Consider the following 115343-nt stretch of genomic DNA (forward strand, 5'->3'; position numbering starts at 1 on the left):
CTAAACGGTTCTGAAGGATCGCGAGCCCGGCCGCGCTGTCCCCCGGCGTTCCGGTCACGTAGATCCAGTCGCCCGGTTTTGCGCCCGAACGCTTCAGCGCGCGCCCGGCAGGCACATAGCCGTGGATAGCCAGGGTCATCGACAGCGGACCGGCAGTGGTATCGCCGCCAATCAGCTGCATATCGTAATAATTCAGCTGTTCAAACAGCGCATCGCTGAAGGCTTCAAGCCAGGCCTCATCCACCTCCGGCAGCGTCAGAGCAAGCGTCAGCCAGGCCGGGTCGGCCCCCATTGCCGCCAGATCGCTGACGTTGACCGCCAGCGCCTTATACGCCAGGTCAGCGGGATCAATATCGGGCAGGAAATGACGCCCACACACTAAGGTGTCGGTGCTGATCGCCAGCGTCTGTTTTTCGGGAATATTGAGAAGTGCGCAGTCATCGCCAATGCCGGTTTCAACATCAAGACGAGAGGTTCTGACACGGTCGAAATAACGGGCAATCAGGGAGAATTCGCCGCATGCCATACGTTATGCCTCAGAAAATAAAAGAAAAAACCGGAGCCGCACTGCCGTTACGGCAATGCAGGACTCCGGTTTGCGGATCACTTTTTGTGGGGACGGATCGCAGGTGCGGCTTTATCCAGCACGCCGTTAACAAACTTGTGGCTGTCTTCAGCGCCGAAGGTTTTCGCCAGTTCGATCGCTTCGTTGATGGCCACTTTGTACGGCACATCATCACGTTTTGACAGCTCAAACAGCGCGATACGCAACACTGCTTTTTCAACCTGGCCCAGCTCTTCGAGCAGACGGGACAGGTACGGCTTCATCAGACCGTCGAGATACGCGCTATTAGTCGCCACTCCCGACAGCAGTTCACGGAAGTACAGAACGTCAACGTCTTTCACGTCCTGTTCTGACAGGAACTGGTATTCAACATCAGCGATGTCGTTCTGGGACAACTGCCAGGAGTAAAGTGCCTGGACGGCACATTCACGGGCGCGGCGACGAGCAGCAGGTTTCACGGAATTCCCCTTACAAAAAAATCAGGCCTTGATGGCTTTCAATACATTGATCATTTCAAGCGCGGTCAGTGCAGCTTCTGCACCTTTGTTACCGGCTTTGGTGCCAGCACGTTCGATGGCTTGTTCAATACTTTCGGTGGTCAGCACGCCGAACGCGACAGGGATTTCAGCATCCTGTGCAACGTGTGCCAGACCGTTGCTTGCACCGCCCGCAACGTATTCGAAGTGCGCGGTGCCGCCACGAATAACAGTACCCAGCGCAATCACCGCGTCGTATTTACCGGTTTTTGCCAGCGCGCCCGCTGCCAGTGGCAGTTCATAAGCACCTGGTACCCAAACGACGGTAATGTTGTCATCTTTAACCTGGCCGATACGTTTCAGGGCGTCAACCGCACCTTCCAGCAGGCTATCGTTGATGAAGTTGTTGAAACGCGCAATGGTGATGGCGACGCGAGCGTCCGGGGTAGCTACAGCAGCTTCAATAATGTTCATACTCTTCCTTTACGGGTTCATTTGGCCCCGCAGGGGGGCGGATTTTATCATAATACTTTGCGCGCTGCTTCCCTATTTCAGGGGCAATTACGCTGTCGTTAAATGGAGGCAGACATCCGGGCCCACCGGACGAATCTCGCTGAATGAGAGTTGCGGCGCATCGGCCAGTTTTTCAAGGCCGGGCAGCACAAACAGGCCGCGCGCGTCGTTACCTAACAGTTTAGGCGCAACGTAGACGAGAAGCTCATCCACCAGCCCCGCCTGAAGCAGCGCGCCGGCGAGCGTCGGACCGGCTTCAACCCAGATGCTGTTGACCTGCTGTTTGCCGAGCAACATCATCAGCACCACGAGATCGAGATGCCCGTTATGTTCCGGCACCATAATGCTGCGCACGCCTTCCGGCCACTCGCGCGTATCTTCTTTGGTGCGGGCAATCCAGGTTTCACCCGGCTGCTGCACGATGCGGTGCTCCGGCGTCACGCGGTTTTGGCTATCAATAATAATGCGCAGCGGCTGACGCAGGTTCTCCTGCGGATAGAGCGCCTGCGTATCCGCATTCAGCTCTTCCCAGCGCACGGTCATGGCCGGATCGTCAGCCAGTACCGTTTCACTGCTGGTGAGAATAGCATGGCTTTGCGCGCGCAGACGTTGCACATCGCGCCTTGCCTGCGGCGAGGTGATCCACTGGCTTTCGCCGTTCGCCATCGCCGTGCGGCCATCCAGAGACGCGCCAAGCTTAAGCTGGATAAACGGGAAGCCGGTGCGCATGCGCTTCAGGAAGCCTTTATTCAGGGCTTCCGCATCCTGCATCATCAGGCCGTGACGGACGTCGATCCCTTCCTGTTGCAGACGATACAGCCCGCGACCCGCCACCTGCGGATTAGGATCCTGCATGGCGGCGACAACGCGCGAGACGCCCGCCGCAATCAGCGCTTCACAGCACGGCGGCGTGCGCCCATGGTGGCTGCAAGGCTCCAGCGTTACGTAGGCCGTTGCGCCACGCGCTTTCTCACCCGCCATGCGCAGAGCATACACTTCAGCATGCGGCTCGCCTGCGCGGTAGTGAAACCCTTCCCCCACGATCTCGCCATCTTTAACAATAACGCACCCGACGTTGGGGTTAGGGTGAGTGGTAAACCGACCGCGCTGCGCCAGCTTCATGGCTCGCGCCATGTACATCTCGTCGTGCATGGGCTTAATCCTGTAAGCGGGCGATCTCTTCGCCAAACTCTTTGATGTCTTCGAAGCTGCGGTAAACGGAGGCGAAGCGGATATAGGCGACTTTATCGAGCTTTTTCAGCTGTTCCATCACCAGATTGCCGATCATTTTGCTCGGCACCTCGCGCTCACCTAACCCCCGCAGATAAGATTTAATATGGTTTAACGCCATTTCGACGTCATCGGAACTGACGGGCCGTTTTTCCAGCGCCTTGAGCATCCCGCTACGCAGTTTCTCTTCATTGAACGGTTCGCGCACATCGTTACTTTTTACCACGCGCGGCATTACCAGCTCTGCCACCTCGAAGGTGGTAAAACGCTCGTTGCACACCAGACACTGCCGACGACGACGCACGGAAGACCCTTCGCCTACAAGACGTGAGTCGATGACTTTGGTATCCACAGCGGAGCAAAATGGGCAATGCATACGATGTCCCTGTTATCTGGTTAACTGATTTCTATTTTACCCTGAACTGGCCTGACAACAAAGGAAGAGCTTTTTGAGACAAAGGATCTATGCCTGACGGCACTATCCTGTCTACCATTGCAGCAATCTGTGATTTCAAGGAATTAAACGCAATGACAAGACGTTACCTGAAAATAGTGCTGGTGGGGAGCCTGTTCACGCTCAGCGCCTGCGCACAGCAAAGCGAAGTCCGCGAGATGAAACAAAGCGTGAATACGCTCAATGTAGCGATGGACAAACTTAACAAAGAAACCGTGAAGATCACCCAGCAGAACGCCCTCAATGCCAAATCCAGCAATGGCGTTTATTTATTGCCAGGTGCAAACACGCCCGCGCGTCTGAACAGCCAGATTGGCACGCTAAAGATGTCTCTGGTGAATGTTGCAGCGAATGCCGATGGTACTCGCGCAACATTACGCATTCAGGGTGAATCTAACGATCCGCTTCCCGCGTTCAGCGGCACCGTAGAGTGGGGCCAGATTCAGGGCACCACGGAGAGCTATCAGGAAGTAAACGTAAAAAATCGGCTCTTCACCGCCCCCGCCAGCACGCTGGCGCCGAGCGATGTTGATATCCCGCTCCAGCTGAGCGGACTGACGCCAGAACAGCTGGGCTTTATCCGCATTCACGACATTCAACCCGCCGCGCAATAACCCGCCCTTCTAGCGGAGTGAAATGTCACTCCGCTAACATTTACATTTCGTATGGATTGGCAACATAAATGATTGCCGCTACAATCCCGCCCGTCTAAAGTACGCAAACGTGAACGCAATCGATTACGTATGTGAGAGATATGTGAAACAACACATATTTTTGTGAGCAAGGATTCCTATAATAGGCTCCGCAGAAACACGAAATATTTAGAAACGCAATTCGCGCATTTTTCACTCCCGGAAGGGAATTTCAATCAGTGGCATGATTATGAAAAAAACATTACTCGCAGCCGGTGCAGTGCTGGCACTCTCCTCCTCTTTCACTGTTAACGCAGCGGAAAACGACAAACCACAATACCTCTCCGACTGGTGGCACCAGAGCGTTAACGTAGTAGGCAGCTATCACACTCGTTTCGGGCCGCAGATCCGTAACGATACTTACCTCGAGTACGAAGCGTTCGCTAAAAAAGACTGGTTTGATTTCTACGGTTACATGGATGCACCGGTATTCTTCGGCGGTAACACCGATGCGAAAGGTATCTGGAACCACGGTTCCCCACTGTTTATGGAGATCGAACCGCGCTTCTCCATCGACAAACTGACCGGTACCAGCCTGGCGTTTGGTCCGTTCAAAGAGTGGTATTTCGCTAACAACTATATCTACGACATGGGCCGCAATAAATCTGGTCGTCAGAGCACCTGGTATATGGGTCTGGGTACAGACATTGAGACCGGCCTGCCGATGAGCCTGTCCATGAACGTCTACGCAAAATACCAGTGGCAGAACTACGGCGCCGCGAACGAGAACGAGTGGGACGGCTACCGTTTCAAAGTGAAATACTTCGTGCCAATTACCCAGCTGTGGGGCGGCAACCTGAGCTACATCGGCTTCACCAACTTTGACTGGGGTTCAGACCTGGGCGACAACGACTTCCGCGATCTGAACGGCAGAAAAGCGCGCACCAACGACTCCATCGCGTCCAGCCACATCCTGGCGCTGAACTACGATCACTGGCACTACTCTGTTGTTGCGCGTTACTGGCACAACGGTGGCCAGTGGAACGACGACGCCAGCCTGAACTTCGGCAACGGTGACTTCAGCGTCCGTTCTACCGGTTGGGGTGGTTACCTGGTCGTGGGTTACAACTTCTAATCTGTGCGGGATTGTGCGGGCTGATGCCCTCATTCTGCCTCTCTCACACGGGGAGAGGGAACAAATACTAAAAACGGCAACACTCGTTGCCGTTTTGCTTTTACCTCGCCGCCCGGCTTTTTACTGCTTCACCTTCCGCAAAAAATCCGCCAGAGACCTGTCCGCACTTTCGCTAAAGCGTCTTTCTTTCAGCGTAATATGCAAACATCTGTCGAGCCGGAAGCAGCGGTAGTCATCGCGCCGTTCGCACCACGCCGCCAGCAGCCAGTGCTCTCCCCAGAAAAACAGCCCCAGCGGCTGAACCTCTCGCCAGGTTAGCTGCCCCGCTTCATCGCGATAGTGCAGCGCCAGCACGCGCTGAGCGGAAATGGCCTGATGTATTACATCAAAGCCGCTGCGGGAGTGCTGCCCAGGTGCAATATCCGGCGCGTAAATCCGCGTCTGTTCAGCTTTGTGGCGACTCTCTTCCGGCAGGATCGCCAGCACCTTCTCCTGGGCTGACTCCAGCTCGCGCGACAGCGACTCCCCGCCCCAGGTTTTGAGCAGACGGATCGCCACCATCAGCGCCTCGGACTCTTTGTTGGTCAGCATCAGCGGCGGTAAATCAAAGCCCGACATTAGCCGATATCCACTTCCCGCCTCGCCTTCCACCGGCACGCTGGAAAGCGACAGATCGCGAATATCGCGGTACACCGTACGCTCGGATACGCCAAGCCTTTCCGCCAGATGCGCTGCCGTGGTCAGACGCCGGCCCCGCAGGATCTGCACAATCTGAAACAAACGGTCAGCGCGTCGGGTCATCGGTTTACTCTCATAGCGGTTGATGGAGGCCGACGCGATTACCTTCGCTGTCGGTAAACAGGGCTATAGTGCCAATGCCCTGCGGCAGTTCCAGCGGGCCAAACACGCATTCGCCGCCCGCAGAAGCGATACGATCGAGCGTGGCCGTCAGATTGTCAGTATTCAGGTAAATAATAGCGCCCTGCGAAGACGGTGTAACGCCGTCAAATTTAGCCAGCGCGCCGCCGATGGCCGGATCCTCATACGGGAAAACCGCCAGCTCAGCCACGTCCATCTTCTCGCGACGCAGCGTGACCTGCATCACCGGCTCGTAAAATTTAATGGCGCGATCCATATTTGAGACCGGAATTTCAAACCAGTTAATGACACTTTTCATACGTCCTCCTGCCTGTTGTTAGGTTTCAGAAGGAGTCTACGACAGGCCTCCTGACAGCATACTGTCAGGAGTGTTAGTCAGATGCAGACCAAAAAAAATCCCGGCCTGGTGGCCGGGATTTCGGTACTGCGTAAAACAGTGTCTTACGGAAGAATAGACGGCTGATCCGCCCCTTCTTTCTCGACTTTCTGCTGGATCAGATGCTCGCGCTTCATGCCCAGCTTCAGCGCCAGCGCGGACGCGACGTAGATGGACGACGCCGTACCGATAGAGACACCGATCAGCATGGTCAGCGAGAAGCCTTCCAGAACCGGACCACCGAACAGGAACAGCATCAGGATCACCATCAGGGTAGTACCGGAGGTGATCAAGGTACGGTGCAGCGTCTGGGTCAACGACACGTTAAAAATTTCGTACGGCGTGCCGCGACGGATCTTACGGAAGTTTTCACGGATACGGTCAGATACCACGATACTGTCGTTCAGTGAGTAACCGATAACCGACATCAGGGATGCCACGATCGTCAGGTCAATCTCAATGTGGAAGAGAGACAGTATGCCCATGGTGATCACCACGTCGTGCGCCAGGGCGATAACCACGCCTGCCGCCAGTCGCCACTCAAAGCGGAAACCGACGTAAATCAGGATCGAGATCAGCGCCACCAGCAGCGCCATCGCACCGGTCTGGGCCAGATCTGCACCCACGCTTGGCCCGACGAACTCAATACGCTTAACCGTTGCATCCTGGCTGGTCGTTTCGTTAATAACCTGGACGACCTTGCTGCCCAACTCCTGGCTGCCGTTGGCATCGTGTACCGGCGGCATACGCACCATGATGTCGCGGCTGCTGCCGAAGTTCTGGAGCAGCGGCTCTTCAAAGCCCGCCTTTTGCAGAGACTCGCGCATCTGGTCCATATCGACCGGTTTTTCCAGGGTAATTTCGATCACCGTACCACCGGTGAAATCCAGACCCCAGTTAAAGCCTTTCACGCCCATAATGACGATGGACAAGATCAGCAGAAAACCTGAAATGCCGAAGGCCCAGTAGTCCCAGCGCATAAAGTCCCAGACTTTACGGCCGTGGTTCAATTGTTCAACAGTATATTCCTGTGCCACAACGCACTCCTCAGATAGACAGCTTTTTGACGCGCTTGCCGCCGTACAGCAGGTTCACGATGGCACGGGTGCCGACAATAGCGGTAAACATCGACGTTGCGACACCGATACCGGTAGTAATCGCAAAGCCTTTGATCGCGCCAGTACCCACTGCATACAGGATAAGAACCTTAATCAGTGTTGTTACGTTCGCATCGAAGATGGAGCTGAACGCCCCTTTGTAGCCTTCTTCAATCGCCTGCTGTACAGAACGACCGTTGCTCAGCTCTTCTTTAATACGTTCGTTTATCAGTACGTTGGCGTCGACCGCCACCGCAAGGGTTAGAACGATACCCGCGATACCTGGCATGGTTAGCGTCGCCCCCGGCAGCAGGGACATGATACCGATGATCAGCACCAGGTTGGCAATCAGCGCGGAGGTCGCAATCAGACCAAACTTCTTATAGAAGAAGATCATGAAGATGATGGACACCGCCAGACCGGCCAGACACGCTTCCAGACCCTGTTTGATGTTCTGCATCCCCAGGGTTGGGCCGATGGTACGTTCTTCAACGATCTGAATTGGCGCAATCAGCGCACCGGCACGCAGCAACAGAGAGAGCTGACGCGCTTCGTTCGGGTTGCTGATACCGGTAATACGGAAGCTGTTACCCAGACGAGACTGGATGTTGGCGATGTTGATCACCTCTTCCTCTTTCACCAGCACCGCGCGGCCGTTGGCGTCTTTCTTACCGCTGTCTTTGTACTCCACGAACAGGGTCGCCATCGGCTTACCGATGTTGTCCTTGGTGAAGTTAGACATGATGTTGCCACCTGCGCTATCCAGCGAGATGTTAACCTGCGGCTGGTTGTACTCATCCTGGCTTGAAGTAGAGTCGGTGATATGGTCACCGGTCAGGATCACGCGTTTGTACAGCACAACCGGCTGGCCTTCGCGGGTCTGTTTCACTTCGGAATCGCCAGGCACTCGGCCTGAGGCCGCAGCAGCCTGATCGACGTTGGAATTCACCAGACGGAACTCCAGGGTCGCCGTCGCGCCCAGAATCTCCTTCGCACGCGCGGTATCCTGAATACCCGGCAGTTCAACCACGATACGGTCAGCACCCTGACGCTGCACCAGTGGCTCTGCCACGCCCAGCTGGTTTACACGGTTACGCAGAATGTTGATGTTCTGCTGAACGGCGTACTCACGCGCTTCACTCAGACGCGCGTCGGTCATGACCGCACGCAGCTGGTTGCTGCCCTGAGAGGTGATCACCAGATCGCGGTGACGCTGAGACAGATAGGTCACAGCCTGATCGCGTGCCGCGCTGTCGCGGAACGTGATGCTCATGCCGTAGTTATCTTCTTTGCGTACGGTGGTGTACGGAATGCCCTTATCGCGCAGATCGCTGCGCAGGCTGTCGATATTTTGTTCCTGTAGCTTGCCGAGCGCGGTATCCATATCCACTTCCATCAGGAAGTGAACACCACCACGCAGGTCAAGACCCAGTTTCATTGGCTCTGCGTTCAGCGCAGCCAGCCAGCGCGGGGTTGCAGGAGCAAGGTTAAGCGCCACGACGTATTTATCACCCAGCACGCCCATCAGCGCTTCACGTGCGCGGAGCTGCGTGTCGGTGGTGTCGAAGCGAGCAAGAATTGCGCCCTCTTCCAGTGCCACAGACTTAGCGGTAATTTTTTCTTCTTGTAACGTTTTCTGGACCTGGATCAGCGTTTGCTCACTGGCGGCGACACCGCGCGCGCCAGTGATTTGAACGGCCGGATCCTCACCATACAGGTTGGGAAGCGCGTACAGCAGGCCGACGATAATCACGACGACCAGCATGATGTACTTCCACAAAGGATAACGGTTTAACACGGCAGTTCCCTTTGGGAAAAGTTGGGATTACAGCGCCTTCATGGTGCCTTTCGGCAGAACGGCAGCTACGAAGTCACGTTTGATAACCACTTCAGTGGTGTCGTTGAGGGCGATAGCAATGTAGCCGTTTTCCGCTACTTTGGTTACGCGACCCACCAGGCCACCATTGGTCAGGACTTCATCGCCTTTCGCGATGGAGTTCATCAGGTTTTTGTGCTCTTTAGTACGCTTCTGCTGTGGACGCAGGATCATGAAGTAGAAAATCAGACCGAACACAACCAGCATCAGAATCAGAGACATCGGGCTGCCCTGCGCTGGTGCACCTGTTGCTGCTACCGCATCAGAAATAAAAAAGCTCATTCAAATTCCCTCATTATTAAAATTAATCAACGTTCAACGGTGGAACATCCCGCCCCTGACGTTGGTAGAAATCGGTCACGAAGCTCTCTAATTTACCCTCTTCGATAGCCTTACGTAAACCAGCCATTAAGCGCTGATAATAACGAAGATTATGAATGGTATTGAGACGCGCGCCCAAAATCTCATTGCAACGATCGAGATGATGCAGGTACGCGCGAGAATAATTGCGACAGGTATAGCAATCGCACTCAGAATCGAGCGGGCTGGTGTCACTCTTATGCTTCGCGTTACGGATTTTCACCACGCCATCGGTAACGAACAAATGACCGTTACGCGCGTTTCGGGTTGGCATAACGCAGTCGAACATATCAATGCCGCGACGTACGCCTTCCACCAGATCTTCTGGTTTACCCACACCCATCAGGTATCGTGGTTTATCCGCCGGGATTTGCGGGCAGACATGCTCCAGAATACGGTGCATATCTTCCTTCGGCTCACCCACAGCCAAACCGCCGACAGCGTAGCCATCAAAGCCTATCTCTACCAGACCTTTGACCGAGATATCGCGTAAATCTTCGTAAACGCTGCCCTGGATAATGCCGAACAGCGCATTTTTGTTTTGCAGGGAGTCAAAACGGTCGCGGCTACGCTTCGCCCAACGCAGGGACATCTCCATGGAACGCTTGGCGTAGTCCCAGTCCGCCGGATATGGCGTACATTCGTCGAAGATCATCACGATATCGGAGCCGAGATCGTACTGAATCTCCATGGATTTTTCCGGATCGAGGAAGATTGGATCGCCGTTGATCGGGTTACGGAAGTGCACGCCCTCCTCGGTGATTTTACGGATATCGCCCAGGCTGAAGACCTGGAAACCGCCGGAGTCGGTGAGGATCGGGCCTTTCCACTGCATGAAATCGTGCAGATCGCCGTGGAGCTTCATGATCTCCTGACCCGGACGCAGCCACAGGTGGAAGGTGTTACCGAGGATAATCTGTGCGCCAGTGGCTTCAACTTCTTCCGGCGTCATTCCTTTTACGGTGCCGTAGGTGCCCACAGGCATAAACGCGGGGGTTTCTACCACGCCGCGATCAAACACCAGTCGACCGCGACGCGCGCGGCCATCGGTGGTATCGAGTTCAAATTTCATTTTTTCTCCGACGTCAGAAAAACAGTCCAACGTTGTAACACGGTGCCGCGGACTTATTCCCCGACACGCTCATTCAAAGCCTGCGGATTGTACGTGATAAACATCGCGTCACCGTAGCTAAAAAAGCGATATTTTTGTTCTACCGCAGACTTGTAGGCCGTCATCGTGTGCTGATAACCCGCGAAGGCCGACACCAGCATAATTAATGTTGATTCAGGCAGATGGAAATTGGTTACCAGCGCATCAATCACTTTGTACTGATAGCCTGGGTAGATAAAGATTTGGGTATCGCCAAAGAACGGCTCGATAAGATCGGTTTTTGCCGCCTGCGCCGCGCTCTCAAGGGAACGCACGGAGGTTGTCCCGACCGCCACAACGCGGCTTCCGCGCGCTTTCGCTGCCAGCACCGCGTCAACCACCTCCTGCGGCACTTCGGCATACTCGGAGTGCATGATGTGATCTTCAATGCTGTCTACACGTACCGGCTGGAACGTCCCCGCGCCAACGTGCAGCGTGACGAATGCCATCTCAATGCCTTTTGCGCGCAGCTTTTCCAGCAGCGGTTCATCAAAGTGCAGGCCCGCCGTCGGTGCCGCGACCGCGCCAGGCTTCTGGCTGTAGACGGTCTGGTACAGCTCACGGTCAGACTCTTCATCCGGGCGCTCAATGTACGGCGGCAGCGGCATATGGCCGATGGCGTTGAGGATATCCAGCACCGTGCGCTCGTCGTTGAATTCCACTTCAAACAGCGCGTCGTGACGCGCGGTCATGGTCGCTTTGATGCTCTCGTCATCCCCCAGCAGCAGCTCAGCGCCCGGCTTCGGCGCTTTGGATGCGCGAATATGTGCCAGAATACGTTTATCATCGAGCATACGTTCGACAAGCACTTCAATCTTGCCGCCGCTGGCTTTACGGCCAAACAGACGCGCCGGGATCACGCGGGTATTGTTAAAGACCAGCAGATCGCCAGGGTTGAGCTTGTCGAGCAGATCGGTGAAAGTACCGTGCGTCAGCGCGCCCGTCGGCCCGTCCAGTGACAGTAAACGGCAGCTACTGCGCTCAGGCATGGGGTAGTGAGCAATCAGGGATTCAGGTAGTTCAAAGGAGAAATCGGCGACGCGCATGACGTATACTCGTGACTTAAAAACAGGCGGCATAGTCTAGTGCTCACACCCTTTTGCTGCAACAACTAGCCGCCACCGGACAACGAAAACGCATGAATTTTCTCGCTCACCTGCATCTCGCTCACCTCGCGGACAGCTCCCTCTCCGGCAATTTGCTGGCCGATTTTGTACGCGGCAACCCCGCGGAAGAGTATTCCCCTGACGTTGTCGACGGGATTTTTATGCACCGCCGCATCGACGTGCTGACCGATAACCTGCCGGAAGTGACGGAAGCCAAAGCCTGGTTCCGCCCCGAAACGCGACGCGTGGCGCCGATCACGCTCGACGTCATGTGGGATCATTTCCTGTCGCGCCACTGGTCCCGGCTGTCGCCTGATATGTCGCTGCCTGAGTTTGTGCGCTACGCCCACGCGCAGGTGTCGATCATTTTGCCGGACTCCCCGCCGCGCTTTGTGAATCTGAATAACTATCTCTGGTCTGAACGCTGGCTGGAGCGATACCGCGAGATGGATTTCATTCAGAACGTCCTGAACGGCATGGCGAGCCGTCGACCGCGTCTGGACGCGCTGCGCAACTCATGGCATGACCTGGATGAACATTACGATGCGCTGGAAACCCGCTTCTGGCAGTTCTACCCGCGAATGATGACGCAGGCGAAAAATAAAGAACTGTGAAGTCGGTTCGATTGATAGGTAAAAGCTGGTGGAACGATTGTTACCACCTCTTTGTCTTATTCCCGTACTGCCTCTATACTGGCCCGCGTTGCGTTCCAAATAACCTTAGTATCTACAGGAGAATCATATGGTTCTGGTAACTCGTCCGGCTCCGGATTTTACAGCTGCCGCGGTTCTGGGCAACGGTGAAATCGTTGAAAACTTCAACTTTAAACAGCACACCAACGGTAAAGCGACCGTTCTGTTCTTCTGGCCAATGGACTTCACCTTCGTTTGCCCGTCTGAGCTGATCGCGTTCGACAAACGTTACGAAGAATTCCAGAAGCGTGGCGTGGAAGTGGTTGGCGTCTCCTTCGACTCTGAATTTGTACACAACGCATGGCGTAACACCCCTGTCGAAAACGGCGGCATCGGTGCGGTGAAATACGCGATGGTTGCGGACATTAAACGCGAAATCCAGCAGGCTTACGGTATCGAACATCCGGACGCTGGCGTTGCACTGCGTGGCTCTTTCCTGATCGACGCAAACGGCATCGTTCGTCACCAGGTTGTGAACGATCTGCCGCTGGGTCGTAACATCGACGAAATGCTGCGCATGGTTGACGCGCTCCAGTTCCACGAAGAGCACGGTGAAGTGTGCCCGGCTCAGTGGGAAAAAGGTAAAGAAGGTATGGCTGCTTCCCCAGACGGCGTGGCTAAATACCTGTCTGAGAACGTATCCAGCCTGTAATCGGCACGGTTTACGAAAAAACCCGCGAATACGCGGGTTTTTTTATGGCTTATGCTGCGCCGTCTTTTTTTACCTCGCGCCAGATGCGCCATGCCATACCCGCTAGTACCATCACCCCCGCGATCAGTACGCCCCACACCAACAGCGTTTTCATTCTGTTTTCCTGTTCAGCCGCAGACGTTGCGGTTAAACGCGCCTCGCCGCCCAGCGGGACAGGTTCCAGCGTATCCGCCATCGGCAGGGCTGCCAGATCGTAGGTTTTACGCAGTTCGGTCGGGATCAGCATATCCGTCTCCACGCTCGCCGGTTTCGCGGCCCCGTTCCCCCAGGCGAGCAGGTACGGCCCTTTCCCCTGCGCGTTAAACACCAGATCATAGCGCACGCGTTGCCCGGTTACGCCAGGCAGGTTCTCAGGCAAACGCGCATTGAGGGTCTTGATTTTTACCGCCTCGACCAGCCCGCCCGGGAGCGGTACAGGTTCAGACGTTTTGCCGCCGAGCTGGTAGATCACCTCTTTTTTCAGCGTATGCCACCGCTCCTTGTCCGCCCCCCGCCAGGCTATTTCTGCCGGGAGCACGCCGTCCCCATTCAGCATGAAGCCGATAGCACTCAGAGGCTGCGGATGCTTCCAGCGCCACACGGCTTCGCTTTCGGATAACCGCTCCCCCTCTCCCGCCAGGCTAATGTGCTCAGATTCCGGCTGTACAGGCGCGTTAATCGCGTTGACGCCGGTTAACGTCAGGGCAGAACGTCCCGTGTTCAGCACCAGGAGCAGATAGCGATTCGCCTCAGGAGATAACACCAGATCGGTATCGATGAGGTCAAGCTTCAGGCGATCCTGTCCACTTACCACGTCCAGCAGGGGCATCTCTTCGCGCAGGGTATACCAGTTTTTCAGATCCTCGCTGTAATAGACCGAGGCTGTCCCCTGCCACGAGCCGTGCGGCGTCTCCCAGTTTAACTGAAGCTGAGAGAGCGGAACCTCCGTCGCGTTTTCCGGCAGGGTCAACAGATAGTGCTGTCCGGCAGCCGCCGCGTGTTGCCCTTCCAGCACAATTTCCACGCCGTTTCTGGCCCGTAGCATAATTTTATCGCCGTTCCCCTCTGCCCCGCCCGGCGAGGCGTTAAGCGCAAAGAGGCGCAGCGCCGTGGTGGTCGTTGCCGGCTGCGGACGCGTCGTGGTAACCAGGCTGAACGGTACCGGCTCGCCCGACTGATTAAACACGCGCACGTCGCGCAGATCGGGCGATGTGCTCTGTTGATAAACCGCCAGCGGCAGCATGACCCGATACCACGGCGAAGAGGCAGAGGTATCAAGGGACAGGCCATAGGCATAATCCCGCGGGGATTCCGCCTGCGCGCCCTCGCTGAATGCCGGACCGGCCACGGCCAGCAGTGCCGCACAAACAACCGCGTTCATCCATTTCATTTTTCTTCTCCTGCTTTAGGCGGTAGCGGCGAGAAATAGCCCACAATCAGGACCAGAATCGCCACGCCGATAAACGCGACGGCGCGCGCCAGGCCACCACCGCCCGCGCTGTCCACCAGCATCAGTTTGAGCATCACCACGCCCAGCAGCACCGCACCGCCAAGCCACTCATGGCGGGAAGCCCGACGGGTGGCACGGATCATGATTACCAACGCGCAGAACATCCAGAACAGGGCAAAGGTGGTCTGGATAAGCCGCGAGTGCCACAACGACTCTATAGTCCAGGCCACCTCGCCGTACCACGCCAGCGCGCGAAGCAGCGTGCCGTTAAGCCACCAAAAACCCAGGGCCATCAGCACAACGGCGGGCCACGGGCGGGACTGCGCAAGCGATGCCGGATAGTAGCGATCCACTGCCCGATAAAACACCACCAGCCCCAGCAGCGCGAACGCCGCGCCTTCCTCAAGCGGGTTCACCAGCGGCAGCCAGGTCAGTTGATAGACCACACCGTCCTGGAAATTGGTCACGACCAGCAATACCACCAGCGCCACAACCACAGGGATCGCGGCAAGGCAGGCGTAGAGCGCAGGCCATACCCGGAAGGGCCACCCGCGACGCCGTACGGCCGCGGAGAGCGCCATAATCACTCCACCGCCGACAGCCATCGCAATGCCGCTTCCCCAGGCCGCCATGCCCCACGGCAGAGAACGGGCAAACCAGTAAAGTTCGGCGGCTATGGGGAGTAAAATCATCCACACCAGCGACAGATGCAGCCCCATTGAGATACGCGGCAGACGTTTATTTTCGTCGCGCCGCAGCAGCATCAGGGCGGCAGGCAGCGCGATAGCCCAGGCCAGATTTGCCCAACCGGCAGCCAGGATCTGCTGTTGCCAGACCTGATACAACACCATCAGCAGCATCACCGGCCACAGCAGCCATTTGCTGGCATCCAGCTCCCGCCATGCCAGACGAACGGCAGCCTGCCGCCATCCCCAGGCCGACGCCGCCGTCAGCGCCAGCACGCCTGCCAGAACCGATAACGCCTGCTTCAGGAACAGCTGCGAAGCGCCCAGCAGCGCCACTAACCAGAACAGCAGCCCACCGGCCAGCAATGCCCAACTGCCCGGCAGCGCGATTTTCTGCCACAGCCAGGCCGCAGCCAGCCAGCAAAGACTCAGCACTGCGAAAATAAGCAGCAGGCTCAGCGCGGTGACGCCGTCCATCTGCGCCCATATCGCGCTACCGAGCGCCAGCACCAGCAGCGCCGTGCCGCTATAGCTCATGCGCCGCTGCTGCTGTTGCACGCCCAGCCAGAGAATACCCAGCCCTTCCAGCGCCCAGGCCATCGCCGTCCAGCGCGCTGAAAGCGCCAGCGGAATGGCAAGCGTGGCAAATCCGCCGCCGATCGCCAGCGCCGCCATAACCAGTGGCCGTCCGACAGACGGATAGCGTCGCAGCGCGAGAAACGCCAGGGAGAGATAAAACGCACCATAGCCCAGCGCGCTGAGCGCCGGGCCGTACGTCCAGTGAGACGTCATGCCGTACTGCATCCCAAAACCAATCAGCGGCGGAGCAAACAGCAGTACGCCGTCAATAATCTGTTTGCCTTTTTCCTGCGCCCGCAGCGACATCGCCACGCTAAACACGCCAAAAATAAGCGTATTGGCAATCAGGAACAGCTGACAAATCACATAGTCTTCCGGCTGGTAGTCGCTCAGCCCCCACACCCCGCCAACGCCAAACGTGAAGAGCAGCCCGAGCAGGTTGAGCTCGCGCCAGTGCTGCCAGATGCTGATGACGAGAATGCCGATGGATAACAGGAGATAGAAGGAGAACAGCGCCACAAAGCTACCGCCCCCGGTAGAGAGGAGCAGCGGCGCAAGATACCCGCCGAGGCTCGCCAGCATGGCAAGGCTCAGCGCCTTTTGCAGCACGGCCAGTCCGACGCTTGTCGCGCAAATCACCACCAGCAGCGCAAACGCCAGCGTCATCGGCAGCATCTGCCACAGCCGGAATGCGCCAAACACGGTCAGATAAAGCACGCCGGTCGCCCCGCCCTGGAGGATCAGCGCGTAGATCCGCTGCCTGTGCCGCAGCCGCCATCCAACGGCCAGCAGCACCATGGCAAACAGGGCCGTGGCCGCCAGGCGAAGCTCAAGCGGAAACAATGAATGTTCAACGGTATAGCGCAGCAGGAAAGAGAGGCCGAGGAAGAGCAGTACAATCCCCAGTTTTGCCAGCGGATTGCCCTGCATAAACCAGCGCGTCAGCGAGGACAGGATGCCGCCAAAGGCGGAAGGCCGTTTTGCCGTCGGTACAGGCGCTGGTTCTGCTTCAGTGACGGGCGGTTCGGGACGCCAGGGATCGACAGGTGCGGTAACGGCTTCTGGCACCGGCACTGGCGTCTCCAGCGGCGCGGCGGTCTGCACCGGCTCCAACGCTTTCTCAGTGACGCCGCACTGCTCAAGCGCCTCAATGCGCTGGCGAAGCCGGGCGATCTCCTGCCGCGCCTCCGTGCTTCGATTAAACCCTATAACCGCCAGCACGGGTGCAACCACCAACGCAAAAACCAGGAACAAACAGCCAAGGATGTAAAGCTCGTCCATGTTTTCACCTTCACCGTAAACGATCCGTTAAGATTGACACAAATCGTTGCATTTGCGCCATCACTAAGCGGTGAAAACCATACTGCCTGTGATTAGCTGCCGAACCAGACCGCAGCGGAGATCGACGGCAGCGTGAGTACGCTCTCCTGTAACGTCGCTTTCCCCTCTTTGCTCTTCCACGTTATACCGGCCAGCAGCGGTGAATCTTCCAGCACGACTTCACACGCCTCGCCCCGGTTGATCGCCACCAGCACGCGCTGCTGATTATAGACGCGAACAAACACCACAACGTTATCGTGGGCATACATCACCTGACAGCCCCCGTAGCGCAGGGCCTGGCTCTGCTTGCGTAGCGCCGCCATACGCTGGTACAGGCTGAGCAGGTTCCGATCCTGCTTTTCAGGCTCCCACGGGAAGGTTTTACGACAGAACGGATCATTGTTACCGTCCAGCCCCACTTCATCGCCATAGTAAATGCAGGGTACGCCCGGCCAGGTAAAGAGCCAGGTTACCGCCAGCGGCAGACGCGCCACATCTTTACCCAGCAATGATTTAAATCGCGCGGTATCGTGGCTGTCGAGCTGATTAAACATCCTCAACTGCTGCTGATGCGACAGGCCAGCGCGATAGTTCTCCATCCACGCCATGCAGGTTTCAGCATCAATATGCTGCGGATCGTAAGAGATATCGGTGTTAGCGAGAAAACCCCACAGCGGGAAGGTGAAGCCGCGATAGTTCATCGCCGCGTCTTCTGCATCAGCCTGCAACCACTGACGCGCGTCGCCAAAGTGCTCTCCGAAGACGAATGCTTCCGACCGGGCCGCTTTTGCCGACCGGGTAATGGCGGCGACATGCTGAAGGTTATTCCGCGCCCCGCCTGCTTCACCCAGCATATGCACCACGTCCAGCCGCCAGCCGTCCATATTCCACGGCGCTTTCAGCCAGTGGCGCACGATGCTGTCATCGCCTCCGTAGATCTCATTCACCAGCGATGGCGACTGGAAATCAAGCTTCGGCAGACTCGGGTAGCCCAGCCAGTCCAGGGCGCGGCCATTCTCGTCAAAACTGTACCAGTCACGCTGCGGTGAATCCGGGTTGTGGCATGCCCCCCCCATCGACTGATTATGACGGTCAAACCACGCGTGAGAATCACCGCTGTGATTGAACACGCCGTCCAGTATCAGGCGCATACCCTCTTTTTGCGTGTTGTGCCGCAGCCGCAGCAGCGCTTCGTCACCGCCAAACTGCTCGTCAACGTGGCGGTAGTCTTGCGTATCGTATTTGTGCACGCTTGGCGCTTTAAACACCGGGTTCAGGTACAGCGCCGTCACGCCGAGCTTTTTCAGGTACGGCAGCTTTTCGCTGATACCGTCGAGATCGCCGCCGTAAAAGGTCGATCCCCCCGCCTGGGCGGTCAGCGGCTCGTCCCATTTTTTTTGAATGATGTCGTGACCGACCGCATGATGGTAATAAACCTTGTCCTGATCGGCAGTACGCTTTTCACTGCGCGCAAAGCGGTCCGGGAAAATCTGGTAAAAGACCTGATCGTTAACCCACTGCGGGCCGTTATCCGGGTGATCCACGGCAAACTGTTCCAGCCGGGCCGGAGGAAAACGGCTGAAGCCCTGCGGGGTAAACCACAGTTGACGGTTGTTCCACAACAGTTTGAAGCTGTAGCGACGTCGCGGCTGTCCGCTGCACAGGTTGATATTCGCCCGCCACGCCGTGACGCCCGGCTGCGGCTGGCTACGCGCTTTATGCATTTTCAGCGACGTTTCTTCGTTATCCACTTCGGCGCGCAGGGTCACACGTTCAGGCTGATTGTCTCCTGCCAGCCAAAGCGTAATCACAAGGTTGTCTTTGTTTTGCTTAACAAATGGGGCAACCGGAAGGTGCCAGGCGTTTAACATCACGAATCCCCTTTGATGAAATTGACGTCACCTTGCCACAGGGTGGTTAAGGATAGCTCACCATGACGGGATTTATTGGGGGAGGAGGACGGGGGAGGAGGCATCACTGCGGCCTGATGCCCTCACCCTTTCCTACGGGGAGAGATAGCCCCAGCAATGTGAGAGCAGAAGCAATAACGTTCCCTTCAGAATAACTGAGGGCACCGCGAAGCGGCGATTTTCCGCCGGGAGCCCGGGTCGCCAGAGTGGTGGCAACTGAGCCACCCTGGCACGTTCACCGCTCATTTCGCTACAGAGTAGCAAGGAACATAACGTGAACGGAATGACCGCCAGAGCCGTGTGTTCCCCCTCACCCCAGCCCTCTCCCTGAAGGGAGAGGGGGCCGTCTGTGCAGGCGTTGTTTTGCGGGGAACCCTCAGCCCACGGGGAGAGGGGGAAAAGAATGTTACTGTGCTTCCGCCAGCTGACGGTCGCGGCGGCGTTTGAAAACCCAGCCCACCAGCAGCAGAACGATCCACGCGAAGCCCACGTACAGCGAGATACGGGTATCCGGGTGATAACCAATCAGGCCAATGATGAAGACCAGGAAGATGAGGCCGACAATGGTCGTTGGCACGCCGCCCGGCACTTTAAACTTCAGCGCTTTGGCCTCTTCTGGCGACAGGCGGCGACGGAAGGCAATCTGCGACAGCAGGATCATGATCCAGACCCACACGGTGGCGAAGGTCGCCAGCGACGCAATCACCAGGAAGACGTTCTCCGGCATGATGTAGTTCAGGTAAACCGAGAACAGCAGTGCAACGGTCATGACCACGACCGTCACCCACGGGGTGCCGCGACGCGACGTTTTGGCAAACACCTTCGGTGCACTGCCCTGCTCCGCCATGCCGTGCAGCATGCGGCCCACGCCGAACACGTCACTGTTGATGGCCGACAGCGAGGCGGTCAGCACCACAAAGTTGAGAATGCTGGCAGCAAACGCAATGCCCATATGCTGGAAGGTCAGCACAAACGGGCTACCATTGGTGCCTACCTGGTTCCACGGATAGATGGACATAATCACAAACAGCGTGCCCACATAGAACACCAGAATACGCATCGGCACCGAGTTGATGGCGCGCGGAATAGATTTCTCCGGATCCTTCGCTTCCCCGGCGGTGATGCCGATAATCTCAATACCACCGTAAGCGAACATGACCATCTGGAGCGACATGACCATCCCGAGCCAGCCGTTGCTGAAGAATCCGCCGTTACTCCAGAGGTTATGAATGCCGGTTGGCTGACCGCCGTTGCCGATACCCCAGATGATAATGCCGAAACCGGCAAGGATCATGATGATAATGGTCGCGACCTTGAAGAAGGAGAACCAGAACTCCAGCTCGCCAAACACTTTTACGCTCATCAGGTTAACGGCACAAATGATCAGCACCACGCTCAGCACCCAGATCCAGTGCGGCACCGCGGGGAACCAGACACCCATATAGATACCAAACGCCGTCACATCGGCAATGGCGACAATCAGAATTTCGAAGCAGTAGGTCCAGCCGGTGATAAACCCTGCCAGCGGGCCTAAGTTTTCTTGCGCATAACGTGAAAACGAGCTGGCAGACGGGTTGTGCACCGACATCTCCCCCAGCGCACGCATGATGATATAGGCCGCAGCGCCGCCGATGATGTAGGCCAGCAGAACGCTTGGACCGGCCATTTTGATGGCATCTGCCGAGCCATAAAAAAGCCCGGTACCGATAGCCGAGCCCAGCGCCATAAAGCGGATGTGGCGGGTGCTCAATCCACGTTTAAGTTTGTTAGTGCTTTCCATTAAAATCTTGCCATTCAACACGAAAAAAACAAAAAACCACGGGGCCTTAAGCCCCGTGGTTAAACAATTTGTTGCCGTTGATTAATGGGCGTTGGATGCCACCTGGCGCCCGGCCGCACGGTCCCAGATAATTGCCAGAACCAGCGCTACAACGGAAGGCATCAGCCAGGCCAGGCCCTGCTCGGACAGCGGCAGACGCTGTGTCCAGGCTGGCAGAATTTCTGCAAATGCCGATGCTTTGATCCCGTCAAGGATACCAAAAATCAGGCTGATAAACATGGCTGGCGCAATAATTCGCGTCGAGTTATGCCACCACGGGCGGGTGAAGCTCAGCACCACCAGCACGATACATGGCGGATAGATCGCCGTCAGCACCGGAATTGACACCTGGATCAGGTGGCTCAGACCGAGGTTTGACACCGCCATGGAGAAGATGCCGAGGATAAACACCAGCGTGCGGTAAGAGAGCGGCAGATATTGGGCGAAGAACTCCGCGCAGGCGCAGGTCAGACCCACCGCCGTCACCAGACAAGCCAGGAAAATCAGCGCCGCCAGCAGCATGCTGCCTGCCCCACCAAAGGTGTGCTGCACGTAGGCATGCAGGATCGCCGCGCCGTTTGCGCTCTGATCGACCAGCGTTGCGCTATCTGACCCCAGACGGAACAGCGCCAGATACAGCAGCGTCAGGCCGACACCGGCCATCAGACCAGCCCAGATGGTATAGCGGGTCAGCAGACGCGCTTCGGTCACGCCGCGTGAACGCGCGGCGTTAACGATAACGATACCAAACACCATCGCACCGAGCGTATCCATCGTCAGATAGCCGTTCACGAAACCGTTTGAGAACGCCGCATTCTGGTAAGCGTCCATCGCGGAGCTGATTGGCCCCGCAGGCCAGACGATCGCCGCAACCGCCAGCACGATCAGCGCCACAATTTTCAGCGGTGCCAGGAAGTTACCCACGGTATCCAGCAGTTTGCCGGGATAGAGAGAAACCAGAATCACGATGGCGAAGTAAATGAGGCTGTAAATAAACAGCGGCATCGCGCCGTCACCGGTCAGCGGGGCGATACCCACTTCAAAGGAGACGGTCGCCGTACGCGGGGTCGCGAACAACGGGCCAACGGCCAAATAGCAGACGGTTGCCAGCAGAACGCCAGCCACTTTGCCAATCGGGGTGCTGAGGCTGTCCACACCGCCACCGACTTTCGCCAGCGCGATAACGGTCAGTACCGGCAGGCCCACGGCAGTAAGCAGGAAGCCAAACGCAGCTGTCCAGACGTGTTCACCCGCCTGTAAGCCAACCATTGGAGGGAAAATGATGTTGCCTGCGCCAACGAACAGCGCAAATGTCATAAAGCCCAGCGCGATGATGTCACGCGATTTCAAGTGATGGGTCATAAAACCTTACTGCCTGTGGATGTGGTGTTGAAAACGTTGAGATTTTCGCCATCCCTGACGGGACGATACAGCGGAAAATTTGCTCAATTTCAGCGGGATATGCTCCCGTCCTGGCGTGGCGAAGAATAGTTTTTCGATTTACCACGCAAATACAGTCGGTCTGACAGTATATGGGGGGCAATTTAAACGCTTATAACGTTTAAAGGCAAGGAGGGATCGTAAAACCAGAACAATATGCCAGCATGAAAATGCAGACCAACATAATATGCCATGTATAAGAAAAACTCATGGCTAATCATGCGAACAAAAAAGCACCAACCGTATAATATTCATTCGCGTTTCGCTTGACTGCAAAGTAAACGGGCCAGCAATCGCTGGCCCGTGGAAAGGTAGCCTGACACACTCGCCGTCAGGCGCGCTTTTTGGCAATTAATCGTTCCGGGATGACGAAACTAAAGCGCGTGCCCTTACCGAGGGTACTTTCGATATTGAGCCGGCTTTCGTGGTGGCTGACGGCATGCTTGACGATGGCCAGCCCCAGTCCGCTCCCCCCGGTCTGCCGCGAGCGCGCTTTATCCACCCGGTAGAACCGTTCGGTGAGACGCGGAAGGTGTTCTGGCCCAATCCCCGGCCCGTTATCTTCGACGCTAAACTCAGCCCCCGCCGGGGTATGCTGCCAGCGCACCGTGATATGTGTCCCTTTGGGGGTATGATTCACGGCGTTATAAACCAGGTTTGAAATAGCGCTCCGCAACTCATCTTCACTGCCCAACACTTTCAGCGAGTTATCAACGTCAAAAGCCAGCGTGTGCTGATTTTGACTCAGCGTTTGGGCTTCGCGCTCCACCACCCGCAACATCATCGGCACATCAATGATGTCACTTAGCGCCAGCGACGGGGCCGCCTCAATCTTTGAAAGCGTCAGCAGCTGTTTGACCAGCCCTTCCATGCGGAACGTCTGCTCCCGCATGGTATGCAGCGCTTTCTCACGCGGCGCCCCCTCAAGCGTTTGCTCCTGCATCATCTCCAGGTAGCCCTGAAGCACCGTTAATGGCGTACGCAGCTCGTGGCTAACGTTAGCAAAGAAGTTGCGGCGAGCGCCCTCAAGCTGGTGCATCTGGGTAACGTCACGCGCCACCATCAGCCACTGCCGATCGCTGTAGGGCATTACGCGGATTTCAAGATGGCGACCGTTATTAAGCTTCAGATTGTGCGGCCGGGAAAAATCCCGTTTTTTCAGGTACAGCGTGAACTCGGGATAACGCAGAAGGTTAAGGATATTTTGGCCGTTATCATCCGGCCAGCGCAGGCCCAGCAGCTGTTGTGCGAGGCCATTACACCAGAAGATTGTCCCTTCTTCTGTCGTCAGGATCACCGCATCCGGTAGCGACTCCGCGCCGCTGCGAAAGCGTTTGATCAGGCTTCCCAGCTCACGACGGCGCTTTTTATTACGCATCTGCATCTGGTGCAGGCCGTAGAGGAGCGGTTCCCAGCTCCCGCTTCCCGGCGGGGGGGTCATACTTCTGTCGACCCATAGCCACCAGGAAAGACGTAGTAAATTCCAGAAATGCCAGACGAGTAATCCCGTCACGGCCACCAGTAAAAACCACGGCAAATAGCCAAAAATAGCCCCCAGAATGAGGGCCGGAATACAGCATAAGATCAGTTCAAAGACGAGCCTTTTCCATGACAGACGTTCCAGCACGCGTCACACTCCTGTCATTGTTCAGAAACGGGTCGAGAAACGATAACCCGTGCCGCGGACCGTCTGCACCATGCGATCGTGGCCGCTCAGTTCCAGTGCTTTACGCAGGCGGCGAATATGGACGTCAACCGTTCGGTCTTCGACATAGACGTTAGTTCCCCAGACGTTATTCAGCAATTGTTCGCGGCTGTAGACGCGCTCCGGGTGAGTCATAAAGAAGTGCAGGAGCTTAAATTCGGTCGGCCCCATGTCGAGAGGATTTTCGCCGGTCATGACGCGGTGCGAGGTCGGGTCAAGGCTCAGGCCCTGCATCTCAATCACCTCCTCCACCGCCATCGGCGAAATACGGCGCATCACGGCCTTAATGCGGGCAACCAGCTCCTTCGGGGAGAAAGGTTTGGTGATGTAATCGTCCGCGCCGGTTTCCAGACCGCGCACGCGATCCTCTTCCTCACCGCGCGCCGTGAGCATCACCACCGGAATTTCGCGGGTCATCGCCTCGCGTTTGATATGCTTGATAAACTGTAATCCGGAACCGCCGGGCAGCATCCAGTCCAGCAGGATCAGATCGGGCCAGGGTTCATTCAGCTGGTTCACCGCGCTGTCATAATCTTCCGCTTCAACCGGCTGGAAGCCATTTTGTTCAAGCACGAAGCACACCATTTCACGGATCGGAGCTTCATCTTCTACGACCAGAATACGTCTCGCCATACTTTGCCCTGTCTTATCGTATTTAAGTTACAAGTCTGTAATGCGGCGTCATTATGCGTCAGATTTATGACAGATTTATGAAAAACATTACCACTATAAATGGCAAACTGGTGTTTTATTACAGCGGTTATTTTCCGTTTCCCGAAAGTTTATAATCCTGCTTTATTATTAATGCCACGGATCTCTTATGCGCATACTTCACACCTCAGACTGGCACCTGGGTCAAAATTTTTACAGCAAAAGCCGCGCCGCTGAACATGACGCTTTCCTGAACTGGCTGCTGGAAACGGCTGAGTCTCACGAGGTGGATGCGATTATTGTGGCGGGCGACATTTTCGATACCGGATCGCCGCCGAGCTATGCGCGTGAGCTGTACAACCGTTTTGTGGTCAACCTCCAGCAAACCGGATGTCACCTGGTCATTGTTGCCGGAAACCATGACTCCGTGGCAACGCTGAATGAATCCCGCGATATTCTGGCGTTCCTCAATACCACCGTGGTGGCCAGCGCCGGACACGCGCCGCAGATCCTGAAAAAACGCGACGGCACGCCGGGCGCGGTGCTGTGTCCAATCCCGTTTTTACGCCCGCGGGATATCGTGCAAAGCCAGGCCGGTCTGTCCGGCAGCGAAAAACAGCAGCATCTGTTGCAGGCCATCACCCGCTATTATCACCAGCAGTACACGGAAGCCTGCGCCCTGCGCGGCGAACAGGCCGTTCCGATCGTTGCCACCGGGCATCTCACAACCGTCGGGGCCAGTAAGAGTGACGCGGTGCGCGAAATCTATATCGGTACGCTGGACGCGTTTCCGGCGCAGAATTTCCCGCCCGCCGACTACATTGCACTCGGGCACATACACCGGGCGCAGGTCATCGGCGGCTGCGAGCATATCCGCTACTGTGGCTCCCCCATTTCGCTCAGTTTCGATGAAACCGGCAAAGCCAAGTCCGTGAATCTGGTGAGCTTCGCCGACGGTAAACTCAGCGCCGTCGAGACGCTGGAGGTGCCGATCACCCAGCCGCTGGCGGTGCTTAAAGGCGATCTTGCCGCGATTACGGAACAGCTTGAACAATGGCGCGGCGCAGAGCGTGATCCACCGGTCTGGCTGGATATTGAAATCACCACTGATGACTACCTGCATGATATGCAACGAAAAATACAGGCTCTGACCGAAGATTTGCCGGTAGACGTGCTGCTGGTACGTCGCAGCCGCGAACAGCGCGAGAAAATTCTACTGAGCGCCCAACGTGAAACGCTAAGTGAACTTCGGGCAGAAGAGGTATTCGAGCGGCGGCTGGCGCTTGAAGAGATGGACGACGCCAGACGCGTCAGGCTGAACGAGCTGTTTACTCAGACACTGCACGCCCTCAATGACGAGGAAGGAAACGCATGAAAATTCTGAGCCTGCGTCTGAAAAACCTGAACTCGCTTAAAGGCGAGTGGAAAATTGATTTCACCGCGGAGCCGTTCGCCAGCAACGGGCTGTTTGCCATCACCGGCGCCACCGGCGCGGGGAAAACCACGCTGCTGGATGCCATCTGCCTGGCGCTGTACCACGAAACGCCGCGTCTGAATAAGGTCTCCCAGGCGCAAAACGACCTGATGACACGCGATACCGCAGAGTGTCTGGCAGAAGTAGAATTTGAGGTCAAAGGCGTTGCTTATCGCGCTTTCTGGAGCCAGAACCGCGCCCGCAACCAGCCGGACGGGAACTTACAGGCGCCGCGCGTCGAGCTGGCCCGCTGCGAAGACGGCAAAATTCTGGCCGACAAAGTCACGGATAAGCTGGACCAAACCGCCGCGCTGACCGGGCTGGACTACAGCCGCTTTACCCGCTCGATGTTGCTCTCTCAGGGGCAGTTTGCCGCCTTCCTGAATGCTAAACCGGGCGATCGCGCAGAACTGCTGGAAGAACTGACCGGGACGGAAATTTACGGTCACATTTCCGCCATGGTTTTTGAAAATCACAAAGCGGCACGCAACGCGCTGGAAATGTGCGAAGCGCAGGCCGCAGGCGTTGTGCTGCTGACCGAGGAACAGCAGCAGCACTTGCAGCAAAGTTTGCAGGCACTTACTGACGAAGAGAAAACCCTGCTGGCACAGCAGCAGAGCCAACAGAAAGATTTTCAGTGGCTTACGCGTAACGACGAGCTGATACGTGAGCAGCAGCGCACAGCCGCTTCGCAGCAGCAGGCGCAACAGGCACTGACGGACGCCGCGCCCCAACTGGCGAAACTCCAGCTGGCGCAGCCCGCCGCCCAGCTACGTTCGCTATGGGAGCATCAGCAGGAACAGACCACCCGCCTGGCGCAGACAACAGAGCGAATTGTTGAAGTAAATACTCGCTTACTCGACAGAGCGGCGCAGCGCTCGCGTATTCGCAACGGTGCGCTGCGCAACCGTGAACAGTTGCAGACAGAGCACACGTTACTGACGCAGTGGCTGACCGAACACGATCGTTTCCGTCAGTGGGGGCAGGAAATTGCCGGCTGGCGGGCGCATTTTACGCAGCTGAGTCGCGATAAAAATCAGCTTGTTGCCCAGTCAGCGCGCATGGCTGAGCTTCGTCAGAAGCTGGCTGAGATGCCTGAAAGTACGTTGACGCTGACGGCGGAGGATCTCGCGAGGGCAATGGAGCAACTGGCCCAATCGCGGGCGCTCCGCCAGCGCCTGACCGCGCTTCACGCTCGCTACCAGCCGCTGCAAAAACGGCTGCGCCAGCATGCGCAAAGCGTGCAGAAAGCGCAGGCTGAGCTGGCCAAGCTCCATAATACGCTGACCCTGCGGCGCCAGCAGTATAAAGAGAAAAATCAGCACTTCGCCGACCTGAAAGCGCTCTGTGAGCGTGAAGCGACAATCAAAGATCTTGAGAACTATCGTGCTCAGCTCGAAGCGGGTGTTCCTTGTCCACTCTGCGGATCAAGCGAACACCCGGCAGTTGTGCAGTATCAGGCGCTTGAACTGACTGACAATCAGCGCCGCCGCGACGCGCTGGAAAAAGAGGTGGCCGCGCTAAAAGAGGAAGGATTGCTGGTGCTCGGGCAGGTGAATGCGCTGACCCAGCAGATCCAGCGCGAGGCAGACGAAGCCCAGGCCCTTACTCAGGAAGAGCAAGCGCTCACTAAAGAGTGGCAGGAGGTCTGCACGTCCCTGAACATAGCATTGAATATTCAGGATGATATCGCCCCCTGGATGCGCGAACAGGAGCAGTACGAACGCCAGCTTTATCATTTCAGCCAGCGTCTGACGCTGCAAAATCAGCTCAGTGAACAGGAAGGTCAGGCGCGCCAGTACCAGCAACAGCTGACGGCGACGCGTCAGGCACTGGCAGCCTCGCTAGAATCACTGTCGCTTAACGTACCCGAAGAAGGCGCTGAAAGCGCCTGGCTGAGCGCGCGCGAAAGCGAATATACCCTGTGGCAGGAAAAACAGGCCCAGCACATAACGATTCAGGAACGGATTAACGCCCTGATGCCCGTTCTGGATACACTGCCAGCGTCCGATGACGCAGAAGTGGACGCGAGCGTTCCTGAGAACTGGCGCGGGATCCACGACGAATGCGTATCGCTGCAAAGCCAGCTCAACACCCTACAGCAGCAGGAGGCCCTTGAGCGTGAACGGCTCCAGCAATCCCAGGCTCAGTTCAGCGCCGCGCTAACCGCGAGCTGCTTTGCCGATCGGGCGGCATTTCTCTCAGCCCTGCTGGATGAAGCGTCGATCCGCCAGCTTGAACAGCAAAAGCAGACGCTGGAGAACCAGCTTCAGCAGGCCACTGCGCTATCCGTGCAGGCAAGCCAGCAGCTTGAGGCGCATCAGGCGCAGCGCCCGGACGGGCTGGAAACCGATGCCGCAACGCTTCAGGCACGGTTACATCAGCTGGCGCAACAGCTTCGGGACAACACCACGCATCAGGGGGAAATCCGCCAGCAGCTCAAACAGGACGCCGATAACCGTCTGCATCAGCAGGCGCTTATGCAGCAGATTGAGGAGGCGGCGCGTCAGGCGGACGACTGGGGCTATCTGAATGCGCTGATAGGCTCCAGCACAGGCGATAAATTCCGCAAGTTCGCCCAGGGGCTGACGCTTGATAACCTGGTGTGGCTTGCCAACCAGCAGCTCAATCGTCTGCATGGTCGCTATCTGCTTCAGCGTAAAGCCAGCGACGCGCTGGAGCTGGAAGTGGTCGACACCTGGCAGGCCGATGCGGTACGCGATACGCGTACGCTTTCCGGCGGGGAGAGTTTCCTGGTCAGTCTGGCGCTGGCCTTAGCGCTTTCCGATCTGGTCAGTCACAAAACGCGCATTGACTCGCTGTTCCTGGATGAAGGGTTCGGGACGCTCGACAGCGAAACGCTGGACACCGCGCTGGATGCGCTCGACGCGCTGAACGCTACGGGGAAAACCATCGGCGTGATCAGCCACGTAGAGGCAATGAAAGAACGAATCCCGGTGCAGATCAAAGTCAAGAAGATCAACGGGCTGGGATATAGCAGGCTGGACAGGGAGTTTGCGGTTCAGTAAAGGGGGGGATTGTGCGGTCTGGTGCCCTCACCCTGGCCCTCTCCCACGGGGAGAGGGTAAAAACAACAAAAACAGCAACTTGCGTTGCTGTTTTGCGTTTATTCCGGCCACAACCACGCCGCGCCGCGCACGCCGCTGGAATCGCCGTGGACGGCTTTGCGGATCGGCGTTTCGCACTCGCCGCCAAATACCCACTGTTTCACCAGCGTGGGCATCGTCGCGTACAGCCGGTCGACGTTGCTCATGCCGCCGCCCAGCACAATGACGTCGGGATCGAGAATATTGATCGCATGCGCCAGTGATTTCGCCAGCCGCATTTCGTAGCGGCTGAGCGCCAGTTCAGCCACCGGATCCTGCTCCTCAACCAGTCGCATAATCTCGTTGCCCTTGAGCGGCTGGCCGCTCAGACGATGATAATCGGTGGCAAACCCCGTGCCGGAAATAAAGGTCTCAATACAGCCCTGCTTGCCACAGTAGCACGGCACTTCAGCGCGGTATTTGAGTTCATCTTCGTCCATCCACGGTAACGGGTTATGCCCCCACTCGCCCGCGGTGCCGTTGCCGCCAATATGCGAGCGTCCGCCGAAGGCCACGCCTGCCCCGCAGCCGGTGCCGATGATTACCGCAAAAACGGTCTGCGCGCCAGCCGCTGCGCCATCGACGGCCTCGGACACCGCCAGGCAGTTAGCGTCATTTGCCAGACGCACTTCCCGGTTCAGACGCTGGCTTAGGTCTTTATCAAACGGCTGACCGTTGAGCCAGGTGGAGTTAGCGTTTTTTACCACGCCGGTATACGGCGAAATGGAGCCGGGGATCCCCATCCCGACCGTCCCCGTCTCGCCCGTTGCCTGCTCTGCCATAGCGACCAGGCGGGCAATTGTCTCAAGGGTCTGGTGATAATCATCGCGCGGCGTAGGCAGGCGGTGGCGGAACAGCTGTTCCCCCTGCTCGCTCAGTGCAATGACTTCTGTTTTGGTGCCGCCCAAATCGATCCCAATACGCACAAGACACTCCTCATTATTTTGATTATCAACAGAGTAGAAGCCCGCTTCCCGATTAGCAATGCAAGCGATGCGACAATTCGTTATCATGCCCGCTGATTTAACGACAAGGCCGTGGAAATTATCATGCTGTGGTTCAAAAATTTGATGGTTTACCGTCTCAGCCGCGACGTTTCGCTGCGTGCAGAAGAGATGGAAAAACAGTTAGCCGCTTACTCCTTTACCCCTTGCGGTAGCCAGGATATGGCAAAAACCGGCTGGGTTCCGCCAATGGGTTCTCAAAGCGATGCGCTGACCCACGCCAGCAGCACGGGGCAAATCATCGTATGCGCCCGTAAAGAAGAGAAGATCCTGCCGACGCCCGTGGTTAAGCAGGCGCTCGAAGCGAAGATCTTCAAGCTGGAAGCTGAACAGGGCCGTAAGCTAAAAAAAACCGAAAAAGATTCGCTGAAAGATGAAGTGCTGCACTCGCTGCTGCCGCGCGCCTTTAGCCGCTTCAGTCAGACCATGATGTGGATCGACACCGTTAACGGGCTGATCATGGTGGATTGCGCCAGCGCTAAAAAAGCGGAAGATACGCTGGCGCTGCTGCGTAAGAGCCTTGGATCATTACCGGTGGTACCGCTGGCGCTGGAAACGCCAATTGAGTTGACCCTGACCGAGTGGGTGCGCAGTGGGACTGCCGCTCAGGGCTTCCAGATCCTTGATGAAGCAGAGCTTAAAGCACTGCTGGAAGATGGCGGCGTGATCCGCGCGAAGAAACAGGATTTGGTGAGCGACGAAATTGCCGTGCACATTGAAGCGGGCAAAGTGGTGACCAAACTGGCACTGGACTGGCAGCAGCGCATTCAGTTTGTGATGTGTGATGACGGCTCCGTGAAGCGCCTTAAATTCTGCGATGAACTGCGCGATCAGAACGAAGACATTGACCGCGAGGATTATGCTCAGCGCTTTGACGCAGACTTTATCCTGATGACCGGAGAACTGGCGGCGTTGATCCAGAATCTGGTGGAAGGTCTCGGCGGCGAAGCGCAGAGATAATTACCCATCCTCCTCTCCCCATAGGGGAGAGGAGAAAAAATCACTTAAGATAACGGCACAGATAAGAGGTTGGCTCTGCAACCTGTAAATGGAATTCGCTGTGGCCTGGCACGTTAAATACCTGCCCCGCACTATACACTCTCCACTCCGTTTCACCCGGCAGCAAGACGTTCAGCGCGCCGCTGACCACCGTCATCTCTTCCGCTTCTGCGGTGCCAAAGGTATATTCCCCTTCCGCCATTACGCCCACACTGGCGCGGCCAGTGCTGCTGCTGGTAAAACCAATGGATTTCACTTTACCGGAAAAGTATTCGTTACTTTGAAGCATGAACTGGCCCTTATATTTATAGAGAAAAATCCACTATAGGGGCCATGCTCATGACCTGTCACGCAAAATCATTACACCAGTAATTCTGCCGCCAGACGCGCCATCAGGACGTTAGAGAGCAGCACCGGAACATCCAGCGCCTTTTGCAGTAAATCACGATGCCGCTGATGGAAGCCCAGGCAGTCAAGCATCAGGACATCCGCCCCTCTTTCGATCAACTCCTGCCCGGCCGCAATCAGCTTCGCTTCGCTGTCCCAGAACGGGTTTGCCAGTGCGTATAAGGGAGTGCGCTCCAGCGCGGCCCACTTCACCGTCTGGTTATCCAGCAGTTCCTCAACGGGGACGATGACCCCAACCTGATGGCCATCAACAATTGACGCCACCAGTGGCGGAATGATCCGCATCGGTTCGAGCAGAATGGCATTACGCGCACTGAGTCCTTTGACGGGTGCCGTGCTCATCAGCAGGATGACGTCATAGTCCTGATTATCAAGAACTTCTATCACGCCCTGTAGCGCACGCTCAATTTTCTGGCGCGATACATGCGCCAGTTTGCCGTCACTGAGTAACGTTGCCAGGGGATCTTCCCCCTCCCCGACTGCGTAGTCTTCCATGACCTCTTCCCGACTCAGCTTCCCTAACAGACTGAGATGCGTAATCTGTTGTTCAGAGACATGCTCCGTTAAGAGCGGTAATACTTCGCTTACAGGGACCACACCAATCGTGAGGATCGCCAACGTCGCCTTCATTTTGATCGCCTTCCGTTACTACCACAACTGCCACACAGGTACAGGCTCACTACGCTGTACAGTTCATTTATTCAACAAAACAGCACCAAGCGTAGCAGGGGATCTCTACACCGTAGTGTAAAGATCGACTGGCCTTTCCGAATCCACCTGTAATAACTAAATATTAACTGCTACTTAACATCGGCGATAAGGTAAAAGTGTGATTCAGGCACGGTTGTAACGAATTCGGATTTCTGTCAGGACTTCTCAGGATCCTCATAGCGCCGTTTCGCATCCAGCGCTTCCTGTTCAGTTTCATGTTCGCTGATCAGCGAATCGGGTTTGGGGTGATCGGCACGCAGCTGGTACCAGGTTACGGTCTGATCGCCATTACCTTTCTCGATGGTAACGATGCGGGCTTCACGTGGATAGGGAGGTCTGGTTGGCATAGCTCATCCTTTTTTTATGTCTGAGCTATGAGTATAGACGGCTGTTAGCTGGCGCAAGCCAAACGCAGGACGGTAATAATCTGAATCGCAACTTTCTCGGGTGACGCCGATGCATCCACAACGTGGTGTGCCGCTTCGCGGTACAGTGCATCACGTTCGGCGAGCACGTCGCTGACTTCCTCACTCAGCGGTTTCGCCGTCAGCGCCGGACGCTGCCCCTCTTCCGGAAACGCCTCCAGCCGCCCAACCAGCGTCGAGACCGGGGCACAGAGGTAGATCACGACTCCCTTTTCACGCATAAACTGGCGATTATACGGTGCCAGAATAATGCCGCCACCGGTCGCTATTACGGTTGACGGTACGGTTACCGCTTCCAGCGTGGCCGTTTCGCGCGCACGAAAGCTCTCCCAACCCTCATTCTCCACGATATCGGCAATAGTCTGACCGGCATTCTCCTGGAGCCAGTGGTCAGTATCAACAAACTGACTCTGGCACAGTCGCGCCAGCGCATGACCAACGGTGGTTTTCCCACAGCCGCGAGGGCCAACTAAAAAGATGGGTGGGTGCATAACCAGGTGTTCCCCTTGCTGCCGGATAACTGAAGGCTGTAAAGAAATGATTGCAGAAGATGTTGCGCTAACTTTACTGCAAAGCGGTACGGAATGACAAGCCTGTGGAAGTCACACTGTACCACAAAACAGCCTAAAGGAGGGCTACGCCGGACGGCGCTTCACTTCCAGCAGCCATTTATCCAGCTCGGCGGCAAACTGCTGGCGATCGCGCTGCGACAGGCTGTCCGGTCCACCAGTTTGCACCCCGCTGGAACGAAGCGTATCCATAAAATCACGCATGGTGAGTTTCTCCCGGATTGTTGACGGTGAATAGCGTTCGCCGCGCGGATTCAGCGCCGCCGCCCCTTTCGCCAGTACATCGGCAGCCAGCGGGATATCTGCGGTGATCACCAAATCCCCTGCGTCACACAGGCGTACTATCTCGTTATCCGCCACGTCGAACCCGGCCGGAACGCGCAGAGAACGGATGTATCTGGAGGGCGGCACGCGGATGTTCTGATTCGCCACCAGCGTCATCGGCATCTGCACGCGTTCGGCAGCACGAAATAAAATCTCTTTAATCACATTCGGACACGCGTCCGCATCAACCCAAATCGCCATAGTGTCTCCCCATTATGTTTCTGGCGGCTATTGTCGCCTGCATTTCGTTGTTAAGCTATCTGTGAGAGATAACAACGCATAATAACGGAGAGACGTGATGGAAAAGAAAATCGGGTTTATCGGCTGCGGAAACATGGGTAAAGCTATCCTCGGCGGACTGATTGCCAGCGGGCAGGTGCTGCCGGGGCAGATTTGGGTCTATACCCCATCCCCGGATAAAGTCGCGGCGCTGCGTGATGAGTATGGTGTCAACGCCGCCGAAAGCGCTCAGGAAGTGGCTCAGGTGGCGGATATTGTCTTTGGCGCCGTTAAGCCGAATATAATGATTAAAGTCCTGAGCGAGATCACCTCCAGCCTGAACAAAGAGACCCTGGTGGTGTCGATTGCCGCAGGCGTGACTCTCGATCAGCTCGCCCGCGCGCTGGGCCACGACCGTAAGATTGTCCGCGCCATGCCAAACACCCCATCGCTGGTGAATGCCGGTATGACCTCCGTTACCCCGAACGCGCTGGTCACCTCTGAAGACGTGGCGGATGTACTGAATATTTTCCGCTGCTTCGGCGAAGCGGAAGTGATTGCTGAACCGATGATCCACCCGGTAGTCGGCGTGAGCGGCTCTGCCCCGGCGTATGTCTTTATGTTTATCGAAGCCATGGCCGATGCCGCCGTTCTGGGTGGAATGCCGCGCGCGCAGGCCTACAAATTTGCGGCGCAGGCAGTCTTGGGCTCGGCCAAAATGGTGCTGGAAACGGGTAAGCATCCGGGCGAACTGAAAGATATGGTGTGCTCGCCGGGCGGCACAACCATTGAAGCCGTGCGCGTGCTGGAAGATCGTGGGTTCCGCTCCGCCGTGATCGAGGCGATGGAAAAATGCATGGAAAAATCAGAGAAGCTGAGTAAGTCCTGATGCGCAATGCCGGACGTCAGGCGGCTACTTCGGTGCGGCCCCGTCCGGCATTTTTAGCTTTATAAAGGGCCACGTCTGCCGCCTTTAGCCATTCACGATAGTGGGTGAACTGCGCGCCCCACGCGGCAACCCCAACGCTGATACATAACCTCGCCATTGGTGCCCCGTGTAGCGGCATGTTGACCAGCCGTTCGTGGACGCGCGACATCGCAGCAATCGCGCTGTCGGCAGGCGTACCGGACATAATCACCGCAAACTCATCCCCGCCAAAGCGGCCAATATAATCGCCTGAGCGCAGAGTCAGCTGAAGCTGGCGCGTAATGGCAACAATCGCTTCATCCCCCACGTCATGCCCCCAGGTGTCGTTGATCGTCTTGAAGTGATCGATATCAATGAGCAGTATCGTCGCCTGTCGATGGCTGCGACGGCAGGCCTCAAATTCGTTACGCAGTAGCGTTTCCCAGTGACGGCGATTGAACACGCCGGTCATTCCGTCGCGGGTACTCATGATCTCAAGCCGACGCTTATGCTCTGCCAGCCGGATCGCCGTGCGGTGGCTGAGCCAGGCAAACAGCATGGGGTAGACCACCAGCACGGGGAGCGTCAGCCACAACGCCAGCGGTTCAGAGGTCAATAGAACAGGAGTACCCGTGGATTGCACGGTGAGCAGGGCAGACAGAGCAAGCAGCGCGAGCCCTGTCAGAAATAACCGGCATCCCCCCGATCCCATCATATTCATGCCGATCATCACGATCAGCGCCGCCGTTGGCAGCGCACTAAACCCTATTAGCCCCATCCAGACACCGGCAATAATGGCATCGATTTTCAGATTAACGGTTTCACTGCTGTGGGGGTCAGCGGAACGAATAGCCAGCTGCCAGGCCAGATGCGGCCAGACAAAGACCCAGCCCACCAGCAACAACCACCAGACGCCGGAAAGAAACTGGCTCACCAGAACGCTGGCAAGCGGAATAAATAGCGCCGCCAGACCAACGATGCGTGCCAGCCGTATCCGCCGGGCAAATCGCCGACCGGAACGGTATGAATCATCCTGAGAAAGCTGCTGGTGCCAGGCTTCCCGAATGTTCTCGTGAATGTCATAAAACTCATCATTCATCATTTTTGGGAATATTCTGAATATATTTTCCCAAATTATAGAGAGGGGGTTAGCGGGGAAAGTATGAAATTTTGGGTGAGTCACAGCCGTGACTCACCCGTTAGCACTACGCCTGTTTCTTCAGGCACGCGCTCATGAACTTGCTGCGATCGTCCCCTTTCAGCATCTGCTGTGTCGCCTGGGCGTTGCACTCGCGCATTTTTTGCTGCTGCGGAGTCAGGCTTTTTTCACCCGGTTTGGTCGCACCATTTTTAAGGCAGTCGCTCATGTACGTTTTACGAGCATCCCCTTTCAGACTTTGCGATGTCGCCTGTTGATTGCAGGTCGTCATACGCTGCTGCTGGGGCGTTAATGTTTTCTCTTCCGCGTGTGCCGAGGCGATCAGACACAGGCCAGAGAGCAGGGTGACCAGTATTGTTGTTTTCATTGCACCATCCTTTATGTGAAGTTCCACATTAAGTCTGGTTCGTTACGGAAAAAAAACCACCCTGCGCACCGGATTTTCGCCGGGCTCTCCTGTTATTTCAGTCCCGTCGCGGCACAATGGTCATTAACCGGCTTCGCCCGGGGAGGCGATAATTAATAACGGAGATTATGCGGTGAAAAATGTGCCCTGTCTCAATTTAATTCCCCCTGCATAAATGTGTAAAAATAAAAACAGAGCGACGCCAGGCATCCTGCATGACAATTCAGTAACATGTCATTTCACTTCAGGCAGGTTAGCTGCGAGGATGCCTTAAAAGCTTCTTTACGTATTGCTGAAGCAGCTCCGCATCTTCCGCAGGCACCTGTGAATCAGGACGCGCTTTTTCCAGCGCGCCTTCAACGTTGTCGATCAATGCCTCCTGTTCCGGTTTTGCCATCTGTCGCAGCAGGGCCGTCACAACGATTTCCAGCGCCTCGACCTGGGCAACCAGCTCTTTTGACTCTTCTTCCTTTTGGGCAAGCTTAACCAACAACTCAGCAATGAGATTTTTCATGGTGCTATTTCCTTATGTGATTTCCCCTGAAATTAACACCCTCACTGAATAATGAAAAGCATGGATTGGCTTTATCTTATGCAAAAGTGACATCGCTGCCAAAAAAGATATTTAAAAGCGAAAGCGAAACGTTTTTCTAAAAGAAAGGCGCCGCATTTCGTTATATAAAAATGCGGCGTTCATAAGAATAAATAATATATTATCGCGTTTATCGTGCCGACTTTGACTCAGCGATTCGCCTGCGACGGCGCAAGGCAAACGCCAGTTGAATAATATTCAGAAGTACCACCACCGCCGTCGCAGCAAATACCCAGCGGAATCCCGCCATCGCCGAGACAGAGGCGCCAATAAGCGGGCCCGCTACATTGCCTAAATACATGAAGGACTGGTTGTAGCCAAAAATTCGGCCGGTTACCTGGTCACTGGAATATTTCACCAGCAGCGTCTGTACAGCGGGTAGCATAGCGCCATCCGCGAAGCCAAGCAGGAAGCGCAGGATACCGAGCTGAAGCGGTGTGGTGACGAACGACATGGCAAAAAAGAGGATCACTGCAATGATGAGCGTTGCCATCAGAATACGTGCCGTACCGATCCTGTCGCCCAACTTCCCCAGACGCGGTGCGGACATGAGCGCCGACACGCCGGGTACAGCGGCAATCATCCCGCTCAGAAACGCAATATTGCTGCTGTCCGGCGCCATCGACTTGATAAACAGCGCCAGAATCGGCCCCACCGAGCCGTTGCAGAGCTGAATAACCATCGTCGTTACAAAGAGGCTAATCATCAGGCCCGGATAAGGCAGCGAGGCGAAAACCGCCTTTCCGCTCAGGCGTTCGGATTTGCTGACAACCGGCCGTCCGCCCTCTTTGATCAGAAAAAGGGTAACCAGGAAGCTGATCGTCAGCAGGATGGCGGTAATGATAAAGACCGCACGCAGCCCGACATGGTCAGCCAGGAAGCCGCCGAGCAGCGGGCCGCCAATCACCCCGCTGATCTGTGCCGTGGAAAGCGTGCTGAGCGCCCAGCCGCTCCGCTCGCGCGGTACCTGCGAGGCCACCAGCGCCATGGCGTTCGGAATGTACCCGGAGGTCAGCCCCATAATCGCACGCAGAAGAAACAGCTGCCAGACGTTGGTGGCGAAGGCCTGGAGCAAAATGGCTATCGCCATCCCCAGCGAGGCGCGTAGCAGCATCAGCTTGCGCCCCTTACGGTCCGCCAGGCTTCCCCACATCGGTGACACTATGGCAGAGACCAGAAACGTCACGCTGAACGTCAGGCCGGACCACATGGAGAGCGCTTCATGGGAAGTGACCCCCAGCTGCGACACGTACAGCGGCAGGAAGGGCAATATCTGGCTGATAGCCAGTCCGGTGAAGAAACAGCCGAACCAGACTGAAATGAGGTTAACTTTCCAGGATTCCATAACAGAAATAGTCTTCATTTTTAGGCGAATTCGCCGACAGATTAGCAAGTTACGCGCGATGGCATAGCGCCAGAGATGCGACCTTGCAGACTTTGGCGTTTTATCTTCCCAGTCATCATATTTGTGAAATAAGTCACAATTTATCCACTTATCGGTGGAAGATTATGCTTCATCGACATAACCCGTATCCGCGCATCCCCAAATGGAAATGGTTGGCATGGGCGGCATTATAGTTCGGCCCCAGACCATTGCCGTAATAGCCGCAGCTTGCCGACAGCAGCGCCTGTAGCCAGGGCTGCGTCTTTTCCGCTTTCCAGCCATTGAGGATGGTAACGCGCTGTCCGTTTGCCAGCCGGAAGGCGCTGATGTCCAACGCATCCGCCGTGGCATGTTCACTGCGCCGCGCATCCGGGCGGCTATAGATATTGCGGCAGGCAAAGCTGCCCAGATGTTCAATGCGCGTTAGCTCGCTTCCCGTCCAGGTTTTAGTGAGCGGTCGAGCCTGCTGACTGACAAACAGCGCCGAACTTAACGCCAGCGGGCAACTGGCAAGAAAGCTGCCGTTCAGGCTGACGGGGCCAAAATCACGCACGCGCACCACGTTTTTCAGCGGACACTCCCCGGCGCTGTCTGCAACAGCCTGGGTACGGATAAGCTGGCGTTGATTCGCCTGGGCTAACAGATTTTCGCACGCCTGCGGCGTTAAGCGCCGAAGTTTAAACTGGGTTATTTTTCCGGGCGGATCGTCAAGCGTAAGCGGCACGAAAGGGTTGTAATGCGGCGGCAACCAGCGGTAGCCCACCGCGGCGATCCCGACAATAACGATAAGAATAAGCAGACCTTTTCCTCTCACGCGCCCCCCTTCAACATCCCTTAAAACATTATGGCAGAAGGCCGCGAAACCCGCCGGGCATCGTGGTATGTTATTGGCTTTTCGTCAGACTGGAAGAGAGTGAGATGGCAAAGCAGCGCGTAGGTATTGTCTTTGGGGGAAAATCGGCAGAGCACGAGGTGTCATTGCAGTCGGCTAAAAATATCGTTGATGCGATTGATAAAAGCCGTTTTGACGTGGTGCTGCTGGGCATTGATAAACAGGGCCAGTGGCATGTTAACGATGCCAGCCAGTATCTGCTACATGCTGACGATCCGGCGCACATCGCCCTTAATCCTTCTGATATCAGCGTCGCAACGGTTCCAGGCGTAGTACAGGGACAGCTTATCGATGCCGGGAACGCGCAGGCGCTGGCACAGATTGACGTGGTATTCCCCATCGTTCACGGCACGCTGGGCGAAGATGGCTCCCTGCAAGGTATGTTGCGAATGGCGAACCTGCCGTTTGTCGGCTCCGATGTGCTGGGCTCTGCGGCCTGCATGGATAAAGACGTCACTAAACGTTTACTGCGCGACGCCGGTCTGAATATTGCGCCGTTCGTAACGCTCACTCGCGCCAACCGTGATAAACACAGCTTTGCGCAAATCCAGGCGCAACTCGGCCTGCCGCTGTTCGTGAAACCGGCGAATCAGGGCTCGTCCGTTGGCGTCAGTAAAGTCACCAGCGAAGCGCAGTTTAACGATGCCGTTCGTCTGGCCTTCGAGTTTGACCATAAGGTAGTGGTTGAACAGGGAATTAAGGGACGTGAAATTGAGTGCGCTGTTCTGGGCAACGAATTCCCTCAGGCGAGTACCTGCGGGGAAGTCGTGCTGAACAGTGACTTCTATTCCTACGACACCAAATATATTGACGACAAAGGTGCCCAGGTTGTCGTGCCCGCCGCGCTCGATCCGGACGTTAACGACAAGATCCGTACGATCGCCGTTGAAGCCTATCAGACGCTGGGATGCAGTGGGATGGCGCGCGTCGACGTGTTTCTGACGCCGGATAACGAGGTGGTGATTAACGAAATCAACACCCTGCCGGGCTTTACCAATATCAGCATGTACCCGAAACTGTGGCAGGCCAGCGGGATAAGCTATCAGGAACTGATCACCCGCCTGATCGAACTGGCGCTGGAGCGTCACGCCGCTGACAGCGCCCTGAAAAGTTCCGTTAACTAACGGCTAGTCGGCTTTCTCTGCCGCCGTCGTCTCATCGGGACGGCGGCGGATAATGAATCCCGCCAGCCAGAAACTAATGACCCAGGTCACCAGCCCAACCGCATAGGTTTGCCAGCCTTTCGCTTCAAATCCCAGCAGCCCGACAACACCGTTGAGAATAAAGATCAGCCCGATCGCAAAGGCATAGTAATGCCAGTCACGGCGTAGTTTGGAAGTGAGCTTCATGACAACTCCGGCAGAAAAAAAACTATCCTCTCACAGTTTGAAGAAGGCGTCTGTGGCGAATACGTAAATTCTGAAAAGCAGCGCAGTTTCACTTATGTTATCAATTTGTGACTTGATGCAGAAATCGACAATCCAGGAGAAATCCTGAGCCGAATTTCCCACGATTCTGATATTGACAAATGCTATGACCTGTCACACTCACCCTGTACGACGCGTAATAAACAGAGTGTTATTTTCGGGAGGTCTTATGGCAGACTTTACATTGTCGAAACCGATTTTTGGCGGAAAACAACCAAAAACCTCCACGGCGGGGAATATTGCCTATGCCCTGTTTGTTCTGTTTTGTTTCTGGGCAGGTACCCAACTCCTGAACATGCTGGTGCATGCCCCTGGCGTATATGAGCATCTCATGCAGGTTCAGGATACTGGCCGCCCGCGTGTTGAAATCGGCTTAGGCGTGAGCACCGTATTCGGACTTATTCCCTTCCTCGCGGGCAGCATGGTTTTGGGTGTGATCGCCCTTGTCCTGCGCTGGCGCCATCGCCACTGATTACAGCCCCATACAGCGAGCCCGACGATCGTCCACGCGTTTCGCGAACCAGGCGGTCGTCAGGTTACGCGTGATCTTCGGGCTTTCCAGCTGAATGCCCGGCTGAATGGCTCGTGGTAATGCCTTTCCACTTTTCTTCTCGGCGAGCGCAAAGACCTGTTTATACAAATCCGTTTTCTCAAACGACAGGCTATCGCCCTTCTCCAGTTGACGACGAATGTCGCTGTTGCTCATCTCCAGCTTCGTCGAGAGTTTACGCACCGCACGTTCCGTGGTCCCGGCCTCACTGCTGCCGTAGGCAATGAGATCGCCGTCGAGGGCCAGCTTCACACCGGTGGCGCGACTTACCGCATTCTGGAAGGCCGCATTTCGGCTGGCGTACCAGCCCGCGTTGAAGTCCGCAAAGCGATACAGCGGTTTATCGTAGTTGGCTGGGTAGTTCAGCAGATGATACGTGCCAAACCACAGTCCCCCGCGCAGGGAGAAGACTTCCTGACGCACCGTACCGTCGATTTCCCACGGATAACCGTCGGTATGTTTTTCCGCGAAGGCGATACTGACCTGCATCGGGCCGCCGGTATGCACCGGATTCAGCGAGCCAAACAACTTCTGCCCCATCGGCACCATATTGATGAAATCATCGAAAATGGCGCTGAGCTGTTTCTCGGTTTTCACCGTATCCAGTCTTTCGCTGTAGCTTTTACCGTTTGGCGAGGTGATTTTAAGGGCGGTATGCACCAGGAAAACCGGGATATGCATCGACTCGGCCCGGCGATCAATCTCCTTCCAGGCGATTTTGTTCAGGCCAGGCACCACAGGATCGGATTGATACATCGATTCCTGCTGCGCCACCGCCAGCACTGAGCAGATGTTTTCCTCGGTGGGCGCGATCTTCTGGCTTTTGAAGGTCGTTGCCAGCGCATCAGCCCACGCACTGCGATCCTTCACGCTGGCGGGCATTTTTTGCCGCACCACGCTCGCCACATCTACGGGTTTCTCACCTTCTTTGAGCGGGGCGGCCCCTTTTTCGGCACAGCCCGCCAGCACGAAGGCGGCGAGTAACGTCAGCGGTAATGCGCGTGGTACGGCAAATGGCATAGCAATTCCTTTTTAACCTAATGTATGGGTGACTTCCTGCAAGTCTTTATCGTCCAGTTCACGCTCGAAACTGCGTAAACGTTTGTAGATGGACATCAGCTCCACCAGCGTAGTCCAGGAGCTAATCAGGTACTGGAACGAACCGCGAACCTGACCAAAGACGTTGGTGATCTGAGTCATCAGACCGAGCGTAATCGTACCCGCAACGATGGACGGGAACAGCAGGAACAACCCGAAAACGTTATCAACCTGAAGATAAAGAATGCGCGCAATATTGAAATACATGTAATGGAAATAGAGGCGGAAATAGTTACGACGTACGGCGCCAAACAGCTCACGTACGGTAGGCGGTGATGCGCGGTTGGCATCATCTTCGCCATACACCAGCTCTTTACGGTAGGCCGCTTCCACGCGCTGGTTTTTAAACTCCAGCCCCGGCAGCTTGATCCCCACGACCGCCAGCAGCCCCGTTCCCATCAGCGACCAGACAATCGCAGCAATTACCAGGCCGTATGGCAGATGGCCGACAATCGGCAGCTCCGGAACGTGCGACGAGAGCGTCACCAGCACCGGCAGGAAGGCGATCAGCGTCATGATGGCATTAATAAAGCTCACGCCCATATCTTCAAGCGTAGAGGCAAAACGCATGGTGTCTTCCTGCACACGCTGTGCGGCACCTTCGATATGACGCAGGTGCTGCCAGTGCGCCATATAGTGTTCGTTCATCGCGGTACGCCAGCGGAAGACGTAGTGGCTGACGAAAAAGTTATTCATTACGCCGATCACTACGGCGATCAGGGCTATGCCGAGGAAGATCCCCACCTCATGGTAGAACTGGTTGATGGTCACTTTATGCGGCGAACTCAGCGCCGTCTGGATCAGATCGTAGAACGGCGCATACCATGCGTTGACCGCTACGCCCACTTCCACCAGGAACCAGGTGACAAAGATGATTAACGACGTGCCGAGAATCGACCAGTATTGCCAGCGGTGAGGGGAATAGACGAACCAGAACATGGCGAAGAGCCCTACGCAGAGCACGTAGTAAGCGTAGAAAAGCAGATAGCTCATGGACCAGAAGCGCGCTGCGCTAATGGGAATGTCACCCGTCGCCCCCGTAATACGGGTCAGCCACGCGCCGCCACCTGCCTGCCAGAAAATGACAGCCAGCAGCGCCCAAATAAATGCCGACAGGAAAAAGGGCCCCGGCTTTGGGAAAAAAGACTTAAACATTGTGCTTCCTTCTTGTTGTTATGGCTGTTGCTGTGTTCAACATATCGCCACACGAAACCATGCCTGTGCCAGCCTACCGGTTCAGGCAAAAAAGTCAGACCTGCGGTGGAATTATTAGTTCGCTTTCAGGTATCCAAAAATTGTTTCGGTGCGTTTCATGCGCAACAGCGATCGTAGCGTCTATCATACGGTCGACGTCACAAAATGGGAGTCACGCTGCAAGTAAATTGTTTAAATTTACCCACGGTTACGTTTTTCTCGCTATCGTAATGCAAATCGGGCCATTGCCCGATGCAGATTAGTAGTATAAATATCCGTAACTTTCCTTATTCACTTGATGGATGCTTTTCGTTGAAACGTTGTCTGCTCTCTTTCGCCGCGCTGTGTGCGGTGAGCCTGTCCACCGCTCAGGCGGCACAGCCTCTGACGGCCCCGGTTCTGGCCTCTGACATTGCCGATCGCTACGCGAACCTCATATATTACGGCAGCGGTGCGACAGGAATGGCGCTGGTGGTGATCGACGGTAATCAGCGAGTGTTTCGCAGCTTTGGTGAAACACGACCGGGAAATAACGTTCGTCCGCAGCTGGATTCCGTTATCCGTGTCGCGTCGATAACCAAGCTGATGACCAGCGAAATGCTGGTGAAACTGCTCGATCAGGGCGTGGTGAAACTCGACGATCCGTTAAGCAAATACGCGCCGCCCGGCGCTCGCGTGCCAACATATCAGGGAACCCCCATCAGACTGGTGAACCTGGCGACCCATACCAGCGCCCTGCCGCGAGAACAGCCCGGTGGCGCTGCACATCGCCCTGTCTTTGTCTGGCCCACCCGCGAGCAGCGCTGGAACTACCTGAGCACCGCAACCCTGAAATCAGCCCCGGGCTCACAGGCAGGCTATTCTAACCTGGCGTTTGATCTGCTGGCCGACGCCTTAGCAACGGCGTCGGGTAAGCCCTACCCTCAGCTGTTTGAAGAGCAGATCACGCGTCCGCTTGGAATGAAAGATACCACCTACACCCCCTCCCCGGATCAGTGCAAGCGCCTGATGGTGGCGGAAAAAGGGGCCAGCCCTTGTAACAACACGCTGGCCGCCATTGGCAGCGGAGGAGTGTATTCCACGCCTGGGGACATGATGCGCTGGATGCAGCAGTTCCTCTCGTCGGATTTTTATGCGCGCAGCAATCAGGCCGATCGTATGCAGACGCTCATCTACCAGCGCGCTCAGTTACGTCGGGTCATTGGCATGGATGTTCCAGGTAAAGCCGATGCCCTGGGCATGGGCTGGGTCTATATGGCGCCAAAAGATGGTCGACCGGGGATTATTCAAAAAACCGGTGGAGGTGGCGGATTCATCACCTACATGGCGATGATTCCGCAATCTAACGTGGGAGCGTTTGTGGTGGTCACCCGCTCCCCGAACACACGCTTCGTGAATATGAGCGATGGGGTGAATAACCTGGTCGCTGAACTGAGCGCCAATAAAGCGCAGGTTCTTACGGCCTCGAACTCGCCTTAATAATCCGTGGGCAAACGGTTGATACTGACCAGTTTGCCCCGGCTCATATTGATATAGTTCCCTTGCCGCAGCGCCGCTAAAACTTCAGCAACAACCGAGCGTGAAATACGTGTGCTACGCTGAATATGATTCATAACGCCAATTTTTGATCGCAGCGTGTCATCCCACTCGGCCATATTGATCAGCATCGCCCGGATCTGGCTATAGGAATTATTTCCGACCAGCTGCGTATCACGCTTACCGAGAATATGAGTAATCCAGGACAGCCAGCAGAAAGCATCCTGCCAGAGATGCTGTTGCTGAATAAGTTGACACGCACGGGAGGCGGGTAAATAAAATCCGGTACAGGGCGTTTGTGCCATCAGGGTATATTCCAGATAGCTGTCATTTGTCCATGCGCTCATACCGTAGATAAAAGGTGCACGTGCGATCCCCACGAGAAGTTCATCAGATTTACGGTGGACGGCGACCAGCCCGGATTGTATTACAAAGGTGGATGGCTCATCATCATTATTATTACCGGTTGTTATTAATTGCTGTGGATCTTTCTTAAAAAGGGTACCGGCGACTTCCAGACACGTTATGAGCCGGCTTAATTCAGAAAGTGGTTTCGCATTAACGTTCATGCATACCTCAAGTCATCTGTATCTGTCGGTTCTTTATTATTTTTAAACCATATAAAAAAGCGGGGGTAAAATCCCCCGCGCTTTTTATTTTACCAGGTGTATTTCACACCCAGGTTTGCCCCCCAGTTCTGGTCAACGTCGCCGCCGCCCAGATAGGTCGCATCAGTGTAAGCACTGAAGTTTTTCGTGAAGCTAAACTGAGTGCCCAGTCCCACGCGAACCGCAGAGCCTTCCACGCCGTTATCAATGCTGTCATTGTTGATATCAGCATTGTTGTCGGCATCGTCATATACGTAAGCCAGTTTGAAGTAAGGCGTTAACGCCTGCTCGCCACCGTAGTTGAAGGTATAACCTGCATCCACGCCGAGTTCATAACGCATACTGTCGTAAGACTGACCATCGATACGCATATCGTTGCTTAACTGGTAGTCATCACCGGACTGGAACAGGCCAGAGATCGCCGCGTAAGGCGTGACGTAACCAGAAAGGGTTGGTTTCCAGTCATAGCCCAGCTTCATCCCGAAACCAACGGCGTCAGTCGTGGTATTACCGTCAACATACTGACCGTTGCTCATGGTGGCAGAGAGGTCATTGTTGAAGCGGGTGTAGTTCAGGGAGCTGTCGAGGAAGATGTCGTTCATGAACGTCGCCGATGCGTAAATCATCGCAGTCTGGCTGTCCTGATCGACCTGACCCGTACGATCGCTGATATCACCCTTCGCGAAACCAGCCGCACCACCGACAATCCACTTCGCGTTATTACCGTCGATCTGAGTATCCAGACCTACCATAATGCCGCTTACGTCCTGATCGTAGCTAACGGTGCCATTATCCGCGTCAAAGTTGCCGCCGAAATAGCTCACCCATGCGCCGCCGTTATCCGCCAGGCCGTGACGGCTGTTGGTCAAACGCGTGCCCACGGTATCCTGTTGCAGATTCCAGATGTTGGTATTAGCCGATGGGATGCTCAGCGCCATGTTGGCGTAGTCCGTCAGCTCTTCCTGCTGGAGAACAACGGTATCGCCTTTCTGCTGTGCCTGATAGGTGTAAGCGCCTAAATCGGCTTTGTTTGCCGCAGTGAAGCTGGCAGCGGTATCCGCGTTATTGTCATAGACGCGAACGATCTCTTTGTTTTTGTAGTCAGCAACGGAGCCTGCGCCGGTCGCATCGTCGATGCGCACTTTATAGTTACCGGCAACGTCACCGTTCACCGCCAGGTGGCCGTCAGAGTTCAGCGCGACAACACCGTAGTCGTAGCCCGCTTTATAGCGATCGTTGGTGATATAGCGTGCGTTGTCCAGGTCGCTGTTCAGCACATAATCGCGGCTGGCGACGTTGAGCACACCGCCATCAGTCAGCACCATATTGTGCGTATCAACCTGACCCAGCCCCAGCGCCAGCTCAGCACCGTTGTCCACGGTAATGGTGTTGGCATACAGCTCTGCGGTCTCTTCAGTCAGTGCCGCACGGCTAACGCTGTCCAGATACAGACTGTCGGTTGCCACAGCCCCGCTGTCGCCAATATTCAGTGTTGAAGCATTGGTCAGGGTGATGGAATCCGCCAGCAGGCCGGAGTTTTCGACATTGACCTGAGACTGGTTATTCACCTTCAGCGCGTCGATGTTGGAGAGCTTACGGGTATCCCACTCGGAACCGTTATTCAGCGCCACGTTGAACAGGCCGCTCTGATAAACTTCTTCGCCCGCTACGTGACCGTTGCTATCGAAGGTAGAATCGGGCCAGATGCTGTTTGGAGAAAGCGTGTGCCAGTCTACATCGCTGTAACCTTCACCATACATCTGCGCCGTGCCGATGGCTTCAACACTGGACTGTGCGGCGCCAACCCATTTGCTGCCGTTGGTTAGCGTGACATCCAGCTTGTCGGTATCATCCCAGCCGTTGGTCGTTGGGTTATAGACACCGTCATCGGTGGTATCCGTTGCCGGATCTCCATTCTCGTAGAAGTTGTTATCAAAGGTGCTGGCGAAAAGGATATCGCCGGTAAGGGTAGAGCGATCGAAGGTGGCAGTGGTCTGCATAGCGTTATCAGACGCGCTGGCGGCAACGATCAGCGCCGCATCATCCGCAGCCGTGGCGTTGGTTTCACCGTAGTCGCTCGGCTTCGCCGTTTGACCATAGAAGCCGCTGGTGCCCAGATCGCTGTACGCGCCAGAGGTCAGCACGGAGTCTTTTACCACCAGCGTATTGGTAAAGATATTGCTGTTGTTAGCTACGCCTTCAACACCGTCGTATGGCGTGTTATCCAGTTCATGATAACCCTGCGTCAGTGTGATACCTGCGACATGTGAATTGTTCTGAATAACGATATCAGATTCTACGTCCAGGGTGATGGCGTTACCCAGACCATGGGTGTCCAGATAATGCGTTTCTGTGGTTTCGCCATTGACGACATCATACGCGTAATGCTCGTAGGTATCGTTAATGGTGGAGTTATCAACAGTCAGGCTAAAACGATCGTACTGAGTATGACGGGTGCCGTCAGTATCCGTTCCCTCTGCACACGTCGTGGTCATACACGCTGACGTGATCATGCCGTTAATGGTGCTGTTAGAAATACTCAGCGCATTCGCACGGCCATTGGCACCATCATCCAGATAGTATGACGAAATAACCCCGTTGACGGTTGATTTATTCACGACCGGATAAATATCACCATCATGTTTAGCTTCTGAATAATCCCAGTCAGCATAGCCATTAAACCACGGCGTGGACGCCGTATTGTCATATCCAAAAGTATTATATGTCGTTCCTGATATATCTTTCGCATTGGCCTGAGAAGCGATAGCCAGGGTGCAGGCTAATGCAAGTTGAGATACAACCAGTTTCTTTTTCCATGTTTGCATTGGGTCATCCCTCCTCAGGGACGTAAGCAAGTTTGTCCATCAAATCATTTGGCAATGTTTAATTGCGGAAGGAATTATGCAGGTTCACTTCGAAAAGGTTCAATGAATGATTCCATTAAGTCCGCATTCAGACAAATAAGATTCCCCACTCCGATTTATATCAGAGATTATAAATTAAAATCTTAAAATCAGCACCTTGAACGATTATTACATTGGTCGCAAAAATATAATGAAAAATAATAGATCATTTATAATGATATTTTCCCTTCGATACAGAAATAACACCAATAACTCAATGTCCCTGAAAGCCCAATTTAATTTCCTGGGTAATAAATGTATTGCGGCGAGCTGTGGCGCATTGAACAAAATCAAAAAGCCCACTTTAGTAAAACACCGCCTCCTGCTTTCAGGTACACTATGCCTCTTTGTTCCACAAACATCAGGCATACCATGACCGATTTAATTGCACGTCCCCGTCGCCTGCGCAAGTCACCCGCACTGCGCGCCATGTTTGAAGAGACAACACTGACCTTAAACGATCTGGTGTTGCCGATTTTTGTTGAAGAAGAGATCGATGACTACAAAGCCATCGACGCGATGTCGGGCGTGATGCGCATTCCTGAAAAGCATTTGGCCCGCGAGATTGAACGTATAGCGAATGCGGGGATCCGTTCGGTGATGACGTTCGGTATCTCCCACCACACTGACGCGACCGGCAGCGATGCCTGGAAAGAAGACGGCCTTGTGGCCCGAATGTCGCGTATCTGTAAAGAGAGTGTGCCGGAGATGATTGTCATGTCCGATACTTGCTTCTGCGAATACACGTCTCACGGCCACTGCGGTGTGCTGTGCGATCACGGCGTGGACAACGATGCAACCCTGCTGAACCTCGGCAAGCAGGCGGTGGTTGCCGCTGCGGCGGGTGCGGATTTCATTGCGCCTTCTGCGGCAATGGATGGGCAGGTGCAGGCGATCCGCCAGGCGCTGGACGCCGCGGGCTTCACCGACACCGCTATCATGTCCTACTCCACTAAATTTGCCTCCTCTTTCTACGGCCCGTTCCGTGAAGCCGCGGGCACGGCGCTGAAAGGCGATCGTAAAACCTATCAGATGAACCCGCTGAATCGCCGCGAAGCGATTCGTGAATCTCTGCTCGATGAAGCGCAGGGCGCAGACTGCCTGATGGTGAAACCGGCGGGCGCGTATCTTGATATCCTGCGCGACATTCGCGAACGCACCGAACTGCCGCTGGGCGCATACCAGGTGAGCGGCGAATACGCGATGATCAAATTCGCTGCGCAGGCGGGTGCCATCGACGAAGAAAAAGTGATCCTCGAAAGCCTCGGCGCGATCAAGCGCGCGGGCGCGGATCTGATCTTCAGCTATTTCGCGCTGGATCTGGCTGAGAAGAAGATTCTGCGTTAATCCCCTTTAGCGCCGGGTGGCGGCTTCGCCTTACCCGGCCTACGTTCTGCTCTAATTTTCACCAAACTGCAATACAACCGACATCTGCTCCTTCTACTGTCTTCGCAAGACGGCAGGAGGAGTAACCATGTTTAGCCTCGATAGCGTTCTCGACGATCTTTGGCCTCAGGCGAGGCCTGCCCCCTGGCAAAAAAGTCTGTTAAAAAGACTGTTTTACGAAGATGAATTCCAGCAGTTTGCCGCCGCACACCCCCACCTCAAAGGACTGGACATGGTGGAGCAAGTTCTGGAGCACCTTGATATTCTCTGCACCGTTTCTGCCCGCGATCTCGAACAAATCCCCGAACATGGCCCGCTGGTCATCATTGCCAACCACCCGACAGGCACCCTGGACGGGCTGGCGCTGATGTACGCCGTCTCCCGCGTGCGACGCGATGTTAAAGTCGTGACCAACCGGATGCTGACCCACCTTGAGCCTCTCAGTTCACTGTTTATTCCGGTGGACAATATGGGCGGCAGGACGGCGAAATCCTCCCTGATGCAGATGGAACAGCACCTGCAAAATGCGGGCGTGCTGATCTTCTTCCCGGCGGGAGAAGTTTCACGTCCGACGCGCAAAGGCATCCGCGATAAAAAATGGCACCCGGGCTTTATCAAGCTCGCCAGCAAGCTGCGCGTGCCGCTGCTGCCGGTGCACATTCAGGCGCACAACAGCCTGCTCTTTTATGCCAGCACGCTGGTCTCCCCGACGCTGTCGATGCTGCTGTTGATGCAGCAAATGTTCCGCCGCCGCCACAGCCAGCTGCCGATCAAAATCGGCCAGCAGATCGCCTGGCATCACTGGCACAGCGCCGCCCTTTCGTCGCGTGAGATGGCCGAGCAGTGCCGTCAGCACGTGATGCGTCTTGGCAAGGGAATGCCCGGCGTCTTTAAAACCCAGTGCGCCATTGCCCGCCCGGAAGACAGGGCCACGCTGAAGCGCGAACTGGCGCAGGCCGAATGTCTGGGCAAAACGAGCGACGGTAAGGCCATCTATCTTTGGCAGCGCAACGGCCAGGATGAAGCGCCGCTGCTGCGCGAGCTGGGCCGCCTGCGCGAAATTGCGTTTCGTGCAGTAGAGGAAGGGAGCGGCAAACGTCGGGACACCGACAGCTACGACGATGATTATCTGCACCTGATCCTGTGGGATGATGAGGATCTGGAGATCGTTGGGGCGTACCGCTTTATGCCGACGGCGATGCAGGTCGAAAAGCGCGGCGTTGAAGGGTTGTACAGCTACAGCCTGTTTCACTACGACGACAAAATGCAGGACGTGCTGGAACACGGCATTGAACTGGGTCGCAGCTTTATTCAGCCGCGCTACTGGGGACGCCGCGGACTGGATTATCTCTGGTCCGGGATTGGGGCTTACCTGGCGCGTTATCCGCACTACCGTTATCTGTTTGGTCCGGTCTCCATTTCTGGGGGTTTACCGCCTGCGGCGCGGGATCTGCTGGTGGCCTTTTACCGTCTGTGGTTCCCGGCAAGCCATCCGCTGGCCGCGTCGCGCCAGCCCTATCCAGCATCACTGCCGGACGTGCTTGCGCAGTTCGGCGGCGTGGATTACGTGGACGATCTGACGAAGCTGAAATCCTTGCTCGGCAATCTGGGCTGCGGCATTCCGCCGCTCTACAAGCAGTATTCCGAGCTGTGTGAGCCGGGCGGCGTACAGTTTATCGATTTCGGTCGCGATCCGGCGTTCAATAACTGTATCGACGGGCTGGTGCTGGTGGATCTGTGCTATCTGAAGGCGAACCGCTATCAGCGGTATATTGAGGCGCACCTTTAAATGTGCCGTTTTTTGTAGGCCAGGTAAGCGCAGCGCCACCCGGCAAGAACGGTGCACAATTGCCGGTGGCGGCTACGCCTTACCCGGCCTACAGGTACTACAGGATCAGGGGCGGTAAAACGGCTTATCCCCCAAAATCGTCGCCCGCTGCATAATCCTTCGCTGCGGCAGGTAATCCGCATTGGCGTAGTGTTGCGTTACGCGGTTATCCCAGATCGCCAGATCGTTCTCCTGCCAGCGCCAGCGCACCTGAAACTCCGGCCTGGTGATATGCGCAAACAGGAAGCCGAGCAGCGCCTCACTCTCTTTTTCCGTCACGTCCACGATGCGCGTGGTGAACCCTTCGTTCACGAACAACGCCTGCTTACCCGTGACTGGATGAGTACGCACCACCGGGTGCAGCAGCGGGGGATGTTTTTCGACCGCATCCAGCCAGCGCTGGTGTTCCTCTTCGCTTTTGCGGTACTTGTATTCCTGGAACGATTTTTTGAAGTCATGCTCCGCCCGCAGGCCGCTCAGCAGGGTCTGGAGCGGCGCGGAAAGCGCCTCAAACGCGGCAATCCCGCTGGCCCACAGCGTATCCCCACCCGTCTCCGGCAGCTGTTTTGCTGCCAGAATCGCCCCGGCTGGCGGTGTGTCGATAAAGGTGACGTCCGTGTGCCAGTTGTCATTATCGGGCGGGTTATCGTTATGGGTGTCCAGCACGATAATTTCCTCCACCCCTTCCGCATGCGGGTAAACCGGGTGAATATGCAGGTCGCCAAAACGCAGGGCCAGCGCGCGCTGCTGCTGCGGGGTAATGGCCTGTTCACGCAGGAACACCACCTGATGACGCAGCACCGCGTGGTACAGCTGCTCAAACTGGTTATCGCTCAGCGGACGGGTTACGTCCAGGCCCGACACCTGCGCGCCAATGTACTGCCCCAGCGGGATAATCGTCAGACGTTCACTCATTGTATTTCTCCATGCCAGGGCGTCAGGCGACGCTGTAGCGCGCGCAGTCCCAGTTCTAATCCAAAGGCGATCGCGGCGATCGCCGCGATCCCTGCCAGTACCACGTCAGTCGCAAGGAACTCTCCCGCCGACTGCACCATAAACCCAAGGCCGCGCGTGGCGGCTATCAGCTCAGCCGCCACCAGCGTAGACCAGCCCACCCCAAGGCCGATGCGCAGACCGGTCAATATCTCCGGCAGCGCGCCCGGTAAAATGACGAACAGCAGTACCTGCGCGCGGCTGGCGCCGAGCGACTGCGCCGCACGTATGCGTACCTGCTGCGCACGCTTTACGCCAGCCAGCGCCGACATCGCGACCGGCGCAAAAATCGCCAGGTATATCAGTAAGATCTTTGACGTCTCGCCGATGCCAAACCAGATCACCATCAGGGGCAGATAAGCCAGCGGCGGTACGGGACGGTAAAGCTCTATCAGCGGGTCGAGAATGCCGCGTACCGTCGGGCTCAGTCCCATCGCGATCCCCACCGGCACGCCAATAATGACCGCCGCCAGCAGCGCCACCAGAATACGCGTCATACTGGCGCCTAAATGCTGCCAGAGCGTGGCATCCATAAAGCCCTGCGGCCCGGCGATGGTAATCAGTTTTTCCAGAACCTGGCCTGGCGGGGGCAGAAACAGCGGGCTGATCCACTGCTGCGCGGCAACCGCCCACCACACCACCAGCAACACCCCCAGCGTGCCGACGCTTAAGGTGAGCTGGCGAGAGAACGGCCAGCGTAAGGCAAGGCGCGTCCGCCGCGTTTTTTCACTGAAAACAATGCTCATGAGAACGCCTCCCGTTGCTCAAACACGCGGCTTAAGACGTATTCACGCTGTTCAATAAACAGCGGGTCGGATTTAATGCTGCGTACCGGCTCTCCCGCCACATAGCGCCGGGCAAACTCAAGCGGCAGGCGCTCCAGCACGCGTCCCGGCCCCGGTGAGAGCAGCACCAGCTCCGTCGCCATAAACACGGCCTCTTCGATATCGTGGGTGATCAACAGCACCTGCTTGCCGGTTTCGTGCCACAGACGCAGCAGCAGCGTTTGCATCTGTTCTCGAGTGAAGGCATCCAGCGCTCCGAAAGGTTCGTCCAGCAACAGCAGCTGTGGGTTAGCCGCCAGCGCACGGGCGATCCCGACGCGCTGACGCTGCCCGCCTGAAAGCTGCCAGATAAAGCGTTTTTCAGCCCCCTCCAGCCCGACCTTTTTCAGCATATCGCGCGCCGTATTCAGGCGCTGTTCACGCGCTACACCGGCCAGTTGCAGACCAAACGCAACGTTTTCCTGAACGTTTCGCCACGGGAGTAACCCTTCGTTCTGGAAAACCACGCCGCGCTCTGCGCCCGGCCCCGTGACCCGTTTCCCTTCCAGTTGGATCGAGCCGTGCTGATACGGTACAAACCCGGCGATCAGTTTCAGCAGCGTCGTTTTCCCGCAGCCGGACGGTCCCAGCACCACCAGCAGTTCACCGCTGTCCAGCGTCAGGTTGATCGCTTCCAGGGCGGGTTTGCCGCCGTAATCGGCAGACAGGTTTGTAATGTTCAGCATTGCAGCCCCCTTATTTCACAAAGCGATCGGTCACGAACTGGCTGTAATCCGCCGCCACCGCAGGCACCTTGCCCTGCTCTTTCAGGAACGTCGCAGTGTCGACAATCGCTTTGCTCACCGGCCCGTTCAACTGCTGGACCTGCTGCGCAGGCGTCAGATAGGTGTTGCCTTTTACCAGCCCCGGCACGTCAGCTTCCGGCACGCCGCTCAGACGTGAGATTTTCTCCAGGTTGGCGGGCTGTTTCAGCCATTCATCCGGGTTGCTGATGTATGGCTGCTGTGCGTCGATGGCGCTTTTGGCGAAGGCTTTCACCACTTCAGGGTGTTTCTCGGCAAAGTCCTTATGTACGACCCAGACGTCAAGGGTTGGCGCGCCCCACTGCCCCACTTTTTCGGAGTCGGTCAGCACGGTGCCCTCTTTTTCCAGCTCGTTGACGGCGGGCGCCCAGACGTATGCGCCGTCGATGTCGCCACGCTGCCAGGCGGCAATAATCGCCGGAGGTTGCAGGTTGATGATTTCCACCTGGCCCGGCTTAATGCCCCAGTGTTTCAGCGCTGCCAGCAGGCTGTAATGCGTGGTGGAGATAAACGGCACCGCGATGCGTTTGCCGATCAAATCTTCGGGTTTCGTGATGTTTTTCTTCACCACCAGCGCTTCGGAATTTCCGAGCTGCGATGCCAGCAGGAAAACTTCAATCGGCACCTGCTGGCTGGCGGCCACCGCCAGCGGGCTGGAACCCAGGTTGCCAATCTGCACGTCGCCCGAGGCTAACGCCCGCACAATTGCCGCGCCGCTGTCGAACTTGCGCCAGTCGACGTTCGCCCCGCTCGCTTTGGCGAAGGTGTTATCCGCCTGCGCGACTTTCGCCGGTTCCGCGGAAGTCTGATACGCCACGGTGACGTCCACCGCCTGCGCCTGAAATGCCCACAGCGCCAGTGCGCCGAGAAGTGTGATCCGCGATGAAATTGCCATAATGTCTGCTCCCCTTGTTGTTATGAGGGCAGTATTTCCGGCGCGAGAATTTTGATAAAGGAATTAAAACGTATCGCTCATAACGATTCGTTTTTAGATAAAAAGCGGGAAAGGATAGTTGGTTTTATGCGGTTCAATTTTTCCCCACTTCCCGTAGGCTTAGGAATCTCCAGTAATTTTTTTAACCTGAAGCGATGAATGTGGCATCAGAATAATGAATGCCTTACAGCGATGACGTGGTCCGGCTGTAAATCGCCGAAGCGTTTCCGTAAGGCCGGGGCGAGGCGCAGGGATGCGCCGAGAGGGCGTGGCCTGCGGGGATGCAGGCTTATGCCCGACCCGATAGCCTGAAGGAATAAGCTGAGGGTACCGCGAAGCGGCGATTTACCGCCGGGAGCCCGGGTCGCCAGGGCGGCGGCGATTGAGCTGCCCTGGCGCGTTCACAGGCCATGTCGTTACAGAGTAGCAAGGAACATAACGTGAACGGAATGACCACTACAGCGGTATGTTCCCCCTCACCCCAGCCCTCTCCCTCGAGGGAGAGGGGGCCGTTTGTGCAGGCATTATTTTGTAACGATCCTTCAACCGCGTGGGAGAGGATCAGGGTGAGAGCCTCAACGCTGCGCGTTCAGCTCGGCAATGTCTTTCGGCGTGGTCCGGCAACATCCCCCGATTAATTTAGCGCCAGCCGCAAGCCACTGCGGTAAATACCCCGCCAGCGTCTCGCAGGCTTCACCGTGGTGATGCCAGGTTTTGCTCACCGCATCATAATGCTCGCCGGAGTTCGGATAAACCACCAGCGGCAGCGACGTCAGGCTGTGAAGATGCGACAGCGCCGAGGTGGTGTTTTCCAGCGCGATACAGTTGATCCCCAGCGCGACAACCTGCGGGTTGTTTTCCAGCACAGAAACGACATCCCGCAGCGGCGTTCCGTCACTCAGATGCTCGCTGTCACGCAGGGTAAATGAGAACCATGCCCGGGCGCGGGGATACGCCGTCAGCAACGCCGCCAGCGCCTTAATCTCAGTGAACGAAGGCAGCGTTTCACAGGCCAGCAAATCCGCGCCCGCATCCAGCAGCGCCTCTACACGCGGGCGGTGGAAGGCGGTGAAGTCTTCAGCGCTACGCACGTAATCGCCGCGATACTCGGAACCATCGGCCAGATACGCGCCGTAAGGGCCCACAGATCCCGCCACCAGCAGCGTGCCTGCATTTGCGTTCTCAGCCAGGTACGCTTCCCGCGCTTTGCGTGCCAGCTCTACGCTTTTACCAATCAACGCCCGGGATTGCGCCTCGTCCAGCCCGCGTGCGGCAAAGCCCGCAGGCGTCGCCTGATAGCTGGCGGTGATCGCCACCTGTGCCCCCGCGCGGTAGTAGTCGAGGTGTACGTCACGGATCAGCTCCGGGTTTTCCATCAGCACTTTGGCCGACCAGAGGCTGTCGGCAAGGTTACAACCGCGCGCTTCCAGCTCCGTTGCCATCGCCCCGTCCAGCACCACAAACGGCTGTTTTTCAAGGAGGGCGGTAAGCGGATTATTCTGCGACATGTTCAGGCTCCTGCGTGGTCAGGTTTCGGGTCAGGTAGTACGCACCATAACACAGGGCGACAAACGGAAGCCCGCAATAAAGGGCAATACGCTGGCTGGGGTCAAACCACAGGCCGACGCAGGCCACCAGGCAGAGGATAAAGCCAAGCACGGGCACCAGCGGATACCATGGCGCGCGATACTGCAACGCCGAAAGCGGCTGCCCGGACTGCACGTGACGGCGACGAAACACAAAGTGCGACGCGCAGATGCTGATCCACACTGCCACCACCGCAAAACCGGAAATGGCTGACAGGGCCACAAACACCGTATCCGGCGCGACCACGCTGGAGAACAGCGCCAGCACGCCGCCCAGCATGGACACGGAGAGCGCCGTCAGCGGCACGCCGTTTTTGTTGACGCGGGCAAAGCAGCGCGGCAGCGTTTTCTCGTTAGACAGAGACCACAGCATACGGCCAGAGGCGTACAGGCCCGAGTTCGCCGCCGAGAGGATCGCCGTCAGGATCACGAAGTTAAAGATATCCGCCGCATACGGAATGCCGACCTTTTCAAACACCAGCACGAACGGGCTTTTCTCCACGCCAGCCTGCTGCATCGGGATCAGCGCCGCCAGCACAAACACGGTGCCAATAAAGAAGATGATGAGCCGGGCGATGGTGGTGCGAATAGCAACGGGAATAACCTTGTGTGGGTTTTCCGTTTCCCCTGCCGCGATGCCGATAAGCTCTGTACCTGAGAAGGCAAAGTTGACCGCCACCATGGTCATCAGGATCGGCAGACCGCCGTGCGGGAACCAGCCTTCGGCAGTAATGTTGCTCAAGCCCGGCGCCGGTGAACCATCCTGCATCGGGATAAAACCAAAGATCGCCGCCCCGCCGAGAATAATGAAGGCAATGATGGTGATGACTTTCACCAGCGAGAACCAGAATTCCCCTTCGGCGAAGAAGCGCGTGGAAATCACGTTAAGAGCAAAAATCACCACGCAAAAGACGACGCACCACGTCCAGACGGGAACCTGCGGGAACCAGTACTGCATACAGAACCCGGCGGCGGTAAAGCTCGATCCCAGCGCCACTGTCCACGTAAGCCAGTAAAGCCACGCCACGGTATAGCCCGTCGCCGGGCCAAGATAACGGGCGGCATAGACATGGAACGCGCCGGTTTCCGGCATCGCCACGGAAAGCTCACCGAGACACTGCATCACCAGCCAGACCACCAGCGCACCGATCAGATACGCCAGAAGCGTGCCCGCCGCGCCAGTTGTCGAAATGATGTATCCGGTATTGAAAAATAACCCTGTGCCAATCACGCCCCCCAGCGAGAGCATAATCAGGTGGCGGGTTTTCATGGTGCGCTTAAGCTGCCCGTTTTGTTGTTCTGTTTGCATATTACCTTCTAAACGTATGGACATCTAAACATCCAAAGAAGGGTGTTATACCGCGAATGTTCACAAAAAGCCACCCGGCGCGTAATAGGCGCAATTATTGGTAAATCTTTAAATCAGTTCTATAGTCGACACAGTTTCTTCTTCACCAGGACTCATTATGCGATTTAACGGACTGACCAAAGGTTTCTTTATTCTCATCCTCGCCCTTGTTACCTGGGCTTTCTTTGACGTACTGTCACCCTATTTCTCGGCGATTCTTTGGGCTGCGATCCTGACCATCATTTTTAACCCGGTGAAAAACAAACTGCGTACCGCACTGGGCGATCGCAACGGGCTGGCTTCACTCCTTACCCTCGGCATTATCTGCCTGATCGTGTTTATTCCATTGATGGTGATCCTTTCTTCGCTCGCGGTGGAACTGAACATGGTTTACACCAAGCTGCAACAGAACAACACGCAGTTCCCGGAAGTGATTGCAGGTATCTTCAACCGCCTGCCGGACTGGGCCAGCGGCTTCCTGGCGGATCACAACCTGACCAACGCTGCGCAGATCCAGAAAAAACTCTCCGATGTCGCGTTACAGGGCGGGCAGTATCTGGCGGGAAGCGCGTTCCTGATTGGTAAAGGGACGTTCGGCTTTGCTATAAGCTTCGGCATTATGCTGTACCTGCTGTTTTTCCTGCTCAAAGACGGCCCCTATCTGGTGCGCCAGATCCTTGACTCGCTGCCGCTGTCAGACTTCGTCAAACAGCACCTGTTTGCGAAGTTTGTCGGCGTGTCACGTGCCACGGTAAAAGGCACGGCGGTCGTGGCGGTGGTTCAGGGTACGCTTGGGGGTATCGCCTTTGCCATTGTCGGTATTGACGGTAGCGTACTGTGGGGAGCGCTGATGGCGTTCCTCTCCCTGGTACCTGCCGTCGGCTCGGCTATCGTCTGGGTTCCCGCCGCCATCTTCCTGTTTGCCACCCACCAGCTGTGGCAAGGTCTGTTTATTGTGGGCTTCTTTGTCATCATCGTCGGGCTGGTGGACAACCTCTTACGCCCGCTGCTGGTGGGCAAAGACACCAAAATGCCGGACTACCTGATACTGATCACCACGCTCGGCGGTATGGAGCTGTACGGCATTAACGGCTTTGTGATTGGGCCGCTGATTGCCGCCCTGTTTATCGCCTGCTGGAACCTCTTCTCCGGCCGCGACCACGCAGGCAACGCCGAGGAGCTGGACGCAGACTTTATCGAAGAGGGAAAAAATCCTCCGGACCTATAACGAGACGCGTTCTGTCAGGCGGCCCTGTGCCGCCTTTTTTTTCGCGATAAATCAGAGGTTTTCTATAATCTGAAAAGAACGCTCTTCCACATTTGTCGTAGAAGGATCCAACAGGTGCGAATCGCCACGATCACAAACTGGGCTTATGGTGTCACAGTGTGCCTGACCATTGCCTCCGGCATCGTCATGCTGATGGCTTCCCATGCCGACAACGTCGAACGCCAGGCTGTTAAACAACGACAAATTTTTGATCAGCTTACGGAAGAGATCGAAGCAGAAACCTGGATGCTGTCCGATTTAGCGCGCCTTTACGCCATTAAAAAAGAGCCCGATGTGCTGAAAACCTACCAGGCGAAAGAAGGTGAACTGAAGAATATTGAACACAAGGTTGGGCAGTTAAAAAATACGGGCGCAACGGGCGAAGAGCTGGCGCTACTGTATGAAGGACTGAAGATTGTCGATGGACTTCAGGATGAACAGCAGGCAGCTATTGCCAGCGTTGCCCGGGGCGAGGAACAGCAGGCCATGGCGTTACTCTTTGGCAAAAGTTACGAACTTGAAACGGAACGCGCCCAGAGCAAAATTGACCATTTTCGTCTGTTGCTGGATAAGCGCATTATTGCCGATGTCCAGGCAGCGACCAAAACGTCCAAAACGCTGCGTACCCTCTCAGAGGTGATGGTCGGCCTGACCGCCCTGCTCTTCTTATTTGTGATGGGCTTTATTCTCAAACATCGCGTCCTGCGCCCGGTAGTGCGTCTCAGTGATGTGGTTCACCGGCTGGCCTCACAGGATTACGCCGTCGAAACGCCCAATTTCAACCAGGTGGATGAGATAGGCGATATGGCGCAGGCCATTCGCATTTTCCGTGAGAACGGGCTGGCCAGACAGCGGCTTGAAAAAGAACGCGACGCGGACTGGGCCATCCGCGAGCTGCTCGCGCGAATGACCCAACGCTTGCAGGGCTGCGAGAACGTCAGCGACGTGATGAATGTGGCAGAGCTCTTTGCCCCTAATATCGCGCCGGGCGTTTCCGGGCATCTCTATATTCTGGAACGCGATCCCTGGCAGATGCGCTGTGCAGCCGAATGGCTGTCGCCCGAAGGGGAGAAAAAGCCGTTCCATCCTGACGAATGCTGGGCCGTCCGGCGGGGTCAAAGTCATCCGCCAGTAAATGGCGAACCGGATATCGGCTGTTATCATCTGCCGGAATCACAGGCACAGCAATCATTGTGCGTTCCCTTAATTGCTCAGGGCGAAGCGATTGGATTGCTCTCTTTCCAGAACATCACGCCTGAAACGGCGCCTTCCCGTGCCTATCTGGAACTGATGGCCGAGGCGCTGGGTCTGGCGCTGGCCAACCAGCGGCTAAGGGATGCTCTTCTGGAAAAAGCCCTGTTCGATCCCTTAACGGGGCTGCGTAATCGCCACCATCTGGAAGATACGTTCCGCACTCAAATGAAGCAGGCCGTGCGTAACGATGAGCCGGTAAGCTGCCTGATGATCGATATCGATCACTTCAAGACTATAAATGACCGCTTTGGGCATGAGGCTGGCGATCTGGTGATTAAAAGCGTGGCAACCATCATTCAGCGGGCGGTACACGATACTGGGCTGGCCTTCCGCTATGGGGGCGAAGAGTTTCTGGTGCTTCTTACCGGTGCAGATGAGGAGGCAGCGCTCGCCACTGCAACAGAGATCTACAACGGCGTGCATGCGCTTTCGCTGCGCTACGGACTTTCGGAAATTGGCCCGGTGGATGTTTCGACAGGGATCGCCAGCTATCCGCAGCACGCCCAGAGCGATAATTTGCTGCGTGCAGCGGACGTCGCGTTATACCGGGCAAAAGAGCTGGGGCGAGCCAGAATTGTCAGTTTTGGCCGGCTGGAGGCGGGCTAAAGGGGTATTGGTGCCCCAGGTTCAGGGCAGCGCGACCGCCCTAAGCACCACCATACCCAGTGCATTACTCCGCTTTTCGACGTACAGGGTACCCTCGATAAAGTAATTACCCTGCGGATAACAGATGCGGATCTCTCTCTTGAGTTCCGGCTCATAGACTCCTGCCCCCGAACAGCTTTTTCGGCTGCCGGATTCATACCGGTAAGGTTGGCTTGAGGCAGAGTATTCTCCGTCCAGTAGCCAGGTCGCGGTAAAGATGACGAAAATGGCAACCGGCAGGCTGAAGATGGTGAGGCCGAGGTAAATTTTGACAACGTCGACAATGGCTTTGTCTTTAAACGCCCTCTTCGCGAGTAAAATCACCACCCCCACCAACGGCAGCAACAATGTGCCAACCGCAAGATACTGTTCTCCCAGCACCGTAAGGAACGTCACGCGATAAATCTCGATTGACCAGATAACAAAACCAAATATCAACGCCAACCCGCCAACGATGAGTGGAATCAGAAAGGCATAGCTATCTTTTTTCATGATGAACAATTCCTTGTTAAGCGTCTGCGGGACGCCCATTCGCAGAAGGTCAGCGGGTTACGCAACCAGAAGCAGCGCCGCATCTTCCAGCTTGCGCGCCACTGAGCCACTGTCAGGCATCTGCTCCAGACATATAGCGAGATCGAATCCCCCTGCAATCAGACAGACATTGCGACTGGTGATATTGAGTTCCACCTGAACGCGCGGGTGGTGCGCTGCCATCACTGGCGTCCAGGACGCGCTTCAAGACGGGAAAGCTCGCGACTCAGTACTGAAGGCGTGGTTGAGAGAACGACCGCTGCAACAGGAAATGAGCCATGTTCAACAACGATAATGAAGACTTCAACATCGCGAGAGTAATCAAATTTCCGGCTCATTTTGCGCTTTAGCGAATAAATGTTTTTCAATTTCGCTAATTTATCCCCCGCTGAGCGATGAGTAAAGCGGCCTCACACATCCTCTGAAGGTAAAAATTATGGAACTTCAACTCAGCGGTAAGACAGCGCTGGTGACAGGCGCAACGGCAGGAAATGGTTTGGTCATTGCTCGAACGCTGGCATATACTGGCCCGACACGCCGACAATCCGTCCTGATGGCGATATGGTTTTTACCTCCCGCCGACTGAGATTTCATTTGTGGCATTTACCGGCGAAGGCTTTGCCGCAGGAGTAAGCGGATCGGGTCCGATAACGAACAGTCAGATCCCCCCGGCTAAACGACTTTCCCGCCCGAGCAAATAATCGCTAAATACCACTGCGCCACCCGATGGCTGGCTTTTTTACATCCTGACCACGATGTATAAATGTATGAAGAGAGAAAATATATAAATTAGTAGGATAACTAAATTATAATTCTTATACTTAGTTTAAAAGTGGAGGCTAAAATGCGATTAATCCTAATGCTGTGCTGCTTTTTAGTACAAAGCGCCGCCCTTGCGGGTGAGTTGCCCAAACCTGCTGGTAAACCCATTTTAACAATTTCCGGTAATATAGAAAATACGAGCGAAAATGGAAAAGCCGTTTTCGATATTGCCAGCCTTGAAAAACTGGGGATGGTGAGTTTCCAGACAACTTCGCCCTGGTATAATGGCCGCACGAAGTTTGAGGGTATCTCCATGCGCAAACTCATGGAGTACGTGGGTGCAAAGGGTTCTGTCGTGAATGTGGTTGCTCTCAATGATTACACTACGGTCATCCCTCTTAGCGACTTCCAGAAATACAACGCCATCCTGGCTTTAAAGGTCAATGGCGAATATATGCGCATCCGCGATAAAGGTCCGTTATTCATCGTCTACCCTTACGACAGTCTTCCTGAACTGAATAATCAGATTTATTACTCGCGATCGGCATGGCAGGTCAGCAAAATGAAGATTGAATAGTAGTTCAGGAGAACATAATGAACAGGATACTGGTTGGTATCATTTTTTCTCTTTTTATCACGACTGGATATATAGCCTTTCTTGTCTACGATCGTCAGCAAGAATTGCAAAAATTGACTCACTACACGGAGTCCTGGTCTGTAGCCCAACTGGTATCTGAATATTACCGATTTGAATCATGGATAGGACTGTACGCAACCGATACTGATGACGTCACGGTAGACCAGGTTCGCATGCGTCTGGAAATCATGCTGAGCCAGAATGATTTATTGAAAGAGGGCGGCCTGGGTCGTTATATAAACAGCGAAAAAGCGCATCATGCGCTCGCCTTACGCCTGGAAAACATCCTGACCTATCTGGATGGTCATCTGGAGAAAATGAGCCGTTCAGAGTTAAAGCTATATTTAAAAAGTATGCATTTACTGGATGCACCGCTAAGCCAGCTTTCATCCACTGCTTTGACAAAAGATGTTAATACCATCAATGAAACCAACCTTAAAATACAGGTCCTGTATTATATTTACTCAGCGCTTTCGCTATTACTGGTTATTTTAAGTTTCATACTTGGATTTTTGATTATCTATCAAAATAAAAATATTCTTAAGGCCCATACACAGGTGAAAACGCTGGCTGAAGAGCTTCAGCTATCAAAGGAAACCCTGCAAATCCAGAATGCAAAACTGGAATACGATGTTTATCATGACTCTCTTACCGGCATGAAAAACCGTCTTTTCTTCTGGGATGATCTCAACAAACTTAATCAACAGGCAGAGAAAAAACATGTCTCTGTGACGGTAATGTTATTTGATTTAGACCGGTTCAAAGAGGTGAATGATACCTACGGTCATGATGCCGGAGATTTACTGCTACGTGAGGTATCCACGCGCTTGAGCGCAATGAGCAGCTTTTCAGAGACATTTTATCGTTTAGGGGGCGACGAGTTTGCGTTTCTTTCCAGCGGCTTAACCGAAACCGCAGCCATTTCACGTGCGCGAGAAATCAGTGATAGCATCAGTAAACCCTATACCATTAATAATCAACTCATAAAAATAGCCACCTGCGTGGGTATTGTTTTATCGGATAACGAACGACGTTCAGATTATCTGTACAAATTTGCCGACCTGGCGCTCTATGAAGCCAAGAAAGAAGGTTCTCAGCAAATTAAAGTCTTCCGTCAGCGAATGCTACAGAAGTTGCAGGAAAGCAGAACCCTTGAAAATGATATGGCCAGGGCAATAGAGAATAATGAATTTGTTGTTTATTACCAGCCTATTGTGAATTCCGTCAGCAAGGAAATTTACGGCTATGAAGCGCTTATTCGCTGGATTCACCCTGTTAAGGGAATGCTCTCCCCGGATAGCTTTATTTTTGCTGCTGAAAAAACCGGCATGATCAACGCGATAGGTAAAACCGTGCTTAAACTGGCCTGTAGAGAAGCGGTCTCATGGGCTGTTCCGGCCAGGATCTCCGTAAACGTCTCGCCTGTTCAATTGGGCAGTAAATCATTCATTAGCACGGTGCAGTCAGTTCTGTCTGAGACCGGGCTACCGGCTAACCGTCTTGAGTTAGAGGTCACAGAATCGTCACTCTTCAGTGACAGAAATAGCCCCATTACTATTCTCAAAAAACTACGCTCATTAGGCGTAAGAATTTCCATTGATGATTTTGGCACGGGTTATTCATCGCTCTCCAGACTCAGTGAACTGAATTTTGATAAAATCAAAATTGATAAATCTTTTGTCAATCCGATCTCTACACATGACGATGCGCTTAATATTGTGAAGCTGATTACCAGTATGGCTAAAAGCCTTAATATGGGGGTCATTGCCGAGGGCGTTGAGACCGAAGAGCAGCTTGAGCGGCTTCAGGCTCTGGGCTGCGAGCTTGTGCAGGGGTATCTTTTCAGCAAACCACAGCCTCACGTCGACAGAAAAATTAAGAGCGGCCAGCAATGACATCCTCTCCTCAGCCCCTTAATTATAAGGGAGCCCCTGTCGGCACCAACCGGGATCACACTTTTCACCCTTGGCTATACACTTATAATAAACAGGTGTTATCATTCAGCCTGTAAATACCCTTCTACTCTATCCGAGGCTTTGATGCTGGAGAATGTAATCATCCGATAATCAGCTTCCCGACCTTTCAGGCCGGACTGATTATCAATGCGCCGAAATTGTATGTGGACACCGCTGTGTGTTTGCACGTTTTGCACATGATGATTAAACAGGTTTTCCAGTATGAATCTATCCCGTCAGGAACAACGTACCTTACACGTTCTTGCCAAAGGTGGCCGTATTGTACACGTCCGCGACACTTCCGGCCGCGTCACCGCCGTTGAATGCTATACCCGCGAAGGGCTATTGCTGGCTGACTGCACGCTCGCCGTTTTCAAAAAGCTCAAAACCAAAAAGCTGATCAAATCCGTTAATGGTCAGCCCTACCGCATTAATACCACCGGGCTGAACAACGTTCGCGCCCAGCCTGATAATCGTTGAGGAGAGGATGATGGATATCCCACGTATTTTTACCATTAGCGAAAGCGAACACCGCATTCATAACCCCTTTACGCCAGAGAAATACGCGACGCTGGGGCGCGTGTTACGCATGAAGTCAGGCACACGCATTCTCGATCTCGGCAGCGGTTCGGGAGAAATGCTCTGCACCTGGGCGCGTGATTACGGTATTACCGGTACCGGCATCGACATGAGTCAGCTGTTTATCGCGCAGGCCAAGCTACGCGCAGAGGAACTCGGTGTCAGTGAACGCGTCCATTTTATTCATAACGACGCGGCCGGATACGTCGCGGAGAAAAAATGTGACGTGGCGGCCTGCGTTGGTGCCACATGGATTGCGGGTGGCGTGGACGGAACGATGGACCTGCTGGCAAAAAGCCTCAAGCCCGGGGGAATAATGCTCATCGGCGAACCGTACTGGCGCCGCGTACCCGCGACGGAAGAGGTAGCTCAGGCCTGCGGCGTCTCGTCGATTGCAGACTTTCTCACTCTGCCCGGTCTGGTTGCGTCTTTCGATCAACAGGGCTATGACCTGGTGGAAATGGTGCTGGCAGACCAGGAAGGCTGGGACAGGTACGAAGCCGCAAAATGGATGACGATGCGTCGCTGGCTGGAGGAAAACCCAGAAGATGACTTTGCGCCGGAAGTTCGTGCGGAGCTGACGACAGCACCCGAACGTCATGTGACGTACACGCGGGAATACTTTGGCTGGGGGGTGTTTGCGTTAATAGCGCGATAAAGTGGCGCTGGCGGTATAACCTTAAGGGTTATGCCGCCGTTTAACAGACAGATTGACTATTCAGCCAGAAAGCGCAGCATAGATAGATTGAGTTGTTCAGTTTGTGAAGGATGTAAAGCGTGTCCAGTTTCGCGGCGTGGATATGCGTTTCTGGTGCTGGGGTGAACTGGATAGTGATAGTAAGGTGTACGCATCATCCAGGACAAGACAGGTGCTCAAGGCTCGTTATAACGAACGCAGGGATCGCCGACGCCGGAGACCTGATTAATCTCAGGCTGGCAAATTCAGCCCTCCTGATACTTACGCGCATCAATTTTCAACAATTCAACATTGTATTTATTGATTAATTTCCGACCGGGCAAAAGCGACCAAAACATCACCGCCATATATAAACAAGACAACATCAAGATTATTCCAATAATCGTAAATCCCGTACCATGCTTCAGTAGCGTAGATGGAAATGCAAGGCCAAAAACAATATAGAAAATGGCACCAAATTTAGCATATAAACGATAGCGACTATACTTACCCTTATAACGTATAAAGAACTTGCCATATTTGTTCTGAATGTGAGGTGCTAAGTGTCCCCATCGCCATGATGGCATATTCAATTCAGAATGAGTTCTTATATACAGAACTAACTGCCTGAGTTTTTTGTTTTTCATCCCTAATACACTCTTTTTAACATCCCTTTTTATTTCTGTCTTCATAAACTCCATTTCGAATGGGTCAATATACTCAGCGTATTTTTCAAAAAGATGGGTATATCGCGTCGCTTTTGGTAGAAACCAACTGACATCTTTAAATAATTTATAAACACCGCCTGCTGCGGTTATAGACGCGATGACGAGCCCTGCAAATGTGAAAATGTCTTTTATCTCCATACAACAATTCCTCCTGAGTAATAGCCATGACCAATATACTATGGGGCGAACTGGAAACCAATTACGAAAATCCAATTAATAATGGTACCCGTAAAGCGTCGAAGTAATGTTGCTCGCCTGGGCTATCTATAATGAATGGGATGGTCTGCTGACCTGTCGGCGATGTGACTCCAGCCTGTCCTGCTCGCTTCGTTGATTCCAGGAGGTTCTTCATCCCTTTCAGCTACGCAGCATCACGGCCTTTAAATGCGATACCATTGTGGTTTGACATATTCCCAGGAACTGGTCAGGTGATTGATGGTCGGAGTCACTTAAGGCGTTCGTTCATCATCAGTCTGGAATGGCAGCAGATAGACATGCAAAGAAAAGTGGCCTGGATTCACCCGATGCAAAGCAAGTCCAACCAGGCTATTAGCGTGGCGCTTAATGATACTGCTTGTCGGGTTCTGAAAAAGCACATCGGCAATCACTCTAAGTGTGTATTCGTTTATAACGAAAGCAGCACAAAACCAGACGGACTAAATCAACCGTCGCGAGGAAGATGCGCTACGACGCTAATACTGCCTGGAGGGCAGCATCAAAACGTTGACTCCACTTTCAGGCTTTGAAACTATACGGCGGGCGGTGTGGGGCGTGAGGTGTGACGGCTCAACATGGGTTCGTGATGCACGTTGACCACATCAAGCCACGATCGAAATTTCCGCATCTGGCGCTTGAGATTACTCGCTTCAGGGTCCTTTGTGAGGATTGTAATAAGGCGAAATCTAACGCTGATGATATTAAGTGGCGGCAATAGCGACAAAATAGCTCAAGTTGATAATTTTTTTCCCCTCACCTCATTAAAATACGCCCCGATTTAAAGCGTTGAGGCTGTTTGATACTGATTAAATCCGCCTTGATAGACAAAGCGGATCCTAAGGATTTTATATGTCTCCTCGTTTTGCCTGGTATTCTGTATTTGTTATTGGTTTTGTTTTTTGGGCTCTAGTATGTTACTTCATTTTCTTTTAACATACTTAACCAGCCTTTAGAGCTAAGGTCTATTTGAGCGCCACCCATTAACTTAGCTTTTATTGCTTCAAAAAGTTCAGGATATGCTTTGATTATTCGTCTAAATTGCGTCGGCGTACAGTTAAAGTATCTCCTGAACATCCTTGTTAGTATTTGCTGTGTTGGAAATCCATAATCACACGCGATATGTGTTATTTTGTAAGTAGAACCAGCCAACTCCTCTGTAACCTTGATTAACCTCATTGCTCGAATGTAGTGGGATAATGTACATCCCGTAAATCCTCTAAAAACCCTTTGAAAATGCCAAGACGAATAACCACTCATCTTAGCCACTTCCTCAGCCTTTATATTTTCTTGTATATTCTTATCAATCCATTTTATAACGTCGTTAACGACGCACTCCCTCACATTGCATCTGTGATCGTTCATATTGCCCTCTGTTGCGTTGAAGGCAATATTTATAAAGGATCTTATTTTTAGTGACAACAGTAGCGGCAATGATAATTACTTATTATTTATTAGCAAAACTAATGCATCAGGCACAATAATAGTGCAACGCTTACGCGCTGTATCCTCCTCGCCGCTTGTGTCGGCTATAGCCAGCGCCGTCAGCTAGCGTAACGGTGCGCGCTAAAGACCTTCTGCCAGTTTGATTTATCCAGAGTTTGAGCGCGTAAAGCGCTGGCAGATTTAGCAATCAGCTCAGAAGGGATCGAGGCGTAAGTCCCTTTAACAACGGTTTTCCAAGCCAGGCCGCTTGGGGTCGGGCCATCGTAAACCGCCTTGAGGGTTAAGGCTGTTGCGTTATCGACGGTATTCACCAAAAGGAAATATGAAGCACCGCCGACCGTAACCAAAATAAAATCGCCGTTTTCGACGTCCGATAGAAAATCTTTGCTCGTTCCGGTCACACCGTCCGAGCCGTTAGTTAGCATAAGCGTTCCTGCTGGCATCTTGTCACCTGTTAATGGGTTACGAGAAAGTCGCTGAGATCGGCGCTGATGGGGAATTCCAGGCACAAAAAAACCCGCCGAGGCGGGTTGATGTTGCTGTTGTTGCTTGCGGCCTGGATCGGGCGCATATCAGTCTTTGTTATTATCGCTAAGGTTGATGAGCGGGTATTCCCAATGCTGAGCGATTGCGTTGATCTCTCGGTAAAGGGCGGTAGTATCGCCCTTGCAGGAGAAGTAATTCACAAAGTGAGCAAACGGGCGTTTCTCGGCAGTGTAAGGATGTGCGCTAGCGCTGTTCGAAATGAACGTCCATTCACCTATGGCGTGCTCATAAAGCGCTACGGGCACGCAAAGCGGATCTAAGCCGTTCCGTTCGTTTTCCGTCCATGCGACCACTTTGTAAACGTGTAGCCCGTTATCGACCGACACAGAAAAGTATTGCCCCGCCTCTGCTGTGATGATGCTCATTTTTTACCTCGACTTAGGCTCGTGGAATAACCCGGAGTGGTGCGGCTACGTGTGGACCGTCGTTCTCACATCCCGGCTGGCTCTGATCGATTACCAGGTTCCCCTCTACGCGCCAACCTATTTCACCGACGATGAAAGCATGGTTAAGCCGTGTAACAACAGCGTCAGTAAGCGCTACGGCGCATTTGTCTTTCTCAATAGCGCGATCTGTTGCGGTCTTAACGTTAGGAATCCCAAACGGGAACAACACTACAGGGTAAGTGTCCTCCCCTTTCACGCGAGCGCCTTTAACAAAGCGGTTTGAGTTCAGGTTATAGTTTTTTGTGCTAGCTACGGTCAGGTCTGCAACTCGAACCGTACAACCTGACAACATGACCGCGCCGAGCGCCAATGCGACTAATTTTTTCACTATTTCCCTCTCTTTTGGTTTTACTTACAGCTGTGTATTAACTTTCGATAAGCCGACGCGAATCCCACAAGCGAGAATTTCACAATGTCCGGCCCGTGGTCTGTGATGAATTTGCTCTCAAGTGCCCCCCATCAAGCATGAAATCTCTGAGGTGAATCCCTCGCGGCGGGGAGAGAGTGGCGCTATGCTTCTCCCTCATAACTTTCCATTCGGAGGAAAAGGACGCCTTAACACCCCTGAAAGGCGTTTCATTCCTTAATTTCCTCACCGTAATATGTTGGTGAGATCTTACCTGGATGGATTTATTAAAGGTTTCAAAACAAGCGCAACTCACTGCAATTTAAACCTTTAAGCGCGGCATCAATGACCGTGATTAATTCCTTGAGGAGAGTAAATAATTACCTGGAGACTATGGCTAGCACTCCAGGTAAGTTGCCGAACGAGGTTATGGAGACTAACGATCTACAAAAAGGCAAGTACGATGGTAAAGGTCAATCGCCGCCAGCCTGTTAACTGGCGGGGCAAGATATTAGCGTTCAACCAAGCTTAAAGGTTTCAAAATGAGCGAGTTGGGTTTAAGGATTCAGCTCAATAACCAAGCGACTGCTTGTAATACCGATCGTAAATTGGGGTTTCGATGTACATGCAAACCCGAGAGACGTTCCCTGGAATAATAATCGATCCCTCGATATCCTTATAAGGGACGCTGCCAGCACAATTAGAGGGCGTCCCACACCATCCAGATAAAATAGTTATAGACTCGTCGTTTGTGCCGGGCGACGGGTTAGAGTCAACAGCACTCAAGCCGGGAATACATGCGTTCGTGACGGTCTTGATTGGGTCGCTGTCTGAATGCAATTGCGGAGGGAGACAACCACCATCGCGCGAGCTGGCGACACGGCAGTATTCGAGAAAGTTTCAATTCGAGCTGTTTATGGCGGGGACTGTTTGCTGCGCCCGGCAAGGCTGCTACCCTATTTTACCCGTCCGGCTAACAGTTAATAACCATGACTCAAGAATTTTATATACCTACCGTCAAGCCAAAGCCTGTGCGCCCATTTAGCGAGGTTCATGATGAGCTTATGGAGACAAACCCCGAATATCGCGCGGCGTGGCTCGCTGAGCACAGGAAAGGCGACAATCTCGGCTATCTGCATCACGAATACATGAATGATTCTGTTTTTAACGTCGCTTTCGAGTGTAAAAACCAGAATCGCAAAGAATGCCTGGTTAAGCACCTGGAGGAGTGGCGTAACTTTGCGGGCGTGTCGTCAGCCGTTATCTCTGCCCGGATGGGGATTGATATCAGGTCAGTATGGCGAATAGAGAAAAACCCTCTTAACGTCACGATTAACACCATCGCACGTTACGCCCACGCTTGCGGGCTAAAGATTAGTCTTGAGATGATTTAAGCCCCTTTTGCGATGGCTCGGATTGATACTTATTGCACGCTGTATCGCTTCTAATAACGCTCTCACTAACTCATCGGAATTGAAAAATGAGAGCATTAATCCCACTCGCTGTAATGGCTGTTTCTGTCGGCGCGTTCGCTCGTGGTCATCGCGGGCATTCTCACTCACACTACAGCTACCACACCCCGGCGTATCACAGCGCCCCGACCTATCACCCGCGAATGCAGCACAAGATAGCGCATCATGTGGCTCGAACAGCGGCGACCACTGCAACACGAAACGTTGTTAACAAGGCTATGAAGCCATCGAGAAACACTCCAGCGCCGATGTACAACAATTACTCACGCTCGGTTCCTATATCTCAACCATTCCCGCCAGTACCCGCTACGCTCGTTCAGTGTAAAGCGTTTGCAAAAGGCAGCCGGGATCAGTTTCAACGTTGTGAAACTGCAAACGGTCGAGGGCTGACGCAATGACAACAGCCGCAGATTTCCCGCCACATAGCACCTTCGATAACATCGCTGGACTCATAACCGGGATTACCTTGTCTGCGATGGGAATTGCCACGCTCGGTAGCTCAGGGTTAATCACTGGAGGGGCGGCAGGAATGGCGCTGTTACTCTCTTACGTTGTTCCCTACAGTCCGGCTCAGCTCGTGCCGATAATCAACCTACCTTTCATCCTTTTTAGCGTCTTTACGATGGGAAGAGCCTTTGCAGGTAAAACGCTGGTCGTTTCGCTTGTGCTCGGCTATGCCGTCCACGCTTGCGGCCTAATGCTATTACCGCACGTTAACCCGATGACTGGCGGTATCGCGGGAGCTGTGCTCCTGGGTATGGGTGTACTCGCTTTTGCGAGACACGCGGCCTCAATCGGCGGAACCGGGATCGTGTGCCTTTGGCTTTACAAGGTTAAGCGCTGGAATGCTGGTCGGTGTCAGATGGTGTTTGATTTGGCTTTGTTTGCCGCCGCTGCTTTCGTGCAACCGTGGCACACGCTGTTAATTAGCCTGTTTAGCACGGCGATCATGAATTCAATGTTGATGCTCTGGCACCGCGAGGGGCGCTACAGAGGTTAACTCAACCTATTGGGATATCTGCGAATCTACAATAGGTGAAACGGGCGGTTCAAGCTCTTGCACCGATGTAGACGACTATTAAGACCAGGCCGCCTGCGGGCGGTTTTTCATTTGGTCACTGAGTCAGCTTTCAGCCTCTACGCGTCAATTTTCCTGATCCCCGCCTTATCCAGGCTGCACTGTTCTATAGCTGAGAACGCCTCAACGTTTAGCGTTAGGCTGTCGCCCCACTTCATCGGATCTGCTATCGCCAGGTAAGCGTATCAGCCACTAACTCTGCGGGGAGCGGAACGGCTGGAGGTTTCACGTAAACTACTCGCGTAGTCGTGCAAGCGCTTACCAGAAAGGCTGTCCACATCGGAATTTGCGCATTAATCAGGCGAAAGTCGCCCTCGGATGTAAATAACACCTCAGGAACGGTTTGCTTTTGGTCATGTGTAGCCTGTGTACCGTCATTGGTTAGCGTTATGGCTCTCATGGCGATTTTTGTTTACAAAGAGTATTGCACTCTCCCGGATAGTTCAAAATCTCCGAGAGTTCGAAAAATGCGCTATGACTCTGACACGTCATGGAAAGCCCCCTACACCGTGCCGGGATCGAGAATTTCAGTTTTCACGACTTGCGGCACACCTGGGCGAGTTGGCTTGTTCAAAGTGGGGTTTCTCTTTTGGCTCACAAGCAAATGTACAGGGGGTTTGTCGCTCTGAAGCATGCGAAATGCGTTGGGACCAAATTAACGGCGATCGCTGGGCAATACCTGAAACAAAGAACGGTAAAAGCCATGTGGTAACGCTTCATCCACTCACTCTTTCAATATTGAAAAAAAGAATTATTTCTGAGGGAGCCTATGTATTTGAGTCCACCAGCAATCCCGGCTTTGCTATTACAGGGGATGCTGTGACCCGCGCACTTGAGCGTTTGAGAAAAAAATATCTGGGTGAACTTGCCACATTCTCTCCTCACGATCTCCGCCGCAGCGTTGCTATCGGCTGTGCCGAGTACCTTGATGCGCCAGAAAGGTTAATCGAATTACTGCTCAACCATCTTCCTGCAGACCGAATGATTCGTACCTATCAGGTTGGTCAACGAGCTGAGAAATTGAGGAATTTGTTCATGCGCCGGGGTGACTTCGTTGAGCATGAGGTGTCAGCATCCAGGCAGCCTCATAAAGACAATGTCGTCACACTGAAATTTGGCGCTAAGTAAACTTACAATGGAGCGGTTAATGTACGGGATTCCTGAAAATCTTCACGACGTCATCAATGTTGAAATGACTGCTGGGCAGCCAATTCAGATTAAAGTCACAAACGTTAGTTGGGATGGGCATAACCCGATTCCAAATGAAGTCATGTTTGTCGAACTACCCGAAGATTCAACAGAAAAGCAAATCACTGCTCAGGTGAAGAAGCTGCTGAAAAGAAAAACATATATTCGACGGTGCGAACACTGCAATAAGTTCAACATCAACGGTTGGATGCACAGTAATTCATGCTGCCAGTCTTGCGCTGAAAAATACTTTGGCGTTGTGTATTAAGATGGCAACAGCAGAGCCTTTAGGGGCTCTGCTTGCCTGCTTACCTCAACTATTACGTTGCTCACTCATTTCCTGCTGCCTCCAAAGCAAAGCCAACACGAGACGAGGAGTGCCTTTAAAACCTTCGTATCCTTCATGCTCCGATACCGAGCTCATAGCACTTAACAGCTTGTAAGCAGGGCCATTTCCATAAATAACGGGTCTTCAATTTTCTTTACATCAATGGTGACCAGACGGCCACCATCCTTTATGGCTTGAGATATCTCATGCAGGGCGTCTGTCCAATAGGGCTGCCTTCCACACCTTTCACTTCCGGACGACTCGGGTTCGCCAGGCAAAGGGAAACGAGGATTTGTTTGAGAAATAACAGATTTCCCCCTATCCAATCAATATTGTCCTTCCCTTCGCCCCATACAGCCAGAGCTAAAAGGTCCTCAGGCCGGCCGTTCATTCCTTCCCACCATACGGTTGGGATCATGTCACTCTGTTTAAGAAAACCAATGAGCTCTAACAACCAGCCCGCATACACCCAATCACACCCTTTTCCAGCGAGTGCAATATCAGGAAAACGAGTAATAAATTTTTCTGCCAGGGCACGGGCATCGTTACTCTCAGTATCTGTCCTGTTGAAAAAGTGATCCGCGCCAGTGATTGCCACGAATTCATCTGAAAGTTTAGCGGCAGAAATCGCAATACCATTGTCGGAAAAGTAGTATCGCGGGGCGATCGCGAATCTAAATCCCTGAGCATTGAAGTAAGGCATCCCCCGGAGGTGCTGAAATCCAAGACGATGCAGCTCTGAAAGCATCCGCAGACATCGTTGTGCTTTACGTATCCAATCATATTTAGAATTCATCATCTCTCCTGCATGATTTCTGCATGGCGTTTTGCGGTGTCGACTCTGCGTTCGTACTCTTCGCTCGTAATATTTTCATAACAACAGTCAGTCTCATCCCGGCGGTAGCGGTTGCAACCATAGAAAACGCCACCGTCTTTGTTCTTACGTTTCACCATGGTGCCAAGGCCGCAGCGCCGACAGACGATTTCAATCTCCTGACATTCTGGATTCGCGCATACCCTTTGCATGCCATTTTGCATCACCATCGGTGAGCTGCATTGCTTGCAGGCACTGGCCATGTAATCACAAGCTGGTGAGTGAGAGCAGACATAGAATTTCTTATCATAGCGGCTCACTTTGCCCGTTAAGGAGCCGGACTCACAATCTGGACAACTCCATTGACCGATTACAAGAGAATCACTTTTCGTGATGAGCTGTTTACCCATTTTTGCAATTTCCTCAACAAATGCTGAAGTATTCTGGCTATCAAAAATCATAAATACATAGTGGCGGGCACGGGTAACGGCGACATAAAATAACCGCCGTTCTTCGGCAAACAGGTATGGCTCTTGCTCCGGGAGAAGAAGGTCTATCAGTTCATCATTCTCTTTTGCCGATGGAAAACTTCCCTTTTCAAGTCCCAGCAAGAGCACGTAATTTGCCTCCAGACCTTTACTGGCATGCGCCGTCTGGTATCGAATATCCAGAAGTGGAAATTCTGTCATTAGCGCCTTTAGATCCAACTCTTTAAGATCCCTCATATTTTCCAGACGATAACGACCAATCAGCATGACGGGTGCGCGACGGGTACTGTTGAGCCTCACTTCCCGGCTATGGCAACGAGCGAGCGCTCTCCTGATTTGCTGACGATATGCCTCAGCTTTTCTTTGGTTGCGATCGGCAATGTGGATATTAGCGATTTGCTCCTGAATATCGAGCAGTTGGACTGCCGCATGTTCAACCTGGGTATGCGTCGTAATCTCTTTCTTCAACTGCGCCGGATTTCGAGTAACAAAGGTAGAGCTAAGCTCATGTATGCGATTGTTAAAGCGATAACTTTTGTCCAGAGGTAACATTTTTGCAGGCGAAAACTGGTGATCAAAACGGGTAAAAAAGCGAAGGTCTGAACCATTGAAACGATAAATGGCCTGCCAGTCATCCCCTACTGCAAACAGCCGCATATTATCCCGGGTTGCCAGTAATGCCTTTAATAACTTCCCTCGCCCACCCGAAAGGTCCTGAAACTCATCAACCAGAACATAATCATAACGATGATGAAATTGCCCTTCCTGAAGTGCAGTTGTTGCTTCCGCGATCATATCGCTGAAGTCCATTTCTTGTTGCTCTTTAAGATGCGCTTCGTAGGCATCATAAATGGGTTTAAATAATGCGATAAATGCCTGGGTGCGCCCCATATCTATACGTTGAGGTGACGCCAGGAGATCAGAAAACGAAAATTGCCCTTCCTTGAAGAGGCTAAGAAAACGGAGCATCAGATCGATAAAGCCTTGCCATGGCGATGAACCCGAGCCTTTGAGCTCGTCTAAAAGTGTGTCTGTATCTCGTAACTTTAATGGTTCTCCTACTCGATTTAATAAATCGAGTATATTTTCTTCCAGCGTTCCTTCACTTAACTGGTAGCTATATAACTCTTCCAATCGGGTTTTGTGCTGTTGATGCAGTTTCCGCTTCCAGGCTAATCCTTCAAGATAAGCGGCTTGATCAACAAAGGGGGCCGTTCTCATTTGTCGATCTACGCCAAGGTATTCAATATAGGTCTTACTGCCTGGTAAGTAGAAGTCAGGCTTATACTGGCGGCGTTCTATGGTTGCTGTGTTAACCTCATAATTCGCTTCATAAGCAAAGGGGACCGAATACAAATACAAATAATTGGCTACCCGTAACTCGCCGACACTTTTAACCCATTGTCCAGCAAGGGTAATAAGACGACAGCTTTGGAGAAACTCATGGTATTCTTCAATGGCATTGAAATCATACTCACATCGCCCTGGCGTGCTGTAACAAACAAAATATTTAACTAATTGGGTTTTATAATCATCGCTGATATTTATTTCTGCTTCTAATGTTGCTTCAATAAATTGTCGTAACTCATTATTTTGCTCAGCAAAGCGTGTAAGCGAACGCTTGACGCCAACGCTTTGAGCAACAATACGATTGCCGAACGCATGGAAGGTTGTTGCTTTTAATTTGTCTCCACTTTCTGGCAATCGTTCTGAAATTCGTTCAGCCATTTCCCGCGCGGCTTTATTACCGAAGGCCAGCATTAAGATATTTTCAGGCTGAGCTAAACCCGCCTTTAAGAGATACCCTGCCTTACCAATCAGTGTCGACGTTTTTCCCGTCCCGGCACCTGCAACAACTAAAGTATGATCTTCGTTAGTAACACAGGCTTTACGCTGTGGGGCGCTTAGCGGTTGTGATTCAATCTGATCAAAGAAGGATTGATATGATGTTACAAGTAGCGGGATAATCCGCTCGTTAAAGAGATTTCTTCCCGATTCCGATACATCGTCTATGGATAACTTCAGCGCCAGTTGCGCAATGGGGTACTCACCTTCCTGAGTAATAAAATCAGCATCAATAGCAAGGTCCTGCAGGCGTTGTTTAACCAAAACGAGCTGTGACAAAGAGCGCCATTCCCACGAAGAAAAATAGTGATTCCCTTTTTGATAGCGTGTGACAACCTGAAGTAGCTCTCGCCACTCTGCGCTATGCTGAAAAATATCCAGAGCCGCACGTTGTATCTTTTGGATAAGACTTTCAAGCTGCCGGGCATTGAAACCATTTAGCCGATACGATGCGCCTTCGGTCCCAATAACAATATTGGAATACAACCAGTGACTCTTGATCTTAACATTACGAATATCATCGATTGCCAATTGCACGCTCACACCCCGGTGTTTGAATGCCAGGTGACCCGCAGAAAGCGTTAATTTATTTGAGCGCCGACGAAGAATGCCCCACAGATCATAAAAGGGATGCGTACTGAGGTTATGTTCACTGTGCAATTGTGGGGTCAATTTGTTCATTCTTGATAGAAAAATCGGAAATGGAGAAGTTTAAAAATAACTGAATCAAAAGGAGCATTCAGTACCGCCGTTGAGTCCTGACAATGAGGTTCGCGCCTGCTTAATCAGAATTCTTTTCACTCGTCAGGTTCAACGGAGGGCCATATTCAGCCCTCACAGTCAGAGTGATAAGTGACGTAGCTATGACGTCCAGCTGTTCGACACCACTTCGGCCTGCTTCAAAATCAGCTCCACGGCGCCAGGCGTTTTATCTGGTGGGTATTTGTATTTACGCAGCGTCTGGCGCACCAGAATACGCAGCCGCGCACGCACGCTCTCACGTACCTGCCAGTCTACGGTAGTGGATTTACGCAGCTGTCTTGTGACCTCGATAGCCAGCTTTCTGAGCGTCTCGTCCCCCAGTTCACGTACCGCGCTTTCATTTTCCGCCAGCGCATCGTAGAAGGCGATTTCATCCGGGTTTAAGCCCAGCGCATCATCGCGCGCCATCGCTTCCTGGAACGCTTTCGCCATCAGGATCAGCTCTTCAATCACCTGTGCGGTTTCAATGGCCCGGTTATTGTATTTCAGCAGCACGGCTTTCAGGCGGTCGGAGTATTTCTTCTGCTGCACCACGTTATTACCGGAGCGAGCATGAATGCCGTCATTGAGCAGTTTTTCCAGCAGTTCCACCGCCAGATTACGCTGCGGCATTTCCCGCACTTCTTCCAGGAATTCATCGGACAGCAAACCTATGTTTGGCTTATCCAACCCGGCCAGAGCAAATACATCCTCAACCCCTGTAGCGACAACCGCGTTATCGAGGATTTTGCTCAAGAGGGAGTTTTTCTCGGACTGGCTAAATTTTGCCTTTGGATCCAGTTTGATCAGCCCCACTCTGACCGCTGAAAGGAACGCGAACTCCTCCTGTAAGGGTTCCGCTTCATCCAGCGTGTTACACAGTGACCAGGCTTTACTCATCGCCAGCGAGACGTCAAGGTAGCGTTTTTTGCCGTCATCCAGACCCAGAATGAAGTTCACGGCATCGCGTAAAAACGCCAATGGATCGCGAGAAAAGCCTTCGTAGCTAAAGCCTGGTTTTCCTGCTGAGGGTGCGAACATCCCATGAATGACATCGATTTTTTCCACCAGAATGGCAAAGGCTTCCCGAGCATCTATGGTGGTCTGCCCCTTCCCTTTTGAGTCGGTATAGGTTTTCAGCGCCTGCTTCAGCTCGTTCGCAATGCCGATGTAATCCACCACCAGACCGCCGGGTTTATCCCGAAATACGCGGTTAACACGTGCAATGGCCTGCATCAGGTTATGGCCGCGCATCGGTTTATCGATATACATGGTGTGGCAACACGGCGCATCAAACCCGGTCAGCCACATATCACGGACAATTACCAGCTTCAGCGGATCGTTCAAATCCTTAAAGCGGGCTTCAAGACGTTTTTTGGTCTGCTTGTTGTAGATATGCGGCTGAAGATGGTCTTTATCTGATGCCGATCCGGTCATAATGACTTTGATCGCGCCTTGCTCGACATCCGCGCTGTGCCAGTCCGGGCGGATCTCTGTGATGGCATTGTAGAGCTTCACGCAGATGTCGCGGCTCATGGCGACAATCATCGCTTTGCCATTCATGGCCGCATTGCGCGTTTCAAAATGTTGAACCAGATCGGCGGCAACCTGTTTGATACGCGGCTCTGAACCTACCAGCTTTTCCAGACGGCTCCAGTCACCTTTGGTTTTCTCCTGCTGGCCCGTCTCTTCATCTTCCACCAGTTCATCCACCTGGTCGGAGAGCGTTTCCAGCTCTTCATGATTCAGATCGAGCTTTGCCAGCCGGGATTCGTAGTAAATTGGCACCGTCGCGCCGTCATCGACCGCATCCTGAATGTCGTAGATAGAGACGTAATCGCCAAAAACGGCACGGGTATCTTTATCTTCCGACGCAATCGGCGTACCGGTGAAGCCCATAAACGACGCGTTTGGCAGCGCATCGCGCATGTGTTTCGCGTAGCCGTATTTATAGACCCCGGTTTCGCGGTCAAGCGTGGCGCTCAGGCCATACTGGCTGCGGTGTGCTTCATCAGAAACAACTACGATATTGCTGCGCAGGTTGAGGGCCGGATGGCTCTGCTCACTGTCCAGCGGCGCAAATTTCTGCACCGTGGTAAAGATAATACCGCCAGATTCACGGGCATTAAGCAGATCGCGCAATTCGTCGCGGTCGTTAGCCTGTAATGGCGTTTGTTTCAGCAGATCCTGCGCCTGGCAGAAAGTTGCGTAGAGCTGCCCATCCAGATCGTTACGATCCGTCACCACCACGATGGTCGGGTTGTTCATCTCCGCCTGTTGCAGCAGTTTCCCTGCATAGCAACACATGGAGATACTTTTACCGGAGCCCTGGGTATGCCACACCACGCCTGCCTTTTTACTGCCGGGGGTAATGTTGCTGCGCAGTGGCAGATGTTTGCCGGTCGACGCCACAATCGTGGCCGCAACCGCCTCACGCACAGCGTGGAACTGATGGTAAGCGGCAATTTTCTTGATCAGCCGTTTGCCATCGTTCTCAAACAGGACAAAATAACGAATGTAATCGAGCAGAAGCGCACGGTTAAAGAAGCCCTGCACCACCGTTTTAAGCTGCCAGTCAAACTGAGGTTTGTCGTCTTCGTTAGCGACAGTTTTCCACGGCAGAAAGCGCTCTTCATCGGCAGTCAGTGAGCCAATACGCGCATTTTGCCCATCGCTCACCACCAGCGCTTCGTTGCAGATGAACAGATCGCTAAGTTCGTTTTTATAGGTCTGTAGCTGGTTAAACGCAGCCCAGATATCGGCATTGGCATCAATCGGGCTTTTCAGCTCAATCACCGCCACCGGCATACCGTTGATATACCCAATGATATCCGGGCGACGTACCTGTTTTGTCCCCTGAATAGCCACCTGATTCACGACCATAAAGCGATTATTGCCGGGATAGTTAAAATCCATCAGCAGCGCTTTATCGTGGATCGTTTTGTCTTCACGTTTGTACTCAACGGGCACACCGTCGAGCAGTAGATGGTGGAAGGCTTTATTGCTGACGACCAGATCCGGGCTTTGGGCATGAGTGATACGGAGTATCACCTCTTCCAGCACGGAAACAGGGAGATGGGGATTGATGGTTTGCAGTTGTTCCAGCATTACTGGACGTAGAAATACATCATGGAATGAGGCACGCAGCGGGTTGTCGCCATCCGGCGCGATATCCGGCCCGTGCAGCACGTCCCAATCCTGTTCAGCAAACCATTTCAGGCATTGCTGCTCTAAATCGTCTTCACTCAGCATTACTCTTCCTCTCCCTCGGGGATCATACCGGTTTGTTTCAGCTCAATCGCCAGCTCCAGCAAACTCGGGCGGATCGCCTTTTCCAGACGGTTCATGCTATCCATCATCCAGTCGATAATGGCAGGCCAGATCTCTTTATTGCCGCCGTCAAAAGCCTTTGAACAGACGATCTGGCAGCTTTTTCGCTCTGGCAGTAATCGCCAGTCGAGCGGCTCGCCAAACAGCGATTCAATATGCGTTTTGCGTTCCTGAAGGCGTTCAAATAACCAGGTGTTTTCCAGCGCATCCCCACGCGAAATATTGAGCTGCACGCGAGCGTCTTTCTGGGAAAAGATCAGTTCAAAGGGCACGCCGCTAACACCCGACCCGGCAGCCAGCCAGTGATCGGTTGAGGGTGCACGGTTGTTAAACAGTGAACAGGGGCTGGTGCGGAATTTTTCCAGCGCCATCGTCCAGAACTCGCGGCGCAAATAATGACGTTGCTGCAGTTCGCTACTGCTGGAGGTGGACTGTTCTTCCGCCTCTTTCTGCGCCATGCCGATCATGAATGACTCAGCTTCAGGGGTTGGGATCACCTGACGGATATCGACAAACACGTCTTCACCGAAACGGTAAGGGGTCACTTTGAAACATTGTGCCCGGATACCAAACTGCATCAGCCATAGCGCGGTATTGGTGACCTCTTTGCGGAAATTGGCCGCGACCATGATGACTCGCTGGGTGCCTTTACGGTTGAGCACCCCTTCTTTCAGGCTTTCCCAGCCCATAAATTCGGCTATGACTTCTGCCGCCTGGCGGTTCTCATTAGGGTCGAACTGATCCAGATAGAGCTGGAAAATCTCCACCACACTTTCCTGACGCAGGTTGGCGCAGTACCCGGCGTATTTCAGCGCCTGCCACACCACGTCGCGCCCGGAGTCATCGAGTTTGTTCTCGATGATGACCAGATTGCCTTTTTTATCGAGCGCCAGCAGATCGAGGCGCTCTTTGGTGTCGTCAAAACCGGCGAACTCTTTTTGAATAATCAGCAGTTCGTCTTCTTTGTCGTCTTTTTTGGTCAGCGTCTGCGGATTTTTCGCCAGCCACTCCTGCAGGTGGTCGCGTTCGCGAAAGCCGAGGCTGCTAAACGACACCTCCTGCAGCGAATGCAGGCTATTGGTCGGCGTATCGACTTTATACATTTTCCGCCTCGCTTACTGCCTGCTCAGCATCCGGCAGGGTGATTTCGCCGGAGAGGAGTTTGGGGAGAAGGGTGTCGCGGAGTTGGGTTAACGTTTTATTCTGTACATTGTTAATTTCAATGAATGAATAGTATCTACAAACTGCTTTAGAGAAAGCGTTTGAAATTTTTTTATCAGGGAGTACGCACTGCCAGCCCATTATCGCTTTTTTATCACCACGAGGCATCTTCACACCTTTAGAGGTAAGCATCATGAAATTAAAGAAAGCTTCTTGATAAAGGAGGTTATAAACATATTCTACTGTGACTGTGTTTTTTGCTTCAAAGGCTAGTACATCCGCCGAACGTCCTCCCTTGAAACGAGCCAACCAAATTTTTTTAAAATAAGGACGAATATTGGAAATTAGAACGTGCCCATATCTAAACTCTGGTACGCTATTTACTGAGGGCAGTGAAGAAGCTGTAGAGATTCCAGCCCGATTTTCCAGCATATTTTCAGTAGAAATATATGTATCCGGTGTCAGAGAAGAAACATCTATTTTACCGTTGGCAAAAGTAACAATGTCATTTAATGATCCACAGCCCCACCCTTCCGGAATCTCCCCTAACTCACTCTCCCGCATCGCAGACGGAAACAGCTCTGCCGTGGCTTTTAACTCGGCATAGTGCTCAGGGTGTTCACGCTCAAAAACTGCCAGCGCATCAGCATCTTTCCCGGAAATCGCTGTCATGGCGGCAAGCGTCGCATCTGCCTGCGAGCCGCCCACTTCCAGCACTGCCATTTTGGCTTTTACCGGTTCAAAATCTACAAACCAGCTTTTGAACAGGGCTTGCGCCATTTGTTCGAGAGTTTGGTTTATAATCTGATTTAGTTGAATTTTATGATCGATATTGATCACTCGGTGTACTAGTTCCTTTTGAATATCTAACTGCGGGACTAATACTGGGATCCCAACCATATCTGCACGTTTTATGCTCGCTTGGACTGTTGTAATGAGTCTAGCTTCAATGTCATGCTGGAACCGCTTTCCTCTCATGTAATAAAACATGAACCATGGGTCAACGATACTTTTATTGAATCTAATACCTAAAACATTTTGAGCAATTGCAACAGTCTCAGTCTGGGGTGTCATTACAACTCTTGCAGTAGTCCCAACTGTTGAAAAAAGTATATCATTTGGTTCAAGATAGGCCCTGAACCAAGAAGCGTAAGTTTCTTCATCGACAAATTTCGTACCAACAATCTTTGGGTAAAGGTTGGTTTCAGGTAAATGTTTGACTTCTAGTAAAGGAATCCCCGTTTCTGATAGCGGCGGTGTTTTTCCCCTATTATCGATCCATTTTTCTACAAGATCGCCGAAAAAATAGGATTTACATTCCATAACCCAGCCCCCCCAAATTCACCTTAATCTGTGCTTCCAGCTTCGCGCTCTCTTCCAGCTGATCTTTGAGCTGCGCCGTCAGTCTCGCCATCTTCTCGGCAAAGGGTTCATCGTCTTCGTCCTGCTCGGCGGCACCTACATAACGCCCTGGAGTCAGCACAAAGTCGTTTTTCTGAATATCTTCCAGCGTTGCAGAGAAACAGAACCCGGCTTCGTCTTCGTAGTCTTTATCCGCCTGCCAGGCATGGAAGGTCTCGGCAATTTTGGCGATATCTTCATCGGTGAAATCACGCAGCACGCGGTCTTTCATATAGCCAATCTGGCGCGCGTCGATAAACAGCACTTCGCCTTTGCGGTGTGCTTTGCCGTTACCGCCCGTTTTGTCTTTGGTCAGGAACCAGATACAGGCCGGGATTTGGGTGTTGGTAAACAACTGGCCTGGCAGCGCGACCATGCACTCGACCAGATCGGCTTCGATCAGGTTGCGGCGGATCTCGCCTTCGTTATTGGTGTTGGAACTCATCGAACCGTTGGCCAGCAGCAGCGCCATCGAGCCTTTCGGAGCCAGGTGGTGGATCATGTGCTGCATCCACGCGAAGTTGGCGTTACCCTGCGGCGGGGTGCCGTACTTCCAGCGCACGTCGTTTTCCAGCTTCGCGTTCCACCACTCCTTCATGTTGAACGGCGGGTTAGCCATCACGAAGTCAGCACGCAAATCCGGGTGCTGGTCGTCCAGCAGGGTATCGGCGTTTTTATTACCGAAGTTAAAGTCGATACCACGAATTGCCATGTTCATCGCCGCCAGCTTCCAGGTGGTCGGGTTGGATTCCTGACCGTAAACAGAAATCTTCTGCTTCTGCTCGGCGGCGTTGTAGTGCTTCTCGCCCGCGTGCTCTTCAATAAAGCGATCGCTGGACACAAAGAACCCGCCGGAACCCATCGCCGGGTCATATACGCGGCCGTTATACGGCTGCAGCATTTCGACGATCAGGGTCACGATGCTTTTTGGCGTGTAGTACTGGCCGCCCTGCTTGCCTTCCGCCAGCGCGAACTGACCGAGGAAATATTCGTAAACGTGGCCGAGAATATCTTTGCTCTTTAAGTTGAGCTTCTCGCCGTTATATTCCGGGTTGCTGAAGTTGGCATCAGAGAAGGTGTTAATCAGACCAGTTAACACCTCGTTGCCCAACTGGTACTGGCTGATGCGATTCAGAATACCTTTCAGTTTCGGGTTGGTTTTTTCGATTTCATCTAATGCATTGTCCACCAGCCAGGAAACAGAGCGCAGCTTAACGTCCTGCCCGGTGATTTCATCGACCCATAGCACGGTGCCGGTCGGCAGCATGGCTTTGTTTTTCAGCGTGTCCCAGCGAGCGGCTTTCGGCACCCAAAAGATGTTCTTCTCGGTGTAGTAATCTTCCACTTCCAGTTCATCAATAATCGCCTGCGCATACTCTTCATCAGAGTCGTAACCGTCGCGCGACATGGCATAGATGTTGTCCGGGTTGCCAACATCGCGGAACAGGGTAATCAGCTCCTGCTGGCGGGCCTCGAAGGCATCGGATACATATTTCAGGAAGATAAGCCCCAGCACCACATGCTTGTAGTTGGCGGCATCCATGTTGGCGCGCAGCTTATCGGCGGCTTTCCAGAATTTATTATCCAGCTCGTTGAGGAACTGTTGTTCGGCGTTGTTCATGAAAATCCTCGAGGTCGATCGCAGCGAAAGCGCAAAAATGCTTTATCGCATATTCAGTTTTGGAATGCAGTTCGCAAAATGATACCCGGAACAGGAACGATTACAAACGACACAACGTAAAGAAATTTGCATTTGAGAGGCGAATAATAGGAAACTAAACCGCCGTTCCGTATGCGACTTCAGCCCTCAAGCCTCACTACTCAGCTCATTCCCCGAGCAACAAGGCCTGTACTGCGTCATCGAAACGATAATTTGAAAAATGTAAAAAGTGTGTAGCCGCGCGTCGATTTTGATTAAAGGTAATCAAAATGTTGTCGATGGTTATTCTATGTGTGTATTTAATATAAAACAGGTAAAACTATGTCCTGGCTTAACTCCATTTTATTGGCACTAACCTCTGTGCAGCCTTATATGGTGCCAGCAACCGTTATCGGCCTCGTCAGTTTTGCATTTCTTTCTTTTATCCTCTTTTACCTGTTAAGAGCGATTAACATTGTTACTCGATTAAAAAAATATACACACTCAATTAATGGTATTGAAAAGAATGAGCCGGAAGATCAACTTCAGCACTTACAAAATTTGTTTGTGCAGCCGGAACTGAAACACGCCTGGAATGAGTTTGCCGAATCCCTTCATCCGCAGCACGAGCTGGTCGGCAGCGAAGAGAAGATTGTCAAAATTCGCGCGACAGCCCCCAGCGCCAGCTACTTCTCTGAACAACAACTGGTGGATATTCCACTCAACACCGAATTCTTCAAGCATCTACCCGGCATTCTGACCGGTGTGGGGATTATTGGCACGTTCTATGGGTTGATGATTGGCCTGAACCACTTTGACCCCAGCACGCCGGAGCAGGTCGCCAGCAGCGTCAATAATCTTCTGCACGATGTGCTGTACGCTTTCCTTGGCTCTGCGGTTGCTATTTTTGCGTCCATCGTCGTCACGTGGCTGGAAAAATTCTCTCTGGCGAAATGCTATAAGTATCTGGAAAAGTTTACCGCCTCCATCGACAAGCTCTATATCAGCGGCGTGGGTGAGGAGTATCTCGCCTCACTGGTGAAATCCAGCAACGAAAGCGCCACTCAGGCGCGCCACCTGAAAGAGAGCCTGGTCACCGATCTTCGTGACATGCTGCTGCATCTCGCCGAAAGCCAGAAAGTTGAAAATGAACGCCTCGCGAATACATTGAGCAACACCTATCGCGAATCAGGCGCACAGTTTGCTGACCAGGTGAGCGGCGCAATCGAAAATAGCCTGAAGTCACCGCTGGATAAAATTGCGGGCGCCGTTCAGACGGCCAGCGGCGATCAAAGCGGTATGGTCCAGAACATGCTGCAGGATGTGCTGACCGCATTTATGGCGAAGCTCGATACCACCTTTGGTCAGCAGTTTACCAACCTCAACGAAATGATGGGGCAAACCGTTGGCACGATCCAGACGATGCAAAACGGCTTCTCCGCTCTGCTACAGGATATGCGACAGGTCAGTGACGATTCCCGCCAGGGTAGCGCACAGTTAATTGAACAGCTGCTCTCTGAAATGAAATCGGGCCAACAGGCCATGCAGGCTGGCATGAATGACATGCTGACCAGCTTACAGTCCTCTGTCGCCAAAATTGGTGCTGAAGGCGAAGGTGCGGGTGAGCGTATGGCGCGCCAGCTTGAGAAAATGTTTGCCGACAGCGAAGCGCGTGAAAAAGCCCTGGCAGAACACATGTCTGCCTTCATTGAAGCCATTCAGAATTCAGTGCAGCAGGGCCAAAGTGCCACGATGGAAAAAATGGCGGCCTCTGTCGAAGCACTCGGGGAACAGTTGGGCAGTCTGTTCGGCCAGATCGATAAGGGTCAGCAACAGATATCAGCAAACCAGCAGGCTAATCAGCAGTCCCTGCACGAACAGACGCAGCGAGTGATGAGTGAAGTAGACGATCAGATCAAACAGTTGATTGAAACCGTTGCCAGCCAGCATCAGGGCACGACGGAAACCCTGAACAAACTCGCAGAACAAACCAACCGTCAGATCCACGATATGCAAAACGGCGCGGACAAAATGCGTGTTGCCGCCGAGCGCTTTGAGCATGCAGGCGATAAAGTGTCACAAGCGAATCACCTCACGGCTGATGTCCTGAATAAAGCGCAGTCGGCCGGATCCTCACTCTCCCTTGCCACCAGCGAACTCACTTCAGTGGTGGCCGATTATCGTAACAATCGTGAAGCTGTCAGCAAATCCATTGCCATGCTGGAGCTGCTTGCTGCCAATACCCAGTCTGAACAAACCACCCGTAGTCAGTTCATCAACGATCTGAAGCAGCACGGAGAGCGCTTGCAGAGCTATAACCGCGAAGCCCAGACCTTTATGGAAAATGTCAGTGACGTGCTCGGCAAAGGGTTTGAAGACTTCTCAGAAGGCGTATCGCGCAGTCTGGATAAAACGCTAGGCAAACTGGATGTCGAAATGGCAAAAGCTTCTACGCTGCTTGCCGGATCCGTTGAGCAGATCGGCGAAAGCGTCAACGAGCTTGATGATGTTCTGTCACGTGTTCGTGCCTGAGGAGTGACCGCTGATGTTTGGGAATGCATTTGGCGTTAAAAAACGCCGTGGCGATGAAGCTGAGAAACCCTTCTGGATCTCCTACGCCGATCTGATGACCGCCATGATGGTGCTCTTTTTAGTCGTCATGGTGGCATCATTGAGTTCCGTGACACAGCGTATCCAACGCGCAGAACAGGGTGAAAAAACGAGAGGGCAGGATATTTCCAGGCTGTGTGAACGTCTGGAACTGCATGCCCGTAACGTAAACAAAACCATCGTGGTGGATTGCCATGATAACCGCATCAGCTTTGGGGAGGCTGGGCGTTTTGACCATAATCAGTTCTTCCTTAACGCTGAAGGTCAAAAAGCGTTGCAAGATGTGGTTCCATTGGTGCTGGAAGCGTCTGACAGCGAAGAAGGTAAAAAGTGGTTTAAGCAAATCGTTATTGAAGGATTTACCGATACCGACGGCTCTTACCTCTACAATTTACACCTCTCTTTGCAACGTTCCGAATGGGTGATGTGCAGCTTGCTTGATAGCCGCAGCCCATTGCAAAAAAGCATTTCGGCAGAACAGCAGATCCAAATTCGAAAGCTGTTCCTCGCAGGTGGAGTTTCGTTTAATAACGCGAAGGAAAGTAAAGAGGCCAGCCGCCGCGTTGAGTTACGCATGCAGTTCTTCGGTCTGAAAGATAAGCATGATGCCGCAGACGAGGTGAATTTCCCGCCAGTCGTGAATAAAGAAGTTTGTCAGTTGGTGATGCCGCAATGACGCCCGCTCTAAGCTCTCTTGCACAACGTATCGCCGCGAGGCTGTCATCCAGCCAGCAGAATGACAATTCCCTGCGTCATGATTTCCCTGCGCTGACGTCGGCTGGTATCGAAATGGAAAAGCGTTTCGACAAGGTAGATAAAATTCCCACGCCACCTCATGAGATGCGGCTGGCGGCGCTACGTCGTTTTCGTCTTGCAGAAGAACTGACCGAACGTGAGTGGCGAATGGTATTTCATGGTCTTGTCGATAATGACCCTCTGTACCCCGACCAGCCAATATTGCTGGAAGATGAACAACTTTTCCCCGAGGTAAATAGTGCTATCAAAAAGCGGATCGAAACCAGGAAGCTAAAACGTCGGGATTGGGCTGCACTCTGTGCCAGCTATTTTGCCTACAGGAACGAAACCCCGGAATCAAACCCGCATTGGTGCATATTGCGTGGTCATATCGCTCAGGGCTACCTGGTGGTGAAGGCCGCGACCCGCAGAGAAAAATCGTGGATGAAAACTATTGAGTTTTACCACGATATTTTTACGCCACAGGCTGGCGGTGTGATCTCTCAGCAGTTACTCGCAGGCGAAAGCAACTCACTCTCTTCATTAGAAAAAATCGCTCAAATTCCCGACAGCAGCTGGTTGTGGAAACGTATTTTCACGGTGCTACTGGCGCAACTTGATACCCTGGATGATCCTCATTATCTGGACAAAATCAGTTGGTTATTAGAGCTGGCGGCGCAGTGGGTACGTTTTCGTGATGACATCATGACAGCGACGCTAACCCGTTATTACCACTCTACCTATCGCGATCAGGCGCATTCCGCCCTGAAACAGGCCGCACTGGAATACTGGGATAACCCTCAGTTGAAAAGCCAACAAAATAAGTGGCATCAGTATGTTTCTGAACCCGTCGCAGCGATGGTGCGGGGCTGGCTGGCAAAACAAGATCTGATGCACTTCTTTGAACTGCTTCGCGGCAATGGCGATGTCGACCAGGCGCGACTCTTTTATTGGCTACGGTTTGCGAACCAGATGGGATTTACCCGTATCGTGATGGGGCAGGATGCCTGGCAAGATCGTGGCAGCGACTTTGTGAAATTCCGCGAGGAGAATCGTGGGAGATTGAGCCATCTGCGCGGTGGGCGTAGTTTCGATAACGCCATGATCATGCAAATTAACGATTACATTTTCGTTGAATTTTCCGGGACGGGGAACGCGATGTATGCCTACCGGGTGGGTCAGGCTCCATTTAACCCAGAGTCACACTCATTGGATATTAATATCCAATTAAAAGATAAATACCGTAATGTACTTCGTCTTCCACATACCCCACGAGCCGAAGGGTACAACAAGACCCGAATCACTGGCTGGATGCTGAAATATGACGATGAATTACGTCAGCTGGGTATCCGCTGGATGGCTGAAGAGCCCGTCAAATTTGTAGATAACAAAGCGCCCTCACCCGCCTCGGTATCTGACATCAAAATCATCAATCCATTGCGGGATACAGCAATACAGCGCCTGGTTGAAAATACCTCATGCATCGTCAGCGATAACCGACAAAAAGGTGGAGTGCTGTCCGTTCAGCTCAAATCAGCTGACGACACAACAGAAAGAGAGTTGCTTCGACTCGGTTTCACCCCTGCGACTAAAGAACCGCATCGCTACTGGATCAAATAATGCTGAAACGTCTTTTAAGTAAACTGGCGGGAAACCGTCAGCAGATAGAACGCCATCTGAAGAATCAGTATCAGGTTGAGGATAACGGGCTCAGTTTTCCGCAATCGTTGGTTGATGATCCAGAGCTTTGGGCGTTGGCATCCTGGCTTGAGCAATTGGCTGAAGAAGAATATCTGATATCACTAACAGACCGCTGGTTGTTGAGCTGGGATGCCTTGTATCGCCTGGTGGAAGATAAAGAACACTCCAGCAGCCTACCTCTTATTGGCGTCCCAGAGGTATTACCGTTACGTGCAAGTCTGAGTTCGCGTGGGGCATTAAGCGATAGTGATTTTCGTGTCGGGATTGCGGAATGGACATTGGTTCCTTCCCGCCAGCCTATTCGTTTCAATCGTACCGGCGCTATTTTTACTTATGAAAATCAACAGCACCTGTTATCGCGGGAAAACTGGGCACTCTTACAGGCAATAGAGCAGCTGAGTACTCAGCAAATTCAGACGCCTGGCGAAACCACTAACCAGCTGGGATGGGCCGCTATTCGCAAATGTGCGAAACAAGCTGCCGCAAAATTTGATGACTACTTAGAAAAGACGCACGTTATCACACCGACATCGTTGTCATTACGTCTGCGTAAGGCGACGGTTGCTGATACTACCGTTATCGAGATTGAGCCACACTTCGAGGACCAGCCCAATAACTGGCTCGGCAGTTTTGCCAAGAACTCACAGGTTTACGATAGCTACCGTATTCCCGGAGAGAACGGCGAGCTCAGCCACGTCATCATCCCACCTGAAGTAAAAGAAGTCCTGAATTCAATACACTCAATTCCCGGTCGCCGGGTTGCCGGAAGTGAAGCGCTATCTTTTGTTCGCAACCCCTATACTTTCCTGGGCGAAGATGCCGCCAGTGTTATTGCCCCCGAGGATCACGAACAAGCACTGTTTGATGCCCATATTTTCTTTCATCACTTTAGGCTTCAACCCCAAATCAATGATGAGAATAAGATAGAGAACATTACGCTAGTGCTGGAACCTGTCTCACCGGTACCACAACCCGAGACGTCATTCCTCTTCTCTGCTCCATGGGAGTTAGATAAATTTGTTCAGGCCGTAGGGATCAGCGTTGCCGCGCAAATGCCTGCGGGTTCCTGGCAGGGTTACGAGCTGGAACTGAGCCAATTCACTGAACAGCAATGGCATGATTGCCAGTCGTTGTTGTTACGTTGGCAACAGGAAGTCGAGGGTAAGGAATTTAACGATGTCCTGGATCTGGGCAAATATGGCGATCGCGTCATCGGCATTGGTGAGTTCGAAAAAATATCCTCGCCCTGGCTGACCAAGGCAAAAAGTGAAGACTGGCTCCCTGATGACATCGACTTCTCCGCATTTTCGGCGGAGACGCTAACGGGCTGGCAACCTGAAAACCTGCAGCATTTCGATGAACTGCAGGAGAGAATTACCCAGGCAGAAGCATCTGGCGAAACGTATATCATCTCCCCCTGGAATGAGACTGAACTGCCGCTGGATGCAGCGAAAACCTTCAGTAAGAACTGGGAAAAACAGCAAAAGGCAGCACAGGAATCAGAGGACAGCGCTGTTGAAAAAGCCGCCCGGGCTGTGCTGAAAATTGAACAGAACATTGAAGAAGCGGCCTATATCAAACAACGCCGCGATTCACTCCTCAATGCACGTCATGCTGAACCTGAAATTCCTCTGAGCCTTAAAGAACATATCCGACTTAAAGACCACCAGCGTGAAGGCGTGGCCTGGCTTCAGCAACTCTTTCTTCGTTCACCTCAGGAAACGGCAGGTTGCTTGCTGGCGGATGACATGGGGCTGGGGAAAACGCTGCAAATCCTGAGCTTCCTGGTCTGGTTCATTGAAAAATTCCCTGGCGAGCCGCCAAGCCTCATCGTTGCCCCCGTTTCTCTTTTGGATAACTGGGAACGTGAACTGGATAATTTCTTCTATACCGCCGGGATTTCAGTGTTGAAATTATATGGCGATACCATCAAAGCAGTGAAATACCCGAAACAGGCGATCCCGGCTCATCTGCAGTCTCAGGGGATCAAAAACCTGCTCAAACCCGGCTGGCAGGGTGAAGCGAAAATCATTCTGACCACCTACGAAACGCTTCGCGATCAAGAGTTCTCACTGGCACGCCAGCCCTGGTCAATTATGGTGTGCGACGAGGCACAAAAGATAAAGAACCCAGCGGCATTAATCACTCATGCAGCCAATGCGATACAAGCAAGATTTAAAGTGGCATGTACCGGCACGCCTGTCGAAAACACGCTTGTAGACCTGTGGAGCCTCTTTGATTTCGCCCAGCCGGGCCTGTTAGGGGCACTCAATGAATTCGGCAAACACTATGTTCGCCCTATCGAGAACGAAGCAGGTCGCGATACAGGGCGGCTTGAAAGTTTACGCGCGTTGATTGAACCCCAGACATTACGCCGAACGAAAGAAGAAGTTGCGCGTGATTTGCCGCAAAAAATCGAAGTCACCAGCTGTAAACAACTGCCGCTTTCTGGCCCTCAAAAGCAACTGTATCTGTCCTCGATAGCAAACTGGCAACAACAGCAGACACTCAGTGAAGGAATGCAGCAAGCAGGAACGGGGATGTTGGGGTTATTACATCGCCTTAAACTCATTTGTGCACACCCGGCAGTCGTTAACCCTGAGCCTCGTTATCAGGAAGGGTCGCCAAAGCTGAACTGGATGTTGAAAACGCTGGATGAGATTAAGCACACCAGCAAAGACAAAGTAATCATCTTTACAGAGCTGCGCGATCTCCAGCGCGAAATACAGCATGCTATCCAACAGCGATTCGGTTTCCGTCCGGTGATCATCAACGGCGACACCAGCACTAAAAGTCATAGCCAGAATAGCCGCCAGCGATTGATTGATGATTTCCAGTCTCAGCCCGGTTTTGGCGTGATTATTCTCTCCACCGTCGCGGTTGGATTTGGGGTGAACGTCCAGAAAGCAAACCACGTTATTCATTTCACCCGCTGCTGGAATCCGGCAAAAGAAGATCAGGCAACTGACCGCGCTTACCGTATCGGCCAGACAAAGGATGTGTATGTCTATTATCCGACGGTAATGGACTCTGAAATCACGACGTTTGAAGAAACGCTAGACGAACTCCTTCAGCGTCGCCGGGCATTGGCGAGGGATATGTTGTGCTCTGCACCGGATCTAAGCAGCGCTGATTTTGAGAACATTTTAAAAGGGACGTAAGCGCTCGATTTCCGCACTATAAAAAAGATGCTTAGGTCCGTTTCAAAGCCAATACCTGCTGACCACCTCAATAAGATGTGTTGTTAATCCAGGGATAAAAACCCGCCGCAAGAACTGACCCCTTAAAGTTGGACAGTTTTCTTAGCGGGCTATATGGCCTGTGTTCGGTATTGTACCGGACTCAGGCCGTTTAGTTTAAGCTTGATGCGTTCGTGGTTGTAATAATGAATATAGTCATCAATATCAGCCATCAGGTTGTCGATATCGGTGTAACTCTTCCCACTACAGCACTCTGTTTTCAGAGTCCCAAAGAAGCTTACGCAACCCGTCACCGGCACCCATTCGTTCTTCAGACTCCTGAAGAAGCGCTCCATTGGGCTATTATCCCAGCAGTTTACGCGCCGACTCATACCCTGTCTGATCCGTTATCGCCACAGTTACTGCCGGAACTGCCTGCTTGTATAATGACTGCCTTGGTCGCTGTGGAACATTACTCCAACGGGCTTGCCGCGCGTTTCCCATGCCATTTCCAGCGCTTTTATAGTGAGTCTGCTGTCCGGTGAGAATGACATTGCCCAGCCCACTGATTTCCTTGCGAACGGGTCGAGAACAACGGCAGGTATGCCCGGCGCTTATCTGTCCAGATATAGGTCACATCACCGCACCACACCTGGTTTGGCTCTGTTACGGCGAACTGTCGCTCAAGATGATTTGGGATTGCAACGTGCGCATGACCGCCACGCCTGTTCCGGTGAGCCGGCTGCTGGCACCTGACCAGCCTCATCTCTTTCATGAGTCTGCCAGCGAGCCAGCGCCCCATCTGGTAGCCTCTCTGAATGGCCATTGTGGCGATGCTTCTTGCTCCGGCAGAACCGCGGCTGATGCCATGTAGCTCAGGTACCTGACTGCATAATACAGCCCGTTTGCCGTCTGGCTTTTCAGGACGGTTTTTCCAGTATTTGTAGCTACTGCGATGAACCCCGAACGCGTGGCAGAGAGTAACCACAGGATAACGCGCCCTGAGTTTCCCGATTATCGAGAATTGTTCAGGGAGTCTGACATCAAGAGCGCGGTAGCCTTTTTAATATGTCGTTATCCATTTCAATACGTTGTAGTTTTTTCTTTAGCTCACGTATTTCGATTTGTTCCGGCGTAATTGGGGAGGCTTTTGGCGTTTTGCCCTGACGTTCTTCACGCAGCTGTTTGACCCATTTCGTCATCGTGGAAAGACCAGCATACATAGCCCTGGCAGCGTCAGAGACGGTGTAGTTGTGATCGACAACCAGCTGAGCGGATTCGCGTTTGAATTCAGGACTAAAATTTCTTCTTTTCATTGGTGCACCGGTGTGGTTCTGAGGTGAGCATATCACCTCTGTTCAGGTGGCCAAATTCAGTAAACCACTTCACAACAATCTGATACGCCAAAAAACAGCTGGCAATAAAAAAGTATATTTCTACCACTTCCTATTAAATATATGCACGTCAGTGAATCCATCTGAACCTGGTTGCCCCATTGTAGTTTTTCTATGGTGAGGCTTTTCAGAACACAGAACGGGCTCTTCCATTACACCCACGGGTAACTCAGAGCGAGACGCGTTAGCACGACCATCCCAAGTAGATGCCGTAGTTAGCATTCATGAGATAGAAAGGGAATGAGAAGCTATAGGATGCTAAACAAGTACGTGAGTAAGTACGCGAGACGAAAAACAGGGAATTTCACTGAAGAGGTAATTTTGTAACTACCTGATTTTAATGGTGCCGATAATAGGAGTCGAACCTACGACCTTCGCATTACGAATGCGCTGCTCTACCAACTGAGCTATATCGGCCCTGAGAGACCGGTTACGAGCGTAACCACGGGGCAAAAGAGTAGATCTAACCGGGTGATGCGTCAATGCCCTTTTGAATCAAACGGCTATTTTTGCATCACCCGTGATTATTTACGCACGAATTGTATCGTCACCGAAGCCGATCCACTTGTAGGTGGTCAGTGCTTCCAGCCCCATCGGACCACGGGCGTGCAGCTTCTGTGTGCTCACCGCCACCTCCGCGCCCAGACCAAACTGGCCGCCATCGGTGAAGCGCGTCGAGGCATTGACGTAAACCGCAGACGAATCCACTTCATTCACAAAACGATCGGCATTGCGCAAGGTGCGCGTCAGGATCGCATCAGAATGCTGGGTTCCGTGTTCACGAATGTGCGCAATGGCGTCATCAAGATCCGCAACCACCTTCACGTTCAGATCCAGCGACAAATATTCATCGTTGTACTGCTCCGCGTTAACCGGAACGACATTCGCCGGACCGTCTTTCAGCAGGGCGAGAGCGCTCTCGTCCGCATGCAGCGTGACGCCACTTTCCGCCATCTGCTTGCTCAGCGCTGGCAGGAAGGTACTGGCGATGCCCTGATGCACCAGCAGCGTTTCTACCGTATTACAGGTGCTTGGACGCTGAGTTTTAGCGTTGACGATAATCTTCAGCGCAGGGTCGATCTCCGCGGTGTCATCCACCACGATATGGCATACGCCAATACCGCCGGTGATCACCGGAATGGTGGATTGCTCACGGCACAGCTTGTGCAGGCCCGCGCCCCCGCGTGGGATGAGCATGTCGATATATTTGTCCATGCGCAGCATCTCGTTGACCAGCGCACGGTCGGGGCTTTCAATTGCCTGCACGGCACCCGCCGGTAAACCACACTCCCCCAGCGCCTGCTGAATGACGTTTACCGTCGCGGCGTTGGTGCGCCAGGTCTCTTTCCCGCCACGCAGGATCGCGGCGTTACCGGTCTTCAGGCACAGGGAGGCGACATCCACCGTCACGTTTGGGCGCGCTTCGTAAATCACCCCAATGACGCCAAGCGGCACGCGGCGACGCTCAAGGCGTAACCCGCTGTCGAGCACCCCACCGTCAATCACCTGCCCTACCGGGTCGGCGAGGTTGCACACCTGACGGACGTCGTCGGCGATACCTTTCAGACGTGCCGGGGTCAGCGCCAGACGGTCGAGCATCGCTTCGCTCAAGCCGTTGCGACGCGCCTCCAGCAGATCCTGCTCGTTGGCGAGCAAAATCTCCTGTGACTGAGATTCCAGATAATCAGCGATTTTTTCCAGCACGCGGTTTTTCTCGCGGCTGGAAAGGAGCGCCAGTTTATAAGAGGCGGCTTTCGCGGCTGCGCCCATTTGTTCCAGCATGTTCTGGCTCCTTAACGAATAATCATGTCGTCACGATGCACGGCAACCGGACCATATTCATAGCCCAGGATGGCGTCAATCTGCTGGGAATGGTGACCAGCAATCCGACGCAGCGCGTCGCTGTTATAACGACTTACGCCATGAGCGATGTCGCGACCTTCAAGGTTACGGATTCGGATCACTTCACCACGCGAGAAGTTGCCTGTCACGCTTTTAATTCCTTTTGGAAGTAACGAGCTTCCTCTTTCCAGAATAGCGGCGGTCGCGCCTTCATCCACGGTCAATTCGCCAGCCGGGGGCGCGCCAAAGATCCAGCGTTTTCGGTTTTCCAGCGGGGTCGCCAGGGCGTGGAAGCGCGTACCCACAGAGATGCCTTCCATCACATCGCCTATCACGCCCGGACGGCTGCCTGCGGCGATGATAGTGTCGATACCGGCCCGGCACGCCACGTCCGCGGCCTGTAGCTTGGTGCCCATGCCGCCTGTCCCCAGACCAGAAACGCTGTCACCCGCAATGGCACGCAGCGCATCGTCAATGCCGTGAACGTCTTTGATCAGTTCAGCCTGTGGATTAGAACGCGGGTCAGCGGTAAACAGCCCCTGCTGATCGGTCAGAAGCAGCAGCTTATCAGCCCCTGCCAGAATCGCCGCCAGCGCAGAGAGATTATCGTTATCGCCCACTTTAATTTCAGCGGTAGCAACAGCGTCGTTTTCGTTAATGACCGGAACGATATTGTTATCCAGCAGCGCACGCAGCGTATCGCGGGCGTTCAGGAAACGTTCTCTGTCTTCCATATCCGCACGCGTAAGCAGCATCTGCCCGACGTGAATGCCGTAGATGGAGAACAATTGTTCCCAGAGCTGTATGAGTCGGCTTTGTCCCACGGCGGCCAGCAGCTGTTTGGAGGCGATCGTCGCGGGGAGTTCGGGGTAGCCCAGGTGTTCACGCCCGGCGGCAATCGCCCCGGAAGTCACAATCACAATGCGATGCCCTGCGGCATGCAACTGAGCGCACTGACGTACAAGCTCAACGATATGGGCACGATTCAGGCGGCGCGATCCGCCTGTTAACACACTGGTACCGAGTTTTACCACCAGCGTCTGGCTGTCACTCATGATTCTCTGCCGTTCAACAATAAGGGAAATGATGTCAGTCAGACGTTTTAACAGGTGTCAGCCCCGTTGCCAACTGCCTTAGCGCATGACCCGTCACTTTGTTGCGCGGGATCAGGAAGCGTAGCGGCAGATTTTGACAATTTTATTACCGAAAAATTAAAACATACTTTTTTAGACATATTCTTACTTTGTCATAAAACTTTCACCCACGAACGATAAAACCCTTCCTGTTTTTCACGGGGTAATAAGTCGAATCTTATTGCTCAGCGAATATTAGCGCGTTTTGATAACATCAGGATTGAAAATGAAAAAGAGCACTCTGGCATTAATGGTAATGAGCGTAGTTGCTTCCGCCTCTGTTCACGCAGCAGAAGTTTATAATAAAAACGGTAATAAACTGGACGTGTACGGCAAAGTAAAAGCAATGCACTACCTCAGTGATGATGATGCTAAGGATGGTGATCAGACTTATGTTCGTTTCGGCTTTAAAGGTGAAACGCAGATTAACGATCAGCTGACAGGCTACGGACGCTGGGAAGCTGAATTTGCGGGTAACAAAGCAGAGAGCGACTCTTCGCAAAAAACACGTCTGGCATTTGCTGGCCTGAAACTAAAAGACTTCGGCTCACTGGATTACGGCCGTAACCTGGGCGCGCTGTATGACGTCGCCGCATACACCGATATGTTCCCGGAGTTCGGCGGTGACGGTCTGGCACAGACCGATAACTTTATGACGAAACGCGCCTCCGGTCTGGCCACATACCGTAATACCGATTTCTTTGGCCTGGTTGACGGCCTGAATATGACCCTGCAATACCAGGGCAAAAATGAAAACCGCGACGTGAAGAAGCAAAACGGTGACGGCTTCGGTACTTCCCTGAGCTATGACTTTGGCGGCAGCGATTTTTCTGTGATTGGTGCGTATGCCAGTTCCGATCGCACCAACGAGCAAAACCTTCAGGCACGCGGTGAAGGTAAAAAAGCAGAAGGCTGGGCTACCGGTTTAAAATATGATGCCAACGATATCTATCTGGCCACTATTTATTCCGAAACTCGCAACATGGCCCCCATTTCCGGTGGCTTTGCAAACAAAGCACAAAACGTCGAAGTGGTGGCGCAATATCAATTTGACTTTGGTCTGCGCCCGTCCCTGGGTTATGTGCAGTCTAAAGGCAAAGATATCGAAGGTATCGGGGATGAAGATATCGTGAAATACATCGATGTAGGCGCAACGTATTATTTCAACAAAAATATGTCTGCGTTTGTTGATTATAAAATCAACCAGATCGATGACGATAATAAACTGGGCGTAAGCAGCGATGATATCGTTGCACTGGGCATGACCTATCAGTTCTGATGTTGTGGTAATAAAAAAACCGGCGCTGAGCCGGTTTTTTTGTGCCCGGTGACGCTGTGCTTACCGGGCGTACGGGATAGTACATTTTACAGGCCGGGTAAGGCGTAGCCGCCACCCGGCGCAGTGGCATCATCAGGCTCTCAGTTTCACCGCTTCGCTGGAAAAATCGTCCGCAGGCTCCAGCTTCAGATCCAGCGTTGCCAGCAGGTCACGAGCTTTGCCGTGAAATTCTTTTAGCGTATGCTCCAGGCGATCGATCACTTCCTGATCTTTGATGCTCGTCGCCTGCCAGTGCCCGTCTTTATTAAACAGGCCAAACTGATAGCTATAGGTAAAACGGTTTTCCTGTGCTTCCATTTCCATCCACCAGCCCCAGAACTCACGTTTTTCAGGTGCAGGCTTCACGTTGACGCAAACAGCCAGGCAGTCGAAAAAAAAGCGATTCTCTTCACACTGCTCTTCTCGAATATACGGGCCAAGAGCCATGAACTTCTTAATCAGTCTACTTTTCGGGTGTCCACTCGGTAACGTCATTGCGATCTCCTTTTGTGAAGCACTGTTTTACCAAACCAACGAAATTTAGCAAACTATTAACACAATCTCTGCGTGATCCAGCGTGTGATCTCTTTCAGCGCTTTGTCAAAATTCTGGTACACCGGGCTGAAGGGTACCTCCAGCAATTTACCATCAGAAGATGACGACGTGATTAAGCGTGACTCCTCTTCCGGGCTAAACGGATCGTTCTTCCAGAAACCGGACATCATCGGGGTTGGGCAGCGGCGGCCGAGTAGGCCCTGCGTTTTTAATGAATAACGATTAAGTTCAATGCGCAACGCTTCGTCTGAAGCATCATGCATGCCAAGTCGGCTCGCCAGCACGTCCAGATACATCTCAGGAACGCTACCCTGACGCGCAGGATCGCTTAACAGAGCATGCACCACCGGACCAAGACAGGCGACGGCCTTCAGGCGTGAAGATTCAAGGTAGGCCAGCCGTACCGCGACGTTAGCGCCAAAGCGGAAGCCAAACGCGCCTACCCGGGTGTGGTCAACCCAGGGGATGTTCTCCAGCGCTTTTAATGCATGCTGGTGCAGCAGGCTGGAGTCTTGCGAAAGTTTCCATTTGGATGAAAAACCAATGGAAGGCATATCGAGCGTCAGCATGGCGATCCCGTTAGGGGCAAAGTAGCGCTCATACAGGCTGTAATAGTCGATTTGTAGCGAGTCCAGGCCACCGCACATCAGAACCGTCGGGAACGGCCCTTCCCCCTCCGGCATATGCAGGAATCCGGTCACCGGGCTGCCGCCGGGAATGGCGAACTCAATTTCACGCATCCGACCAGGCAACCGCTGGGCGGCCTCTTCATAAGCCCGGTTAGCCAGCGCCTGGGCCTGCTCTGCCAGTTCGTCGCCTTTCAGATGCGGGTATGCAGCGATGCTGTAAAGGTTTGCCGCATGCAGCCAGTGCTTGCCGCTGAGAGTGGCATCTTCTTCCTGGCTCGCTTTTTGCTGCCAGAGCATGGCCTGCTTTGACCATTCGTAGATCCAGTTCCCACCACGGTAGCCCACCACCGTATCGTAGAGATCGCCGTCGGTACGCTCGGACTCACTCATCACGATACGCGCCTGCACGTCGAGGATTTCACGTGGATCGATGCCGCGCCAGATCCACATCAGACGGTTAATCATTCGATACCAGTGGGGCACATTTTTACCGTCTAACGCTGACTGAACGGCAGGCATTGTCCCCGGATTAAACCGACGCACCAGCGTCGACGTTTCAGGGTGCTTGAAACGGGGTTTGAAAAGAGTTTCGGTGAGATTCGCCTGCGTCATTGCGTTGCCTCCATGGATACGTCATATGGAGACCATTGTAACGCGTGGCAGGGTAAAAAGAACAACGCCCGGCATAACCGGGCGTGTAAAGTTACGTACTGAAATTAACGGCCAGAGATAGGCGGTACGAAGACCACGCCCATATCCCATGGCTGTTCAATCCAGGTATCCTGCGGGATATCAATGACGTAATCATCAACCAGTGGGCGACCCGCTGGTTTCGCGAAGATAGTGACGAAGTGCGCTTTTGGATACATTTCGCGGATAGCCACAGCGGTACCGCCGGTGTCCACCAGATCGTCGATAACGATAAAGCCTTCACCGTCGCCTTCGGCGCGCTTCAGCACTTTCAGTTCACGCTGGTTGTCGTGGTCATAGCTGGAGATACATACGGTATCGACATGACGAATACCCAGCTCACGTGCCAGCAGCGCCCCCGGTACCAGACCGCCACGGCTGACGGCAATAATGCCTTTCCACTGCTCGGAAGGCATCAGACGCGCAGCCAGTTTGCGTGCGTGAATCTGCAACATGTCCCAGGTGACGACGTATTTTTCGCTCATGTGAAGTGTCCCAGCCTGTTTATATACGGCTTAAAAAAAATGAGGGTGAACCAGGTTGCGCGAGATTATAGAGATCTGACGCACTAAAAACCAGTGTTACGCGCCATGAGCCTGAGTTTTTACATGCTTAATGCTACCAGCCACGGGAGAAAGTGGTATTCTCAGTTGCATCTCGCAAGCCTGTCTTGTGGTAACGATTAACCTGCTAACCCTGTGACCTGCAACATTGTTTTGCAGCGCAACGACAAGGAGACCTATCGTGTCTGAACTGTCTCAATTATCTCCACAGCCGCTGTGGGATATTTTTGCCAAAATCTGCTCCATTCCGCACCCTTCCTATCACGAAGAACAGCTTGCCGAACATATTATGGGCTGGGCGAAGGAAAAAGGTCTGCACGCTGAGCGCGATCAGGTTGGCAACATTCTGATCCGCAAACCTGCCACCGCAGGTATGGAAAACCGCAAGCCAGTGGTATTGCAGGCACACCTGGACATGGTTCCGCAGAAAAACAACGACACCGTTCACGACTTCACAAAAGACCCGATTCAGCCGTACATCGACGGTGAGTGGGTGAAGGCGCGCGGCACGACCCTGGGCGCAGATAACGGCATTGGTATGGCTTCCGCGCTGGCCGTGCTGGCTGACGACAGCGTTGAACACGGTCCGCTGGAAGTGCTGCTGACCATGACTGAAGAAGCGGGCATGGATGGTGCGTTCGGTCTCCAGGCAAACTGGCTGCAAGCGGACATTCTGATCAACACCGACTCCGAAGAAGAAGGTGAGATCTACATGGGCTGCGCGGGCGGGATCGATTTCATCTCTACCCTGCCGCTCTCCCGCGAAGCGATCCCTGCGGGATTCGAAACCTTTAAGCTGACGCTGAAAGGGCTGAAAGGCGGTCACTCCGGCGGTGATATTCACCTGGGACTGGGCAACGCCAACAAACTGCTGGCGCGTTTCCTGGCGGGCCATGCCGCTGAGCTGGATCTGCGCGTGGTGGACTTCAACGGCGGTACTCTGCGTAACGCGATCCCTCGCGAAGCCTTTGCTACCGTTGCAGTGCCTGCGGCGAAAGCGGATGAACTGAAAAAACTCGCCAGCGCGTATCTGGATATCCTGAAAAACGAACTGTCTGCGAAAGAGAAAAACCTGACTGTCGTGCTGGAGTCCGTAACAACGGATAAAACCGCGCTGACAACGCAGTCTCGTGACACCTTTGTGCAACTGCTGAACGCAACGCCAAACGGTGTGATCCGTAATTCAGATGTCGCAAAAGGCGTGGTGGAAACCTCCCTGAACGTGGGCGTGGTGACCATGGGTGATGACAGCGCAGAGATCATCTGCCTGATCCGTTCCCTGATCGACAGCGGTAAAGAGTACGTTGTGAGCATGCTGGAATCTCTGGGTACCCTGGCGGGCGCGAAAACGTCTGCAAAAGGCAGCTACCCGGGCTGGCAGCCGGATGCAAGCTCTCCGGTCATGGCGCTGGTGCGTGAAACTTATCAGCGACTGTTCAACAGCACCCCGAACATTCAGGTTATTCACGCGGGTCTGGAGTGTGGTCTGTTCAAGAAACCGTATCCGGATATGGACATGGTCTCCATTGGGCCAACCATCACCGGGCCACACTCCCCGGATGAGCAGGTTCATATTGAAAGCGTCGGTCACTACTGGACGCTGCTGACTGAACTGCTGAAAGCAATTCCTGTTAAGTAATTAGCCGTTTGATGCCCGGTGACGCTACGCTTACCGGGCCTACGATTGGCGTAATCTACAGTCCCAACACCAGCTGACGCTCCAGCTGCGGATCCAGTAAGGTGACGTGCAGCCCCACCAGCCTTACCCCTCGCCCGCCCCGCCGCTCTTCCCACGCCTTTTTCGCCGTCGCAATAAGATCCTCTTTGTTCAGGCGCGGCCAGACGTGCTCCTGCGTCGTCTGCTGAAAATCGTTAAATTTCAGTTTGATGCCCTGCCGGGCAATAAGCAGATCCGGTTTGACCTTCAGTAAGCGTCGTTCAAGCTCAGGATAAAGCTGTTCCGTAATAATGGTTTCACACTCGGTCCAGTCATGGATATCTTCGCTGAGTGTGCGTTCAACGCCTACCGATTTACGCAGCCGTTCGTTGTTCACATCCCGATCGTCAATGCCCTGACTGCGTTCCCACAGCACGCGGCCAAACTTGCCAAAACGCTTAAGCAGCAGCACCAGATCGCTGCGCTGAACGTCTTCGCAGGTGCGTAGCCCCATACTTTCCAGCTTCGCGGCGGAGACTTTACCCACGCCGGGGATTTTGCTGAGCGGCAGCGTTTTTAAAAACGCCGGAACCTCTTCCGGGGTGATAACGTACTGGCCGTTGGGCTTATTTAAATCGGAGGCGATTTTGGCGAGAAATTTTACCGGCGCGACGCCTGCCGATGCCGTGAGATTCAGCTCGTTAAAAATAGTCTGGCGGATCTCCTGCGCCATCAGAGTGGCGGAGCCGTGGCAGTGCACGCTGTGGGTGACATCCAGATAGGCTTCATCCAGCGATAACGGTTCAATCAGTGAGGTGTAGCGGGAGAAGATCTCCCGGATGTGGCTCGACGCTTCTTTATAGGCATCAAAACGTCCGGGCAAAAGAGTGAGATGCGGGCACAGTTTCAGCGCCATCGCTGTCGGCATGGCGCTGCGCACGCCGTATTTACGAGCCGGATAGTTGGCGGTGCTGATGACACCGCGCTGAACCCGGCTGCCGCCAATGGCGATGGGAATATCCCGCAGCCCCGGGTTGTCACGCATCTCCACTGCGGCAAAAAAGCAGTCCATATCGACATGGATTATTTTGCGCATAGTAAGCCCTCACTCTTTACTGGATAAGTATACAGTAAAGAAATGAGGGTTGAGAAGTGTGCGTGGGAATTGTCGGGTGGCGGCTTCGCCTTACCCGACCGACAAGACTAAATAATACGCTGCTGTTCGCGGGCCATTCTTTTTTTCCGCGCATCGCACGGTTCCGGGCAGTCGCAGACCTTTTCCATTCCGATAGAAGAGATCCCGCCGCAGCTGCCCTGAATGCTTTTACGCTTGATGATCCAGCCTAATGACATGCCGAAAATCACCAGCACAAACACCGCAAAGGTCGCCAGAAAAGTCAGCATCTTCAGCCTCCGAAATCATCAAGAAGGATGTTCTCATCTTCCACACCGAGATCTTTAAGCATCTTGATCACGGCGGCGTTCATCATTGGCGGACCACACATGTAGAACTCGCAGTCTTCCGGTGCTGGGTGCTGTTTGAGGTAATTTTCATACAGCACGTTGTGGATGAAGCCCGTATAGCCTGTCCAGTTATCTTCCGGCTGCGGATCGGATAGCGCTACGTGGAAGGTAAAATTAGGGTTATCACGTGCCAGCTGTTCAAACTCATCGTCATAGAACATTTCGCGCAGTGAACGCGCCCCGTACCAGAAGCTGATCTTACGTTTGCTCCCAAGACGCTTGAGCTGGTCAAAAATGTGTGAGCGCATCGGCGCCATGCCCGCACCACCGCCGATAAAGACCATTTCCGCGTCGGTGTCTTTGGCAAAGAACTCACCGAACGGACCGGAGATCGTCACCTTGTCGCCAGGCTTGAGGGACCAGATATACGACGACATCACGCCCGGCGGCGCATCTGGTACGTTAGGCGGCGGGGTAGCGATACGCACGTTGAGCATAATGATGCCCTTCTCTTCCGGATAGTTAGCCATGGAATAGGCGCGAAGCGCAGGCTCCTTGACCTCGGACACAAAGCGGAAGAGATTAAATTTATCCCAGTCGGCACGGTACTCTTCAGGTATGTCGAAGTCGGCATATGCCACGGTGTGTGCCGGACAATCAATCTGGATATAGCCACCCGCACGGAACGGGACGCTCTCCCCTTCAGGTACGCGCAGCTTAAGCTCTTTAATGAAGGTGGCTTTGTTATCGTTAGAGATAACTTCGCACTCCCATTTTTTCACGCCGAATATCTCTTCCGGCAGCTCAATCTTCATGTTCTGACGCACCGCGACCTGGCACGCCAGACGGCATCCCTCTTTCGCTTCACGCTTCGTGATATGCGACAGTTCCGTAGGCAGAATATCACCGCCGCCCTCTTTCACCGTCACACGGCACTGCCCGCATGAGCCGCCGCCACCGCAGGCTGACGAGACAAAGATCCCGTTGCCGGAGAGCGTATTAAGCAGTTTGTCCCCCGCCGGGGTACGGATCTGATTCTGCGGATCGTCATTGATATCAATGATCACATCCCCGGAATTCACCAGCTTCGCACGCGCCGCCAGGATCAGCCCTGACAGCACCAGTACTATCAGCGTGAACATCACCACGCCAAGAATAATTTCCATCTGTTAGCCCTTATAGCTGCACACCGGAGAAGGACATAAAGCCCAACGCCATCAGGCCGGTGGTGATAAAGGTGATCCCTAAGCCACGAAGTCCCGCAGGCACGTTGGCATATTTCATTTTTTCGCGGATCCCCGCCATGGTGACAATCGCCAGCATCCAGCCGATACCGGATCCAAAGCCGTACACCACGGATTCACTGAAGTTGTAATCGCGCTGAACCATAAACGAGACGCCACCGAAGATGGCGCAGTTCACGGCGATCAGCGGCAGGAAGATCCCCAGCGCGTTGTACAGCGACGGAAAGTATTTATCGAGGATCATCTCCAGGATCTGAACAAGCGCCGCAATCACTCCGATAAAGGTGATAAAGTTCAGGAAGCTAAGATCAACGCCTTCCACCAGCGCGCCATCGCGCAGCACGAAGTTGAACACCAGGTTGTTAATCGGAACGGAAAGCCCCAGCACCACGGTGACCGCCACGCCCAGACCAAATGCCGTCGAGACCTTTTTGGAAACGGCAAGGAACGTACACATGCCGAGGAAAAAGGCGAGCGCCATGTTTTCAACAAACACCGCGCGCACAAATAAACTCAGGTAATGAGCCATTGTCGGTTACTCCTTTTCCTGCTGTTCAGGCTTCAACGTACGAATCAGCCAGATCAGCAAACCGATAATGAAAAACGCGCTTGGCGCCAGCAGGAACAGCCCGTTCGGCAGATACCAGCCGCCGTTCTGTACCGTATCCAGCACCGGAATGCCAAACAGCTTGCCGCTGCCAATAAGTTCGCGCAGGAAACCAACCGTCAACAGGATCACGCCGTAACCCAGGCCGTTGCCGATACCGTCCATAAAGCTCGCCAGCGGTGGCATTTTCATCGCATAGGCTTCAGCACGCCCCATCACGATGCAGTTGGTGATTATCAGGCCGACAAACACCGAAAGCTGCTTCGAGGTTTCATAGGCGAAGGCGCGCAACAGCTGATCGACCACAATCACCAGCGAGGCGATGATCGCCATCTGCACGATGATCCTCACGCTGTTGGGTATGTGGTGGCGGATCATTGAGATAAACATGCTGGAAAACGCTGTCACCAGCGTTACCGCCAGCGTCATGACCACCGCCGTTTCCAGCTTGGTCGTCACCGCCAGAGCCGAGCACACGCCCAGCACCTGAAGCGTTATCGGGTTATTGGCTAACAGCGGGCCAATCAGCACCTTTTTAACTTCTTTCAGTTCACCCGTATCAGCCATTATTCAGCGCTCCTTCACGTACATTCTTCAGGAAGGGACCAAAGCCCAGTTCACCCATCCAGAAATCAAAGCTGTGCTGCACCCCGTTAGAGGTGAGCGTGGCCCCGGAAAGGCCATCAACGGCAAATTCATCGCCGGGACGCGCGCCTCCTTTCACCACCTTCAGCGCAGGCTGACCGTTGTCGTCGAGCACTTTTTTACCAACGAACTGTGCCCGCCAGTTAGGGTTCTCAACTTCGCCCCCCAGCCCTGGCGTTTCGCCCTGATCGTAATAAGTAATGCCTTTGACCGTGCGGCCATCGGTATCCAGCGCCACAAAAGCGTACATCATTGACCACAAGCCGTTACCGTAGATGGGCAACACCACTTCCTGCACGCGTTTTTGCTCGTCACGCACCAGGTAAATCTCCGCAATATTGCTGCGGCGCTTAATCCCTGCCGGATCCTGCGAGGCGTCAAGCGTGGTGCTCATCTGCGGATCTTTTAGCGCCAGCGCCTGATTATATTTCGCCGGGTCTTTATCCATTAACTTCCCGGTTTTTAAATCCACCAGCCGTGCGGTAATGCGTTCGGCAAACACCGCCGCGACGTCATCCTTCGTCATGCCTTCCTGCATCAGCCCGGCCACGGCCAGGATGTTACGCTGTTTATCCAGCGCGCGTTGCTCCTGCTGTAGCGGTTTTAACCCTACAGCAGAACCGGCTACCACGATGGAACAGACCAGGCACAGTACCAGCACCACCAGTAGCGTTTTGCTGATGCTGTCGTTATTTTTGATCTCAGCCACGCGCCTTCCTCCGCTTAATGTTGGCGCGCACGACCAGGTAGTCGAACAGCGGCGCAAACAGATTGGCAAACAGAATGGCCAACATCATCCCTTCCGGATAGGCCGGGTTGACCACGCGAATCAGTACACACATCACCCCAATGAGCGCGCCGTAACACCATTTACCTCTGTCGGTAAACGAAGCCGAGACGGGATCGGTGGCCATGAACATCATGCCAAACGCAAAGCCTCCCAGCACGAGGTGCCAGTACCACGGCATGGAGAACATCGGGTTAGTGTCTGAACCAATGAAATTGAAAAGCGTGGCAGTAAGTACCATCCCGAGCATGACGCCAGCGACAATGCGCCAGGATGCCACACGGCCAAAGAGGATGATGGCCCCGCCGATCAAAATCATCAGGGTAGACACTTCACCGACGGAGCCAGGAATATTGCCGATAAACGCATCGAACCAGGTCACAGCCTGTCCGGTTGCATTATTGACCAGCGTCTCACCGCCGCCTGCCGCCCACTGGGAAAGAGGTGTCGCACCGGAGAAACCGTCCGCAGCCGTCCATACCAGGTCACCCGAGATTTGCGCCGGATAAGCAAAGAACAGGAAAGCTCGCCCTGCCAGCGCCGGGTTGAGGAAGTTGCGTCCGGTTCCGCCGAAAATCTCCTTGGCAATCACCACGCCAAAGCTGATCCCCATCGCCGCCTGCCAGAGCGGCAGCGTTGGCGGAACAATCAGCGCAAACAGAATAGAGGTAACAAAGAAACCCTCGTTGATCTCATGCTTGCGAATAATCGCGAACAGAACTTCCCAGAAACCGCCCACAATAAAGACAGTCATATAGATAGGGAGGAAGAAGACAGCCCCCAGCGTCATCATGCTGATCCAGCCAGCATCTGGCGTAAAACTCACCCCCAGTGACTGCGCCAGACGATAGTGCCAGTCAGACTGAATGACCTGCGCCAGCTGCTCTGCATCGTACATATGGTGCAGCGCCGGAATAGTCTGCAACCCAACGTTATACATCCCCCAGAACATGGCCGGGAAGACCGCAAACCAGACCAGAATCATCATACGCTTGAGGTCAATGGCGTCGCGAACGTGCGCCGCGCCTTTCGTCACCAGACCCGGCGTGTAGAAAATGGTCGTTGTCGCTTCATACAGCGGGTAGTACTTTTTGAGCTTCCCTTCGGTAAAGTGCGGCTCAATTTTTTCAAAGAGGTGTTTTAAGCCCATGGTTATCCTTCCTGCTCAATGCGGGTTAACACCTCGCGCAATACGGGTCCGTATTCGTATTTACCTGGACACACATAGGTACACAGCGCCAGATCTTCTTCGTCCAGCTCCAGGCAGCCCAGCGCCTGGGCACCGTCGGTATCGCCGGCCAGGAGATCGCGCAGCAGCACGGTGGGCAGAATATCCAGCGGCATCACGCGTTCGTAGTTGCCAATCGGAACCATGGCGCGCTCACCGCCGTTGGTACTGGTGGAGAAGTTGAACAGCTTCTGCCGCAGGAAGTGGCCCAGCGTGGTGCGGGTAACGGAGTATTTTTCTGCGCCAGGCAGTACCCAGCCGAACAGCTCTTTCTCGCGCCCTTCAAGCACCACGCTCACCTGAAGATGGAAACGCCCCAGCCAGGCCATTGGGCCTGTCGCGTGCCTGCCGCTCAGCACCGAACCGGAAATAATGCGGTTTTCACCCTCTTTCGTTTCGCCAGCCAGCAGCGCCGTCAGGTCTGCCCCAAGCAGCGTGCGAACCAGACGCGGTTGGGTTGTCTGAGGGCCACCAATGGCAATAATGCGTTCTGCGCACAGTTCACCCGTGGTGAAAAGTTTACCGATAGCGATCGCGTCCTGATAATTAAGATGCCAGACCTGTTTCGTCAGGCTTACCGGCTCCAGGAAATGAATATGCGTTCCCACCAGCCCGGCCGGATGCGGGCCGGCAAATTCATTAAAGGCTACCTGCCCTTGCGGATGCCCGCCAAGCTTACCGCCGCTGGCCTGGCAAACATGCACTTTGCCCGGCGTCAGGCGCGTTAACACGGTGAGGCCGGCATCGAAAGCTTTTCGTTCGGCCAGAATAAGAGGCTGCGGATCTGCGCTGAGCGGGTTGGTGTCGATGGCCGTAACGAAGATAGCGGCTGGCACAGTGCCAGGCACGGGCGTTTTGCTGAAGGGGCGCGTGCGAAGCGCCGTCCACAGTCCCGACTCCAGCAGTTGAGCCTGCACTGCTTCGCGGCTGAGCGTGGCGAGAGCGGCGTCTTCAAAACGCGCAAATTCGCGTTTCTCTTCGCCTTCAATTTGAATAACAACCGATTGCAGGACGCGACGCTCACCACGATGGATGGCGACAACGGTGCCGCTGGCGGGGGCTGTAAACATAACGCCAGGATTTTTTTTATCCTCGAAGAGCGCCTGGCCTTTTATGACGCGATCGCCTTCCTGTACCAGCATCGCAGGACGCATGCCCACGTAATCATCACCTACAATGGCGACATGATGAATACTGGCGCCGTTGGTAACGTGCTGTTCAGGCACGCCAGAGATTGGCAGATCGAGTCCTTTTCTGATTCTAAACATGTGGTTAGCAGGTATCCATGAACAACAATCCAGAGTGGCCGGAGTGTACCATTTTCGACCCTGCCAAGGGCAGCAAATCCGCCGTATGACGCGCTGAAATGCGAGCTATTGCGCAAAGTTCCTGGAGTCACGGCAATTTGAATGGGTTATAAAGTAAAACTAATTTGTAAACGCAAAGGTTGGCTCTTGCGAAAATCTCCATCGATGCTAATGTGAGCGCTCCTGTCCAGATTAGTCTGATTTCGGGTGTCTTTTGCCGTTCTGGCAAGTTGGTCATTGTTTTATCAAGGAACCAGTAGTATGCGTAAAATCGCATTGTTCATTGCGATGCTTCTGATACCGTGCATGTCGTTTGCCGGGCTGCTTGGCAGTAATAGTTCAACGACGCCGGTCAGCAAAGAGTATAAACAGCAGTTGATGGGATCCCCGGTTTATATTCAAATCTTCAAGGAAGAGCGCACACTCGATCTGTTTGTCAAAATGGGCGAGACGTATCAGCTGCTCGATAGCTACAAAATCTGTAACTATTCTGGCGGGCTGGGGCCGAAACAGCGCCAGGGTGACTTCAAAAGTCCGGAAGGGTTTTACAACGTTCAGCGTAACCAGCTAAAACCGGACAGCCGCTTCTATAAAGCGATTAACATCGGTTTCCCCAATGCCTTTGACCGCGCTCACGGTTACGAGGGTAAATACCTGATGATCCACGGTGCCTGCGTATCTGTCGGCTGTTATGCGATGACGGATTCCGGTATTGATGAGATTTTCCAGTTTGTCACCGGCGCACTGGTCTTCGGCCAGCCGAACGTTCAGGTCAGCATCTATCCGTTCCGTATGACGGATGCCAACATGGCGCGCCATAAGTACTCTGTGTATACGGATTTCTGGAAACAGCTAAAACCGGGCTATGACTACTTCGAGCAAACCCATAAGCCGCCGGTGGTGTCCATCGTCAATGGCCGTTACGTGGTGAGTAAACCGCTCAGCCATGAAGTGGTCCAGCCTCAGCTTGCGTCAAATTACGCGGTCCCCGAGGCAAAATAGCACCCACTCGCCTGGCATGATCTTTTGCCAGGTTTCGTTGCCCGTCAGCGGCTGCGTTGCAATGACGGTGACCACATCGTTTGGTGTGGTCTCCTTCTGAAAATCAATTTCCACATCCTGATCGAGCAACGTGGCCACGCCAAACGGCGCGCGGCGCGTGATCCAGAAAAGATTCGTGGAGCAAAACGCCATCACGTAACGCCCGTCTGACAGCAGCATATTGAAGACGCCCTTCTCGCGTAGTTCTGACGCCAGCGACGCAATGTATTTAAAGACGGCGGCCATGTTGCCGGGCGTGCGGGGATAACGCTCCGTCAGCTTGTGGAGCAGCCAGCAGAACGCTTTCTCACTGTCCGTTTCGCCGACCGGACGGAAGTTGCCCGTTTCCAGGGATTTATAACCCGTAAGCTGCCCATTATGCGCGTAGGTCCAGTTACGGCCCCACAGCTCGCGGGTAAAGGGATGGGTGTTTTCCAGCGCTACCTCCCCCCGGTTTGCCTGACGGATGTGCGCGATCACCGAACAGGATTTAATGGGATAATCCTGCACCAGTTTGGCAATGGGCGAGTTAAAGCTGGGCTGTGGGTCTTTGAACGTGCGACAGCCTTTGCCTTCGTAAAAGGTAATGCCCCAGCCGTCTTTATGCGGCCCGGTTCCTCCACCGCGCTGAACCAGCCCGGTAAAACTAAAGCAGATATCGGTTGGCACATTGGCGCTCATCCCGAGCAGTTCGCACATACATCACCTCCACAACAGCGGGGAGCAGCGGAGCCCCCCAGCGAAGTCTTACTTAACCATCTCTTTTTCGATCAGTTGGATCAGGATGTGGATCACTTTGATGTGAATTTCCTGAACGCGGTCCGCATAACCGAAGTGTGGAACACGGATTTCAATGTCCGCCGTACCGTCCATCTTACCGCCATCTTTCCCGGTCAGGGTGATCACTTTCATGCCCTTCTCACGCGCGGCGGCAATCGCTTTGATCACGTTAGCGGAGTTACCGGAGGTCGAAATCCCCAGCAGCACGTCACCTTCACGGCCCACGGCTTCAACGTAGCGGGAAAAGATGTGGTCGTAACCGAAGTCGTTGCCCACGCAGGAGATGTGGCTCACGTCGGAAATCGCAATCGCCGGATAGCCCGGACGGTTTTCGCGATAGCGTCCGGTAAGCTCTTCTGCGAAGTGCATGGCGTCGCAGTGGGAGCCGCCGTTACCGCACGAAAGCACTTTGCCACCGGCTTTGAAGCTGTCGGCCAGCAGGACCGCCGCGCGCTGAATAGCGTGAATATTGGCATCATCTTTCAGAAAGTTCGCCAGCGTTTCCGCCGCTTCGTTCAGTTCGTTACGAATAAGATCCTGGTACATGAGGATAATCCTTCAGTATTGATGAAATAACACAGTGGAGTGTACCGGATAGCGCTAAAAGCGAGAAGCTAAAGCCATGCGAATCGTCCGGCGTTTTTGATTTTTTGTGCCGGCTAAAACGCGAACAATGTGAACCAGGTTGTAATTATTTTGTAAACACATTGCTAAAGGAAATGACATCAACTAAAACCATATCATCACAAGTGGTCAGACCTCCTACAAGCAAGGGAGCTTTTCTTTATGATGATTTTGAGCATTCTCGCAACCGTTGTGCTGCTCGGTGTGTTGTTTTATCACCGTGTCAGTTTATTACTGAGTAGCCTGATTCTTCTGGCCTGGACGGCTGCACTTGGCGTCGCTGGCCTGTGGAATATCTGGGTGCTTGTTCCCCTGGCCATCATTTTGCTGCCGTTCAACCTGACGCCGATGCGTAAGTCGATGATTTCCGCTCCGGTGTTCAAGGGATTCCGTAAAGTGATGCCGCCGATGTCGCGTACGGAGAAAGAAGCGATTGATGCCGGTACGACATGGTGGGAAGGCGATCTGTTCCAGGGCAACCCGGACTGGAAAAAGCTGCACAATTATCCGCAGCCGCGCCTGACTGCCGAAGAACAGGCCTTTATTGATGGCCCGGTGGAAGAAGCGTGCCGCATGGCAAACGACTTTGCCATTACTCACGAAATGGCCGACCTGCCGCCTGAACTCTGGGCGTACCTGAAAGAGCATCGCTTCTTCGCGATGATCATTAAGAAAGAGTACGGCGGTCTGGAATTCTCCGCTTACGCTCAGGCTCGTGTGCTGCAAAAACTGGCGGGTGTCTCGGGGATCCTGGCGATCACCGTGGGTGTGCCAAACTCCTTAGGCCCTGGCGAGCTGTTACAGCATTACGGTACGGAAGAGCAGAAAGATCACTACCTGCCGCGTCTGGCGCGTGGTCAGGAAATCCCGTGCTTCGCGCTGACCAGCCCGGAAGCCGGTTCTGATGCCGGTGCTATTCCGGATACCGGCGTGGTCTGCATGGGCGAATGGCAGGGCCAGCAGGTGCTGGGCATGCGCCTGACCTGGAACAAACGCTATATCACCCTGGCGCCTATCGCCACGGTGCTGGGCCTGGCGTTCAAACTCTCTGACCCGGAAAGACTGCTGGGCGGTGAAGAAGAGCTGGGCATTACCTGTGCGCTGATCCCAACCTCAACGCCGGGCGTGGAAATTGGTCGTCGTCACTTCCCGCTGAACGTGCCGTTCCAGAACGGTCCTACCCGCGGTCAGGATATCTTTGTCCCGATTGATTACATTATCGGTGGCCCGAAAATGGCCGGTCAGGGCTGGCGCATGCTGGTGGAATGTCTGTCGGTGGGCCGCGGTATTACCCTGCCGTCGAACTCAACCGGCGGTCTGAAGTCGGTGGCGATGGGGATTGGGGCTTATGCACATATCCGCCGCCAGTTCAAAATCTCCATCGGCAAGATGGAAGGTATCGAAGAGCCGCTGGCGCGTATTGCGGGCAATGCCTACGTGATGGACGCCGCAGCCTCGCTGATTACCTACGGCATTATGCTGGGCGAAAAACCCGCCGTGCTGTCGGCAATTGTGAAATACCACTGTACCCACCGTGCACAGCAGTCAATTATTGATGCAATGGATATCGCAGGCGGTAAAGGGATCATGCTCGGTGAAGGCAACTTCCTGGCACGCGGCTATCAGGGTGCGCCGATTGCCATCACCGTGGAAGGGGCAAACATCCTGACCCGCAGCATGATGATCTTCGGCCAGGGGGCGATTCGCTGCCATCCGTACGTGCTGGAAGAGATGGCCGCCGCG

99 protein-coding genes, 1 tRNA gene and 5 pseudogenes (2 of these 105 running past the window's edge) are annotated in these 115343 nt (G+C 53.7%); 34 read left to right on the forward strand and 71 right to left on the reverse strand.

Annotated features, from left to right (window positions below):
• The 5 genes from thiL to nrdR form a co-directional block, all read right to left on the reverse strand.
• Positions 1-526, reverse strand: the 5' portion of a protein-coding gene (gene thiL / locus G6Q29_RS06640; RefSeq protein WP_165464997.1) for a thiamine-phosphate kinase. It extends 446 nt beyond the left edge of the window; only the first 526 of its 972 coding nucleotides appear in the window; the start codon lies at positions 524-526; its stop codon lies beyond the left edge, outside the window.
• Positions 527-603: 77 nt separating this feature from the next.
• Positions 604-1023: a transcription antitermination factor NusB gene (gene nusB, locus G6Q29_RS06645; RefSeq protein ID WP_006809908.1), complete on the reverse strand. Its 420-nt coding sequence runs from the start codon at positions 1021-1023 to the stop codon at positions 604-606.
• A gap of 21 nt (positions 1024-1044) precedes the next feature.
• Positions 1045-1515 carry a 6,7-dimethyl-8-ribityllumazine synthase gene (gene ribH / locus G6Q29_RS06650; RefSeq protein ID WP_003859098.1) on the reverse strand — a complete coding sequence of 157 codons (471 nt, stop codon included), beginning with the start codon at positions 1513-1515 and terminating at the stop codon, positions 1045-1047.
• Positions 1516-1602: 87 nt separating this feature from the next.
• Positions 1603-2706 (reverse strand): bifunctional diaminohydroxyphosphoribosylaminopyrimidine deaminase/5-amino-6-(5-phosphoribosylamino)uracil reductase RibD, encoded by a 1104-nt coding sequence (ribD, locus tag G6Q29_RS06655; RefSeq protein WP_165464998.1) that lies wholly within the window; start codon positions 2704-2706, stop codon positions 1603-1605.
• A gap of 4 nt (positions 2707-2710) precedes the next feature.
• Positions 2711-3160, reverse strand: a complete 450-nt coding sequence (nrdR, locus tag G6Q29_RS06660) for a transcriptional regulator NrdR (protein WP_003859099.1) — start codon at positions 3158-3160, stop codon at positions 2711-2713.
• Between the two features lie 152 nt (positions 3161-3312).
• On the opposite strand from nrdR, the gene G6Q29_RS06665 reads away from it, so the two are divergent.
• Together G6Q29_RS06665 and G6Q29_RS06670 are read left to right on the forward strand one after the other, a co-directional pair.
• Complete coding sequence (locus G6Q29_RS06665; protein ID WP_080460819.1) at positions 3313-3852, forward strand: DUF3251 domain-containing protein; 540 nt, start codon at positions 3313-3315, stop codon at positions 3850-3852.
• A 268-nt stretch (positions 3853-4120) separates the two neighbouring features.
• Positions 4121-5005: a nucleoside-specific channel-forming protein Tsx gene (locus G6Q29_RS06670; RefSeq protein WP_032610182.1), complete on the forward strand. Its 885-nt coding sequence runs from the start codon at positions 4121-4123 to the stop codon at positions 5003-5005.
• Positions 5006-5125: 120 nt separating this feature from the next.
• Here G6Q29_RS06670 and G6Q29_RS06675 read toward each other — a convergent pair whose 3' ends face one another.
• From G6Q29_RS06675 to queA, 7 genes are all read right to left on the reverse strand, one after another.
• Positions 5126-5806, reverse strand: coding sequence for a helix-turn-helix transcriptional regulator (locus G6Q29_RS06675; protein ID WP_165464999.1), 681 nt, complete (start codon positions 5804-5806; stop codon positions 5126-5128).
• A gap of 10 nt (positions 5807-5816) precedes the next feature.
• The gene (locus tag G6Q29_RS06680; RefSeq protein ID WP_165465000.1) at positions 5817-6182 is read right to left on the reverse strand and encodes a VOC family protein; all 366 of its coding nucleotides are present in this window, start codon (positions 6180-6182) and stop codon (positions 5817-5819) included.
• A 143-nt stretch (positions 6183-6325) separates the two neighbouring features.
• Positions 6326-7297: a protein translocase subunit SecF gene (secF, locus tag G6Q29_RS06685; protein ID WP_003859105.1), complete on the reverse strand. Its 972-nt coding sequence runs from the start codon at positions 7295-7297 to the stop codon at positions 6326-6328.
• Between the two features lie 10 nt (positions 7298-7307).
• Entirely contained in the window at positions 7308-9155 is a 1848-nt protein-coding gene (secD, locus tag G6Q29_RS06690) for a protein translocase subunit SecD (RefSeq protein ID WP_003859106.1), read from the reverse strand.
• A 27-nt stretch (positions 9156-9182) separates the two neighbouring features.
• Positions 9183-9515, reverse strand: a complete 333-nt coding sequence (yajC, locus tag G6Q29_RS06695; RefSeq protein WP_003859109.1) for a preprotein translocase subunit YajC — start codon at positions 9513-9515, stop codon at positions 9183-9185.
• 22 nt (positions 9516-9537) lie between these two features.
• A complete protein-coding gene (gene tgt, locus G6Q29_RS06700) occupies positions 9538-10665 on the reverse strand; it encodes a tRNA guanosine(34) transglycosylase Tgt (RefSeq protein ID WP_023334687.1) in 1128 nt (375 codons plus the stop codon).
• Positions 10666-10718: 53 nt separating this feature from the next.
• Positions 10719-11789 (reverse strand): tRNA preQ1(34) S-adenosylmethionine ribosyltransferase-isomerase QueA, encoded by a 1071-nt coding sequence (gene queA, locus G6Q29_RS06705; RefSeq protein ID WP_165465001.1) that lies wholly within the window; start codon positions 11787-11789, stop codon positions 10719-10721.
• A gap of 92 nt (positions 11790-11881) precedes the next feature.
• Here queA and acpH point away from each other — a divergent pair, with 92 nt between their 5' ends.
• Positions 11882-12463, forward strand: a complete 582-nt coding sequence (gene acpH / locus G6Q29_RS06710; RefSeq protein ID WP_165465002.1) for an ACP phosphodiesterase — start codon at positions 11882-11884, stop codon at positions 12461-12463.
• Between the two features lie 127 nt (positions 12464-12590).
• Positions 12591-13193: a peroxiredoxin C gene (locus G6Q29_RS06715; RefSeq protein WP_003859113.1), complete on the forward strand. Its 603-nt coding sequence runs from the start codon at positions 12591-12593 to the stop codon at positions 13191-13193.
• Positions 13194-13242: 49 nt separating this feature from the next.
• On the opposite strand, the gene G6Q29_RS06720 is transcribed toward G6Q29_RS06715, so the two are convergent.
• The 7 genes from G6Q29_RS06720 to phoB all read right to left on the reverse strand — a co-directional run bounded on the left by G6Q29_RS06720 (position 13243) and on the right by phoB (position 24774).
• Positions 13243-14622 (reverse strand): DUF3999 domain-containing protein, encoded by a 1380-nt coding sequence (locus G6Q29_RS06720; RefSeq protein WP_165465003.1) that lies wholly within the window; start codon positions 14620-14622, stop codon positions 13243-13245.
• Positions 14619-17228, reverse strand: coding sequence for a DUF2339 domain-containing protein (locus G6Q29_RS06725; protein ID WP_165465004.1), 2610 nt, complete (start codon positions 17226-17228; stop codon positions 14619-14621). The genes G6Q29_RS06720 and G6Q29_RS06725 overlap by 4 nt, the downstream gene beginning before the upstream one ends.
• Before the next feature lie 92 nt (positions 17229-17320).
• Positions 17321-19138: a maltodextrin glucosidase gene (gene malZ / locus G6Q29_RS06730; RefSeq protein WP_165465005.1), complete on the reverse strand. Its 1818-nt coding sequence runs from the start codon at positions 19136-19138 to the stop codon at positions 17321-17323.
• 445 nt (positions 19139-19583) lie between these two features.
• On the reverse strand, positions 19584-20957 hold the full coding sequence (gene proY, locus G6Q29_RS06735; protein ID WP_165465006.1) for a proline-specific permease ProY: 1374 nt from the start codon (positions 20955-20957) through the stop codon (positions 19584-19586).
• Positions 20958-21038: 81 nt separating this feature from the next.
• Positions 21039-22358, reverse strand: coding sequence for a branched-chain amino acid transporter carrier protein BrnQ (brnQ, locus tag G6Q29_RS06740; protein ID WP_165465007.1), 1320 nt, complete (start codon positions 22356-22358; stop codon positions 21039-21041).
• A 409-nt stretch (positions 22359-22767) separates the two neighbouring features.
• Positions 22768-24063 carry a phosphate regulon sensor histidine kinase PhoR gene (gene phoR / locus G6Q29_RS06745; RefSeq protein WP_165465008.1) on the reverse strand — a complete coding sequence of 432 codons (1296 nt, stop codon included), beginning with the start codon at positions 24061-24063 and terminating at the stop codon, positions 22768-22770.
• A gap of 21 nt (positions 24064-24084) precedes the next feature.
• Positions 24085-24774, reverse strand: a complete 690-nt coding sequence (phoB, locus tag G6Q29_RS06750) for a phosphate response regulator transcription factor PhoB (protein ID WP_165465009.1) — start codon at positions 24772-24774, stop codon at positions 24085-24087.
• 187 nt (positions 24775-24961) lie between these two features.
• Here phoB and sbcD point away from each other — a divergent pair, with 187 nt between their 5' ends.
• Entirely contained in the window at positions 24962-26167 is a 1206-nt protein-coding gene (gene sbcD / locus G6Q29_RS06755; protein ID WP_165465010.1) for an exonuclease subunit SbcD, read from the forward strand.
• Positions 26164-29295 carry an exonuclease subunit SbcC gene (gene sbcC, locus G6Q29_RS06760; protein WP_165465011.1) on the forward strand — a complete coding sequence of 1044 codons (3132 nt, stop codon included), beginning with the start codon at positions 26164-26166 and terminating at the stop codon, positions 29293-29295. The genes sbcD and sbcC overlap by 4 nt, the downstream gene beginning before the upstream one ends.
• 98 nt (positions 29296-29393) lie before the next feature.
• Here the strand turns inward: sbcC and mak are convergent, their stop codons facing one another.
• Positions 29394-30299, reverse strand: a complete 906-nt coding sequence (mak, locus tag G6Q29_RS06765) for a fructokinase (RefSeq protein WP_207309777.1) — start codon at positions 30297-30299, stop codon at positions 29394-29396.
• A 123-nt stretch (positions 30300-30422) separates the two neighbouring features.
• Here mak and rdgC point away from each other — a divergent pair, with 123 nt between their 5' ends.
• Entirely contained in the window at positions 30423-31337 is a 915-nt protein-coding gene (rdgC, locus tag G6Q29_RS06770; RefSeq protein WP_006809928.1) for a recombination-associated protein RdgC, read from the forward strand.
• Positions 31338-31377: 40 nt separating this feature from the next.
• On the opposite strand, the gene ppnP is transcribed toward rdgC, so the two are convergent.
• From ppnP to G6Q29_RS06795, 5 genes are all read right to left on the reverse strand, one after another.
• Positions 31378-31665, reverse strand: coding sequence for a pyrimidine/purine nucleoside phosphorylase (ppnP, locus tag G6Q29_RS06775; protein ID WP_165465013.1), 288 nt, complete (start codon positions 31663-31665; stop codon positions 31378-31380).
• A gap of 71 nt (positions 31666-31736) precedes the next feature.
• The gene (locus G6Q29_RS06780) at positions 31737-32414 is read right to left on the reverse strand and encodes an AroM family protein (protein ID WP_165465014.1); all 678 of its coding nucleotides are present in this window, start codon (positions 32412-32414) and stop codon (positions 31737-31739) included.
• 236 nt (positions 32415-32650) lie between these two features.
• Positions 32651-32842, reverse strand: a complete 192-nt coding sequence (yaiA, locus tag G6Q29_RS06785; RefSeq protein ID WP_165465015.1) for a protein YaiA — start codon at positions 32840-32842, stop codon at positions 32651-32653.
• A 44-nt stretch (positions 32843-32886) separates the two neighbouring features.
• On the reverse strand, positions 32887-33411 hold the full coding sequence (gene aroL / locus G6Q29_RS06790; RefSeq protein WP_165465016.1) for a shikimate kinase AroL: 525 nt from the start codon (positions 33409-33411) through the stop codon (positions 32887-32889).
• A gap of 144 nt (positions 33412-33555) precedes the next feature.
• Positions 33556-34014, reverse strand: a complete 459-nt coding sequence (locus tag G6Q29_RS06795; RefSeq protein ID WP_165465017.1) for a YaiI/YqxD family protein — start codon at positions 34012-34014, stop codon at positions 33556-33558.
• Positions 34015-34111: 97 nt separating this feature from the next.
• Between G6Q29_RS06795 and proC the strand changes: the two genes are divergently transcribed.
• Complete coding sequence (gene proC / locus G6Q29_RS06800; protein ID WP_165465018.1) at positions 34112-34921, forward strand: pyrroline-5-carboxylate reductase; 810 nt, start codon at positions 34112-34114, stop codon at positions 34919-34921.
• A 16-nt stretch (positions 34922-34937) separates the two neighbouring features.
• Here proC and adrA read toward each other — a convergent pair whose 3' ends face one another.
• From adrA to G6Q29_RS06825, 5 genes are all read right to left on the reverse strand, one after another.
• Entirely contained in the window at positions 34938-36041 is a 1104-nt protein-coding gene (gene adrA / locus G6Q29_RS06805) for a diguanylate cyclase AdrA (protein WP_165465019.1), read from the reverse strand.
• 103 nt (positions 36042-36144) lie between these two features.
• Positions 36145-36465: a phosphate starvation-inducible protein PsiF gene (gene psiF, locus G6Q29_RS06810; protein WP_045334499.1), complete on the reverse strand. Its 321-nt coding sequence runs from the start codon at positions 36463-36465 to the stop codon at positions 36145-36147.
• Positions 36466-36757: 292 nt separating this feature from the next.
• Positions 36758-37018, reverse strand: coding sequence for an anti-adapter protein IraP (gene iraP, locus G6Q29_RS06815; protein WP_003859148.1), 261 nt, complete (start codon positions 37016-37018; stop codon positions 36758-36760).
• Positions 37019-37226: 208 nt separating this feature from the next.
• Positions 37227-38441: a multidrug efflux MFS transporter gene (locus tag G6Q29_RS06820; RefSeq protein WP_165465020.1), complete on the reverse strand. Its 1215-nt coding sequence runs from the start codon at positions 38439-38441 to the stop codon at positions 37227-37229.
• Between the two features lie 169 nt (positions 38442-38610).
• Positions 38611-39294: an extensin family protein gene (locus G6Q29_RS06825; protein WP_165465021.1), complete on the reverse strand. Its 684-nt coding sequence runs from the start codon at positions 39292-39294 to the stop codon at positions 38611-38613.
• Positions 39295-39398: 104 nt separating this feature from the next.
• On the opposite strand from G6Q29_RS06825, the gene ddlA reads away from it, so the two are divergent.
• Positions 39399-40496, forward strand: a complete 1098-nt coding sequence (gene ddlA, locus G6Q29_RS06830) for a D-alanine--D-alanine ligase (protein WP_165465022.1) — start codon at positions 39399-39401, stop codon at positions 40494-40496.
• A 3-nt stretch (positions 40497-40499) separates the two neighbouring features.
• Here ddlA and G6Q29_RS06835 read toward each other — a convergent pair whose 3' ends face one another.
• The gene (locus G6Q29_RS06835; protein ID WP_000779380.1) at positions 40500-40721 is read right to left on the reverse strand and encodes a DUF2754 domain-containing protein; all 222 of its coding nucleotides are present in this window, start codon (positions 40719-40721) and stop codon (positions 40500-40502) included.
• A gap of 247 nt (positions 40722-40968) precedes the next feature.
• Here G6Q29_RS06835 and G6Q29_RS06840 point away from each other — a divergent pair, with 247 nt between their 5' ends.
• The gene (locus G6Q29_RS06840; protein WP_131636058.1) at positions 40969-41271 is read left to right on the forward strand and encodes a DUF2755 family protein; all 303 of its coding nucleotides are present in this window, start codon (positions 40969-40971) and stop codon (positions 41269-41271) included.
• On the opposite strand, the gene G6Q29_RS06845 is transcribed toward G6Q29_RS06840, so the two are convergent.
• The gene (locus tag G6Q29_RS06845) at positions 41272-42369 is read right to left on the reverse strand and encodes a DUF1615 domain-containing protein (RefSeq protein ID WP_165465023.1); all 1098 of its coding nucleotides are present in this window, start codon (positions 42367-42369) and stop codon (positions 41272-41274) included.
• Between the two features lie 12 nt (positions 42370-42381).
• The gene (sbmA, locus tag G6Q29_RS06850; protein ID WP_165465024.1) at positions 42382-43602 is read right to left on the reverse strand and encodes a peptide antibiotic transporter SbmA; all 1221 of its coding nucleotides are present in this window, start codon (positions 43600-43602) and stop codon (positions 42382-42384) included.
• 351 nt (positions 43603-43953) lie between these two features.
• On the opposite strand from sbmA, the gene ampH reads away from it, so the two are divergent.
• Positions 43954-45120, forward strand: coding sequence for a D-alanyl-D-alanine-carboxypeptidase/endopeptidase AmpH (gene ampH, locus G6Q29_RS06855; RefSeq protein WP_165465025.1), 1167 nt, complete (start codon positions 43954-43956; stop codon positions 45118-45120).
• Here ampH and G6Q29_RS06860 read toward each other — a convergent pair.
• Positions 45117-45746 carry a helix-turn-helix domain-containing protein gene (locus tag G6Q29_RS06860; RefSeq protein WP_165465026.1) on the reverse strand — a complete coding sequence of 210 codons (630 nt, stop codon included), beginning with the start codon at positions 45744-45746 and terminating at the stop codon, positions 45117-45119. The genes ampH and G6Q29_RS06860 overlap by 4 nt on opposite strands.
• Before the next feature lie 89 nt (positions 45747-45835).
• The gene (locus tag G6Q29_RS06865) at positions 45836-48610 is read right to left on the reverse strand and encodes an autotransporter outer membrane beta-barrel domain-containing protein (RefSeq protein ID WP_165465027.1); all 2775 of its coding nucleotides are present in this window, start codon (positions 48608-48610) and stop codon (positions 45836-45838) included.
• A 450-nt stretch (positions 48611-49060) separates the two neighbouring features.
• Between G6Q29_RS06865 and hemB the strand changes: the two genes are divergently transcribed.
• Both hemB and G6Q29_RS06875 read left to right on the forward strand, forming a co-directional pair.
• Positions 49061-50035, forward strand: coding sequence for a porphobilinogen synthase (hemB, locus tag G6Q29_RS06870; protein ID WP_165465028.1), 975 nt, complete (start codon positions 49061-49063; stop codon positions 50033-50035).
• A 127-nt stretch (positions 50036-50162) separates the two neighbouring features.
• Positions 50163-51863: a lysophospholipid acyltransferase family protein gene (locus tag G6Q29_RS06875; protein ID WP_165465029.1), complete on the forward strand. Its 1701-nt coding sequence runs from the start codon at positions 50163-50165 to the stop codon at positions 51861-51863.
• Positions 51864-51968: 105 nt separating this feature from the next.
• Here G6Q29_RS06875 and tauD read toward each other — a convergent pair whose 3' ends face one another.
• The 6 genes from tauD to mmuP form a co-directional block, all read right to left on the reverse strand.
• A complete protein-coding gene (gene tauD, locus G6Q29_RS06880) occupies positions 51969-52817 on the reverse strand; it encodes a taurine dioxygenase (RefSeq protein ID WP_165465030.1) in 849 nt (282 codons plus the stop codon).
• On the reverse strand, positions 52814-53641 hold the full coding sequence (gene tauC / locus G6Q29_RS06885) for a taurine ABC transporter permease TauC (protein ID WP_165465031.1): 828 nt from the start codon (positions 53639-53641) through the stop codon (positions 52814-52816). Before tauC ends, tauD begins: the two co-directional genes overlap by 4 nt.
• Positions 53638-54405, reverse strand: coding sequence for a taurine ABC transporter ATP-binding subunit (gene tauB, locus G6Q29_RS06890; RefSeq protein ID WP_165465032.1), 768 nt, complete (start codon positions 54403-54405; stop codon positions 53638-53640). The genes tauC and tauB overlap by 4 nt, the downstream gene beginning before the upstream one ends.
• A 10-nt stretch (positions 54406-54415) precedes the next feature.
• On the reverse strand, positions 54416-55378 hold the full coding sequence (tauA, locus tag G6Q29_RS06895) for a taurine ABC transporter substrate-binding protein (RefSeq protein ID WP_165465033.1): 963 nt from the start codon (positions 55376-55378) through the stop codon (positions 54416-54418).
• 614 nt (positions 55379-55992) lie between these two features.
• A complete protein-coding gene (gene mmuM, locus G6Q29_RS06900; protein ID WP_165465034.1) occupies positions 55993-56925 on the reverse strand; it encodes a homocysteine S-methyltransferase in 933 nt (310 codons plus the stop codon).
• Positions 56912-58312: an S-methylmethionine permease gene (gene mmuP / locus G6Q29_RS06905; protein ID WP_017383140.1), complete on the reverse strand. Its 1401-nt coding sequence runs from the start codon at positions 58310-58312 to the stop codon at positions 56912-56914. The genes mmuM and mmuP overlap by 14 nt, the downstream gene beginning before the upstream one ends.
• Positions 58313-58469: 157 nt before the next feature.
• Here mmuP and G6Q29_RS06910 point away from each other — a divergent pair, with 157 nt between their 5' ends.
• Both G6Q29_RS06910 and G6Q29_RS06915 read left to right on the forward strand, forming a co-directional pair.
• Complete coding sequence (locus G6Q29_RS06910) at positions 58470-59579, forward strand: AI-2E family transporter (protein ID WP_003863175.1); 1110 nt, start codon at positions 58470-58472, stop codon at positions 59577-59579.
• A 114-nt stretch (positions 59580-59693) separates the two neighbouring features.
• Positions 59694-61478, forward strand: a complete 1785-nt coding sequence (locus G6Q29_RS06915; protein ID WP_165465035.1) for a diguanylate cyclase — start codon at positions 59694-59696, stop codon at positions 61476-61478.
• 21 nt (positions 61479-61499) lie between these two features.
• Here G6Q29_RS06915 and G6Q29_RS06920 read toward each other — a convergent pair whose 3' ends face one another.
• Positions 61500-62009 carry a hypothetical protein gene (locus tag G6Q29_RS06920; RefSeq protein ID WP_165465036.1) on the reverse strand — a complete coding sequence of 170 codons (510 nt, stop codon included), beginning with the start codon at positions 62007-62009 and terminating at the stop codon, positions 61500-61502.
• A 60-nt stretch (positions 62010-62069) separates the two neighbouring features.
• A pseudogene (locus G6Q29_RS06925) lies at positions 62070-62386 on the reverse strand (LysR family transcriptional regulator); the annotation flags it as partial.
• A gap of 506 nt (positions 62387-62892) precedes the next feature.
• Between G6Q29_RS06925 and G6Q29_RS06935 the strand changes: the two are divergent.
• The 4 genes from G6Q29_RS06935 (at position 62893) to G6Q29_RS06950 (ending at position 66639) form a co-directional block, all read left to right on the forward strand.
• Complete coding sequence (locus G6Q29_RS06935; protein WP_165465037.1) at positions 62893-63387, forward strand: molybdopterin-dependent oxidoreductase; 495 nt, start codon at positions 62893-62895, stop codon at positions 63385-63387.
• 17 nt (positions 63388-63404) lie between these two features.
• Positions 63405-65342 carry a putative bifunctional diguanylate cyclase/phosphodiesterase gene (locus G6Q29_RS06940; RefSeq protein WP_165465038.1) on the forward strand — a complete coding sequence of 646 codons (1938 nt, stop codon included), beginning with the start codon at positions 63405-63407 and terminating at the stop codon, positions 65340-65342.
• Between the two features lie 282 nt (positions 65343-65624).
• A complete protein-coding gene (locus G6Q29_RS06945; RefSeq protein ID WP_006809960.1) occupies positions 65625-65882 on the forward strand; it encodes a YjhX family toxin in 258 nt (85 codons plus the stop codon).
• 10 nt (positions 65883-65892) lie between these two features.
• Positions 65893-66639, forward strand: a complete 747-nt coding sequence (locus tag G6Q29_RS06950; RefSeq protein WP_165465087.1) for an SAM-dependent methyltransferase — start codon at positions 65893-65895, stop codon at positions 66637-66639.
• A gap of 284 nt (positions 66640-66923) precedes the next feature.
• On the opposite strand, the gene G6Q29_RS06955 is transcribed toward G6Q29_RS06950, so the two are convergent.
• A complete protein-coding gene (locus tag G6Q29_RS06955; RefSeq protein WP_165465039.1) occupies positions 66924-67523 on the reverse strand; it encodes a DUF2207 domain-containing protein in 600 nt (199 codons plus the stop codon).
• A gap of 311 nt (positions 67524-67834) precedes the next feature.
• On the opposite strand from G6Q29_RS06955, the pseudogene G6Q29_RS06960 reads away from it, so the two are divergent.
• Together G6Q29_RS06960 and G6Q29_RS06965 are read left to right on the forward strand one after the other, a co-directional pair.
• Positions 67835-68109 (forward strand): annotated as a pseudogene (locus tag G6Q29_RS06960) (tyrosine-type recombinase/integrase); the annotation flags it as partial.
• Between the two features lie 78 nt (positions 68110-68187).
• Positions 68188-68319, forward strand: a complete 132-nt coding sequence (locus G6Q29_RS06965) for an HNH endonuclease (RefSeq protein ID WP_242637203.1) — start codon at positions 68188-68190, stop codon at positions 68317-68319.
• A 188-nt stretch (positions 68320-68507) separates the two neighbouring features.
• Here the strand turns inward: G6Q29_RS06965 and G6Q29_RS06970 are convergent, their stop codons facing one another.
• The 4 genes from G6Q29_RS06970 to G6Q29_RS21695 all read right to left on the reverse strand — a co-directional run bounded on the left by G6Q29_RS06970 (position 68508) and on the right by G6Q29_RS21695 (position 70364).
• Positions 68508-68963 carry a helix-turn-helix domain-containing protein gene (locus G6Q29_RS06970; RefSeq protein WP_165465040.1) on the reverse strand — a complete coding sequence of 152 codons (456 nt, stop codon included), beginning with the start codon at positions 68961-68963 and terminating at the stop codon, positions 68508-68510.
• A 179-nt stretch (positions 68964-69142) separates the two neighbouring features.
• A complete protein-coding gene (locus tag G6Q29_RS06975) occupies positions 69143-69469 on the reverse strand; it encodes a hypothetical protein (RefSeq protein WP_165465041.1) in 327 nt (108 codons plus the stop codon).
• 147 nt (positions 69470-69616) lie between these two features.
• Complete coding sequence (locus G6Q29_RS06980; protein WP_165465042.1) at positions 69617-69955, reverse strand: hypothetical protein; 339 nt, start codon at positions 69953-69955, stop codon at positions 69617-69619.
• Positions 69956-69968: 13 nt separating this feature from the next.
• Positions 69969-70364: a hypothetical protein gene (locus G6Q29_RS21695; protein ID WP_165465043.1), complete on the reverse strand. Its 396-nt coding sequence runs from the start codon at positions 70362-70364 to the stop codon at positions 69969-69971.
• A 1082-nt stretch (positions 70365-71446) separates the two neighbouring features.
• On the opposite strand from G6Q29_RS21695, the gene G6Q29_RS06990 reads away from it, so the two are divergent.
• The 5 genes and pseudogenes from G6Q29_RS06990 (at position 71447) to G6Q29_RS07010 (ending at position 74388) form a co-directional block, all read left to right on the forward strand.
• On the forward strand, positions 71447-71776 hold the full coding sequence (locus tag G6Q29_RS06990) for a helix-turn-helix domain-containing protein (protein ID WP_165465044.1): 330 nt from the start codon (positions 71447-71449) through the stop codon (positions 71774-71776).
• Positions 71777-72248: 472 nt separating this feature from the next.
• Complete coding sequence (locus tag G6Q29_RS06995; protein ID WP_165465045.1) at positions 72249-72854, forward strand: YitT family protein; 606 nt, start codon at positions 72249-72251, stop codon at positions 72852-72854.
• 482 nt (positions 72855-73336) lie between these two features.
• Positions 73337-73539 (forward strand): annotated as a pseudogene (locus tag G6Q29_RS21580) (tyrosine-type recombinase/integrase); the annotation flags it as partial.
• Positions 73540-73544: 5 nt separating this feature from the next.
• Positions 73545-74060, forward strand: a pseudogene (locus tag G6Q29_RS07005) (tyrosine-type recombinase/integrase); the annotation flags it as partial.
• Positions 74061-74079: 19 nt separating this feature from the next.
• Complete coding sequence (locus G6Q29_RS07010; RefSeq protein ID WP_165465046.1) at positions 74080-74388, forward strand: hypothetical protein; 309 nt, start codon at positions 74080-74082, stop codon at positions 74386-74388.
• Positions 74389-74635: 247 nt separating this feature from the next.
• On the opposite strand, the gene G6Q29_RS07015 is transcribed toward G6Q29_RS07010, so the two are convergent.
• The 6 genes from G6Q29_RS07015 to G6Q29_RS07040 form a co-directional block, all read right to left on the reverse strand.
• On the reverse strand, positions 74636-75244 hold the full coding sequence (locus G6Q29_RS07015) for a hypothetical protein (RefSeq protein ID WP_242692991.1): 609 nt from the start codon (positions 75242-75244) through the stop codon (positions 74636-74638).
• Positions 75244-78276, reverse strand: a complete 3033-nt coding sequence (locus G6Q29_RS07020; RefSeq protein ID WP_165465047.1) for a UvrD-helicase domain-containing protein — start codon at positions 78274-78276, stop codon at positions 75244-75246. The genes G6Q29_RS07015 and G6Q29_RS07020 overlap by 1 nt, the downstream gene beginning before the upstream one ends.
• Positions 78277-78456: 180 nt before the next feature.
• Positions 78457-81588, reverse strand: a complete 3132-nt coding sequence (locus G6Q29_RS07025; RefSeq protein WP_165465048.1) for a type I restriction endonuclease subunit R — start codon at positions 81586-81588, stop codon at positions 78457-78459.
• Entirely contained in the window at positions 81588-82769 is a 1182-nt protein-coding gene (locus G6Q29_RS07030) for a DUF4268 domain-containing protein (protein ID WP_165465049.1), read from the reverse strand. Before G6Q29_RS07030 ends, G6Q29_RS07025 begins: the two co-directional genes overlap by 1 nt.
• Positions 82762-84150 carry a restriction endonuclease subunit S gene (locus G6Q29_RS07035; RefSeq protein WP_207309778.1) on the reverse strand — a complete coding sequence of 463 codons (1389 nt, stop codon included), beginning with the start codon at positions 84148-84150 and terminating at the stop codon, positions 82762-82764. The genes G6Q29_RS07030 and G6Q29_RS07035 overlap by 8 nt, the downstream gene beginning before the upstream one ends.
• On the reverse strand, positions 84140-85849 hold the full coding sequence (locus G6Q29_RS07040) for a type I restriction-modification system subunit M (RefSeq protein ID WP_165465050.1): 1710 nt from the start codon (positions 85847-85849) through the stop codon (positions 84140-84142). The genes G6Q29_RS07035 and G6Q29_RS07040 overlap by 11 nt, the downstream gene beginning before the upstream one ends.
• A gap of 360 nt (positions 85850-86209) precedes the next feature.
• Here G6Q29_RS07040 and zorA1 point away from each other — a divergent pair, with 360 nt between their 5' ends.
• The 4 genes from zorA1 to zorD are packed head-to-tail and all read left to right on the forward strand — an operon-like array spanning position 86210 to position 94074.
• Positions 86210-88399 carry a type I Zorya anti-phage system protein ZorA1 gene (gene zorA1 / locus G6Q29_RS07045; protein WP_165465051.1) on the forward strand — a complete coding sequence of 730 codons (2190 nt, stop codon included), beginning with the start codon at positions 86210-86212 and terminating at the stop codon, positions 88397-88399.
• 13 nt (positions 88400-88412) lie between these two features.
• Positions 88413-89153, forward strand: coding sequence for a type I Zorya anti-phage system protein ZorB1 (zorB1, locus tag G6Q29_RS07050; protein ID WP_165465052.1), 741 nt, complete (start codon positions 88413-88415; stop codon positions 89151-89153).
• Positions 89150-90832, forward strand: a complete 1683-nt coding sequence (gene zorC / locus G6Q29_RS07055) for a type I Zorya anti-phage system protein ZorC (protein ID WP_165465089.1) — start codon at positions 89150-89152, stop codon at positions 90830-90832. Before zorB1 ends, zorC begins: the two co-directional genes overlap by 4 nt.
• Positions 90832-94074: a type I Zorya anti-phage system protein ZorD gene (gene zorD / locus G6Q29_RS07060; RefSeq protein WP_165465053.1), complete on the forward strand. Its 3243-nt coding sequence runs from the start codon at positions 90832-90834 to the stop codon at positions 94072-94074. Before zorC ends, zorD begins: the two co-directional genes overlap by 1 nt.
• A gap of 149 nt (positions 94075-94223) precedes the next feature.
• On the opposite strand, the pseudogene G6Q29_RS07065 reads toward zorD, so the two are convergent.
• The 4 genes and pseudogenes from G6Q29_RS07065 to proB all read right to left on the reverse strand — a co-directional run bounded on the left by G6Q29_RS07065 (position 94224) and on the right by proB (position 98383).
• A pseudogene (locus tag G6Q29_RS07065) lies at positions 94224-95408 on the reverse strand (IS3 family transposase).
• A 419-nt stretch (positions 95409-95827) separates the two neighbouring features.
• A tRNA-Thr gene (locus G6Q29_RS07070) sits at positions 95828-95903 on the reverse strand.
• A 111-nt stretch (positions 95904-96014) separates the two neighbouring features.
• Complete coding sequence (proA, locus tag G6Q29_RS07075) at positions 96015-97268, reverse strand: glutamate-5-semialdehyde dehydrogenase (RefSeq protein WP_165465054.1); 1254 nt, start codon at positions 97266-97268, stop codon at positions 96015-96017.
• Between the two features lie 11 nt (positions 97269-97279).
• Positions 97280-98383 (reverse strand): glutamate 5-kinase, encoded by a 1104-nt coding sequence (gene proB / locus G6Q29_RS07080; RefSeq protein ID WP_165465055.1) that lies wholly within the window; start codon positions 98381-98383, stop codon positions 97280-97282.
• Between the two features lie 304 nt (positions 98384-98687).
• Here proB and phoE point away from each other — a divergent pair, with 304 nt between their 5' ends.
• A complete protein-coding gene (gene phoE / locus G6Q29_RS07085) occupies positions 98688-99740 on the forward strand; it encodes a phosphoporin PhoE (protein WP_165465056.1) in 1053 nt (350 codons plus the stop codon).
• Between the two features lie 132 nt (positions 99741-99872).
• On the opposite strand, the gene crl is transcribed toward phoE, so the two are convergent.
• From crl to gpt, 3 genes are all read right to left on the reverse strand, one after another.
• The gene (crl, locus tag G6Q29_RS07090; protein WP_006809999.1) at positions 99873-100274 is read right to left on the reverse strand and encodes a sigma factor-binding protein Crl; all 402 of its coding nucleotides are present in this window, start codon (positions 100272-100274) and stop codon (positions 99873-99875) included.
• 56 nt (positions 100275-100330) lie between these two features.
• Positions 100331-101575, reverse strand: a complete 1245-nt coding sequence (gene frsA / locus G6Q29_RS07095) for an esterase FrsA (RefSeq protein WP_165465057.1) — start codon at positions 101573-101575, stop codon at positions 100331-100333.
• Between the two features lie 104 nt (positions 101576-101679).
• Positions 101680-102138 carry a xanthine phosphoribosyltransferase gene (gene gpt, locus G6Q29_RS07100; protein WP_003863205.1) on the reverse strand — a complete coding sequence of 153 codons (459 nt, stop codon included), beginning with the start codon at positions 102136-102138 and terminating at the stop codon, positions 101680-101682.
• A 259-nt stretch (positions 102139-102397) separates the two neighbouring features.
• Between gpt and pepD the strand changes: the two genes are divergently transcribed.
• A complete protein-coding gene (gene pepD, locus G6Q29_RS07105; protein ID WP_165465058.1) occupies positions 102398-103855 on the forward strand; it encodes a cytosol nonspecific dipeptidase in 1458 nt (485 codons plus the stop codon).
• 55 nt (positions 103856-103910) lie between these two features.
• Here the strand turns inward: pepD and dinB are convergent, their stop codons facing one another.
• The 8 genes from dinB to G6Q29_RS07145 all read right to left on the reverse strand — a co-directional run bounded on the left by dinB (position 103911) and on the right by G6Q29_RS07145 (position 111116).
• Entirely contained in the window at positions 103911-104969 is a 1059-nt protein-coding gene (gene dinB, locus G6Q29_RS07110; RefSeq protein ID WP_165465059.1) for a DNA polymerase IV, read from the reverse strand.
• Positions 104970-105076: 107 nt separating this feature from the next.
• Positions 105077-105277 (reverse strand): (Na+)-NQR maturation NqrM, encoded by a 201-nt coding sequence (gene nqrM, locus G6Q29_RS07115; RefSeq protein ID WP_003863212.1) that lies wholly within the window; start codon positions 105275-105277, stop codon positions 105077-105079.
• A 2-nt stretch (positions 105278-105279) separates the two neighbouring features.
• Entirely contained in the window at positions 105280-106503 is a 1224-nt protein-coding gene (gene nqrF, locus G6Q29_RS07120) for an NADH:ubiquinone reductase (Na(+)-transporting) subunit F (protein WP_165465060.1), read from the reverse strand.
• Positions 106504-106513: 10 nt separating this feature from the next.
• On the reverse strand, positions 106514-107110 hold the full coding sequence (gene nqrE / locus G6Q29_RS07125; protein ID WP_003863217.1) for an NADH:ubiquinone reductase (Na(+)-transporting) subunit E: 597 nt from the start codon (positions 107108-107110) through the stop codon (positions 106514-106516).
• A gap of 6 nt (positions 107111-107116) precedes the next feature.
• The gene (locus G6Q29_RS07130; protein WP_003863219.1) at positions 107117-107755 is read right to left on the reverse strand and encodes an NADH:ubiquinone reductase (Na(+)-transporting) subunit D; all 639 of its coding nucleotides are present in this window, start codon (positions 107753-107755) and stop codon (positions 107117-107119) included.
• Complete coding sequence (locus G6Q29_RS07135) at positions 107748-108542, reverse strand: Na(+)-translocating NADH-quinone reductase subunit C (protein WP_165465061.1); 795 nt, start codon at positions 108540-108542, stop codon at positions 107748-107750. Before G6Q29_RS07135 ends, G6Q29_RS07130 begins: the two co-directional genes overlap by 8 nt.
• The gene (locus tag G6Q29_RS07140; protein WP_165465062.1) at positions 108535-109770 is read right to left on the reverse strand and encodes an NADH:ubiquinone reductase (Na(+)-transporting) subunit B; all 1236 of its coding nucleotides are present in this window, start codon (positions 109768-109770) and stop codon (positions 108535-108537) included. The genes G6Q29_RS07135 and G6Q29_RS07140 overlap by 8 nt, the downstream gene beginning before the upstream one ends.
• A gap of 2 nt (positions 109771-109772) precedes the next feature.
• Positions 109773-111116, reverse strand: coding sequence for a Na(+)-translocating NADH-quinone reductase subunit A (locus G6Q29_RS07145; RefSeq protein ID WP_165465063.1), 1344 nt, complete (start codon positions 111114-111116; stop codon positions 109773-109775).
• 300 nt (positions 111117-111416) lie between these two features.
• Here G6Q29_RS07145 and dpaA point away from each other — a divergent pair, with 300 nt between their 5' ends.
• Positions 111417-112157 (forward strand): peptidoglycan meso-diaminopimelic acid protein amidase, encoded by a 741-nt coding sequence (gene dpaA, locus G6Q29_RS07150; protein WP_063451772.1) that lies wholly within the window; start codon positions 111417-111419, stop codon positions 112155-112157.
• On the opposite strand, the gene G6Q29_RS07155 is transcribed toward dpaA, so the two are convergent.
• Positions 112128-112895 carry a class II glutamine amidotransferase gene (locus G6Q29_RS07155; protein WP_102750185.1) on the reverse strand — a complete coding sequence of 256 codons (768 nt, stop codon included), beginning with the start codon at positions 112893-112895 and terminating at the stop codon, positions 112128-112130. The two genes, dpaA and G6Q29_RS07155, sit on opposite strands and share 30 nt — an antisense overlap.
• 48 nt (positions 112896-112943) lie before the next feature.
• Positions 112944-113522, reverse strand: a complete 579-nt coding sequence (gene lpcA, locus G6Q29_RS07160; RefSeq protein WP_003863232.1) for a D-sedoheptulose 7-phosphate isomerase — start codon at positions 113520-113522, stop codon at positions 112944-112946.
• Between the two features lie 240 nt (positions 113523-113762).
• On the opposite strand from lpcA, the gene fadE reads away from it, so the two are divergent.
• Positions 113763-115343: the 5' portion of an acyl-CoA dehydrogenase FadE gene (gene fadE, locus G6Q29_RS07165; protein ID WP_165465064.1), read on the forward strand. 864 nt of this gene lie beyond the right edge of the window; 1581 of the gene's 2445 nt are visible here — the first part of the coding sequence; its start codon is at positions 113763-113765; the stop codon falls past the right edge of the window.

Origin of the sequence: Enterobacter cloacae, assembly GCF_011078175.1 — a bacterium.
GTDB lineage: Bacteria > Pseudomonadota > Gammaproteobacteria > Enterobacterales > Enterobacteriaceae > Enterobacter > Enterobacter cloacae_Q.

Excerpts from the sequence above, each read along its gene's own strand:
- nrdR (WP_003859099.1), bottom strand. The coding sequence starts at position 3,160 with ATGCATTGCCCATTTTGCTCCGCTGTGGATACCAAAGTCATCGACTCA.
- sbcC (WP_165465011.1), top strand. The coding sequence starts at position 26,164 with ATGAAAATTCTGAGCCTGCGTCTGAAAAACCTGAACTCGCTTAAAGGC.
- G6Q29_RS06970 (WP_165465040.1), bottom strand. The coding sequence starts at position 68,963 with ATGAACGATCACAGATGCAATGTGAGGGAGTGCGTCGTTAACGACGTT.
- G6Q29_RS06920 (WP_165465036.1), bottom strand. The coding sequence starts at position 62,009 with ATGAAAAAAGATAGCTATGCCTTTCTGATTCCACTCATCGTTGGCGGG.
- G6Q29_RS06955 (WP_165465039.1), bottom strand. The coding sequence starts at position 67,523 with ATGGAGATAAAAGACATTTTCACATTTGCAGGGCTCGTCATCGCGTCT.
- phoE (WP_165465056.1), top strand. The coding sequence starts at position 98,688 with ATGAAAAAGAGCACTCTGGCATTAATGGTAATGAGCGTAGTTGCTTCC.
- G6Q29_RS06940 (WP_165465038.1), top strand. The coding sequence starts at position 63,405 with ATGAACAGGATACTGGTTGGTATCATTTTTTCTCTTTTTATCACGACT.
- psiF (WP_045334499.1), bottom strand. The coding sequence starts at position 36,465 with ATGAAAACAACAATACTGGTCACCCTGCTCTCTGGCCTGTGTCTGATC.
- zorD (WP_165465053.1), top strand. The coding sequence starts at position 90,832 with ATGCTGAAACGTCTTTTAAGTAAACTGGCGGGAAACCGTCAGCAGATA.
- lpcA (WP_003863232.1), bottom strand. The coding sequence starts at position 113,522 with ATGTACCAGGATCTTATTCGTAACGAACTGAACGAAGCGGCGGAAACG.
- G6Q29_RS07025 (WP_165465048.1), bottom strand. The coding sequence starts at position 81,588 with ATGCTGAGTGAAGACGATTTAGAGCAGCAATGCCTGAAATGGTTTGCT.
- ribD (WP_165464998.1), bottom strand. The coding sequence starts at position 2,706 with ATGCACGACGAGATGTACATGGCGCGAGCCATGAAGCTGGCGCAGCGC.
- queA (WP_165465001.1), bottom strand. The coding sequence starts at position 11,789 with ATGCGCGTCGCCGATTTCTCCTTTGAACTACCTGAATCCCTGATTGCT.
- G6Q29_RS07145 (WP_165465063.1), bottom strand. The coding sequence starts at position 111,116 with ATGTTTAGAATCAGAAAAGGACTCGATCTGCCAATCTCTGGCGTGCCT.
- adrA (WP_165465019.1), bottom strand. The coding sequence starts at position 36,041 with ATGATGAATGATGAGTTTTATGACATTCACGAGAACATTCGGGAAGCC.
- tauA (WP_165465033.1), bottom strand. The coding sequence starts at position 55,378 with ATGGCAATTTCATCGCGGATCACACTTCTCGGCGCACTGGCGCTGTGG.
- yaiA (WP_165465015.1), bottom strand. The coding sequence starts at position 32,842 with ATGCCAACCAGACCTCCCTATCCACGTGAAGCCCGCATCGTTACCATC.
- G6Q29_RS07040 (WP_165465050.1), bottom strand. The coding sequence starts at position 85,849 with ATGAACAACGCCGAACAACAGTTCCTCAACGAGCTGGATAATAAATTC.
- G6Q29_RS06715 (WP_003859113.1), top strand. The coding sequence starts at position 12,591 with ATGGTTCTGGTAACTCGTCCGGCTCCGGATTTTACAGCTGCCGCGGTT.
- G6Q29_RS06975 (WP_165465041.1), bottom strand. The coding sequence starts at position 69,469 with ATGCTAACTAACGGCTCGGACGGTGTGACCGGAACGAGCAAAGATTTT.
- phoB (WP_165465009.1), bottom strand. The coding sequence starts at position 24,774 with ATGGCGAGACGTATTCTGGTCGTAGAAGATGAAGCTCCGATCCGTGAA.
- ppnP (WP_165465013.1), bottom strand. The coding sequence starts at position 31,665 with ATGCTTCAAAGTAACGAATACTTTTCCGGTAAAGTGAAATCCATTGGT.
- G6Q29_RS07020 (WP_165465047.1), bottom strand. The coding sequence starts at position 78,276 with ATGAACAAATTGACCCCACAATTGCACAGTGAACATAACCTCAGTACG.
- dinB (WP_165465059.1), bottom strand. The coding sequence starts at position 104,969 with ATGCGCAAAATAATCCATGTCGATATGGACTGCTTTTTTGCCGCAGTG.
- G6Q29_RS07010 (WP_165465046.1), top strand. The coding sequence starts at position 74,080 with ATGTACGGGATTCCTGAAAATCTTCACGACGTCATCAATGTTGAAATG.
- tauB (WP_165465032.1), bottom strand. The coding sequence starts at position 54,405 with ATGCTGAACATTACAAACCTGTCTGCCGATTACGGCGGCAAACCCGCC.
- G6Q29_RS07030 (WP_165465049.1), bottom strand. The coding sequence starts at position 82,769 with ATGTATAAAGTCGATACGCCGACCAATAGCCTGCATTCGCTGCAGGAG.
- G6Q29_RS06795 (WP_165465017.1), bottom strand. The coding sequence starts at position 34,014 with ATGGCGATTTGGGTTGATGCGGACGCGTGTCCGAATGTGATTAAAGAG.
- G6Q29_RS06675 (WP_165464999.1), bottom strand. The coding sequence starts at position 5,806 with ATGACCCGACGCGCTGACCGTTTGTTTCAGATTGTGCAGATCCTGCGG.
- sbmA (WP_165465024.1), bottom strand. The coding sequence starts at position 43,602 with ATGTTTAAGTCTTTTTTCCCAAAGCCGGGGCCCTTTTTCCTGTCGGCA.
- brnQ (WP_165465007.1), bottom strand. The coding sequence starts at position 22,358 with ATGACCCATCACTTGAAATCGCGTGACATCATCGCGCTGGGCTTTATG.
- G6Q29_RS06965 (WP_242637203.1), top strand. The coding sequence starts at position 68,188 with ATGCACGTTGACCACATCAAGCCACGATCGAAATTTCCGCATCTGGCG.
- aroL (WP_165465016.1), bottom strand. The coding sequence starts at position 33,411 with ATGCACCCACCCATCTTTTTAGTTGGCCCTCGCGGCTGTGGGAAAACC.
- G6Q29_RS06665 (WP_080460819.1), top strand. The coding sequence starts at position 3,313 with ATGACAAGACGTTACCTGAAAATAGTGCTGGTGGGGAGCCTGTTCACG.
- zorC (WP_165465089.1), top strand. The coding sequence starts at position 89,150 with ATGACGCCCGCTCTAAGCTCTCTTGCACAACGTATCGCCGCGAGGCTG.
- G6Q29_RS06820 (WP_165465020.1), bottom strand. The coding sequence starts at position 38,441 with ATGGAATCCTGGAAAGTTAACCTCATTTCAGTCTGGTTCGGCTGTTTC.
- G6Q29_RS07155 (WP_102750185.1), bottom strand. The coding sequence starts at position 112,895 with ATGTGCGAACTGCTCGGGATGAGCGCCAATGTGCCAACCGATATCTGC.
- G6Q29_RS06995 (WP_165465045.1), top strand. The coding sequence starts at position 72,249 with ATGACAACAGCCGCAGATTTCCCGCCACATAGCACCTTCGATAACATC.
- G6Q29_RS07130 (WP_003863219.1), bottom strand. The coding sequence starts at position 107,755 with ATGGCTGATACGGGTGAACTGAAAGAAGTTAAAAAGGTGCTGATTGGC.
- G6Q29_RS06945 (WP_006809960.1), top strand. The coding sequence starts at position 65,625 with ATGAATCTATCCCGTCAGGAACAACGTACCTTACACGTTCTTGCCAAA.
- G6Q29_RS06780 (WP_165465014.1), bottom strand. The coding sequence starts at position 32,414 with ATGAAGGCGACGTTGGCGATCCTCACGATTGGTGTGGTCCCTGTAAGC.
- zorA1 (WP_165465051.1), top strand. The coding sequence starts at position 86,210 with ATGTCCTGGCTTAACTCCATTTTATTGGCACTAACCTCTGTGCAGCCT.
- iraP (WP_003859148.1), bottom strand. The coding sequence starts at position 37,018 with ATGAAAAATCTCATTGCTGAGTTGTTGGTTAAGCTTGCCCAAAAGGAA.
- proY (WP_165465006.1), bottom strand. The coding sequence starts at position 20,957 with ATGGAAAGCACTAACAAACTTAAACGTGGATTGAGCACCCGCCACATC.
- gpt (WP_003863205.1), bottom strand. The coding sequence starts at position 102,138 with ATGAGCGAAAAATACGTCGTCACCTGGGACATGTTGCAGATTCACGCA.
- mmuP (WP_017383140.1), bottom strand. The coding sequence starts at position 58,312 with ATGCAAACAGAACAACAAAACGGGCAGCTTAAGCGCACCATGAAAACC.
- nqrE (WP_003863217.1), bottom strand. The coding sequence starts at position 107,110 with ATGGCTCATTACCTGAGTTTATTTGTGCGCGCGGTGTTTGTTGAAAAC.
- G6Q29_RS06845 (WP_165465023.1), bottom strand. The coding sequence starts at position 42,369 with ATGCCATTTGCCGTACCACGCGCATTACCGCTGACGTTACTCGCCGCC.
- G6Q29_RS06860 (WP_165465026.1), bottom strand. The coding sequence starts at position 45,746 with ATGAACGTTAATGCGAAACCACTTTCTGAATTAAGCCGGCTCATAACG.
- G6Q29_RS06875 (WP_165465029.1), top strand. The coding sequence starts at position 50,163 with ATGTTTAGCCTCGATAGCGTTCTCGACGATCTTTGGCCTCAGGCGAGG.
- G6Q29_RS06910 (WP_003863175.1), top strand. The coding sequence starts at position 58,470 with ATGCGATTTAACGGACTGACCAAAGGTTTCTTTATTCTCATCCTCGCC.
- proC (WP_165465018.1), top strand. The coding sequence starts at position 34,112 with ATGGAAAAGAAAATCGGGTTTATCGGCTGCGGAAACATGGGTAAAGCT.
- G6Q29_RS07140 (WP_165465062.1), bottom strand. The coding sequence starts at position 109,770 with ATGGGCTTAAAACACCTCTTTGAAAAAATTGAGCCGCACTTTACCGAA.
- G6Q29_RS07015 (WP_242692991.1), bottom strand. The coding sequence starts at position 75,244 with ATGAATTCTAAATATGATTGGATACGTAAAGCACAACGATGTCTGCGG.
- G6Q29_RS06835 (WP_000779380.1), bottom strand. The coding sequence starts at position 40,721 with ATGAAGCTCACTTCCAAACTACGCCGTGACTGGCATTACTATGCCTTT.
- proA (WP_165465054.1), bottom strand. The coding sequence starts at position 97,268 with ATGCTGGAACAAATGGGCGCAGCCGCGAAAGCCGCCTCTTATAAACTG.
- G6Q29_RS06980 (WP_165465042.1), bottom strand. The coding sequence starts at position 69,955 with ATGAGCATCATCACAGCAGAGGCGGGGCAATACTTTTCTGTGTCGGTC.
- crl (WP_006809999.1), bottom strand. The coding sequence starts at position 100,274 with ATGACGTTACCGAGTGGACACCCGAAAAGTAGACTGATTAAGAAGTTC.
- G6Q29_RS06950 (WP_165465087.1), top strand. The coding sequence starts at position 65,893 with ATGGATATCCCACGTATTTTTACCATTAGCGAAAGCGAACACCGCATT.
- G6Q29_RS06935 (WP_165465037.1), top strand. The coding sequence starts at position 62,893 with ATGCGATTAATCCTAATGCTGTGCTGCTTTTTAGTACAAAGCGCCGCC.
- nqrM (WP_003863212.1), bottom strand. The coding sequence starts at position 105,277 with ATGCTGACTTTTCTGGCGACCTTTGCGGTGTTTGTGCTGGTGATTTTC.
- ddlA (WP_165465022.1), top strand. The coding sequence starts at position 39,399 with ATGGCAAAGCAGCGCGTAGGTATTGTCTTTGGGGGAAAATCGGCAGAG.
- dpaA (WP_063451772.1), top strand. The coding sequence starts at position 111,417 with ATGCGTAAAATCGCATTGTTCATTGCGATGCTTCTGATACCGTGCATG.
- G6Q29_RS06990 (WP_165465044.1), top strand. The coding sequence starts at position 71,447 with ATGGAGACAAACCCCGAATATCGCGCGGCGTGGCTCGCTGAGCACAGG.
- yajC (WP_003859109.1), bottom strand. The coding sequence starts at position 9,515 with ATGAGCTTTTTTATTTCTGATGCGGTAGCAGCAACAGGTGCACCAGCG.
- rdgC (WP_006809928.1), top strand. The coding sequence starts at position 30,423 with ATGCTGTGGTTCAAAAATTTGATGGTTTACCGTCTCAGCCGCGACGTT.
- zorB1 (WP_165465052.1), top strand. The coding sequence starts at position 88,413 with ATGTTTGGGAATGCATTTGGCGTTAAAAAACGCCGTGGCGATGAAGCT.
- G6Q29_RS06680 (WP_165465000.1), bottom strand. The coding sequence starts at position 6,182 with ATGAAAAGTGTCATTAACTGGTTTGAAATTCCGGTCTCAAATATGGAT.
- G6Q29_RS06865 (WP_165465027.1), bottom strand. The coding sequence starts at position 48,610 with ATGCAAACATGGAAAAAGAAACTGGTTGTATCTCAACTTGCATTAGCC.
- tauC (WP_165465031.1), bottom strand. The coding sequence starts at position 53,641 with ATGAGCATTGTTTTCAGTGAAAAAACGCGGCGGACGCGCCTTGCCTTA.
- G6Q29_RS06840 (WP_131636058.1), top strand. The coding sequence starts at position 40,969 with ATGGCAGACTTTACATTGTCGAAACCGATTTTTGGCGGAAAACAACCA.
- G6Q29_RS06725 (WP_165465004.1), bottom strand. The coding sequence starts at position 17,228 with ATGGACGAGCTTTACATCCTTGGCTGTTTGTTCCTGGTTTTTGCGTTG.
- frsA (WP_165465057.1), bottom strand. The coding sequence starts at position 101,575 with ATGACGCAGGCGAATCTCACCGAAACTCTTTTCAAACCCCGTTTCAAG.
- ribH (WP_003859098.1), bottom strand. The coding sequence starts at position 1,515 with ATGAACATTATTGAAGCTGCTGTAGCTACCCCGGACGCTCGCGTCGCC.
- acpH (WP_165465002.1), top strand. The coding sequence starts at position 11,882 with ATGAATTTTCTCGCTCACCTGCATCTCGCTCACCTCGCGGACAGCTCC.
- proB (WP_165465055.1), bottom strand. The coding sequence starts at position 98,383 with ATGAGTGACAGCCAGACGCTGGTGGTAAAACTCGGTACCAGTGTGTTA.
- hemB (WP_165465028.1), top strand. The coding sequence starts at position 49,061 with ATGACCGATTTAATTGCACGTCCCCGTCGCCTGCGCAAGTCACCCGCA.
- sbcD (WP_165465010.1), top strand. The coding sequence starts at position 24,962 with ATGCGCATACTTCACACCTCAGACTGGCACCTGGGTCAAAATTTTTAC.
- G6Q29_RS07035 (WP_207309778.1), bottom strand. The coding sequence starts at position 84,150 with ATGGAATGTAAATCCTATTTTTTCGGCGATCTTGTAGAAAAATGGATC.
- nqrF (WP_165465060.1), bottom strand. The coding sequence starts at position 106,503 with ATGGAAATTATTCTTGGCGTGGTGATGTTCACGCTGATAGTACTGGTG.
- malZ (WP_165465005.1), bottom strand. The coding sequence starts at position 19,138 with ATGTTAAACGCCTGGCACCTTCCGGTTGCCCCATTTGTTAAGCAAAAC.
- G6Q29_RS06670 (WP_032610182.1), top strand. The coding sequence starts at position 4,121 with ATGAAAAAAACATTACTCGCAGCCGGTGCAGTGCTGGCACTCTCCTCC.
- G6Q29_RS06720 (WP_165465003.1), bottom strand. The coding sequence starts at position 14,622 with ATGAAATGGATGAACGCGGTTGTTTGTGCGGCACTGCTGGCCGTGGCC.
- tauD (WP_165465030.1), bottom strand. The coding sequence starts at position 52,817 with ATGAGTGAACGTCTGACGATTATCCCGCTGGGGCAGTACATTGGCGCG.
- mmuM (WP_165465034.1), bottom strand. The coding sequence starts at position 56,925 with ATGTCGCAGAATAATCCGCTTACCGCCCTCCTTGAAAAACAGCCGTTT.
- tgt (WP_023334687.1), bottom strand. The coding sequence starts at position 10,665 with ATGAAATTTGAACTCGATACCACCGATGGCCGCGCGCGTCGCGGTCGA.